The sequence below is a fragment of the Rickettsia endosymbiont of Nabis limbatus genome (genome assembly GCF_965196655.1).
GTDB lineage: Bacteria > Pseudomonadota > Alphaproteobacteria > Rickettsiales > Rickettsiaceae > Rickettsia.
Genome location: NZ_OZ239771.1, coordinates 1,728,025 through 1,843,367 on the forward strand (window position 1 = coordinate 1,728,025; position 115,343 = coordinate 1,843,367).

Sequence of the window (115,343 nt, forward strand, 5' to 3'; positions counted from 1 at the left end):
ACAATGATGAGTTAATAGATAAAGCTTGTCATAGAGCATTACATTACGGTATAAGTTCTTACTCTAAAATTAAAAATATCTTAAATAGTAATGCAGTAAACTTACCATTGCCAGAGTTTGGAGGTCAGAATGCAGAACTTGCTTAATGACCTACGTAGTTTTAGATTATCAGGTATAGTCAATAGCTTAAATGAAAGGATTATTTATGCTCAAAATAATAAACTAGGATTTAAAGAATTTCTCTCACTATTATGTGAAGATGAAAAATCTCACCGTAAGGATAATAATTACCGTCGTCGTAAAAGTGCTGCTAAATTACCAGTCACTAAAAATTTAGAAGACTTTGATTTTCAGTTCCAACCAAGTATTGATGCCAAAGTAATAAGTGATTTATCTACTTGTGATTATATTAATACTAAGGGCAATGTCATATTCATAGGTAATTCTGGAACTGGCAAAACTCATCTTGCTATTGGATTAGCATTAAAAGCTTTAACACGAGAATACTCTGTATATTTTACTACGGTATCGGATATGCTTTATAATTTACATATTGCAAGAGCAGATAATAGCTATCACAAAAAAGTTAAATTACTCTTATCATTTGACTTATTAATTCTTGATGAGTTAGGTTTTAAGCAATTACCAAAACATTCAGTAGATGATTTTTTTAATATTATTGCTAAACGATATGAAAATAAATCTACCATTATTACCACAAACAAGGATTTTGAAAGATGGAATGAAATATTTGCTGATGAGTTATTAACTCATGCAATTATTGATCGAGTAGTACATCATGCACATATACTAAACATCACAGGTAAAAGTTATCGTATTAATAACTATAAATTTGGAGGTCATTTGACATAAAAATTTTTACATATAGTGGTCCCTTTTTCGTGCAATTTACTGGTCCCTTTTTATTTGACAATGACAATTAATCAATGTTCATGATATTCCGGACGAAAAATTGAAAGAAAAAGCATGGTCAGGAATCTTACAGTTTTTTATGAAGCATATTCACGAGCGTGATTTGTTAAAAAGGTGGGAAGAAATAGCTGATCTTTTGCCTAAATTCGCTAAAGTTGATATTGGTATTGATCATATAGAACTAATTTTATACTACACTTTGACCAAGATTAAGCAAGGTGATCTAATAGAAGTAGAAAAACTACTTAAATCCTAAAAAAGAGAGAACATTATGAAAAGCATAGCTCATCATTGGATGCAACAAGGTAGAGAAGAAGAAAAAGCTATCATGGCAAAAAAAATGCAAGAAGAAAAAGTTATGATGGCAAAGAAAATGCTGAAAGAAGGTATCCCATTAGAGTCTGTTATAAAAATTACAGAATTATCTAAAGCAGATTTAGAAAGATAAAATAGCTGTAGATTTAAGTATTTTGATAAAGACTAAGAATCTCAAAATTTTGACCTCGTAAAAAGAACTTTTCTGGCAATGTAATCTTTGCTACAAAATTTTTTACTGATTTACTTGATAAATATATTGTAGCTGTAGTATTACTCTGCTCATCGTTATTTATACAATTTGCAAGTAACGTTACTATTTGTTCTAATTCTTCATCATTTTTAGGATAAAGCTGTAAGTCAAATTGCTGATTGTTGGTTGCATCCTCAATTGATGAAAAGCTTTTAGCAGTAATTTTAATACCGCCCTCATCTTTAATGATATCGCAATTAACAACTACTAAACTTTTAACGTCAAGTAAATGTACGTAATCTTTTAAAACCTCTTCGCTAAAAATACTTAACTCAAATATATTTTCAGGATCAGAAAGCACTAGGGTAACAAATCTACCTCTTGCTGACATACGAGAATCTTTCTTTTGTATTACACCAGCAATCATTACTCTATTACTACCATCAGGCATATTATTATGTAAATCAGCTGAGCTTAAGATATTCAAGCGATTGAATATTTCTTTGTATTCTGTTAGGGGGTGATTTGAAATAAATAACCCCATGGCCTCAAATTCATAAAAAGCTAAAGTATTTTTATCAGCGTAATCACTTAAAACTAATATTTCTTTACTTAAGCTAGAGACTTTAATTAAGCTAAATTGATTAGATGCCTGCTCTTCATGGTAAGAAACCGAATATGCAAGAAGCTTAGAAATACTTGAAAACAACTGCAATCTATTGTCATGTAATTCATCAAAACAACCAGCTTTAATTAAATTTTCAAGTAATTTGCTGTTTATAGCTTTTGGTGGTAACCTCTCAATAAAATCAACGATCGATTTAAAAGCACCTCTTGCCTTTCTTTCATCTGTGACTAACTTACCAAAATTCGGCGTAACTCCTTTTATAGCCCCAAGTGCAAACACTATAGAATGCTCTAAAATACTGAAATACCCATTAGAAACATTAATATTCGGTGCAATAATTTTTATATTATTATCTTTTGCTTCTTGCAGGAATAAATTAATTTTATCGTGATTATTTAGTTCAAGATTTAAGCACGCAACTACGAATTCTGCTGGATAATTAGCTTTAAGATATGCTGTTTGGTATGAAATAACCCCGTAAGCTGCAGCATGTGCCTTATTAAAACCATAACCAGCAAATTTAGCAACAGTTGCGAAAATTGATTTAGCTTGAGCCTCAGAAATATTATTAGCTATTGCACCCTTAACAAAAATTTCTTCTTGTTGTTCCATCTCAGCTTTAATTTTCTTACCCATAGCTCTACGAAGCAAATCAGCAGCCCCTAGGGTATAACCAGCTAAAATTTGAGCAATTCGTTGTACTTGTTCTTGATATATTACTACTCCATAAGTTTCTTCTAAGATAGGCTTTAATAACTCATGCAAATAATCAGGCTGTTGTAATTTATGCTTACAAGCTATATAAGTTGGAATATTTTCCATAGGTCCAGGGCGATATAACGCACCAAGAGCTATTAAGTCATGTATGGAGTCAGGTTTAAGGCGTCTAAGTGCATCCTTCATCCCAACACTTTCAAACTGGAATACGCCGACTCCTTTACCTTTGCATAACATTTGATAAGTTTTTTCATCATCAAATGTCATATCGTTAAAATCTATTTCTATATTTTGTTCTTTTAACAATTTCTTACAATCGGTAATAACAGTTAGAGTTTGCAGCCCAAGAAAATCGAACTTAATTAAACCAGCAAGCTCGCAATATTTCATAGAATAACCAACTACTAGCATATCGGAGTTAGCATCTTTATAGACAGGTACTATATCAACTAAATCAGTACCAGCTATTACGATTCCTGCTGCATGTGTTGAGGAGTGACGATGCAGCCCTTCAAGAATTAATGAGGTATCAAGTACTAGCTTAATTAATTCTAGTTCACCCTCTAAATTATATAATCCGTTACCTTTAGCAGCGTTGGCAAGCTCTGGTACTTCTCGTATTGCCTGCTCAAGCGTAACGGGGTTTATTGCACTAAACGGTACTAATTCAGTTAGATAATCTGCAAATTTATATGGCAAGCTTAGTACTCGTGCGACATCCTTAATTACCGCCTTTGCCTGCATTTTACCAAAAGTTATAATTTGTCCTACTCTATTATTACCATATTTAGAGCGTACATAATTAATAACTTCTTCTCGTCTTTCCTGACAAAAATCAATATCAAAGTCAGGCATTGAAATACGATCTGGATTTAAAAATCTTTCAAATAATAGACCAAACTTAATAGGGTCAAGATCAGTGATAAGCAAGCTCCAAGCAACAACTGATCCTGCTCCTGAACCTCTGCCTGGTCCTACTAAAATGTCTTGATTTTTACTCCATTTTATAAAGTCGGATACGATCAAAAAATAACCAGCAAAATTCATACTGCATATAATGTTTAGCTCATAATCAAGACGAGCAAAATACTCAGTTTTAATATTTTCTTGGTGTTCTATGGAAATATGTTCAGATTTGAATTTTGTATCAAGTCTTGCAAGTAATCCGTTTTTTGCTTCTTTTCTAATTAGATCAGTTTCACTAATATCTTTAGTAGCAAAATTAGGAAGCATTGGAGGGTTTGTATGGGCAGCAAAATAACAACGTTGTGTTAAATTTACTGTATTTTCGATAGCACTAGGTAGATCGACAAAAAGCTCTATCATTTCTTTTGCTGATCTGAAATAACAATTCTCACTAACTGTTTTACGATCAGGATATTCTTTAGTAACACCGGCAGAAATACATAATAATACATCATGTGCATCATGCATGCTTTTTTTGCTGAATAGTACTTTATTAGTAGCAACAAGAGGAATATTTAATTTTGATGCTATTTTAATATAATTATCTTCAATAAGCTGTTCTTCCGGTAGATCATGCCTCATAATTTCAAAGTAAAAACGATCTCCAAAAATTTCCTGCAAGTTTTGTGCAAATATTTCAGCTTGTTCTTCTTTATTAGAAAGCAAACACTTCCCTATAACGCCTTCAGTATAACAACATAATGCTATTAACCCCTCTTGATATTCTTTTAAATCCTCAAAAGTAATATGGTTGCATATTTTTCGATCATTTTTAGTAAAGGTTATACTGGATAGTTTAAGCAAATTTTTATAGCCAGTTTCATCTTTAGCTATCAATAATATTTCTGCAAAAACGTTTGCTTCATATTGTATATTTAAAATAACTCCGTGAATAGGCTGCAAACCTTTTTTTATAGCATATAAAGCAAACTCTAGCGATCCAAATAAATTCTCCTTATCTGTTAAGCAAATAGCAGGCATTTTATAAGAAGAGGCAAGTTCTACTATTTTCTCAGTAGTTAATGCACTTGCTAAAAAAGAATAGGAGCTTTGCGTTCTTAAATGTATAAATTCAGTTTGCATTTTTAATTAGTGTTAAAGTGTATAAATCGTCATTGCGAGCGAGTGAAATGAGCGTGGCAATCTCATGAAATAATACGGGATAACAACTCCTGAAATTGCCGCGTCGTCTACGACTCCTCGCAATGACGTTGTTGGGGCTAAATCTTACTTCCTACTGTATAATATCTAAAGCCTATGCTCTCCATCTCATCAGCTTTTAAGATATTCCGTAGATCAATAATTATAGGTGATTTTACCAAGCTGTAAATTTTCTGCCAATCAAGTTCTTGAAATTCACTCCACTCAGTAGTAATAACTATAGCATCAGCAAAATCACAAGCTTTAATTGCGAAATCTAGATATAGCAAATTTTCATTTTTAAAAGTTTTTTGGGCATTTTCAAGCCCCATAGGATCGAATGCCTTAACGTATGCACTTTTATCTAATAAATTTTTAATGATCTCAATTGCAGGGCTTGCTCTAACATCATCGGTACCTGCTTTGTATGTTAAGCCTAAAACAGCTATATTTTTACCTTTTAAATCTTCATCTAATAAAGTAGCTATCTTATCTACCATGAAATTTGGACGTTCTCTATTACTTGTAATCACTGCTTCAAGAATTTTAGAATCTATGTGATTATTCGTAATGATACTATTTAATGCTAAGATATCTTTTGGAAAACATGAGCCTCCAAAGCCAGGTCCAGCATTTAGAAAGGCTGTTCCAATTCTTTTATCAAGTCCTATGCCATTAGATAAATCTTTAATATTAGCACCAATTTTTTCGCATAAATTAGCCATCTCATTAATAAAAGCAATTTTAGTAGCTAAAAAACTATTTGAGCCATATTTAATAAGCTCTGCTGTAACTAAATCAGTTACTACTAACTCTGCTCCATTATCCGTTAAAGGTGTATAAATCTTTCGTAATATATGCTCTGATTCTTTATTATTTACACCAATCACGATACGATCAGGATATAAAAAATCTTTTACAGCATTTCCCTCGCGTAAAAATTCTGGATTTGATGCAATATTAAATGAGAAACCTTTTGCTTTTAAATAATCAATGATATTATTACAACTACTAGGCGGCACAGTTGATTTGATAACTATTAAACAATCTTTGTTTATATGTAGAGAAACTTTATCTATTGCCTCATAAACATAACTTAAATCGGCTTCGCCTGATTCTTTAGAGGGTGTACCGACTGTTATAAATACTGCTTCGGTATTTTTAAGTTCATCATTATAAAAGCTAGCAAACTTTAACCTTTCATGTTCCAAAGCTTGCATAAAATATTTATCAAGTTTAGCTTCATAAATTGGTAATATTTTCTTATTTAACTTAGAGATTTTGGCTTCATCATTATCAAGACAAGTAACATTGTGACCTAGATAGCTCATCATAACACCTGAAACTAATCCCACATAGCCGCTACCAATAAATGTAATATTCATAATTTTTGATGATTTTTCTAGATTATACTCTATATTTAACAAATATTACAAGTCTAAAACTTGCGTTATCTTTTAATCGATTTATAAACTCGAATGAATTTTCTCAAAAAAGCTTTTATTAGTATTTTTACAACTTTTGCTGCATTGTTTCTAGTTGCATATTTAATTTTTTATAGTGCAAATCATGGACATATGGATAAGCCTTTAAAAAGAGTAATTGAATTTTATTTAAGTAAAAATGATATCAAAGCTGTAATAAATGACTTAAGTTTTAAAGAAAATCACTTAATAATTAATAAAATTTCTTTATATCTTATAGATAATGCTGAAGGGGAAATTAATGACCTTGATGTTACTTTAAATTTCAAAGATTTATTTTCTAATTCATTAATAGAAGCATATTTTAATATAGCTCAATTTTCGGTAATATCGAATAATAAGGAAGAAATTATAAATACTCAAATAAATGGTGATTACTCTTTAAATATATTCCAAAGAAATATTTTAACTAATATAAACCTCACTTCAATAAAAAGTGATATTTTAACCGATGAAAAAGGGGCAGGGCTGCCGCTTGGAAAAGCTATATGTGTTTATAAAACTAGCAATACAAAAAGTAACCCTAAAATAGCTGATTGTAAGCTGAATTTTGGTAACAAAGCTTCTTTAACTTTAAACAGTAAAGTAACTGATAAAAACATAGATGCAAATGCCAATATAGTAAATATTCCTTTGATAATTTACCAAACAGTAGAAAAAATTATTCCTAATAATCCTGTGATATCATATTTGCAAGAGCATATAAAACAAGGTCACATTCAAAACGGCGAATTAAGCATTAAACTAGATAGAAAATTTTTAAAAGAAAATATTTTAGAAGATGATAATTTAAAAGCAAATTTGCATATATCAAATTTTGAATATAAATATCATAAAGATTTACCTGCTTTAACTAAAGTTGATACTAATATAGTTATTTCAGGGGCAGAGATAAAATTCTTGATTAATGAGGCTTATAGCGGTAACAGCGTTCTGTCTAATGGTATTATGACTTTTAAATGGGAAGGACCTCTTAAGTCACAATTTGTTTTTAACGCTACTGCTAAAGGTGAAATTAGTGATTTAGTTGATTTTATACCAAATGATGCATATCAAAATGTTAAAAATGAAGATATTGATTTGAAAGAAATTAAAGGAAATGCCAATTCAATAATAGAGATAATAATTCCTATCAATTCTGAAATCGATAATAGCTATAATGTTACTTCAACATTGACTGATATAAATTTTAATACTTTAAGCAATAATATATTGTTGCAACAAGGTGAGGCAAAAGGTGTTTTTAAAGACAATCAATTAAATATTACTGGTAAAGGTAAGATCAATAACTATGTAAGTAATTTTACTTATGACCACGATATGGTAGATGAAAACAATAATTGCCTGCTCAAAATAAAAAGTAATATTACAGCAAATAATAAAAGTTTTGGCATATTAAAATTAATGTCAGGTAGTGCTGTTTTAGATTTTGAGTATAAGAAACAAAATAACAATACAACTATTGATCTTAATTCTAACCTTGATAATTTAGAGTTTTATATAGCTAAAGTAGCTATCCACAAACAGTTGCGTAAAAAAGCTAATTTAAATATCCATACTAAATTAAATGATAAAGGCTCAGATAAGAATATCGAATTTAGTCTGTCAGGGGATGATAGTTTAAAAATTAATGGTAATATCTTAGCTAAGAAAGATATTTATAATATATCTCTATCTTCTATTAATCATAAAAATACAAGATTAAGAGGAAAAATAACTATAGATAGTCATAATCTAAATACTGAAATTTATGGAAGTGTGTTAGATCTTTCAAACTCTAATATGATGGAGTTTTTACAAAAAGATGGTGATTCCACACGTAATGTAATGTTAAAAACTAACATATATAAAATTTTATTAAAAGATAATGTAATTTTAGATAACTTTGATTTAGCAATTAAATGTGATAAAGTACTCTGCTTTTCTGGTTCTCTAAATAGCAATATTTCCAATAATGGAAAAGTAATGATGTCTCTTACTGCACAAGAAAGCTATGAACAATGGTTAATTGAGTCAGATAATGCTGGAGCATTACTTAAAGGGCTTGGGATGTATAGCTCTATGCAAGGCGGTTATACTAAAATTAACCTGAATACTAGAAGATACAAAGTTAAAAAAGGCGATATAATACCAATATTAGATGGTAAATTCTATATAACACGTTTTGCTTTAACCGATACTCCTTTTTTAACAAGATTAGTTTCTTTCGTTTCAATACCTGGTCTTCTTAGCTCGATAACCAATAATAAGAATATTTCATTTGAAGATATGAACGGTAATTTTAGTTATCAAGGAAACGTAATTACATTATCCGGTGCAGAAGCACACGGACCATTTTTTGACTTTACTATGAAAGGTAATATTGATACCAACCAAAAATTAATTCAAATTAAAGGTAACGTTATCCCATCATTTTTCTTCATTAGTAGTATTGTAACTAAAATACCGGTAGTAGGTAAGATATTTTCTAAAGTCGCCCCCTATTCTTTAAAAATACAATATAAATAATATGTTATTGATAAAGCAAATAAGTGTAGATAAGATGTATTTACTTGGAATTTTGCTCTTAGGTATGATTTCCGGTCTAACATTTAATTTAATTTTTTTTACTGTTCCATATCAATTATCTGAAGCAAAATATACAACCGATATAATAGGTTCAATATCGCTTGCTGCTTTTCCTTATTGCGTAAAAGTTATATGGTCTCCTTTTATCGATAAATATTCTATCCCTTTTTTATGTTCTAAATTTGGAGCTAGGCGTGGCTGGGCATTAGCATCACAGCTATGTTTAAGCCTTGCAATAACCGGTTTTTCGAGTTTTAATCCTTGTCATAATATATATATTACTGCAATTATATTATTTATTATCTCTTTTTGTGCGGCTACTCAGGATATCGTACTTGATGCATACCGCATTGAGAGACCTACTTCAAAAAAAGAACTCTCTTTGGCTTTTACTTTCGGCAGTATAGGATTCCGCCTTGGGATGTTACTCGGTAGCGTCGGTGCTTTATATATATCGGTTATTTTTGATTGGAGTACTGTTTATAAATTAGCTATTTACATTACTCTTCTTGGACCTATAATTATTTTATGCATTAAAGAACCAAAGCCGAAACAACAATCTCATAGAACGAAAGATTTAATAAATTTAAAACAATATTTTGAAGTTATTAAAAGTAGTATTATATCCTTAAAAACCGAACAACGACATTTATTGTTAATTATGCTGTTTGTGTTTCTATATAAAGCCGCTGATTCTATACCTATGGCTATGAGTTCGCCTTTTCTATTAAATTTAGGTTTTACTACTCATGAAATAGCCTTTATTTACAAGGCTTACGGATTGCTTATTATGATAGTAGGAGGAGCGTTAGGCGGAATTTTATCAACAAAAATCGGTATATTACGTAGCGTTTTAATAGGCGGCATTATTCAATTACTTTCACCTCTTATGTTCATGATCCTTGCTGTTATTGGATATGATATAAAAACTTTCATACTAACTATTACCATGCAGAATTTCTGTGCAGGTCTTGCCGGAACAATTATCTCGATATATTTCGCTAGCCTTTGTAATAGTGAATTTGTGGCTACTCAATATTCTATTATAGCGTCTTTTAGCTCGGTTAGTCGTATTGTTTTAGCTGCTCTTGGTGGCATTTGTGCGAAATATCTTCCTTGGTCGTTATTCTTTTTTTGCAATACTTTATTTAGTATGTTATTTATACTGGTTTTCTTTAAAGTATATAGTAAGAAAATATAGAGTATCGCAAATAGCAAATTACTTAGGTAATTCGCTATTTGCGTAGAGTAAGGATAAATTTATCCCTATTCCTAATAAATGATACTCCTCGCAGCAGAGCTACGAGGTATCTATCCAAAAAGTTTTAACTGTTTTTGTTGAAATGCTTTATAAGAAGGTTTGCCTGAACCTTGATTTTTTACATAATTACGTAATTTCCGCTCATCACCATGTTTACCTACTGTGCTCATAAAATATCCTTTACTCCAAAACTCACTTCCCCATAATTTTTCTTTAAGATTTGGATATTTCTTAAACATTTCCTTAGATGTAATACTTTTTATGATTTGAGTTATTTTTGTTGGGCTATACATTAGTATTGACTGTAGTAAAAAATGTACATGTTCTTTATCTACTCCTATTTCCAAAAATCTAATTTCATAACGAGCTTCTATGTCCTCACAAATTTTACATAAATAATCCAGGAGTTTCGCACTTAGGAAAATTGCATATCAGTTAGAAGCCATCTAATGTTATTCTGAATTGATGTTTTTATAACTTCCCAAGTTTGTTGATATAAAGTAATTTTTTCATTTATCCTCCTTTTGTTCATATCAAGCCATGCCAATACAGCAAGGCAAATATGATTTCTTTGAGCTCGACCCGTGCGTGCCTGACAGCTTTCAATACCACAAGTTTGTTTTAATTCTCGATGATAAACTTCTATAGACCAACGTGCCTTAACAATTTTCTCTATTTGCTCACGTGTAGGGTTTTCTAAATTAGTTGTTATGTAATCAATGCGACCATTTTTTGCCACAAACTTAAATACCGTTACCCAACCGTATCCACGTAGATGAATTTTTAGCCCTTCATCGGGAATCTCCAAAGTGTCCAAGCTAACATTACGATTAACTTTTCTATTTCTTCTTAGGTTAGTAACCCATATCCAACCTAAATTACGTATATGTTTTAAATTATCCAAACCACTATACCAAGCATCCATGACTATGGCATCAGGATTGATACCTCTTTCTTTAGCTAAAGTAAGCATATCACAAAAATGCTCGTTCTTTGTTTTGCCATCAGTTTCTTTATCATATATTCTATAATCTACAGGAGTAGATTGATCAATTTGAGTATTGTAATGCAGTAAGTTTACCATTCCTATACCAGGTATAACATCATGTACAGCCCCAGAATATTGATACTTTACAAGCTCGATCCTCTTACTGTATTGCTTTGACAATAAGGTGTCATCTCCTACTAATAAACAAGGCTCCTCTAGATCAAGATATTTTGACACTTTGCTATAGATTTCGCTAGGGCGAAAATCTTTACTCTTTAACCATCGACTTGCACTATCGTGCGATAGATCTACTGGGCTTACTTCAGATAATGCTTTGCCAGTATATCTTACACTACTTGCTTGTAAAAACGATTGATATAAATCTTTGCTACATTTTGATCTTGTCATTTTTATCTAAAACTATTTTTCTCTAGATTACCATATTCTTTGCTAAGAGCCTATCTTGAAAGACGAATATGCTCATTAAATAGTACTGCAACATATTACTTTAGCACTGTTTGATGTATCAAAAAATTTACAATTTTTAGCAAAATTACTGCTTTTTTATACAAATTGTAAACTGCTTGCTATGAATTAGTGTATTGTTTTTGTTCTCAATACACTTTCAAGACAGGCTCTAAGTGCGAAACTCCTGTAATCGTCTAGTTCCTCTTTGAATATTACTCTTCTATACTTTGCCGGTGTTACTAAATGATATATTAGTACTGTGACATTATCACTTTTATGTATATAACTGCTTTCTTCCATGCATCTAGTATATCACGAAGCAGACCTTCGGGGAATTAAACCCTAAGAGATTAATTACGTTTACTAATTTGAGGCAAATTTAGTACGCTAGGGTGTGTTAAGAAAAATAGCAATTCTTGAAAAAGAAAAAAAGAAGTATATTATATAGTTATGAAATTATATTCTTTTCAAGAACATTTATCAGAGCTTAAATTAAGATTATCCAGAATATTTATTATTTTTATAATTGCATTTGCTATTTGCTATTATTTTAGTGATACTATTTATAGTTTCTTATTAGAACCGCTTGCTAAACTAAGTAAGGATAATTTACGAAATATAATTTATACTGGACTTACTGAAGCATTCTTTACTTATATTAAGCTTGCAGCCTTTGCAGCTTTCGCTATTATTATACCAGTAATTGCTTTAGAATGTTACTTATTCGTTAGTCCTGGATTATATTATCATGAGAAAAAAATTATTGCGTTTATTCTTTTTATATCGCCTATTTTATTCTGGTGTGGTAGTATTTTCGTTTTTTATTTCGTAATGCCAAAAGCTTGGAATTTTTTTCTTAGTTTTGAAAAGCGTGATTTAATAGTACCGATAGTTTTAGAGGCTAGGATTAGTGAATATTTAAATCTAGTTATTCATCTAATTATAGCTTTTGGTGCTGCCTTTCAACTTCCAGTTGTTTTAATAATATTAAATATATTAAAAATAATTACAATAGAAACTCTTAAGGAAAAAAGACGTTTTGCGATAGTTATTAACTTTATTATTGCAGGAATATTAACTCCTCCAGATATTTTAAGCCAGTTTGCTCTTGCAATACCGCTGCTTTTATTATATGAAATTTCAATAATAATATGTAATTATATAGAAAAACCGAGGTCATAAATGCTAAATATTAAATGGATTAGAGAAAATCAAGAATTATTCGATGACAAGCTTAGGCAGCGATTTATTGAACCTATGGCAAAAAGAATCGAAGAGCTTGATGGTAAAAAAAGAAAAATCACTAATCTAATTCAAGAATTTCAGCACGCACGTAAAGTAAAGTCGAAAATTTTAGGTAACATGAACACTAAAAGCGGCGAGGAATTTGAGGGATTACAAAGAGATGTTAAGGACATCAATGAAAAACTAGAAGAGCTCGAACAAGATTTAAACAATAATAATGAGCTAAACGAGCTATTAAATACTCTTCCTAATATTCCTGATGAAGAGGTACCATATGGTATTGATGAAAGTATGAATAAATTAATTCGTACTTACGGAGAAGTAGACCTTAATGCTCTAAATAAAAAGCAGCATTTTGAACTAGGTGTAAAACTAGACCTAATGGATTTTGAGCAGACGGCAAAAATTTCAGGTGCTAGATTCGTAACATTAAAAGGTGATTTAGCAAAATTAGAGCGTGCTTTAGCCAATTTCATGCTTGATATTCATACTGGAGAGTTTGGTTTTCTTGAAGTGTCACCTCCAGTGCTAGTTCGAGATAATGCTATGTATAATTCGGGGCAGCTGCCTAAATTTGCGGATGAATCTTTTGCAACTACAAACGGTTATAGGCTAATTCCAACCGCAGAAGTGTCACTAGTGAATATGGTTGCCGATACTATTATTCCTCGTGAAAAATTACCTATGAGACTTGTTGCTCATACACCATGCTTTAGATCAGAAGCAGGTAGCAGCGGTAGAGATACTAGAGGTATGATTAGATTGCATCAGTTCGGTAAAGTAGAGCTTGTATCTATTACAACACCGGAAGAGTCAAAAAATGAGCATGAATATATGACTAATGCTTCAGAAACTATCTTACAAAAACTGGAATTACCTTATCGTACTATGCTACTTTGTACGGGTGATATGGGTTTTGCATCACAAAAAACTTATGATATAGAAGTGTGGTTTCCAGGGCAAAAACAATATCGTGAAATTGCTAGCTGTTCTAATTGTGGTGATTTTCAAGCACGTAGAATGAAAGCAAGATACAAAGAATTTGGTAATCATGATACTACTTTAGTTCATACTTTAAATGCTTCTGGCTTACCAATTGGTAGAACTATGGTTGCAATTTTAGAAAATTATCAAAATGAAGATGGTTCAATAACCGTACCGGATGTTCTGGTAAATTACATGGGAGGGTTACAAAAAATCACTGCATATAAAGAATAATCATTTATTAAACGTAAATAATTAGGTAAAGTTTTGTAATAATGTTTATTATATGATAAAGTTTTGCAGTAAGTGTTTGCGATTATAGCTTGTTGTTATACTGTGATTGGATCATTACATGGCTCGTTTTTTCGTCATAAGCTACGCGACTGCAAGGAGCGTGGCAATCTCATGAAACAGCATATGGTTTCTGAGATTGCTTCGTCGAAACTTTCAGTTTCTTCTCGTAATGACGGCTCTCAACCCATGCAACAAAGCCTTCAAGGGATAACAACAAATTAATTTAAATTAAGGTTATTTGTGTTTAGTGGTCTACGAAAGTTTGATAAGGATATATATAATTATAATGCTCCAAATTTTATACCTATAGCATGTCACTATAATGAGCATACTTTGCTTACTAAAGATGGTAAGTTACTACAAATTATTAAAATTTATGGTATTAGTTCAGAAAAAATTAGTGATAACATACAAAATTTACGTGAAATAATTAGAGCTTCTGTAAAAAAGCATACAAATAGTTATGATTTTGCTTTTTGGATGCATACAGTAAGAGAAAGACAAAATTTAGACGATCCTACTCCTTATAAAAAATTATTACCTGCTAATATTCATGCATTATGGCAGAGAAAAAATCACTGGAATGATAAATTTGTTAATACTTTATATATTTCCGTAGTACATGATTCTGCTAAGATTAAAATTAAAAATTTTGGTTCTTTGATAAATTCTTTATCAACTAAATTAATCGTAGACTTTGAAAATAAATATTTAGAGTCTGCCTTGCAGAAGCTAGAAAGTCTTGCTAATAATATTTTGAATGACTTAAGTGAGTTTGATGCAGAAAAGCTTGGTATAACATTTGAAAACGAAAACACATTTTCTGCACCTTTATTTTTATATAACCGAATAGCTAATATTAACGATAGCGATTGTTTAGTACCCATAATAGATTTATCAAGTGCAATAGGTAGAAGTACTTACACGATTAGTGGCGATAAAATGGTAGTTACGAATCAGGAACAAAATAAAAAATTTATTTCCTTACTATCTATCAAAGAATATCAAGAATCTCCGTCTGAAGCTCTTGATAAATTTTTACAGCTACCACTTGAATTAATAATAACCGAGATATTTTATTTTGTTGATAAAAAAACAGTCGCTTCCGCTTTAAAGGGGCAGGATTACATTTTAAAAATTACTAATGATGATAACTTAATTGAGCATAAGGGTATAAAAAGATTTAATGATAATAAATCTCGTTTTGAGTTTTGTAATCAACAAATTTCAATTGCTGTTATAGAAGAAGATGAAGATAAACTTACTGCTTCTGTTGCAAAAGCTGCAAGAGAGCTTTTTAAACTTGGTATTGTTCATGTAAAGGAAGACCTTAATATAGAGCAAACATTCTGGGCACAATTACCTGCTAATTTTGCTTTTATACGAAGAATGTCACCTTTATTATCAGATCATGTAGCATCTCTTGCTGCTTTGCACAATTCACCTTTAGGTAGCCAATATACTTCTTGGGGACGAGCATTAACACTACTTAGAACAGAAAGAGGTACTCCTTATTTCATGAATTTTCATGATAAAACTGGTAGGGGTAATACTTGTATTTTTGGTACAGAAAAAACTGGTAAAACAGTATTATTAAATTTTCTGGTGTCAGAATCAACTAAGTATGATCCAACAATAATTTATATCTCTAACAGCAATGATTCTAAGATTTTTATCGAAGCATTAGAGGGTACATGGTTAGAAATTGATAAACAAATTATCAATCCATTTTTATTAGATGACACAGAAAAATCGCAAGCTTTCATTTTAGAATTTTTAAAAATGTTAAGTGGTCATTATATTTCACCGCTTAATGAAGTAGAGCTAACTTTTTTAGAGAAACTTAAGAGTAAAATTTTATCAATTGATAAGGAAAAGCGAATTTTTTCTGACATCTTAAAATGGGAAGATTTTAAAGAAGAGGGTGGCAGTACAATATTAGATAAATTAAAAGGTTTCACAGAGGGACAATTATATAGCGGTTTATTTGACCAATCAGTTTTTAATATTAATGAAAGCAATATTGTCGGTCTTAATTTATATAAGCTTTCAGATGAGCCTTTTGCTAAGCAATTCTATCCAAGTGAAAGAAAATATTTAGAACAATTTAATAATAACTTAAAAAAACACCAAAATGTTAGTGCTAGTGTAGTTTATGCACTTACTTACCATTTAAGCTTAGTAGGTACTAAACCTAAAATATTTGCTGCAGATAGTTTTGATAAACTCTATAAACCTGAAATTTATAGTGATAATATAAACTTAATTTTTAATAATTTATCTGAAAGTAATGGTGTTTTTGTAGGTAATTTTAATTTTATTTACCTTAAAGCATATCCAAAATATACTTTAAAAGCATGGCTTGAGTTAATTAATACTAAAATTATTTTACCGTCTGATGTGAAAATTGAAGATCTAGACGAGATTTTAGGTTTAACAGACTCAGAGATACGTAAGTTATCACAATTAATACTTACCAGTAGAATGTTTTTAATTAATAAAGATAACGAATCTATAGCTTTAGAATTAAGTATAGCAGCATTAACTGGAGTTGTGCGTATTTTATCAAGTAAAAAGGAAGAAATGGCTATCTATAAAGAAGTGCTAGAAAAATACCAAGGACCACCAGATAATTGGATTAATTATCTATACGATGCATTAAACATAGATTAGTCTACCTTTGATATTTTAAGATTTGGTAAACCAAATTTCGGGATTCGCCTGTGCTCACGTAGTTATCTACGCTCCGCAGGCTCACCGCTTATTTGACTTCCAAATCTTAAAATATCTGCGGTATATGACTACTATGTAACAATATATAACAACTATTTTATAACAATTACTCAAAGTGTTGAAAAAATATTTATTATTTTTTTTATTTCTATTTTGCTCAATTAATACACTTGCCAGTATTTGGGGTACTATAGGTGATTGTCTTAGTGATCCTTGTAATTGTGGGCAAAGTGAAAGAACAGAAACTTGGAATAAAGGTCCGAATCAAATAACAAAGAAATATAAAACGGGTGCAAATTGTCCTCCTTGGAATAAAAGTGATGGTCGTGGTACGGATAATTGCTTATTACAATTTGATTATCCGGGTAGATTTACGCCTTTTGTATTAAATAGATGTGCTCAAGAGTCACCAGACAGTAGTTATTTTACTCCTAAAATAACTATTAGAATTCAAAGCTGTAATGCTGCTGCTTGCTGGTCTCAGAATGCTAATTTAAATTGGGATGGACAATGCGTATTATGGCCAACTGGTTATGGTTTACCGCTAACTAGAGTTTGTGCCAGAATTGCAGTGCCGGAAATGCCACCTCCTCCTGGAATAAATTCTAATCCTTCTCCTGCTGATCCTGGCTATACTGCAGGATTTCATCTTAATAAAGTTGGTTTTACCGAAAGTGACGATACTATAGTTGGGGTAGACGGACAAATACTTACTATTTCTTCCCCTAAGCTTTGTGCATATAGTGATCCAGGTCTTGTAAATCTTGTGTCAGATTCAGGGGCACATACTGATGCTCTGGACTGGAATCCTAATAGTCAACCACTACATGAAACTACTAAGCTTAGTCCAATTGCACAAGTATTAAAATTTTTAGTTACTACACTCAGCGGAGGAAATATACCAAAGTTACTAGGTACACTTCTTGGTATGATAAGCCAAGATTCAGAAATAATAAAAGTACACCAGACTATACTTAATGCCATAGGTGACTTATTTAATTTCTTCCCTAATGCTGTAATAATACCAATTATTGAAGCTTTTGGGTCTTTAAACGGTTCTGTAGATGACTATTCTTTTGGCTGTGTACAATTACCTTTAGGTCCTTACCCGCCACCATTTTGTAAAGATTTAAATGAACTTAGTGTTCCTGCGGTCATTAATAATGTGTGTAGTGTTAAAAATTCTGATGGAAAAACTTTTAATCAATCTTCAGCTGTCTCGCCTTGTGTAGTGTCAAATGTCAGAAATAATATTATTAATAATACAGTGCGTGTCAGTTTTAATAATCTTATACCTCTTTGTACTGGTGACAAGCCTGATCTTACTACTTGTGTAGAAATAAATGGACCATTTACTTCGGCAAGTGGTGCTCACACAGCTACTGTTTATACAGATTTTATTAAACCTTGTAGTAGCTCTTCAAATGGTGCTCCTTGCATTAATACAAATATAAAATTACCTTGCGATGTTGCTGCTAATGGTTGTAATCAAGGTTTTAGAATAGTGTATTCGCAGGTTATGGGTAGCCTTGAAACTCCTAGTGATTATTTTATAAGTGATATACCTGATTGTGGTACTGCAGAAGCAGGTAACTCAACTTCTTGTCAAAAAATATGGGGAGTTAATATTGGTCAGTTTGTTGATGTAAGCGTTCAATTTCCTGAAGTACAAGTTCAAGATAAAGATAATTTAATGCCAATACAGCAAAGCTTTACTTTAAATGATAATAACAATAAATCCCGAAGCCTTTATGTTTCTATCAGTAATACTAAAACAGATACACAAGATCCAGCCGATATCTGTGTATTTGAATCGAGTAGTTTAGCAGGATGCGTGTCTAGAGTAAGTGATTCATACAGTTTAGCTACTTACGAATGTGAAAAAGAATATTCGAGAATTGTTTGCCCAAGCAATACTTATTATACGCCACAATTTGTTGCTTCTATGCAAGTAAAAGATGATAAAGGTAATATTATAGATCAAACTAGCACACTTGTAACCCCATTATCATATGCTGCTGATCCTAATTCTACTGCTACAGAAAGTGTAGTAACGCTTGCTGGTTATAATTATAGTTCTTCTGTTGCATTTATCCCTAAAGATCCACCAAAATATCCGGATGATAAATATATTGCTATGCCATTTTCGGGTCCTAATGCATTAAATCAAATAACAATTTACGGCGTATATAAAGATAATATACCGCCTTATGACAATAGTGGAAATCCAAATCCAAATGCAGTTTATTTAAAATATTTGGAATATATAAATGGTAAATATGTACAAGGTGGAACGCATACCTGCTTAATGCCGAAGAATTTCCAGCATTGTAGTCCTGTACCGCCACCACCGTCAACAACACCTAGTAATCCTAATAATAATCAACAAATAAATTGTGTGCTTGCCAAATTAGATCAGCCAAATACTGTAGATTGTAGCGTATTTAAAAGTAAAGTTGCTAGTTATGCAAACCTTGGCTTATGTGAGAGCACAAGCGGTTGTTCTCAAGTAGAAACTTTATCAGGTGCAGGAGAAGGTATTACTATTTATAGCTGTGCTAACAATAGTAATTGTTATGTTAATAATGATAACCCTAATACTCCTGTATGCGTCTTAACTACAGACTATTTAAATAGGATAAGTCCTGCATCTAATTTAGGTTCTATATTAGATGCTACTCGATATTATAAAGTTATATTTGACTCTAATAGTAACCCAACATATGATGTTAAAGTTTCAGATGTAAGAGATAAAACTTGGCGAGAATTAAATCTATGTTCGCCTATTTTAGCTCCTGTTTGTTCGGCAATTACTTCTCCACAACCTGCTGATGGTAATGCATTGTGGGGTGAAACAGATATAGGAGAGTTAAGAGTAGGTACATGTCCACCTAATTGGGTAGAAATAGATCCATCTTTAGATCCATATCCAGATCTGGAACCAAAAGGAACAAGCCTTAAGCGTTATTGTTTATCAAATTTTGATAAAAAAACTATTGAATTTGAACCTTTAAAACAAAATATTGGTTGTAGAGAATCGAAAGGACTACCTATAGAAATTATTGAAAACAATTTTCCTACAAAATTAGTAAATACCCCTTATAATCCTAATACAAAAACCGGTGATTTCATTTTAAATGTTGTACCATTACAACCTGATCCTAGCCTTGGAGTAGACGCATTTCCTCATGATCCTAGAACTTTTATAGATGCATCAAATGAACCAGATAATAGTAAATTATTTACCATAACATTTAAAGTAACTTTAGATGCTATTATGGCTGATATCGATTATTTTAAAATTCTAGATTTATGGTATGATGATTGTACACTTGTATATGTTAATAATACAAAAGTTCTTAGTGCACCTATAGCTTCTCAAGATTCTTTGGATCAAAAAGCTTATTGTAATAATGGTAATGATCAAGGTATGGCGTTACAAGCTAAAAATTTACCACTTGATATCAAGCCTTATTTAAAACAAGGAGAAAATACTATAAAATTCCAGCTAAGAGTTATATATGGTGGAGGATTATATTATCATATGCAATATAAAATGCTGAGATAAGTTATGAGCTGGATTATTTTTTACACCATAATTTTTGCTTTATTAGTACTTGATTTAGGGGTTATACATAAAAAAAATGAAGTAATGAGCTTTAAACAAAGCTTACTTCTCAGTCTTTTCTATTTTACAATATCCTGTTTATTTGGCATTTATGTTTATTATAATATGGGAGCAGATAGTAGCCGTGAATATTATACTTGCTTTCTAATTGAAAAGGCTATGTCGCTTGATAATATCTTTGTTATATCAATTATCTTCCAATTTTTTACGATTCCACAAAAATATCAACATCGTGTTTTATTCTTTGGCATAATTGGCGTAATAGCTTTTAGAGCTGTAATGATTTATGGCGGGATTATGCTTATAAATACATTCTCTTGGTTGTTATATATTTTTGCCGTGATACTTATTGTTACGGGCGTAAAAACTTTTTATATATCTCACAAAACCTTTGATATACAGAATTCTTATATTTATAAGTCAATAATAAAATATCTAAATGTTACCCCTAACCTTGAGGGGGATAAATTCTTTGTTACGCGTAACAAAAAACTATATGTTACTCCTCTTTTCATATCATTAATATTAATAGAAGCAATAGATTTAGTCTTTGCTATAGATAGTATACCAGCAATATTTGCTATTACTAATGATGCCTATATTATCTACACCTCAAATATTTTTGCTATTTTAGGGCTTAGAGCTCTATTCTTCTGTCTTGCAGAAATTGTTGAACGATTTAGCTATATCAAATACTCCTTAGCTTTAATTTTAATATTTATCGGGATTAAAATATTTATTCATCATTATATAGCTGTTCCAGCTTACATTTCTTTAACTGTTACCATTACTTTATTGCTATTGGGCATATTTGCTTCTGTAATTAGAAAAAATATAGTTGACCGCCAGTAGGCTAAAGATTTAATATCCTTAAAAATTTTTCCAAGATAAATATAATGATCAAATTATTACAATTATTTACTGTTGCTTTATCCATTTTTATTACTAATACTGTTTTTGCCGAAGATAATATAAACGATGAAACCGGATTTTATATAGGAGGGGAAGGCGGTGTAGTTGAACCGGTTGTTAGCAAATTCCGTCATAAACATTCTAATACCGAAATTATTTTAAAAAGGGCAAGTATGTATAGCGGAAAAATAGGTTATACGATTTATCCGCAAATATCTGTTGAATTCTCGGCAACTTATCAACCTAAATATCGCTTACATTATGTATTACCACCGCAAAATTTGAGCAATGGCTTAACTATACCTAAAACTCCTGGGAATACTAAAGTATTTTCGAACATATATATGTTAAATCTTATTTATGATTTAGAAGAGATGAATGGTATCACTCCTTTTGTAATAATAGGTGGTGGTATAGCTCAGGTAAAAGTCAAACCTACATCTTCAAAATGGGATGTTATAAATAGCGATTATTTTAAAGTAAGAAAAACACATAAGAATTGTGTTGCTTGGCAAGCAGGACTCGGAGTTTCAAAGTCTCTTTCTTCAAATTTTAGTGTACATCTAACCGCAAAATTACAAACAGTATATCGAGTAAGAATTGATTATGACACACTTGATATGAAAACAGGACAATTTTTACCCGCAAAACCTATTAAAAAAACTATAGGTGTTGAAGAATTTGGTATAGGATTTACTTATAGATTGCCATTTTAAAAATTCTGTGAAATATTTATATGGTAGCATTGTCATTGCAAGCATTTGCTTGGAGCGTGGCAATCCAGAAAAAATAATAAAAATACTATAAGTTAGCATTTTTTACTGGATTGCTTCGTCAAAACTTACAGCTTTCCCTCGCAATGATGCTAATTAATCTAACTTATAAGGAAAAAATATGTCTTCAAAAGCTAGTAATTCTTCTAATCTTCCTGATAGTCACGATAAAACAACAAAAGAAAAACATAATACGCAACCTGTTATTAATGGGGCAATCAATCATAATACTTATGACGAAGTGCCATATGAAAGCTACCCATATTCCTTTACTAATCCTCATCATTTAAGCACTCTTGCAACTCTTTTTGGTGTAGATGCTCCTAATGTGGAAACCGCAAAAATATTAGAGTTAGGTTGTGCTGCTGGTGGTAATTTAATACCGCATGCTCTTCTTTATCCAAAGGCTCATTTTGTTGGTATTGATTTATCTAAAGTACAAATTGACGAAGCAAATAAGACTGTAAAAGAACTTGGGCTGAAAAATATAGAATTTCATCATTGTTCTATACTTGATATTGATGATTCTTTGAATAAGTTTGATTATATAATTTGTCATGGTGTAATGTCTTGGGTATCAAAAAATGTTAGAGATAAAATTTTTGACGTATGTAATAAAAACCTAAGCAAAAATGGTATAGCATATATCAGTTATAATACTTTACCTGGCTGGAATATGGTTCGCACGGTTAGAGATATGATGCTTTATCATTCTAATTCATTTGCAAATGTACGTGATAAAATAACTCAATCTAGATTATTATTAGATTTTGTTAAAGATAGCTTAGAGAATTCAAAAACACCTTATGCTGAAGTATTAAAAACCGAAGCCGGATTACTTTCAAAACAAACAGATCATTATTTACGTCATGATCATTTAGAAGAAGAAAATGCTCAATTTTACTTTCATGAATTTATGGATGAAGCTAGAAAACATAATTTACAATATTTAGCTGATTGTAACCTTTCTACTATGTATTTAGGTAACATGCCCCAAAAAGTAGTAGAGCAGTTAAAAGTCGTAAATGATATAGTTAGAAATGAACAATATATGGATTTTATTACAAATCGTCGTTTTAGAGCTACTCTACTATGTCATAATGATATAAAAATTAATAGAAATATTAATAACGAAGACATAACGAAATTTAATATGATCTTTAATGTTGTTCCTGAAAAATCGCTTAAAGAGGTTGATCTTAATAATTCTTCTGAAAGCTTAGCATTCTTTCTAAACGGCAATAAAGATAGTAATTTAACAACTGCTTCACCATACATGAAAGCTATTCTATATACTTTCAGTGAGCATCTTAATAACCCCTTAAGTTTTGAAAAAATAACTGAGGAAGCTAATAAAAAGCTACATGGTACTAAATTAAACGAAATAAAAGCTGAGCTTTTAGAAAATGCAATGAAGTTAGTGTTACAAGGTTACATTAATATCACCACTCAGAAACATAGAGAAACACCTGAGCTTAATAAGCCTAAAACTACAAAACTTGTAATACATCAAGCAAGCCATACTCCTTATATGTGGGTTACAAATTTGAAACATGAGCCAGTAGGTGTTAATTTCTTTGAAAAACTTGCTATTAGATATATGGATAGTAAGCCTGATAAGGAAGCTATTATTGACGCAGTAATGGGTCATGTAGTAAAAGGTGAAATAAACTTAAGTAAAGACGGGCAGAAAATAGAAGATCAAGAGGTAATACGTAAACAGCTAGAAGTATTATTTATGCCGATGATTGATAAATTTGCTGCTAACGCTTTATTGGTTTAATACTTTATGTCATCCCGTGACTTGATTACGGGATTCCATAATACAAGCTGTGATATAAGATCCTGCGATCAAGTCGCAGGATGACAATATAAAAACTATGACCATATTTTTTTATTTATTTACAACATTAATCGTAATTAGCAGTCTATGCGTTGTTTTGAGCAAAAATTCCGTATATTCGGTGTTATGGTTAATTTTTGCCTTTATTAATGGCTCCGGACTTATGATACTGCTTGGTGTAGAATTTTTAGCCATGATGCTGATAGTTATATATGTCGGAGCAGTAGCAGTATTATTCTTATTTGTGATAATGATGCTGGATATGCATTTTAATAAAGCTATAATGCAGCTAAAAGAAAAGCCTATCTTAAGTATTTTTGTATCTTTGATTATGTTTGCTGATTTAGTAGTGATTATTTTACTTAGTACTAAAAATATTCATTTTAGTTCTGATCTATCGTTTGTCATAGCAAGTGATGTATCAAATACTAAAGCGATAGGAAAAATATTATATACTGATTTTATGATACCCTTTCAAATTGCAGGACTTATTTTATTTGTTGCTATGATCGGTTGTATTACCTTAACTCTTAGAAAACGTGATGGAGTAAAACGTCAGAATATTACAAAACAACTTTCACATAATAAAGAAAATGCTATATTAATGACTAAGCCTTTTATAAATAAAGGAATTGAGAATATCAAATATGAATGAATATATAGGGATTAATCACTATTTAATTTTAAGCAGTTTGGTTTTTACTATTGGGATGCTTGGATTATTTATGCATCGCAAAAATATTATAAATATATTAATGTCGATTGAACTAATGCTGCTTGCAGTTAATATAAATTTTGTTGCTTTCTCGGTATATATGCAAGAATTATCGGGGCAGATTTTCAGCATCATAATTCTAACTATAGCTGCTGCTGAAACTTCTATTGGTCTTGCGATATTATTGATATATTTCCGTAATAAAGGCTCGATTGAAGTTACAGATATTAATCAGATGAGGGGATAAAGATGTATCAAAGCATTGCTACAATGATTATTGTATTACCTCTTGCTTCTGCTTTAATAAACGGATTATTTGCAAGTAAAATGGATGAAAAGCTAGCTTCTATAATTGCAACCTCATTTTTATCATTATCAGCATTATTTGCAGCGATAATATTTTGTCATACTGGTCTAGACGGGCATATAATCCATATAAAATTATTGACATGGATTAAAGTAAGCCAATTTAAGGTAGATTGGTCGATTTATATAGATCAGTTAACAAGCATAATGTTTATAGCCGTCACATGGGTATCTAGCGTCGTGCATATTTATTCTCTTGGCTATATGGCAGAAGATAAGGGGATAGTACGTTTCTTATCGTTTCTGTCACTGTTTACTTTCTTTATGTTAATGCTAGTATCGACTGATAATTTCTTACAATTATTTTTTGGTTGGGAAGGGGTTGGGGTCTGCTCATATTTACTAATTGGTTTTTGGTATTCAAAAGAATCAGCAAATAAAGCGGCTATTAAAGCTTTTGTAGCAAATAGAGTTGGAGATTTTGCCTTTATTTTAGGTGTAATAACGATTATTTTTTATTGTCATTCGGCAAATTATGAAGATGTATTTTTACTTGCTCCAAAATTAGCTAATACAAAAATATTACTCGCTGGTCTTGAATTTTCTGTTCTTGATATTAGCTGCTTATTGTTATTTATAGGTTGTATGGGTAAATCTGCACAAATAGGCTTGCATGTTTGGCTTCCTGATGCAATGGAAGGACCTACTCCTGTATCTGCACTAATTCACGCAGCAACTATGGTAACAGCAGGTGTATTTTTAGTAGCACGCTGTTCATATTTATTTGAATATAGTCCCTTAGTTCTACAGTTTATTACAATTATTGGTGGTATTACTTGCCTTTTTGCTGCAAGCATTGCTATTATGCAAAACGATATCAAAAAAATTATCGCCTATTCAACTTGTAGCCAGCTTGGTTATATGTTTATGGCTTGTGGAGTATCAGCATATAATAGTGGTATATTTCATTTAGTAACACATGCTTTTTTTAAAGCCTTACTATTTTTATCAGCTGGTAGTGTTATACACGCAGTTCATGAGCAGGACATATTTAAAATGGGCGAGCTGCGAAATAAGATGCCTATAACTTATGGAAATTTTTTAATTGGTTTGCTTGCGTTAATAGGGATCTATCCGCTTGCAGGGTTTTATTCGAAAGATTTAATTTTAGAAGCGGTTTATAGTAGTGGATCGTTTATGTTTATATTTGGTATATTAGCTGCAATACTTACCGCTATTTACTCAATGAAAATAATTATATTGGTATTTCACGGCAAAACTAGGTTAGCAAAAGATGTTTTTGAGCATGCTCATGAACCTCCTAAAGTAATGAATAATCCTCTTATATTATTAGTAGCAGGAAGCTTTTTCAGTGGGATGATCGGTTATTATCTGCTTTCAATGGATAAACCAAATGGTTATTTCCATGATAGTCTACTTAATTTACAAGTTTATAAGCTATTAATTACTCATCCACCGTTGCATATTAGGTTATTACCAATGATAGTGGGGATAATAGGTATTATTGCAGGGATTTGTTTATATAAGTCAAATTCTATTATGTCATTCCTGCGAAAGCAGGAATCCGGTAAAGATAATTGCTTTATCAAAATATTAACCAATAAATATTATTTTGATGAGCTATATAATTTCTTAATAATAAAGCCGATCAACTGCTTAGCTTATTTATTTTATTCTGGTGATCAAAAAATAATTGATCGTTTTGGTCCAAATGGTTTTGCTAGAAGTGTTAATTGTTTCAGTAGATTGACCGGCAAAACCCAGACTGGATACGTTTTTAATTATACTTTGTATGTAGTATTTTTCATGGTTGCAGTAATAAGCTGTTTCATATGGCTAGGAGTAAGTTTGTAGATGCTAGAATTACCAATCATATCAATTACTATCTTTCTGCCTCTAATAAGTGTGCTATATATTTTGCTATTCATTAGTCAAAGCAAAAAACCCGATAAGCAAATACATACAATGTATGTTGCGGTGCTGAGTAGTGTTTTAACATTCATCGCAACTATATATATATTAATAGAATTTGATTCATCTAACCCAGCTTATCAATTTGTTGAACGATATAGTTGGCTTGATAAAATTGGGCTTGAATTCCATGTGGGTATTGATGGTATATCAATATTTTTTCTAGCTTTAACTTCCTTTCTTACTCTTATTTGTATTATTGGGAGCTTATTTACTGTTAAAAAATATATTAAAGAATATTTGGTATGTTTTTTATTGATGGAATCTTTTTGTATAGGAGCATTTACCTCAATAAATTTATTATTATTCTATTTATTCTTCGAAGTAATATTAGTTCCAATGTATATTATTATCGGAGTATGGGGTGGTGAGAATAGAATATATGCTGCTGTTAAATTCTTCTTATATACTTTTTTTGTCTCAGTATTTTTCTTATTATCAATTATATATATTTATAGTAAGATTCACAGTTTCGATTTAAGCAATATCGGTGAGTTTACTAATAATTTTCCTTTGCATGTGCAACAAATTTTGTGGTGGGCTATTTTTATTGCCTTTGCCATCAAAATTCCTATGATTCCGTTTCATACATGGTTACCTGATGCTCACGTACAAGCCCCTACCAGCGGATCAGTTATTCTTGCTGGTATTTTGCTAAAGCTTGGTGGCTATGGTTTTTTAAGGGTATTACTGCCACTTCTACCTAACGCATCACAAGAATTTGCAATTTACGTAATTTGTCTTAGTGTTATTGCTATAATATATGCCTCCCTTGTCGCCTTAGCCCAAAAAGATATGAAAAAAATGATCGCCTATTCGTCTATTGCTCATATGGGTTATGTCACTATAGGTATTTTTAGCTTTACTAATAGCGGAATTAGTGGGGCATTATTCCAAATGCTCAGCCATGGTATAATTTCTTCTTGTTTATTTTTAATAGTTGGCACTTTATACGAAAGATTACATACTAAAGAGATAGCTAAATATGGTGGTGTTGCAAGTAAAATGCCAGTGCTTGCCACGTTTTTTATGATTGCAATGCTTGGCTCTGTTGGGTTACCTGGCACTAGCGGATTTATTGGTGAATTTTTAAGCCTGCTTGGAATTTATGAGGTAAATATAATAGCAACTTTCTTAGCAGCTCTTGGTATTATTCTTGGTGCTGTTTACATGTTGAAGCTATATAAAGAAGTTATGCTGGGCGAAATTACTAATAAAGAAATCATTAATTTCAGAGATTTATATAGTTATGAAGTAATCTCAATTGCTCCTTTAATATTACTAATTATTTATTTCGGTCTAATGCCAAGTTCTATTTTAAATGTATTTCATTTGTCAGTAGAGAATTTGTTAGTTAAATTTTTCTAGTTGATTATAAAAGATTCAAGTGTTACTCTAATTATAGAACTTTAAATTGAGGTCTATATGTTAAAAAGAATGGAAAAAACAGTTAAAGACGTAAATGAGAAGCTAGATGATGCAAGTAGAGCAGTTGGTCAGGACGTTAATGAAGCAACAGGAATAGATGTAAGTCATGTTGTTAACCCAGAAGCATCTGACCATAAAGAAGCTTTAAGAAATGCTCGTGAAAAATTAGGAATCGGTAACAGCCAAGAAAAGGATAATATAGAACTTGCTGGGGATAATGATGAAGTTGAATTACACTAATAAAATATCATGAAAGTTAAATCTAGCATAGTATCTACAATTTTCTCTAAATTATTTGCGGAAGAAAAAATGGTAAGTGAAAATTTACCATCTTCTGCTAATAATATAACTGATATAAGCGAGGAAAGCCAATCTCTGGAAAATAATTCTAATCATGATATAGTGTTATTAGGGCTATACTAAAATGTTATCATTCCATCAATTAAAATTTAGTATATATCAAAAAAAATTGTTTGATAATCTAAGCATTACTTTTCTTAATTCTGCTATTACTTATATAAAAGGAGCTAATGGTTGTGGTAAAACTTCGCTATTACGCATGGTAGCGGGCATTATGCAACCAAGTAACGGTAATATTTTCTACAGAAATCTTAACATTAACAATATTACTAAGCCGTATTGTACTTATATTGGTCATAATTTAGGTCTAAAGCTTGAGATGACTGTTTTTGAAAATCTAAAATTCTGGTCAGAGATTTATAATTCAGTTGAAACTCTAGATGCTGCCATTCATAATTTTAAATTATATGATTTATTAGATGAGAAATGCTATACTTTATCCAGTGGATTACAGAAAGTTGTAGCTTTAGCAAGACTTATTGCTTGCCAATCAGATCTATGGTTGCTTGATGAAGTTGAAACCAATTTAAGTAAAGAAAATAGAGATTTACTAAATAACTTAATTGTCATGAAAGCAAATAGTGGTGGTATTGTACTTCTATCTTCTCACACCGAAAATCATATTAAATCAGCACAAATATTACAACTTACTTGAAGTATTAAATGAAATACTATAAACTCAAAAAGTTCATAACTTCTTATTTATAGGAGTATACTCGTTTTATTTGAAAAATTGGCAGCGTTACTTTTTGCTTATAATCCGCTACTATACTAGTATGTACGCTGCGGTTATAATCTTCAAAGTCGATTCCTCTTTTCCAAATAAAACTTCATCTACTAATTATTCATTTATTAGAGGTATATATTATGCAAGTAATAAAAGCTTTAGAACAGGTCTTAGCAGATAGCTACGCCTTATATTTCAAAACACAAAATTATCATTGGAATGTTGAAGGGGCTGAATTTAGAAGCCTACATTTATTATTTTAAGGACAATATGAAGATTTAGCCGAAAGTCTAGACGAGCTAGCCGAACGAATAAGAACTTTAGATGCTAAAGTTCCAGCATTATCAAATTTAATCTCTTAGGGTTTAATTCCCCGAAGGTCTGCTTCGTGATATACTAGATGCATGGAAGAAAGCAGTTATATACATAAAAGTGATAATGTCACAGTACTAATATATCATTTAGTAACACCGGCAAAGTATAGAAGAGTAATATTCAAAGAGGAACTAGACGATTATTTATGTAAAATTTGTGAGGACATAGAAGCTCGTTATGAAATTAGATTTTTGGAAATAGGAGTAGATAAAGATCATGTACATTTTTTACTACAGTCAATACTAATGTATAGCCCAACAAAAATAACTCAAATCATAAAAAGTATTACATCTAAGGAAATATTTAAGAAATATCCAAATCTTAAAGAAAAATTATGGGGAAGTGAGTTTTGGAGTAAAGGATATTTTATGAGCACAGTAGGTAAACATGGTGATGAGCGGAAATTACGTAATTATGTAAAAAATCAAGGTTCAGGCAAACCTTCTTATAAAGCATTTCAACAAAAACAGTTAAAACTTTTTGGATAGATACCTCGTAGCTCTGCTGCGAGGAGTATCATTAAAACTAGCATCTATAAGCGAGCCGAATCCTAATGCTTCTGCAAATGAAATGCTAAAAAGTCTTGTAAAAGATCAAGATATTATTATAGATACTTTATATAAAGGTTTAAAAATCGCACAAGCAGAGGGTGACGAGGGAACTGCCGATATGATTATTGGACGGATTAAAGTACACGAGAAAAATAGATGGTTCTTAAAAAGTAGTATAGCCTAATGTCATCCCTATTCCCGTCATTGCGAGCCACTGAAAGTGGCGTGGCAATCTCAGGAGTATAGTACTGTTTTATGAAATTGCCACGTCGAGGCTTTGCCTATCCTCGCAATGACGTTAATGTCTATGACACCAAGTAACCAAAACAAACAAACCAACGAAGTAAAAAAATAAAATGGAACAGTATGATATAGCCGTGATAGGTGGTGGACCTGGCGGATATGTTGCTGCAATTAGAGCAGCACAATTAAAGAAAAAAGTTGTATTAATAGAGAAAGAGCATTTGGGTGGAGTGTGCCTTAATTGGGGATGTATTCCGACAAAATCTTTGCTTAAATCTGCTGAAGTGTTTGAGTATATAAAACACGCTAAAGATTATGGAATTGATGCTGGTTCTGCTATAATCGATATTAAGAAGATAGTCGAGCGTTCCAGAGAAATCTCAAATAAACTAGCCGGCGGCGTTAAAATGCTACTTAAGAAAAATAAAGTTACTGTTATAGATGGAGTAGCAAAGCTTGAAGCAAATAAGGTAATAAATATTGATGATAACCTTAAAATAAAAGCAGATAATATTATTATAGCTACCGGAGCAAGAGCTAGAGTTTTAAAAGGATTTGAGCCAGATGGTAAACAAATTTGGACTTCAAAGGAAGCCATGATACCGCAGCATGTGCCGAAATCTATGATTATTGTAGGTTCAGGTGCAATTGGTATAGAATTCGCCTCATTTTATAATGCTATTGGGGTGGATGTTACAGTCATTGAAGCTCATAGCAAAATATTACCGGTGGAAGATATAGAGATTTCAAACCTTGCCCATAAAAGTTTTGAGAAGAAAGGCATAAAAATTATTACAAATGCTAAGCTAATTAAGCAAACAAAATCAAAAGATGGTTTAGAAATTGAACTAGAGCTAGCTGGTAAAACACAAAAATTACAAGCTGAAATTCTGCTTATGGCAGTAGGTATTGTAGCAAATACTGAAAATTTAGGACTTGAGAAAACAAAAGTTAAAGTAGAAAACGGCTATATAGTTACTAACGGCTTAATGCAAACAGCTGAAGCAGGAATTTATGCAATAGGTGACGTAGCAGGTGCACCTTGTTTAGCACATAAAGCAAGCCATGAGGGTATTATTGCAGCAGAAAGCATAGCAGGCTTAAAACCTCATGCTATCAATAAGCATAATATCCCTGGTTGCACTTATTCTTCACCGCAAATAGCAAGTGTTGGTTTGACAGAAGAAGCAGCAAAAGCCTTAGGTCATGAACTGAAAATTGGCAGATTTCCTTTTATGGCGAATGGTAAAGCTCTAGTTGGTGGCGAAGCTGATGGCTTAATTAAAACTATATTTGATGCTAAAACCGGTGAATTACTTGGAGCTCATATGATAGGCTCGGAAGTTACCGAATTAATACAGGGATATGTAGTTTCAAAGAATTTAGAAGGAACAGAGCTAGATTTAATTAACACCATATTCCCGCATCCGACTTTATCGGAAATGATGCACGAGTCGGTGCTAGCTGCTTACGATAGGGCAATACATATTTAATTATAATTTATGATAATATTACCTTTATTAAGTATTTTGGGGCTAGCGGGATTTTTTGCTAATATATTTAAAACTAGATTTACGTTTTTTTTGCCTATAGTAACTACTATATTGGTAGCAATCTTAACTTTATGCTCTGTAACGGGAATATTATATTATGCCACTTGCTTAATAACTATTATAGGTATAGTAGCTCTTATATATGATTTATATAAATTTGCTGAATTAAGATCAAACATTCTTCAGTATAAAATAGAACTTTGCGTTTTAACGGCTATTACTTTTAGTTATTATCTCTTTTTGCATACTACTTATCTCAATATATGGGATGATTTGGCTTTTTGGGCAGTATACACTAAAGAATTGATAAGCTATAACGATATATTCCCACAAAATAGTTTAACCTCTATTCTACCTTCTCATATACATTATCCTCGGGGTCCAAGTATATTTCATTATTTTATGTTATACTTCCCTGGCTATTCTGAAAATGATTTATTGTTAAGTCATTTTATTTTACAGATGCTATTCTTAGCACCATTAATGGCAAATAAATATTTTGTACAAACTATTTTATTAGTATCGCTAGTTTTGCTCTTTCCTGTTCAAGAAAGTTTTGTACTGCGAGCAATTTATAATGATGGTTTGATAGCATTTATTTTTTCGTCAGTATTAGTTATTTTCATATTGGAAGATAATAAATATAAAGCATTATTAATGGTAATGCCTATTTTATTATTTATGCCGTTATTTAGAGAAGTAGGTTTATGGTTGTCGTGGTTTGCTTCTATAATGATTTTTTGTAATTTGTTAATAGATGATAATGAAAAATTAAAGTCCTTGAGTGTAAAAATTGGGGTATTAATAATATTATTAATTTTACCATTTTTAACAAATTATCTTTGGTTTATGTATGTTGAATCTCACGTAGCTCTAGGAAGAGAGCCGCATTCTCTAGATCAATTTGTAAAAATTGTTTCTTCATTATTTAATAAGGAAGCAAAAACTATTAATATAACATCCTCTTATGTTAATATTGTCTTTAAAACGTTAGGAAAAAAATCATTTTTATGTATTTATGGTATTTTGTTGCTTACTGGAATTAGCATACATAAATATAAACCTCAATATTTAAAAAGCTTCTTAATTTTAGTAATTACTGCCATTTTATGCTTTATTATATTTTTAGCTTGGAGACTATATTTATATATAGTAATGGCAAATACGATATATTCCACACCTAGTGGAATTGATTTAGGTTGTGTTAAAAGATATGCAAGTAGCTATGGGGTAATTTTTATGGCAATCAGTTGTGCTTATCTTAAAAAAACGTTATTTTATAAAGAGCTAAGTGCATTTAGTAGACATAAAATAACAAAAATTTTAATTACTGCTGTGGTAATAATTTTTACAGTATATGTAGTAAGTTCTTTATTAGTACTTTTGTGGAAGATGCCTAAGCTAAGTACTCAATCTGAGAATCAATTATCATTAAAATCTCAAACTCTGATTGTTTATGAGTTACTATCAAAAGATTTTCAAGTTGATTTTGACTTTGATAATAATTATTCTACAACAGAAAAGACTTTTATATGTTATAAGTTAGCCTATTTTCTTACTCCTTATTTCAACAATGAAATGCGTTCAAAATGTGTTAGCCAGTCTAAGCTGGATGCGAATTACGTAAGTGAGGTTAACAAGAACCAAATAGAATCTAATATAGATATACAAGAGCTTTTAGAAAATTCTAAAGAATATCAATGCAATATAAAATATTATCCGATATATAATAATATAAACATAAAATGTGCAAAGTATTAAGCTATGAATAAAGATATTTTAACTCAGAATTATGCAGTTGCGTTATTTGATAATGCTAAATCTGATAATACTCAAGATAAGATATTAGAAGAAATTAATCTAGTGAATAGCATTATTGAGGATAATATAGAGGTCAAAGAGCTGTTATCTTCCCCTATAGTAAATAAAGTTGATAAAATTGGCGTGATTAATTCGCTGGTAAAAAATATTAAAATCAGCAAAATAATGCAAAATTTCTTATTATTGTTGATAAAAAATTCCCGTACTTCTATCTTAGCAGATATAGCAAACATATATAGTAAATTATTATATGAAAACAAGAATATTAAAATAGTGCAGGTTATTTCTGCAAGTAAATTGCAGCCAAAAGAACAAGACTGGGTTAAAACAAATATCGAAAAGGAACTAAAACAAGAAACAAAAATAAATTTTGAAATAGATCCTACTATTATAGGGGGAATCGTGATCAAATATGATAGTATACTGCAAGATTGTTCGATAAAAGGTAGTTTGGATAAGATAGCTAAAAGTTTAAAGAAAGTTGATATTAAGGTTGCTGGTTAGGCTTTATGTCATTCTTAGCAACGGCGGAAATCCAGCAATTGTAAAATACAAATATACTAAAATCTTAAAATTAAAAGTGCGACTTATTTCGCTTTTTTCTAGATTCCTGCTTTCGTAGGAATGACACTATTGTACCAAGATATTAAAAGACATAAACCATATGAAATTAAAACCTATTGAAGTAGCTGAAATATTACAGAAAGAAATAGCTAATATTAATTCTTTAAGCGAGCTTGAAGAAGTAGGGCAGGTAATAAATGTTGGTGATGGTATAGCAAAAATTTATGGTCTTGCAAATGTGCAATCCGGTGAGGTGGTGGAATTTGAATCGGGTGTTAAAGGGCTCGTTCTAAATTTAGAGAATGATAGTGTTGGTGCTGTGATTATGGGTGATGATAATCAGGTACAGCAAGGTGATAAGGTTAAAAGAACCAAAGAAGTTTTAGAAGTACCGGTAGGAACTGCTTTGCTTGGCAGAGTTGTTGATGCACTTGGTAATCCTATTGATGGTAAGGGTGATATTAAAAGCAAAGAATATCGCCATATTGAGATGAAAGCTCCTGGGATAATCGATAGAACTAGTGTTATTGAGCCTGTGCAAACCGGTATAAAGGCTATTGATTCATTAATTCCAATAGGAAGAGGACAAAGAGAATTAATAATAGGTGATAGACAAACTGGAAAAACAGCAATAGCTATCGATACTATTATTAACCAAAAACAAGCTCATTCACTAAATAATGAAAAAGATAAAATTTATTGTATTTATGTAGCAATAGGGCAAAAAAGATCAAGCGTTGTCCAGATAGTAAAAAAATTAGAAGATGCTGGGGCAATGGATTATACAATCATTGTTTCGGCTACTGCATCGGAAGCTGCTGCATTACAATTTGTTGCTCCTTATGCTGCTTGTAGTATGGGTGAGTATTTCCGTGATAACGGCAGGCATGCACTTATTATTTATGATGATTTAAGTAAACATGCTGTCGCATATAGACAAATATCGCTATTACTTAGAAGACCACCTGGACGTGAAGCATATCCTGGTGACGTGTTTTATTTACATTCAAGATTACTTGAACGAGCCGCTAAGATGTCAGAGGAAAAAGGCGGCGGTTCACTTACGGCACTTCCTATAATCGAAACCCAAGTAGGTGACGTATCTGCTTATATTCCAACAAACGTTATTTCTATTACTGACGGTCAAATTTTCTTAGAAAGTGAGCTATTTTATAAAGGTATAAGACCGGCTGTTAATGTCGGGATTTCGGTAAGCCGTGTTGGTTCTGCTGCACAAATAAAAGCTATGAAGCAGGTGGCAGGCTCGATAAAACTTGAACTAGCCCAGTTTAGAGAACTTGAATCTTTTTCACAATTTGGTTCAGACTTAGATTCTGCCACTAAAGCACAAATCGAACATGGTAAAAGGCTTGTTGAGATATTAAAACAAGCACAATATCATCCTTTTTCAGTCGAAGAGCAGATAATAAGTATTTATGCTGGAACTAAAAAATATTTAATTAATATACCCATAGAAAGAATTAAGGAATTTGAAGAAAAAATGCTTAGTGAGATAAAGCAAAATCAAAAAGATATTTTAGAGTCAATAAAAAGTGAGAAGCGTATCACTGAAGAAAATGAACAGAAATTAAAAACATTTTTAGAGAATTTTGCTAAAGATTTTATTAAAACTAATTAGGGTGATTGTGTCGTACCGCGGCTTGACCACGGTATCCAGTTAAAAATACTAATAATATTAGTATTTTTATTTATTTTTTGGACTTCGTGAACAAGTCATGGGGTGACAATAAAAAAGCCTGGATTCCCGTCGTTGCTAGGAATGACATAGAAGAATTAAAAGAAAAATTTCATGTCAAATTTAAAACAGCTAAGAACTAGAATTAAAAGCGTTAAATCTACGCAGAAGATTACTAAAGCTATGCAATTAGTTTCAGCTTCTAAATTGACAAAAATAAAAAATCAAATAGCTCATTCAGATTTTTATGTTGAAGCTATTAGTAAAATGATGTCTACTGTATTATCTGCTGATATTTATGACTTTCCTATAGAAGCACAAAAATTTTTCAATACAGAGACCAACAAAGCAAATTTGCTAATAGTTATGACGTCTGAGCGTGGCTTGTGCGGAACGTTTAATTATATGATAATTAAACAAGTAAAAAGTGATATTGAAAACTTAAAAAGTAAAGGCAAAAAAATCAAGCTTATTATTATCGGGAAAAAAGGTTATGAAGTTTTAAAAAGACAATATGCGAGTTATATTGATAGTTATTTTGAGTTGCCAAAAGTCCATGATGAAAACTTAATGCGGCAAATAAAGGAAAAAATTATGTCAGCAGCCTATAATTTAGAGATCAGTAACTGTACTATTTATTTCAATAAATTTAAAAATGCTATGACTCAAATCATGACAAAGCAGCAGATTTTACCGGTAGAAAAATATCATGATGATTCAGAAGTTAAGGAAGCTAATTATGAATTTGAGGGGAAAAATCTAATTTCTAACTTAATAAATTTATATGTTAATTCACAAATAAATTATGCCCTATTGCAAAATAGAGCAAGTGAAGAAGGGTCAAGAATGACTGCTATGGAAAATGCTACAAATAATGCTCATGATATAATTAATAAGCTAGTGTTAAAATTAAATAGATCAAGACAGGCAATTATTACTACGGAGTTGATAGAGATTATAGCGGGTTCGGAGGCTGTGTGACTCGATGAACTTCAAAAATTGGCTACGTCGTCTTATAAGTTCTGCGGTACTCACGTATTAAGTATACGCTCCGTTCCGAGGGCTTTAGACTCCTTGCTCTTTTTGAAGTTGATCTTCGTCCTACTTCTAATTCCATAATAACGATTTTAGGTAATTATAACAAAAGAAAAAAATGAAAAAGAATAGCGGGAAAATTACTCAAATTATTTCAGCGGTAGTTGACGTAAAATTTACTAATAAAGGTAAATTACCGCCGATTTTGAATACTCTTGAATGCTATAACAATAAGCAAAGAATAGTGCTAGAGATAGCCCAGCATATAGGTGATGATACAGTGCGTTGTATTGCTATGGATTCAACTGAAGGGTTAACTCGAGGTATGGAAGTAGTAGATACCGGTAATCCTATAAGTATTCCTGTAGGGCTTGAAACATTAGGGCGTATTATAAATGTAGTAGGTGAGCCGATTGATGGCAAAGGAAAGATTAAAGGCTCAAGCATTTCGTCTATATATAAATCTGCGCCTAGCTTTACTCAGCAATCAACTGATCGTAATATATTAGTAACTGGTATTAAAGTTGTTGATTTACTTGCTCCTTATACTAAAGGCGGTAAGATCGGGTTGTTTGGTGGTGCGGGGGTTGGTAAAACCGTGCTTATAATGGAGCTCATTAATAATGTTGCGAAAGCTCATGGTGGTTATACTGTATTTGCTGGAGTTGGTGAGAGAACTAGAGAGGGTAATGATCTTTATCATGAAATGATCGACTCAGGTGTTATTAATCTCGAAGAACCTGAAAAATCAAAAGTTGCTTTGGTTTACGGGCAAATGAATGAACCACCTGGAGCAAGAGCAAGAGTTGCTCTTAGCGGTCTTACTATTGCGGAAAGCTTTAGAGATATGGACCAAGGTCAGGATGTTTTGTTTTTTGTCGATAATATTTTCCGTTTTACGCAAGCAGGTTCAGAAGTATCGGCGTTACTTGGCAGGATTCCTTCAGCAGTAGGTTATCAGCCGACTCTTGCAACCGATATGGGTGAATTACAAGAGCGTATAACGTCTACCAAGCATGGTTCAATAACTTCTGTACAAGCTATATACGTGCCAGCAGATGACTTAACCGATCCTGCTCCGGCAACATCTTTTGCACATTTAGATGCAACAACGGTGCTTAGCCGTCAGATAGCAGAGCTTGGAATTTATCCGGCAGTTGATCCTTTAGATAGTACTTCTCAGGTGCTTGATCCGATGATTGTTGGGGAAGAGCATTATAATGTAGCAAGAAAAGTACAGCAAATATTACAAACCTATAAATCTTTACAAGATATTATTGCTATTCTAGGTATGGATGAGTTATCTGAAGAAGATAAGCTGACAGTTTCACGTGCAAGAAAAATACAGCGTTTCTTATCGCAACCTTTCCATGCAGCTGAGGTATTTACAGGAGCTGAGGGGAAATTTGTTAATTTAGCCGATACCATAGCAGGTTTTAAAGGCCTTACAGAAGGTAAATATGATGATTTGCCGGAATCCGCATTTTATATGGTTGGAACTATAGAAGAGGCTGTAGAGAAGGCGAAAAATTTAAAAGCATAATGCCCACGACTTGACTGGTATTGTTGCGTGGCTTCTAAATCGTCATTGCAAGCGAACAAAGTGAGCGTGGCAATCTCGTGAAAATGTCCTGAGATTGCTGCGTCGATGCTATGCATCTCCTCGCAATGACGAAAAAACCAAGCCATGCAACAAAACCGATTACGGGGGACACCAAACTAATTATCCTATGAACGAAACAATTAACGTTAAAATTATTACGCCTTTAAATATCGTTTTTGAAGAGCAGGCTAAAATGGTAACACTTCCAGGTGAAGAGGGTGAATTTGGCGTATTGCAAGGTCATGCTCCAATGATTGTTAGCCTAAAAGCCGGATTAGTCCAGATTTACATAGATGATATGCACAAGCCGAAAATTACTTATCTTATTGCTAATAGTGTAACTGAAGTAACAGGAAGTTATATTAACATTGCTACAGAAACGGCTACTAACGTTACAACTTTAAGTGAAGCAGAAATAACTAACAAACTCACTACTCTTCAAAAATCTACATAAATATCTTCCATATCGGTATTAATTTGTTTTAAAAATCTACGTTTTGAGGTAAGGTTAGGTATAAGCTGTTATCTAACTCACTTGTAGCGGGATCTTAGGATACAGTCTGGTGGTCCAAGACCCCACAGGTACAAGCCACGGAATGACATCATAACGAATATCAAACGAGGAAAATATGCAAAAGATGCATAATTCAGAATATCTTAAAGAATTATCAGTTAATAATATCTCATATAAAATTTACGACATAAATAAAGCTGCAAGTGATATCAATTTGCCTTTAAAGAAACTGCCATATAGTTTGAGAGTGTTGTTTGAGAATGTGCTACGTACCGGTGCAAAACAAAACTTGATGGTATTCAAAGAATGGCTAAAGAATAAAAAATCCGATGCGGAAATAGATTTTATGCCGGCAAGGGTTTTGATGCAGGATTTTACAGGTGTACCGGCTATAGTTGATCTTGCTGCTATGCGTGATGCAATGAAGAAGATAGGTGGTGACCCGCTAAAAATTAATCCGCTTATCCCTGTTGATCTCGTAATAGATCATTCGGTTAGTGTCGATTCTTATGCATCAGATAGCTCGTTTGATAAGAACGTAAGTATGGAAATGAAGCGTAATATAGAGCGTTATCAGTTTCTGAAGTGGGGACAGCAAGCATTTGATAATTTTAAGGTAGTGCCGCCAGGTACAGGTATTTGCCATCAGGTAAATCTAGAGTATTTAGCAAAAGTCGTGTGGCATAGCGATGGTGTGGCTTATCCTGATAGTTTAGTTGGTACAGATAGCCATACAACCATGGTAAATGGGCTGTCGGTACTTGGTTGGGGAGTTGGTGGAATTGAAGCAGAGGCTGCAATGCTTGGACAGCCGCTTACTATGATTCTGCCGGAAGTAATCGGCGTAAAGCTAACAGGTAAGTTAACAGGTACTGCTACTGCCACCGATTTAGTCTTAAAGATTACTGAAATGCTCCGAAAGAAAAAAGTAGTAGGTAAATTCGTTGAGTTTTATGGCGAAGGGCTTAGAGCTATGACAATTGCCGATCGTGCTACCATTTCTAATATGGCACCTGAATATGGTGCTACTTGTGGTTTTTTCCCGATTGATCAGGAAACTATCAAATATTTAGAGCTGACAGGTAGAGATAAAGAGCAGATCAAGCTAGTAGAAGAATATGCCAAAGCTCAAGATTTATGGTGCAATTTTGACCATGCAGCAGAATATACTGATATTTTAGAGTTGGATTTATCTGAAGTGACAAGTTCGCTAGCAGGTCCAAGACGTCCGCAAGATCGGGTAAATTTAGGTGATGTAGCAAGTGGTTTTAAGAAAGAGTTGCCGACTTTTTCTTCAAATAATATAAGTATTGATACAAAACATGCTGTAGCAAATCAGAATTACGAAATTGGTAATGGTGATGTGGTGATTGCAGCGATTACTAGTTGTACTAATACCTCTAACCCTTCTGTGATGATTGGGGCAGCTTTGCTTGCTAAAAAAGCGATAGAGCAGGGATTAAAAGTTAAGCCTTGGGTTAAAACTTCGCTTGCTCCTGGCTCGAAAGTTGTAACGGAATATTTGAAAAGCAGCGGGCTTAATCAATATTTAGATCAATTAGGATTTTATTTGGTCGGTTATGGTTGCACTACTTGTATCGGTAATTCAGGACCTTTAAATGCTGAAATAGAAGATACTATTAACAAAAACGGATTAGTTGTTGCTTCTGTTTTATCGGGCAATAGAAATTTTGAAGGACGAATTAATCCGCTTACTAAAGCTAGCTATCTTGCTTCGCCTATTTTAGTCGTAGCATATGCTCTTAGCGGTAGCCTTAATATTGATCTAACAAATCATCCATTAGGGAAAAATAACAAAGACCAAGATATTTATTTAAAGGATATTTGGTCAAGTAAAAAAGAAATAGACGAAATAATTGCAAATTCCATTAATTCATCTATGTTTGTAGAAAAATATTCCGACATATTTAGCGGAACTAAAGAATGGCAAAGTTTAGAGGTAACTAGTAGCTCTACCTATGCTTGGGATAAAAGCAGTACTTATATTAACAATCCGCCTTATTTTGAAAATATAGGCAGTAAGAATAGTATAAAAGATATTAAATCTGCACGAATTTTAGCAATTTTTGGTGATTCTATTACTACTGATCATATTTCACCTGCAGGAAGTATAAGTAAAACTAGCCCTGCTGCTAAATATTTAACAGATCATCATATAGAGCCTCTTGATTTTAATTCTTACGGATCACGCAGAGGAAACCATGAAGTAATGATGCGTGGCACATTTGCCAATATTCGTATAAAGAATGAAATGTGCAGCGGAGTAGAGGGGGGCTTTACTATAAATCAGCTGAAAAACAATCAGCAAACTATCTATGATGCAGCAATGGATTATAAAGCAAATGGTGTATCTGCGGTAATTTTTGCTGGTAAAGAATATGGTAGTGGTTCGTCAAGAGATTGGGCAGCAAAAGGTCCGCAGTTGCTAGGTGTTAAGGCTGTTATTGCTGAAAGTTTTGAGCGAATACATCGTTCAAATTTAGTCGGTATGGGAGTATTGCCGCTAATTTTTACAAATAATATGACTCGTTTTGATTTAAAATTAGACGGATCAGAATTTATTGATATTATAGGTTTAAATGAGCATATAAAACCTTATAATCCAATTAAATGTGTTATAAAAAAACAAAATGGTGAAACGCAAACTATTGATTTAATATTGCAAATATTTACAGATAATGAGATAAATTATATAAAGCATGGCAGTATTATGCATTTTGTGGTAGAGAATTTAAAGTAATATGCAAAGATATTTAGACCCTACGAATGATGTGGCTTTTAAAAAATTGTTTACGGACAAAGCAAGGTTAATCAGTTTTCTCAACAATATAATGAGATTACCGGAAGAGTTAAGAATTATTGATCTTGAATATATCTCAAACGAGCAAGTACCGGATTTAGGACAGAATAAAAGAAGTATAGTATACGTAAAAGTAAGAGATAATTCCGGCAATATTTATATTGTTGAAATGCAAAATGGCTATGCCGATGCTTTTTTAGCAAGGGTACAATTTTATGGTTGCATAGCTTTTTCTTCACAATTGAAAAGGGGAAAATACTATGCTGACCTTGCTCCTGTAGTGATGATAGTAATTACTTCCGGATTTCAGGCATTGCCTGAAGAAAAAGAGTGTATTAGTTATCATCAAACTATTAATGTTGGTAATGGTAAGAATCAACTTAAGTGCTTATCATACGTGTTTGTAGAACTTGATAAATTTAAAAAGGAAGCACATGAGCTTGGGACAATAGAAGATGATTGGTTATATATGATGGCTAAGTTTGATAAAGCTAAAGAGCCACCGAAACACACTAAAGATGAAATAGTATTGTCAGCTTATAAAACTATTGAACAATTTAATTGGAGTGAAGCAGAATATGATAATTATATTAAAGCTATGCTTGCTGCTCAAACAGAGGAATTAAACCAAAAAAGTAAATTTAATGAAGGGAAAGCTGAAAGAAATATAGAAATAGCAAAAGAAATGCTACAAGATAATGAACCTGTAGAAAAAATAATTAAATATACTAAGCTTTCAAAAGAAGAAATAGAAAAGTTGAAATTAGAAATAGAGAAATAATAAGGTAAAAATATGGATAAACAACTTAAGGAATATACCGAAAGTGGTAAGAAAAATTTAATAGTAGTATATATATTATATTTATGTGGAATAGTAGCGCCGATATTACCTTTAATAGGTGTGTTTTTTGCATATCTCAACAAGGATAAAGGCGATAATTTTGCCACTAGCCATTATATATTCTTATTTCGTACTTTTTGCCTTAGCGTTCTTGCATGGATTGTATGTTTTATATTTACGTTTATTATTATTGGCGTAGTATTATATTTTATTTTAGCTGTTTGGTATATATTACGCATTGCTATCGGCTTTAAATATATGATAGAAGATCAAGCATATCCAAATCCTATGACTTATTGGATTAAGTAAAGATGATAAAACTTACGATAGATAGTCAAGAAATAGAAGTGCCGGAGGGTACTAATGTTTATCAAGCCTGCACAAAAGCCGGTAAAGAAATCCCACATTTTTGTTATCATGAGCGGTTAAAAATTGCTGGTAATTGCCGTATGTGTTTGGTTGAAATGGAAAAATCACCAAAGCCGATAGCTTCTTGTGCAATGCCTGTGGGTAATGGTATGGTTATTCATACTAATACGCCAATGGTGAAAAAAGCCCGTGAGGGAGTGATGGAATTTTTGCTTGTTAACCATCCTCTTGATTGTCCTATTTGTGATCAAGGTGGTGAATGTGACTTGCAGGATCAGGCTTTTAAATATGGTAAAGGCACTAATAGATTCCACGAAAATAAACGTTCTATTAAAGATAAATATATGGGTCCGCTGATTAAAACAGCGATGACCAGATGTATACAATGTACTAGATGTATTAGATTCGCCAATGATATAGCCGGAATAGAAGAAATAGGGGCTATCCATCGTGGTGAGCATATGGAAGTTACTTCTTATTTAGAGCAAACTTTGGACTCTGAAATTTCCGGCAATATGATAGATATTTGCCCTGTTGGAGCTCTTAATTCCAAACCTTATGCTTTTAAAGCTCGTAAGTGGGAGCTAAAACATACCGCTAGTATTGGTGTGCATGATGCTGAAGGTTCGAATATCCGCATTGATAGCAGAGGCGACGAAGTAATGCGAATATTACCAAGAGTTAATGAGGAAATTAACGAAGAGTGGCTCTCAGATAAAAATCGTTTTAGTTATGATGGTCTAAAATATCAGCGTTTAGATCAGCCCTACATTAGAAAAAATGGTAAATTAGTCCCTGCAAGCTTCGGTGAAGCTTTAAAGGCAATAGCTGATAAAATTAAGTCTATTAAGCTAGAAAAAATTGTTGCTTTTGCTGGGGCTCTTGCTTCCGTTGAAGCAATGTTTATGCTTAAAACTTTCTTACAAAAAATCGGTTGTAATAATTATAGTGTTAATCAGTTTGATTATAAAATTGACACTACGCAGCGAGGAAATTACTTATTTAATACTACTATAGCGGGGCTTGAAAAAGCCGATTTATGCTTGTTAATCGGAGCAAATCCAAGGCAGATAGCACCAGTTCTAAATAGTAGAATAGGCGGAAGAGTCCGAGTAGGTTCATTAAAAGTAGCAAGAATAGGAGATGGACATAACCAAACCTATAAAATTAAGGATTTAGGAAGTGATCTCAAGGTAATTGAAGAGCTAGTTTCCGGTAAGCATGAATTTGCAGAAGAACTAAAAGCAGCAAAATATCCGATGATTATAATAGGTGATGGTGTTTATGGGCGAAATGATGGATATGTTATATTATCGCTGATCCATAAAATGGTCGATAAATATAATATCATGCGTGATGATTGGAAAGGCTTTAATATGCTTCATAATCATGCATCGATGGTTGGGGGGCTTGATATTGGTTTTAATACTGGAGCTAATGAATTAAAGGATATAGAACTTGCTTATCTACTTGGAGCAGATGAAGTTGATTTTGATAAGCTCAAATCAACTTTTATAGTATATCAAGGGCATCATGGGGATATTGGGGCTACGAAAGCGGATGTTATTTTACCATCAGCTGCTTATACTGAGCAGAGTGGAATTTACGTGAATTTAGAAGGTAGACCGCAAATAGCCGAAAAGGCAGTATCACCTGTAGGGAAAGCTAAAGAAGATATAGCAATTATTAAAGAGCTGGCTGATTATTTGCAAGTGGATATTGGGGTAAGTGATTTACAGGAAGTACGCACAAAGCTTGTTAAAGAATATCCCATATTTGCTGATATCGGTAAGATTATAGAAAATAAGTTTGCTAAATTTAGCTCTAAGGATAAGATATTAGATGAGCCTATAACTGCCAAACCTATTAATTATTACATGACTGACGTTATTAGTAAAAATTCTGTAACCATGGCAAGATGTGTTGAGGCTAAGGAGAAAAGATATTGTCATACCGCGGCTTGATCGCGGTATCTCAGGACACAATCTGCGGCACAAGAACCTGTGATCAAGCCACGGGGTGACAGAAATAGAGCTGATCTATACAGCAATGTCGACTTGCTCATATATTTGGTAATTAAAAAATAAAAATGAAAGAATATTAAGTTTATATACTTTCAAATAAACTTAAAGGTGTAGTATATATTGGAGTAACTTCTGATATTATAAAACGTGTGTGGCAACACAAACAAAAAATAATAAAAGGATTTGCTATGAAATATAATCTAGATAAATTAGTTTATTTTGAACAGTTTAATGATACTCCTCGCAGCAGAGCTACGAGGTATCTATCCAAAAAGTTTTAACTGTTTTTGTTGAAATGCTTTATAAGAAGGTTTGCCTGAACCTTGATTTTTTACATAATTACGTAATTTCCGCTCATCACCATGTTTACATACTGTGCTCATAAAATATCCTTTACTCCAAAACTCACTTCCCCATAATTTTTCTTTAAGATTTGGATATTTCTTAAACATTTCCTTAGATGTAATACTTTTTATGATTTGAGTTATTTTTGTTGGGCTATACATTGGTATTGACTGTAGTAAAAAATGTACATGTTCTTTATCTACTCCTATTTCCAAAAATCTAATTTCATAACGAGCCTCTATGTCCTCACAAATTTTACATAAATAATCGTCTAGTTCCTCATTGAATATTACTCTTCTATACTTTGCCGGTGTTACTAAATGATATATTAACGCGAGTTTCGAATTAATATAGCATAGGATTTAGCATATCAAGAGAGATGTAATAGAAGGTTTATTATCAGACATTTGATAATTTATCAGTGCTGCAACCATATGCACAAAGGCATTTGTAACTGATCTATGCCTTGAATGCTCAAACTTCCCCAATAGTTTAATTTTACTAAACACAGATTCTATTAATGCTCTTTTAAGCAATAATATTTTATCCAACATAGACATAAGTTTATTTTTCATATTTTTCTTTACCCTAGTTACCATAAAAATTCCTTGCTCTAAAAGTTGTTGAAATAATTGTTGTGAAATATAACCACGATCTCCGAATACTTTACCAAAAAGATTTTTGATCATCAGTTCCAGCTGTTTTCTATCATCCTTATTGCCAGGGCTAAAAGATGCTTTAACTATACCACCGGCTCTATTAATTATTAGATGTAGTTTAAGTCCATAGAACCAACCTTTTGTTGTCTTACTGCGTGCTGCTATGCCGGCGAACACTTTATTCATTGAAATACGGTATCTCTTACATACCTCTATACTACTTGAATCTACAAAAGAAAGGCCATCACACTGATCCAAAATAGAATTGAATATCAGTACTAATAGTGGTAAATGTGGACCTATTGTCATTGTCAAATAAAAAGGGACCAGTAAATTGCACGAAAAAGGGACCACTATATGTAAAAATTTTTATGTCAAATGACCTCCAAATTTATAGTTATTAATACGATAACTTTTACCTGTGATGTTTAGTATATGTGCATGATGTACTACTCGATCAATAATTGCATGAGTTAATAACTCATCAGCAAATATTTCATTCCATCTTTCAAAATCCTTGTTTGTGGTAATAATGGTAGATTTATTTTCATATCGTTTAGCAATAATATTAAAAAAATCATCTACTGAATGTTTTGGTAATTGCTTAAAACCTAACTCATCAAGAATTAATAAGTCAAATGATAAGAGTAATTTAACTTTTTTGTGATAGCTATTATCTGCTCTTGCAATATGTAAATTATAAAGCATATCCGATACCGTAGTAAAATATACAGAGTATTCTCGTGTTAAAGCTTTTAATGCTAATCCAATAGCAAGATGAGTTTTGCCAGTTCCAGAATTACCTATGAATATGACATTGCCCTTAGTATTAATATAATCACAAGTAGATAAATCACTTATTACTTTGGCATCAATACTTGGTTGGAACTGAAAATCAAAGTCTTCTAAATTTTTAGTGACTGGTAATTTAGCAGCACTTTTACGACGACGGTAATTATTATCCTTACGGTGAGATTTTTCATCTTCACATAATAGTGAGAGAAATTCTTTAAATCCTAGTTTATTATTTTGAGCATAAATAATCCTTTCATTTAAGCTATTGACTATACCTGATAATCTAAAACTACGTAGGTCATTAAGCAAGTTCTGCATTCTGACCTCCAAACTCTGGCAATGGTAAGTTTACTGCATTACTATTTAAGATATTTTTAATTTTAGAGTAAGAACTTATACCGTAATGTAATGCTCTATGACAAGCTTTATCTATTAACTCATCATTGTAAACCTTACGTAAAGAAATCAGGAGTTTCGCACTTAGGAAAATTGCATATCAGTTAGAAGCCATCTAATGTTATTCTGAATTGATGTTTTTATAACTTCCCAAGTTTGTTGATATAAAGTAATTTTTTCATTTATCCTCCTTTTGTTCATATCAAGCCATGCCAATACAGCAAGGCAAATATGATTTCTTTGAGCTCGACCCGTGCGTGCCTGACAGCTTTCAATACCACAAGTTTGTTTTAATTCTCGATGATAAACTTCTATAGACCAACGTGCCTTAACAATTTTCTCTATTTGCTCACGTGTAGGGTTTTCTAAATTAGTTGTTATGTAATCAATGCGACCATTTTTTGCCACAAACTTAAATACCGTTACCCAACCGTATCCACGTAGATGAATTTTTAGCCCTTCATCGGGAATCTCCAAAGTGTCCAAGCTAACATTACGATTAACTTTTCTATTTCTTCTTAGGTTAGTAACCCATATCCAACCTAAATTACGTATATGTTTTAAATTATCCAAACCACTATACCAAGCATCCATGACTATGGCATCAGGATTGATACCTCTTTCTTTAGCTAAAGTAAGCATATCACAAAAATGCTCGTTCTTTGTTTTGCCATCAGTTTCTTTATCATATATTCTATAATCTACAGGAGTAGATTGATCAATTTGAGTATTGTAATGCAGTAAGTTTACCATTCCTATACCAGGTATAACATCATGTACAGCCCCAGAATATTGATACTTTACAAGCTCGATCCTCTTACTGTATTGCTTTGACAATAAGGTGTCATCTCCTACTAATAAACAAGGCTCCTCTAGATCAAGATATTTTGACACTTTGCTATAGATTTCGCTAGGGCGAAAATCTTTACTCTTTAACCATCGACTTGCACTATCGTGCGATAGATCTACTGGGCTTACTTCAGATAATGCTTTGCCAGTATATCTTACACTACTTGCTTGTAAAAACGATTGATATAAATCTTTGCTACATTTTGATCTTGTCATTTTTATCTAAAACTATTTTTCTCTAGATTACCATATTCTTTGCTAAGAGCCTATCTTGAAAGACGAATATGCTCATTAAATAGTACTGCAACATATTACTTTAGCACTGTTTGATGTATCAAAAAATTTACAATTTTTAGCAAAATTACTGCTTTTTTATACAAATTGTAAACTGCTTGCTATGAATTAGTGTATTGTTTTTGTTCTCAATACACTTTCAAGACAGGCTCTAAGTGCGAAACTCCTGGAAATAATACCTCTAGCACAACGTTGCCAATCATTTACTCGTGTTTGTTGTAATAACTCTAATAATAAACTGCAATTATTTCCTATCTGCTGCATTTGTTGTTGATAATGTTCACTATATTCTATAAAACCTGGGCATAGACGTTTATATTTGGCATAATGAGACGGATTAGTGGTAAATATTCCTTTGCCATCTGTTCTAACGTGCCTTGCTATTAAATCATTTTGGATAGAAAATATTTGAACAAGTTTTGGTGATAATTGTACCAGTACCTCACTGTATATATATTTTGCCGGTACGGAATAATAATTATTATCTATGGTGATATGACAATCTTTTGCTACTTTTCGATTATGCCACGATGACAAATCAAACGTTTCTAATGGTAAAGGCATTAAATTATTACTTTCTTCTTGCTCAAATAGTTCCTGAGGAATTTTTTTAGTAGTACCATGTATTCGGTTATTTGCTTTATTTAACCAGTTAGCAAGATCATGTGTTAATTCTTCATATCTATGAAATTTACGTCCAGCAAAAAAATTATTTTTGACATACTTTATTCCTGATTCTACTTTGCCTTTTTCTTGAGGTTGATATACACGACAAGGAGAAAGTAAAATTCCATAATGATCAGCTAAACGTTTGTATTCCTTCTGATATACGGGCTCATAGAAATTGCTATCTACCACTCCAGCTTTAAGATTATCAAGTTTTATTACTTTTGGACTGCCAGCAAAATAATTAAATGCATTGATATGACATTGTATCCATGTTTGACAACTTTGATCAAACACTACTTCATAATAATCAAGGCGACTATAACTTAAACGCATATTAAATACATATGCTTTAACTCTACGCCCCTTAGAATTATACTGTAAGCCTATGTCACCAAAATCTACTTGTGCTTCCTCTCCTGCTAAAGTATGAAAACGAATGCAACTGTTATTTTGTATCTTATATTTTTTGATATAACGGGTTAGCGAACCATAACTTTTTGTATAACCTTGAATTTTTAACTCTTCAAAAATTCTTATGTAACTTAGATTCTTTTCTAATAACTCAATTATTTGTTCGTGCCAAGAATCCAGTGCTGAAGATCGTTCATAGGGTGCAGGAGATTCTGTACCAGACTCTACATAACGGTTTACTATTTTTCTTACTGTTTTACGGTCTATTCTCGTTAGTTTGGCAATATTTCTTTGACTATTGCCTTGCTTATAAAGGGTGATAATTGTTGTGTACATATTTATTCTTATCATTGTATCACTAGATATTTATTTTAATTAATTATCTAGTGAATATTGCACATTATAACCTTATTAGGTTACACCAAATTCTCTGGTCCCTTTTTCGTGCAATTTACTGGTCCCTTTTACTTTAGCAATGACATTAATTGATAATCACCGCTCCATGTAGCTTTTACTAATTCACTATTTTTAAATAATTCCCATAGATTTAGTGGAGCATTATATTTCTTTTGACCATTGTAAAATATCAAAGGATATATGAAAGGAAACTTTTTGCTTTTCGTTGATTTCTTAAGGTATTCAGCAATTTTAAACATATACCGAAATAACCTCAAAGCCATATCATACTCAGGCGTGCTTTGATGTTCTAAAAGTAAATACAAGTAACCTTTTTTCTCTCCAAACCTAGTGGAAAATAAAATATCTACTATAGATTTCTTGAGTCTTTTATCTACAAAACTATCTTTTTCCATTTTCAGCTTTTCGGGAGAAATCAAGTTTTGTATATGGGGAGGTAAGTGCATCTCAAAAAACTCTTTAGAAACTAAGAGCCTGTCTTGAAATTAAGGTTTAGTCAATTTTTTTTAAGCATAAGTGTAATCATATTGATATAAATAATATGTTCAGAAGTTTTATAGTTATGCTCATAGTCTTTACTCATACGACGAAAATTATTGAGCCAGCCAAAAGTACGTTCAACTATCCAACGCTTGGGAATCACTTTAAACCCCACTTGATCAACAATTTTACGAGAAATTGTCAGTAATGCTCTTACAGTTAAAAAACACCAAATTTGTAATGCTCCAGCATAACCACTATCTGCAAAAAATTTGATAATACTAGGATATTTTGCTTTTGCCTTGATTATTACATTTTTAGTACCATCTCTGTCTTGTATACCTGCTGAATGTACTTCACATGATAATACTAAACCAAGTGTATCTGTAACTATATGGCGTTTCCTACCCTTAATCTTCTTGCCTGCATCATATCCTCTAGCTCCCCTTTTTGGGTAGTCTTAACAGACTGACTATCTATAATCCCTACAGTAGGAGTGGATTTCTTACTTTCTTTCTCCCTTACTTTTTGGACTAATCTATCATGTATTTCTTGCCATCTACCATTCTTACGCCAACGTAAATAATAGTCATATACTGTTTGCCATGGGGGAAAATCTTTAGGTAATAATCCCCACTGACAACCACTCCTAATTACGTAACGAATGCCATTAATTATATCTCTTATATTATGTTTACGTGACCGTCCTATCTTGCAAGGACCAACAAATGGAGCTAAATGTATCCTTTCTTCTTCCACTATATCACTGGGATACATATTCCTACTTTATTATTTTTTGACAATATAAATTATTTCTTATATCTTTTCAAGACAGGCTCTAAGAAATCCGGAATTATCGTTGCTTTTAAAGTAGGGTATTGAGATATTTCAATTTCCGTAAGCAGAAATTTAATAACTTTATTATTACGAATTATTGAATTTAATAATAATGAAGTGATTAAGATTTCTGCATATTCCTTACCATCAATATTATTTTCTAATTCATTTATTTTAGTTAGGTTAATATCATTAATAGCCATCCAAAGATGTTTAGTATTTTCTTCCTTAGCTATTTCTTTATTTACTATAAATTCAACTACTTTCTGTTCTTGGTCTTTAGATAAATCTATTTCTTCTTCAGAATCTTTTTCAGTATTGCTAAATCCTAATTCTGCTATTGCTTCTTTAAATAATTCTTCTATTTTATTGTCAATTTCTTCTACAAAACTTACGCTATGAGTGGAAGAGTGATAAATTATTGTAAGAATAATTAAACATGTCAAAGAGGAACAGATTGCAAGCAATACCAATTAATAGAACAGATTACTGTCAATTTTTAACAATTAGCCAAAAGAATTATAGTTTAACCTACTACGCTGAACATGCCAAGAAATGTAGCCATGATGTTATTAATAGATTTTTAGAAAATGAAAAATATACTCCTTCTTTGTTATGGGAACACATTAAGAATGATGTTATCTTTTCATCTAACGGATATACAATATTTGATGATACGGTGTTAAACAAAAGGAACACAAAGAAAATAGAGGTTGCTAGATCGCAGTATAGTGGAGCTACAGGTGGAGTTACTACCGGTATAGGAGTAGTGAGTCTTGTATATTATAACCCCGATATTGATAAGTTTTGGGTAATAGATTATCGCATTTTTTCACCTGATCATGATGGAGCGACGAAACTAGATCACCTACTAAAGATGTTCAATAATGCTGTTTATAGTAAAAAGATTCCTTTTCAAACTGTACTTTTTGACACATGGTATGCTACACACAAAATTATGCAACATGTTGACTCCTTGGGCAAATATTATTATGCCCCTATTAAAGCCAATAGAAATGTTAGTAAAACGTGTGATTACGAGCCTTATAAAGCTGTTAGCAAGTTGATGTTTTTAGATGAAGAAATTAAGAATGGAATGGAGATTCATATAAAAGGATTTGCCAAAAATAAGCATGTTAATTTGTTTAAATTTACTGTTTCTACCAACAGAGTTGATTATGTTGTTACCAATAACAAAACTCAAAAATCTTCTAAAGCTGCACAAGATGAGTTTGGCTTGCGATGGGTAATTGAGAGCATGCATAGAAAAATTAAGCAACTGACTGGTATAGAACGTTACCAATGCAGAAAACAGCGTATCCAACGTAATCACATTAGTTGTGCATTTCTAGTTTGGGCTTTTCTCAAAAGAACTGCAAATAAAATAGGTAAAACGGTCTACCAAATAAAGTTAGGGCTTTTAGATGACTATATGCAACAACAGCTTCGTTCTCCATCTTTACGATATTTAGAACCAAACATAGTGTAAGTTTTGTCTATTTTACTTTCAGTAAAAAAATTACTATACTTAATTTTCATAAAATTCTATTCTAAATATTCAAATGATACTCCTCGCAGCAGAGCTGCGAGGAGTATCATTTTTAAAAATTTGCTGTATTTATGCTTTTTTTCCTGGATTCCTGCTTTTAGCTAAGAATGACATATAGGACATTTTCCGATCCACGCAACAATGCCTCCCGTGGCTTGACCACGGGATCTAGAAAAAAGCGAGATGAATCGAGCTTTTAGTGCTAGAGGTTTAACGTATTTAAGTTTTTTTATTCCTAGATTCCTGCCTACGCGGGAAAGCATTGCCCGCGTGGATTAGTTTTTCCGACTGAGCTAAGGAAATTACGAAGTAATTGTACGTACGCAATCCAGTATAAAAATGCTAGCTTATAGCATTTTTACTATTTTTTCTGGATTGCCACGCTCCTTACATTCACTCGCAATGACGTCTCTTAATTCACTATATTTTTTTCCATCTATTATGAAACCAAAACCATTGGCTAGGATTTTGCTTAACCCAATCCCCTAAAATCTGGTTGATATTAAGCATGATATTATAGCAATCTGTTTTACTATCGCCTGTTTGCTCCCAGGTTAAATTTGGATGGATTATTAACTTAAAATAACTACCTTTAGTCCTAACAATTTGACATGGCACAATCGGATATCCATACTGTAAAGCTATTTTAGCAATAGCTTTAGCAGTCATGGCAGGATAACCTAAAAACGGCACTTCGATGCCGTCATTCATTTTCTGATCAACAAGCATAGCAATAGATTCACGCTCTTTAATTGCTCTAACTAAAGCTCTGCTACCATCTGGTCCTTTAGGAATAAGTCTTAGCTTAGAACTAGCACGACTCTCATTAATCAGCTTATTAACATAAGGATTATTAGCTTTACGATAAATTACAGCAAATTTAGGATAAATTTTATGAATAATTTTAACAGCAATATCCCAATTAGCAAAATGACCAGTAAAGAACAAAAAAGGTTGTCCTTTTAGCTTTTTAATATTATCCAAACCTATTATCTCAATTCGGCGTTCTAGTTCTAACTCATCCATTTCATTAATATAAGCAAACTCACCTACAAACCTGCCGAAATTATCCCAAGTCTGATCTATAGTTTTTTCTACATCAAATGCATCGCCGAAAACAGCTTTAATATTTCGTCTGGCAATTTTATTAACAGCAAATAATATACCAATTTTGCGAGCTATAAAACTACAAATATCTGCTGCTTTATCTACACCAAATATGCCAATTATCTTCAAAAAAATTACAACAACAGCATACTCAATTAGATATCTAATCTTTTTTAAAAATTTTTTCATAAAGTAAATCAGGATTATTAATAGATAGTTCTACATCTAAGCATATAATAATATCACTTGAATCGCCAATCTTAACGTAATCTTTTCTTGTAGTAACAAGAGTAGCATTATTTGTTTCAGCAAGTAGAGATAAATTTTCTAAATCTGCTTGTAAATAATTATGATGATCTGGAAAGATTTTGTAACCTACTATATTCAAGCCGTAATTTTTTAGAGTAAGAAAAAAACGCTCAGGATTACCTATACCACTAAAAGCAAAATAATTTTTATTTTTGTCTATATCGCTTGAAACTATTATTTGTGCCTGTATTAATTTATTCGCATAAGAAGCTAAACTAGGCAGTATTTCATCAGAATTATTACCCACTAAAAAAATTAAATCAGCAACACTTAAAGCGTTATTAGGATATTCTCGTAATGGACCTGCAGGAATTAAAAATCCATTCCCGAAAAGCCTTTGTCTATCTACAGAAACTATAGTGATATCTTTATGAAAATAAGGATTTTGTAGAAAGTCATCAACTATTATTATGCTTGGCTTAAGTTCACGAATTAGAGGTAAAATTTGCTTAATATTTTTAGTGGCAATAACCGTTCCATACTTTGCAAGTATTATAGACTCATCCCCTACTTCTAGAGTACTATGCTCTGCTTTTACAATAGTTGCTTCTTTAAGGTTACTACCATAAGCTTTAGTAACTATAACAAAATCTATATTTTGGGTCTTCAGTAAATTAGCCAGATACATAACTATCTGCGTTTTACCGGTACCGCCTACGCTGCAATTACCGACACAAATAACTTTAGCAGGTAATATAACGGGACGTGCAAAAACATGCCGCAAAAAACCTAGAAATTGGTACATTAAACTTATAGGAAATAATATATAAGCTATAATATTTCGCTTTTGCCAAAATTTAGGATATAGAAGTTTAATCATACTAAAAAATTATGTTTCTTCGTATCATTATACACTTCTTTTAAAATTATTTTAAATAAAAAAGCCCCCTTTTTTTTAAAGAGGACTTTACTTTATAACGCGAGTTTCGAATTAATATAGCATAGGATTTAGCATATCAAGAGAGATGTAATAGAAGGTTTATTATCAGACATTTGATAATTTATCAGTGCTGCAACCATATGCACAAAGGCATTTGTAACTGATCTATGCCTTGAATGCTCAAACTTCCCCAATAGTTTAATTTTACTAAACACAGATTCTATTAATGCTCTTTTAAGCAATAATATTTTATCCAACATAGACATAAGTTTATTTTTCATATTTTTCTTTACCCTAGTTACCATAAAAATTCCTTGCTCTAAAAGTTGTTGAAATAATTGTTGTGAAATATAACCACGATCTCCGAATACTTTACCAAAAAGATTTTTGATCATCAGTTCCAGCTGTTTTCTATCATCCTTATTGCCAGGGCTAAAAGATGCTTTAACTATACCACCGGCTCTATTAATTATTAGATGTAGTTTAAGTCCATAGAACCAACCTTTTGTTGTCTTACTGCGTGCTGCTATGCCGGCGAACACTTTATTCATTGAAATACGGTATCTCTTACATACCTCTATACTACTTGAATCTACAAAAGAAAGGCCATCACACTGTGATCCAAAATAGAATTGAATATCAGTACTAATAGTGGTAAATGTGGACCTATTATTTTTATAAATTGACTATAGCTTACTAATTGAAAATCTCTTTGATGATAAATCCATATTTGCTTCAGATAATAATTCTTAAAACAATCATAAGATGACTGCCAGTAGCCTATTATAATTGTTATTACCTCACTTCTGTTAAGTCGACTTTTAGGACCAGATTTGTTGTTATGGTTAGTAATTGAATTTGTATGCTTGTCTAATTCTTGAAAAAAATCATCGACGTAACAAAATATTTCTGTAAAATCCATTATCATAGGTTATTGCTCTTAAAGTTTTTTCAATAACCTATAAACTTTTTTCTTATACTATAAATACCATATTTTAATTAGCAATTTGTATTTTGTACTCACTTTATAACAAAAACAGTATTATCAATATCCCCGTAACCCACTGTTTATCAGCTATACAGCGACTTTTTGAATACGAAACTCGCGTTTTATAGACAATTTTTAAAATTAACTGAGTATACCGCAGATACTTTAAGAGTTGGAAGTCAAATAAGTGGTGAGCCTGCGGAGCGTACAAATAGTACGTGAGCACAGGCGAGTCCCGAAATTTGTCTTTCAACAAAACTTACGCTATGTTTTATGATAAATGGTTTAATACTGGGGTTTTATTAAAATCCTCTAATATGAATAAACAGCTTCCAGTCAAGCTGTTTAGTTACATTTGAGATAACATAGCGTAAGTTTTGCATTCTAGCTAGCTGAGTTTTTCCCATGCCGCTAATGCCTACGATACTTGTTTGTCTGTATTTTTCTAGATTAGTTTTTATGTAATAGTTGAGATTTTATCTTACATTTAGTAAAAATGATACTCCTCGCAGCAGAGCTACGAGGTATCTATCCAAAAAGTTTTAACCGCATAGCGAAAATCTAGGGAGCTTGCTCCCTAGATGGATAGCGTTATAATATAAGCGTTGGCATATTATAATTTAGTAGAATGGAATTGAGGCGTAATAGTCATCATGTTTTTAGAATAATGTATCACTTTGTGTGGATACCAAAATATCGTCATAAAGTGTTTATTGAACCTTATAGAGAAAGCTTAAGGTTAATAATAAAGAAGATTGGTTACGATTATAATATAGAAATAGTGGAGTTAGAGATACCTACTGATCATATTCATATGGTAGTAAAATCTGAGCCAAAAGTTTCTCCGTCGTATATTATGCAAATAATAAAAAGCATATCTGCAAGAAATTTTTTCAAGCTTTATCCAAAAATAAAGCGTAAATATTTTTGGGGTGGTAAACTTTGGACGCAAAGTTTTTTTGTAGAAACTGTAGGTAACGTTAATGATGAGGTAATTCGTGAATATGTACGAAATCAAATAAACGCAATGGATAAAATTGAAAAAGAAACAAAGCAGTTTAACCTGTTTTGAAACTCGGTCGCTTGCGGCCGAGTTCTTCATCTGTTTTTGTTGAAATGCTTTATAAGAAGGTTTGCCTGAACCTTGATTTTTTACATAATTACGTAATTTCCGCTCATCACCATGTTTACCTACTGTGCTCATAAAATATCCTTTACTCCAAAACTCACTTCCCCATAATTTTTCTTTAAGATTTGGATATTTCTTAAACATTTCCTTAGATGTAATACTTTTTATGATTTGAGTTATTTTTGTTGGGCTATACATTAGTATTGACTGTAGTAAAAAATGTACATGTTCTTTATCTACTCCTATTTCCAAAAATCTAATTTCATAACGAGCTTCTATGTCCTCACAAATTTTACATAAATAATCGTCTAGTTCCTCTTTGAATATTACTCTTCTATACTTTGCCGGTGTTACTAAATGATATATTAGTACTGTGACATTATCACTTTTATGTATATAACTGCTTTCTTCCATGCATCTAGTATATCACGAAGCAGACCTTCGGGGAATTAAACCCTAAGAGATTAAACGAGTATACATTTATTCTTGGCTAAATATTAATAACTTAGCACCACTTTCCCATTTTAGCATTTCATCATATCTAGTATGCCAAACACGCATAATTTCTTTTTCATATTCTATAATTTGCTCTTCTAGACCTTTAAAGTTTTCTACCATTTGTCTAGCTCTATATAATATTGTATTATTAGCAATATCAAAAACTTTTTTCAAATGCTTATCTTGTTCTGCTTTATAATTTAGATGGGCTGCTCTACCAAGTTCGGCATCTCTATCCATTTCTTCGCTTCTTATTTGTATTTCAAAATTACGTTTAGAGTATTCAAGCTGCATTATGCTATGAATAGATTGGTAACCATTATTTTTGGGTCTACAAATATAATCTTTGGTATGCAATAATGATAGATGCGGGGACTCTTTTATTATATCAAGAGTATTATAGCATTGATCCTTAGACTTAACAATAATTCTGCATGCAATTAAATCTTTCAATTCATGAACCGCCACCTTTTTTCTTTTCATTTTTTTAAGAACAGAGTAAGGTTCTTTAAGACGCATAAATACTTTGTTCTCTATGTCAGCTTTATGCAAGTCCTCTTTAATTATATTAATTATATCGCAAATCAAGCACTTTTCTCCTATTTACTAAATAAATATACAAAGGAATTTCTTAATTTCAATTCTTAGTAAAGAGCTTATAATGATTTCAAAACTAAAGTTATAAGGCTATCATACCTAAATATTAAGAAAACTAGTAAAATTAATTCTTTAACTAAAAATTAAAAACAAGTTTTTTCAATATATTGTTTAATTAAATTTAACTTAAATTAATAAAATAGTTTCCTTAAAGCAACTTATACGTGTTAGTTTATAGTAAATCAGTAAATTTATCTATCAATACTTCTTGTACATTTCCTAAAACTTCTAGCATATTTTCATACTTCCCAGTACATTCTAGTACTATATCCACCCCTGCGTTCAATACATTTGTAGTAATATCTGCCATACTACCGCTTAAAGCTTTCATATCTATTGCATCAGAAATAATAAGACCTTTATAGCCGATTTTATCTCTAATATAATCAATAACCTTTGTTGATAATGTAGCAGGATTATTAGGGTCAATACACTCATAAACTATATGTGCTGTCATAGCAAGCTTCACTTGATCAAAAGAGCTAAGTTCTCTAAACACCTTAAAGTCAGTTTTCTCTAGCTCTTCTAAACTAGTACTTACTTTCGGCAATTCTTTATGGCTGTCAGCTTTAGCTCTACCATGCCCTGGCAAATGTTTTATACAACCTTGTACATTTTCTTGCTGCAAACCTTCCAAAGCTGCTATACATAAAGACACAACTATTTCAGGTTCTACACCGAAACTTCTATTACCTATAACATCATGAGCTCCTTTATGGCTTATATCGCCTACCGGTGCAAAATCTAAATTAATACCAAGAGCTTTTAGTTCTTTACCTATATTACTGTAATTTTGTTTACATTTTTCTATTGCAATTTCTAACCCTTGATCTTTTGCTAAGTCACCGAAATCTTTAGCAGGAGGAGCGTCATAAAAAGTTGGTTTTGTAAGCCTTTGTACTCTACCACCCTCTTGATCTATAGCAATAATAGAGTTTTCCCCTAATATTTCTTTTATATCAGTGATAAGCTGAGCAAGAACTTCTTTATTTTGCTCACCTTTATCATTCTTCTCAATATTTCTTGCAAACAAAATTATTCCCAAAGGAGAATGGTCTTTTAATAACTTTCTTTCGTCATCAGTTAATCTAATATTTGAGATACCTATAATTACAGGTTTTACAGCTTTTCTTAAAGTCATAATTACTCCAATATAATATTAAATTTGTAATACTATACACACGATCTAAAATTATCAGCAAGGATTTTTTTTATTTGGAGGGATAAATCATTGAAATTAATAAGCAATATATCTATATTATCATCAATATTAATATTTGGAAAGAAGTTAGACATATTTTTATCGATGTTTAAGTGCTTTTGAAATAATTCAAAATCATTCGCAGTGTAATATTTTCTATTTTTTATTTTGTAATTAGATAAGCCTAGAATTTTTGTTTCTAAATACCTTAATTGGTATAAAGCAATGTTTAAAAGCTTTGTTATTTCATTAGCTGAATAATATTTTTTTTTAGTTATTTTCATTAATCAAAGCTTTTAACTTAGAAGATGGGACAAAGCGTAATATATTTTTCGGCTCTATAGTGATTTGAGATTTTGTATGAAAGTTTATTCCAGGACGAGAATTTTTATGCTTAACTTCAAAGCTACCAAAGTTTTTTAAAGTTAATTTCTGCTCTTTTGCAAGCTCTAAAATATTAGAAAAAACTGCATTAACTATCTCTTCGCATAAGCTTTTCGAAAAACCTAATTCAGCATTTAACATAAAGACAATTTTTTCTTTAGTAATAGTCATAGAATACAAATTAATTATATGAGTGTAGTTTAACTTATAGCATGCTTAACTTATTAAAGTCAAATATATGTAATTAGCTGATTTTGTGGGTGTGGATCGTTTTTCCGTCATTGCGAGGAAAAACAACATTGTTTCATGGTTCGAAAAGCCCATCGGTGTCATCCCGTGGCTTGTCCACGGGATTCAATTAAAAATACATTAGTTACGACTTTGCTTTTTCTTCGTTGTGTTCGTTAATATTTTTATTTAATACATCTAATTTATCAATAATAGCTTGATGCATTTGTTCTTGTTGTTTAGTGCCAGCTTTTTTATATTCTTCAATCTTTTCATTAGCATCATCTAAAGCTTTTTGTAGCTCTTTACCTTTTTCGTCTTTTATTTCTGCAATAGTTTGTGACATTTGATTATAAGTATCACTTAAAGTTTGATTAAATTTTTCGCTACCATTTTTTGCTAAATCTTTAAAATTTTCTTTTAACTCTTCTAATTTTTGAGCAATTGTTTTTGTTTGTTGCTCCGCTACTTCCTGTGCTTGTGTTTCATTTTTTGTAGCATCATCAGCAAAAGCATTAGGGGTTAATAATAATGTAGCAGCAGTTGCAAATGTTACTAAAATTCTTTTCATGATATTCTCCGATCATTAATGTTATTGTTTATATTATATCATTCAAATTTCTTACTATTTTTTTAAAATAGTTAACAAAAATTAAACTTAGATATTTTGTATTTACATAATAAATAATCCGATAAAAAAAGCAATATGATAAAAAATAATTTTAAAAATATATATTTTAATATAAGATGATTAGCTATGTTAAGTCCTTTGAACTTAATAATTAAATATGGAAATATTATGACATTAGAAATAGGGAAAAAAGCTCATGATTTCTCTTTACATATAGGCAAAGAGAAAGTAATTAAATTATCTGATTTAAAAGGCAAATTTGTGGTACTATATTTTTACCCAAAAGATGACACACCAGGATGTACTTTAGAAGCACAAGATTTCAATAAATTAAAACCAGAATTCGATAAGCTTAATGCAGTCATTATCGGGGTTTCAAAAGATAAGCTCGACTCTCATGATAAGTTTAAAGAAAAATATTGCTTAGAATTCGATTTAGCTTCAGATGCAAATTCAAATCTATGTGAACAATATGGGGTATGGGTAGAGAAATCAATGTTTGGTAAAAAATATATGGGCATAGATAGAGCAACTTTCTTACTTGATAAGGAAAGTGTGGTTAGGCATATTTGGCGTTCTGTTAATGCTAAAGGACATGCTCAGGAAGTATTAGATAAACTAAAATCACTGCAATAAACTAGGATTAGTTAGCAAGATCCCGTGAATAAATCATGGGGTGACATTATAATTAATCAATTTCATCTACTTATCTCTGTGGTTCATCTAAATGATTTTTTTCATAATTTTCATACCGCGTTTGTGCTTCAATACATAATGTAGCTATTGGTCGTGCTTCTAACCTTTTTATACCTATAGGATTGCCTGTTTCTTCACAATAACCATATTCACCCTCTTCAATACGCTTTAATGCTTGCTCTATTTTTTCACATAACTTACGATATCTGTCTCTAGTACGAAGTTCGAAAGCAGTTTCTGTTTCAGTAGTAGCACGATCATTAGGGTCTGATTCATTCCAATTTTCTTCTTTTAGATGATTTAAAGTTTCTTGAGATTCACTGAGTAAAGAATTTTTCCACTCTAAAAGCTTCTGTCTAAAATATTCCAAGTGATTTTTACACATATATTCTTCGTCTTTAGATGGCTTATATTCTTCAGGCAATGTAGTAATTTTAAACATATTCATAATCTCAATATTATCTATTTAGTACCTATACTTATAAGGTTTTAAATTAATATAATATATAACTTAAAATTAACGCAAGAAGATTGTTAATATAAAATAATATTTTATTTTTTGATTGGATGTGCGGTAACATATGCCATTTCTAAATGCTTTATGCTTGTTTTTGTATAGCTTTGTGTAGTTGATAAACTTTTATGTCCTAATAGCTCTTGAATAGAGCGTAAATCTGCCCCATTTTCTAGTAAATGCGAGGCAAAACTATGTCTAAATGAATGAGCACTTAAATGTTCAGGTAACCCATAAAAGCGTTTCAACTTAATTAACTCACGGTTAAATACAGGAGGTTGCAGTTTCTTACCTTGCTTCCCTCTGAATATCGGTTCATCATCTTTCAATTCATATGGTAATTTTTCTAAATATTCTGTGATCAAATTTCTAGCAATAGTGAGCCAAGGAATTACTCTTTCTTTACTTCCTTTACCCATTATTTTTATAAATTCTAAATTTTGTAAATGAAGCTTTGTAATCGATAATGCTTCAGATATCCTTAAACCTGAAGCATATATGAGAACAAGTAATGCTTTATTTCTAACTTCTATCCACTGACTATTTCCATATTCTTCAATATGATCAAGTGATATATTCACCTCTTCTTCAGATAGGGTCTTTGGCAGTACTTTACTTTTTTTGGGAGATTTAATAGAAAAAACCACATGGTTATGTATATCAGAGGTTTTTTCTAAAAATTTATAAAAATTCTTTATGGCAGATAAACCACGAGCAATTGATGAAGTAACAAAATTATCACATTTTCTTTTAGCAAGCCAACTTCGCATCAATCTTATATCTGCAACCTTAATATAATCCATTGTGACGATATCCGAATTATAATAATTCATGAACTCAAGGAAATGTTTAAGATCATTATTATAGGAAATCATAGTATGATTAGAGTAATTTTTTTGCAAGCTGAGGTATTTTTGCCACTTAATTATTAATTCTTGCGTTTGTGTATCTAACATTTATAAAACTGAATTAATTTTAATACTAACTTACCATCTAACAATTATTGACTCATAATTTTATAAATGTTAGCATGAATTAATGGGTTAAGGGTTCTTAACAAATCCACAAAACACGCAGTCACTTATATTTTACAAAGTTTAATTTATTTTTAGGAGAAAAATAATGTTAAATAATACACAATTTTTAGATTTTATGAAATCTTATATGAATCCTGAACTTTATATGAGTTCTATAAAAAACATGCCTAATATAGATTTTTCATCTACCACCGGAACAATGCAAAGAGCTTTGAATATTTTAGTAACAACAAATCAGATAGCTACTGAAAGCATGCAAAACTTGCTTAAGAAAAACTCTGAAATGGTACAACATAATGTTAACACCATTTTGAATTCTACTAAAGAAGCAATGGGTTCCAATGATTTCAAGCAAGCAAGCGATTGTCATCAGAAATGTTTTAAATCTATTTATGAAACATCTATGAGTAATGCTAAAGAGATTGCAAATATTGCTTATGAAACTTCAGCAAAAATATTAGAAGCAGTAAACAAGAACATTTCTGAAAATGTTCATCAAGCTTCTTCTAATATGCAGAATATGGCTGAGCAAGCACAAAAAAACGTATTCAATAAAAAGCCTGCTTAAGGGTTGTGTCATACCGCAATCAAGTTGCGGCATGACAATCCTATCCATTCCTCGCTTTTCTACTGAGCCAGTTTTGTAGATAAGAATCTGCAAGCTCAGTATCTTCTATAACGATTACATTTTCTGCATTGCGTTTATCAGCAGCGGCAGTAAAATTAAATGAGCCGGTTATAACTTTCTTTCTATCAATAATTATAACTTTATTGTGAGCAATGCCTGGAACTTTATCTATTCCTACCTCAATTTTTGCTCGTTGTAATTCGTGTAATTTAGAAAATTTTTGCTTTAAATTACTACGATCAAGTAAGATTTTCACTTGTACACCATGTGCTTGAGCATCAATTAGAGCGGTAGTAATTAACGAATCACTCATACCATATGCATGCATATAGATAGACTCTCTAGCTGTATCAATTTGATCTGCTATAAACTTGGTGCAGCCTGATGGGGGAGTAAAACATGTACTAACTTTACTTCTAGAAAGTTGCGAAATATTGTAATGCTTTATTTTTGGAGGCGGTATATGCGATACTTTGAACTGATTTATTAAATCAGTTCCATAATCTGAATATCCTAGAACACCTATTGCTATGCCTAAAATAAAGGCAATAAATATTTTCGTAAATTTTTTATTTTTTCTCTTCACAAACTTTTTTATTTTTTAACGTAACTTCCTGGTGCTTCTTCAATTGCTATTAAATTTTTATACTCTAAAGATTTTACTAGTTCAGTATTACTTTTGATAAGCCAATAAAGCCAGCAATCCCACCATGAGCCTTTATGTTCTGTAGCTTTCAAAAGCCATTCTTTACTATTTAAACTTAAATCCTCATTAAGTCTATAATTATATTTAGTAGTTTTTGGAGGATTAACAACCCCTGCTACATGCCCTGAATCAGTTAGGCAAAAAACCTTATCACCATTTATCAATTTCATTCCATCATATATTGAACGCCAAGGTGCAATATGATCTTCCTTAGCTGCCACAAAGAAAGAATTGCAATCAACTTTACCAAGATCTATCTTAGTTCCTAATATTTCTAAAGTATTAGGCTCTTTTAGTAAATTATTATAATAGGTATTTTGTAAATATTCTTGATACATTCTTGCCGGTAAATTTGTAGAATCAGCATTCCAATATAACAAATCAAACGGCATAGGATTTTTACCAAGTAAATAATTATTTACAAAAAATGTCCAAATTAAATCATTAGCTCTTAATAGACTAAAGGTATTTGATAAATATTTTCCATCAAAATATCCTTTCAAATCCATATCCTCTTTAATATACTTCATTGTATTTTCATTAAAAAATACTCCAAGCTCACCAGGACTAGTATAATCAAGCAAGGTGGTAAAGAACGTAGCACTATTAGCATAATCTAGTTTTTTTACTTTTAAATAGGCAAGAATAATGGCAAGAAATGTTCCACCCATGCAATATCCAGCGAAATCAATTTTTTTAAAGCCAAGCTTTCTAATATATTCAATAGGTACTAAAATCCCGTCTTGTAAATAATCATCAAAACCTTTTGCTAAAGACGAATCTGGATTAACCCACGAAATAAGAAAAACTTGAAAATTATTTTCTACTAAAAAAGATATTAATGAATTATGTGAAGATAAATCGAGAATATAATATTTATTTATGCAAGGGGGAATAATTAATATCGGAATCTTATGTACTTTTGCTTTCGGCTCATAGCATATTAGTTGCATCAAATCATTTTGAAATATGACTTTTCCCTTTGTTGTCGCAATATTCTCACCAAGTTTAAAAGCTGATTTATCGGTAGTTCTAATATTTAATATATCACCTGAATTTTTTATATCTCTTAGGAAATTTTCAAGCCCTTGTACTAAATTCTGTCCACCGCTTTCCAGAGTTTCACGCAAAACTTTTGGATTACAAAAAGCAAAATTTGATGGCGAAAAAGCATCAATAAAATGCCTGGTTAAAAAATCTAAATGTTGTTTAAGATCGTCTGATAATTCATATTGATCGATATTTTTCTTAAGCCATTCAGCGGATAGTAGATAATATTGTTTAACAAAATCAAAATAAGCATTATCTTCCCACAAAGAATCTTTAAATCTTTTATCACGATTATCTGGGAAAAATATAGCTTTTGCCGGACTACCAACAAATTTCGCAAAAGCATTCGTAGTAAGCTCTCTTAGCTTTTCAATATACTGGGTATTAATACTACAAAATTTTTCAGGATTTGCCCAAAATTGTTCCACCATCAAGATAGCGATAATTCTATTCTTATCGCTATTAATTAAATTTTGCGGTATTATACTACCCTTACCCTGCATTAAATGCATGATCAGTTCTTGATATTTATCGGCTATTTCTTTGAAATTATTAATAATCGTTTCATGTGGTATGTTGTACATAGTCTAGTTCCAATATACCTTTGATAAATTAGTAAGTAGCTATAAACGGTAGACGAATGTACCAAAGCCTATATCTCTAGACTATCCCACATATCATTTATCTTGTCGATAACTTCCTGATCCATTTCGATTTTTTTACCCCATTTTCTGTTTGTCTCAGGGTATATTTTATCTGTTGCATCTATTCCCATTTTGCTGCCAAGTCCTGACTCTGGTGATGCAAAATCTAAATAATCTATTGGGGAGTTTTCTATGAAAGTTGTATCACGCTTTGGATCAACTCTTGTTGAGATTGCCCAAATTACTTCCTGCCAGTTACGAATATCAATATCATCATCCACCACAATAATAAATTTGCTATACATGAATTGCCGTAAATAAGACCAAACACCAAGCATTATTCTTTTAGCATGACCAGGATAAGATTTTTTAATCGACACTACTGCAACCCTATATGAACAACCTTCAGGTGGCAGCCAAAAATCAACGATTTCCGGAAATTGTTGCTGAATAAGAGGGATAAAAATCTCATTTAATGCTTCACCAAGTATTGATGGCTCATCTGGCGGTTTACCTGTATAAGTACTTAAATATACAGGATTTTTTTTCATCGTTATTGCTGTTACAGTAAATACTGGAAATTCTTCGACATCATTGTAATATCCGGTATGGTCGCCAAAAGGACCTTCAGGCAAATACTCATCTAAACTAACATACCCCTCGAGCACTATTTCACTATGTGCTGGAACTTTGAGATCAACGGTTTTACACTTTACTAGTTCTACTTTTTCATTACCAAGTAACCCAGCAAAATTATACTCTGAAATATTTTCTGGTATAGGCATTACTGCTGACATAGTTACCGCCGGATTTGCTCCAATAACGATAGCAGCTGGAAAAGGTTCTTTTTTTGATTCTTTCCAACGTTTATGATGCTCTGCACCACCTCGCAGTTTAAGCCATCGCATCAATAATTTATTTTCTGAAATAACCTGCATTCTATATATGCCGAGATTATAATTATCAACCTTTTCATCGGTTGGTCCTTTAGTTACAACTATAGACCAGGTAATTAAAGGTGATACATCAAGAGACCAACATTTTTGGGTCGGTAATATACTAAGGTCAGGCTTGTTTATAATAATTTCATGACAAGCAGCTTTTGAGACATCTTTAGGTGACATAGCGAAGATACGCTTTGCTAGCGGTAACATCGATAATGTTTCTTTAAAAGATGATGGTGGTTGCGGTTGTTTAAGAAATGCGAGTAAAACTCCAAGCTCTCTTAATTCCTGAATGTTTTGAAGCTTAAGCCCCATACAAATACGATTTATACTAGCATAAAGGTTAGTCAGAACAGGTATGGTAGATTTATTGCCGTCAGCTTTTATAACATTTTCAAATAGCAAAGCAGGACCACCTTGCTCCAATGCTCTTCTGCTGATTTCAGTAATTTCTAAATCAGTTTTAACTTCGGCAGAAATACGCTTTAATTCACCGTTTTTTTCTAACAATTTTAAAAACTCTGGTAAATCTTTAAAGTTCATATTTTATTCATAAGTAAATAAGGGGCTATTACATAACGAAGCTAATAAAGAGGAATTTATAGGAAACACGGAAGTGCTTGCACCGCAGCGTAACAAAAAGTACACAAGGATACGACCAAATTAACTTTAGAAGCGAGTTATGTTTTCACTTTCATATCATTTTGCTTGATTGTATAGTTAATCAATTCATCAATTATAGAATTTTTAATAGTGTTTACTATATTTTTTTCAGAGTTAGCTTTAATATTTTTAGCTACTTGCTCATCTATATTTGTTGATTTAATATGGGCAAAATATAGCTCATCACCTACTTGAAATACAGGAGTATTAGCACCTATTTTAGTGTTGAAAATGGATAATAATATTTCAGGAGTTAACATCTGATCATTTTCCATTTCTGATCTTATATAAGTTTTTGTACGTATTTTAGCATTTGATGTTTTATCTTCTGTATCAAAATTATTTTCTTTTGCTAAATCTTTCATAATTTTTATATTCAGATCGGCAAGATATTGCTTCATCCAAGTGCTATTTATTTGTTCCTTAATACTATCAAATTCAGGTATTTTTGCTGGATTTATAGATTTTAATTCAACAAGTACTAAATAGCTTTTATCTTCTGCCTCAATCGGATAAGATAACTCCCCCTCACTAAGCTCAAAAATACTATCGGCATTTTCGGCGATTATTTTGTCTTCGATCAAATCGGCATAGCTTATATTATTGATATTGTTAATAGGTAGCTCATATTTTTCTGCGATTTCAACTAAGCTAGAGCCAGCTGCAACATCATCTTCTAAATTTTTAGTAAGTTCCATATTTAGAACATCAATTTTTTGAGATTCTACTTGTTCACGTAACTGTTTTTGTACATCCTCAAAACTTTGTTCTCCAAATCCCTCTTTATTCTCATTATAAAATTCTAATAATTCTTCTTTAGTAACTTGGATTTTCTTTTGTAAGTTTTCAGTAGTAACTTTAATATATGAAAAGCTACGCTTTTCTGGCACTTCAAATGAAGATTTGTTATTCTGATAAAAATCCTTTAATTCTTGGTCGGAAGGAACTGAAATTTGTAAATCTTTTGGCTTGTTTTGTAGATTCATTTGTACTAATTCCACTTCTCTTTTTTCAGCCATATAATTCACTATATTATCAGTCATGGCTTTCGGAACATAAAAGCTATCTAAAAAAGTACCAGCAAAAATATTTTTTAAGGCTTTTTCTTTAAAATTTAACAAATATTTTTCTTCATCTATATAAGAATTTCTAAAATAAGTTTTAAAGAGCTTTATATCAAAAACTCCTTGATCATTTTTAAAAACTGGCGATTCTTTTACTAAATTTTTTACAGTATCGTCGCTTATATCAAAATCATAATAGCTAACTAGATAATCTAAGATATTCTCAAAAACAAGTCTTTTTAAGATTCTATTATCTATATTTAATTGTGCTATTTCTTCTTCTGTTAGTCTTACTCCTACTTGTTTAGATATAGCATTAATTTCTAAAGATTTTGCCCGCAGAAAATCTTCTTGCGATATATTTTTTGCATGAGAAAAAGTTACGATATTACCACCGCTTCTTCCATGTAATACATCTTTAATGCCAAAACCAACAAAGGCAAAAACGATCATTGCGAATAAAACTCGCATTATAAAACTATCGGCAGTTTTTCTAATATTATTTAACATAATTTTTTATTTAAGATTCTTAATATCATCCAGTACATTATAAAGCAAGAAAACCTATATAGTCAAACTATATAGGTTTTTTATTACGTATGTGTCATTCCGTGGCTTATCCACGGGATCCAGAAAAAAGTAAAAAGTACTAATAATTCTAGTATTTTAAGTTGGATCCCGCGATCAAGTCGCGGGATGACAACTGGAAAACCGATCTACGCAAGCAAGCCTCCACGCAGGAATGACATCGAAACCAGTTAAAAATACTAATAACGTTGATTATCCAGCTGATGGTTCAAACCTCCACCTTCAGGTGGAGAAACTTTAGTTTGAATAAGTCATAGTCGTCTTATATAAAATAAGTAAGTAGGACTTATTTTATAGGATGACTATGACAGAATATGAAAAAGGGAAACATACGGTATATTATCACAGGTATCACATAGTATGGATAACAAAATACCGTTATAAAGTATTAACCCAAGTTATCAAAGAAAGGATTAGGGAAATCATAGCTCAAGTTTCAGAGGAAATGAATATTAGGATAGTAAATGGGGTGATATCATCTGATCATGTACATATTTTAGTATCGATACCTCCTAATATAGCAGTAAGTGAATTTGTACAAAGAGCAAAAGGTAGAACTTCACGTAGAATACAACAAGAATTCCCAGAATTAAAAAAGAGATATTGGGGGAAGCATTTTTGGGGAAGAGGTTATTTTAGTACAACAAGTGGTCATATCACAGATGAAGTAATTAATGAGTATATAAATAACCATACAGAAGCTCATAAACCAACTTCTATTTCTAACATTAGATTGGAATAAGCTTTAGCTTAAACTCTACGGCACTTCTAGTGCCTATCATCAACCTACCGGCTCTCAGCCGGTAGTGGTTGAGATTTTAAGTTGTTTTCTGGAACTAGTTCCCAAGCAACTAGATGACACCGAGGATGCTTTTCGATCTACGCAGGCAATACTTTTTCACAATGACGACTCTTGAGTCGCACAATAATATTTTTAGTAAGGAATAATCGAGAAATAAGGATGGTGACCCCTACGGGACTCGAACCCGTGTTCCCACCGTGAAAGGGTGGTGTCCTAACCGCTAGACGAAGGGGCCTTTAAGAAATATTATTATAATTATTACTTCCGCAGGGCGTTGCCCAAGTAGAGGAAAAAGCACCCTCAATGTCAAGCCACACTGTTATATATGGTGTGGTAATGCACTTTAATTACAAAAACCTTCAAAGATTTTATACAATATCTTTTTAAGTATTGCAAGCAAAATTATAGATTTACTTTAAGTTTAATACTACCTTGATGGCTATGATAATTTTCATTCAAATAATAGTTATAGCCAGATAATTATTGACCCTGCTGATATAGAAGCAAGTAGAGAATATTTTAAGGGACTGTTGCGAGATGAGAGGGTAGCAGGTATAATAAAAAAATAAAAAATATGTTTATATGTCAGAGTATCAAATGCTAATGGTAAGTTTAGATGAGTTAGTAAATGCGGATCATCAATATCGTAAATTCAAAAGTTTATTCAAATTCAAAGCAGTTGAAGCTGAGTTATTAGCATTAGAATGCGAAGCTAATTATAAAGGATATGGTATAGAGAGGCTGTTTAAATGTTTGCTGCTACAATTTATGGAAGACTTATCTGATCGGGAATTAGAACGTTATTTAGCTGATAGCACAGCGGCGAAATGGTTTTGTAATTTTGCTCTTACAGAAAAGACACCTGATTATAGTGTATTTAGTAAAATACGTAAAAAAATAGGTACTAATTTACTATCAAAAATATTTACAAAATTCCGCGATCAACTACGAGTACAAGGCTATATGGGTGAAGTATTTACCTTTGTAGATGCTTCTCATTTAATCTCAAAAGCTAATCTCTGGGAGGAACGTGATAAACTAAGAGCACAAAAATATGATAAATTGAATAATGAGACTTTGCCTAAGGTTGCAAAGGATAAACAAGCCAAAATTGGCTGTAAGGGAGGGAATAAATTTTGGTATGGTTATAAAAAACATGTGAGTGTTGATATTCAATCAGGCATGATCAATAAGGTTGCAGTTACCCCTGCAAATGTTACCGATAGCAAAGGTTTTAAGCATGTTATGCCAAGTTCTGGTGCTACATATGTTGATAAAGGTTATTGTACAATCTCTACCAAGAATGCAGCAGCTAAAAAGGGAGTCCATCTTTGTGCAATAAAGAAAAATAATATGAAAGATAAGAATTTTGACCTTGATAAATATTATACGAAAATCAGAGCACCTTTCGAGATGGTATTTTCAAAAGATAATAAGCGGGTTAGATATATAGGAATTGCCAAAAATCAATTCTCCGAATTTATGAATGCCATATGTTTTAATTTAAAACGATTAGTGGTTTTAACAACTTTAATGGCTTAAAGAAATTTATTAATAAAAATTCTAACTCTGTAAACAAATCTCTATTAAATTACTACACTATTGAATAACATTTATCTCTATATTAAACAGAATTTCTTTTTTAAAATATTTATTACCTCCTTTCCTCTTATTTTACTATCAAAAATTATCTTTCAACGACCCCATATGTTGATAAAGGTTATTGTACAATCTCTACCAAGAATGCAGCAGCTAAAAAGGGAGTCCATCTTTGTGCAATAAAGAAAAATAATATGAAAGATAAGAATTTTGACCTTGATAAATATTATACGAAAATCAGAGCACCTTTCGAGATGGTATTTTCAAAAGATAATAAGCGGGTTAGATATATAGGAATTGCCAAAAATCAATTCTCCGAATTTATGAATGCCATATGTTTTAATTTAAAACGATTAGTGGTTTTAACAACTTTAATGGCTTAAAGAAATTTATTAATAAAAATTCTAACTCTGTAAACAAATCTCTATTAAATTACTACACTATTGAATAACATTTATCTCTATATTAAACAGAATTTCTTTTTTAAAATATTTATTAACGCGAGTTTCGAATTAATATAGCATAGGATTTAGCATATCAAGAGAGATGTAATAGAAGGTTTATTATCAGACATTTGATAATTTATCAGTGCTGCAACCATATGCACAAAGGCATTTGTAACTGATCTATGCCTTGAATGCTCAAACTTCCCCAATAGTTTAATTTTACTAAACACAGATTCTATTAATGCTCTTTTAAGCAATAATATTTTATCCAACATAGACATAAGTTTATTTTTCATATTTTTCTTTACCCTAGTTACCATAAAAATTCCTTGCTCTAAAAGTTGTTGAAATAATTGTTGTGAAATATAACCACGATCTCCGAATACTTTACCAAAAAGATTTTTGATCATCAGTTCCAGCTGTTTTCTATCATCCTTATTGCCAGGGCTAAAAGATGCTTTAACTATACCACCGGCTCTATTAAGGGACTGTTGCGAGATGAGAGGGTAGCAGGTATAATAAAAAAATAAAAAATATGTTTATATGTCAGAGTATCAAATGCTAATGGTAAGTTTAGATGAGTTAGTAAATGCGGATCATCAATATCGTAAATTCAAAAGTTTATTCAAATTCAAAGCAGTTGAAGCTGAGTTATTAGCATTAGAATGCGAAGCTAATTATAAAGGATATGGTATAGAGAGGCTGTTTAAATGTTTGCTGCTACAATTTATGGAAGACTTATCTGATCGGGAATTAGAACGTTATTTAGCTGATAGCACAGCGGCGAAATGGTTTTGTAATTTTGCTCTTACAGAAAAGACACCTGATTATAGTGTATTTAGTAAAATACGTAAAAAAATAGGTACTAATTTACTATCAAAAATATTTACAAAATTCCGCGATCAACTACGAGTACAAGGCTATATGGGTGAAGTATTTACCTTTGTAGATGCTTCTCATTTAATCTCAAAAGCTAATCTCTGGGAGGAACGTGATAAACTAAGAGCACAAAAATATGATAAATTGAATAATGAGACTTTGCCTAAGGTTGCAAAGGATAAACAAGCCAAAATTGGCTGTAAGGGAGGGAATAAATTTTGGTATGGTTATAAAAAACATGTGAGTGTTGATATTCAATCAGGCATGATCAATAAGGTTGCAGTTACCCCTGCAAATGTTACCGATAGCAAAGGTTTTAAGCATGTTATGCCAAGTTCTGGTGCTACATATACGCGAGTTTCGTATTAAGATGCCTAAATTATAGTTAAGGAATTTGCCACAATCCTGATTTTTTAAGGCTTTTGGGAGATTGGATAAGTTTCATACTGTAATAATTGGAGTCAAAAAAGACAAATTGCTGAAAATTTATGCATTTTAAGCCCATTTTATAACAAAAACAGTATTATCAATATCCACCGTAACCCAGTATTTATCAGCTATACAGCGACTTTATGAATACGAAACTCGCGTTTTTTATGATTTGAGTTATTTTTGTTGGGCTATACATTGGTATTGACTGTAGTAAAAAATGTACATGTTCTTTATCTACTCCTATTTCCAAAAATCTAATTTCATAACGAGCTTCTATGTCCTCACAAATTTTACATAAATAATCGTCTAGTTCCTCTTTGAATATTACTCTTCTATACTTTGCCGGTGTTACTAAATGATATATTAGTACTGTGACATTATCACTTTTATGTATATAACTGCTTTCTTCCATGCATCTAGTATATCACGAAGCAGACCTTCGGGGAATTAAACCCTAAGAGATTAATAGCACAATAATAATATTGTTTTTTTAATTAAAAGTTATATTTCTAACAAACTTTGTAGCTTCTCTTTAACTTTCGGTAATTTGCTTAAGTCATTTCCACCAGCTTGGGCGATGCTAGGCTGCCCACCTCCACCGCTACCGCCTAAGAATAAAGAGAGTTCTTTTGCGATTAGACCTGCATTAAATTTATCTGTTATAGCTTTACTTATTGCTACTGTGATAGATAATTTAGAGTTATTATTTCCAACATATACTACCACTAAATTTTCTGCTTTTTTAGCTAAATTCTCAGCAGCTTGACGTAAAATTTTATTATCTAAATTTTCTATGTGACGATAAATCAATTTAATTTCCTTGAGCTTTTCAGCTTGTTTTTCAATCTGCTCTACGCTCAAATCTAAACTAGCTAAATAAGTTTTTTCTAACTCCTTTTCAAGTTCTTTATTACGCTCTAAAATATTGTTAACTTTACTAACAAGCTCATTTTTGTTAGTCTTTAGGCTATTTTCTATATTTTTAAGTAATCCCTCTTTTTCCCTAATCAGTTTAATTACAAACTCACCGCAAACGGCTTCAATTCTACGAATACCTGCTGCAATAGCCGATTCGCTGGTAATTTTAAAACAACCAATATCACCGGTATGTCTGACATGGGTACCGCCGCATAGCTCAAGCGAAGTTTCACCCATCCTAACTACTCTAACTTCAGAATCGTACTTCTCACCAAATAATGCCATAGCTCCTTGTTTTACAGCATCTTCGGTAGACATAAGCGTAGTATCTACTTCATGGTTATCTCTGATAATCTCATTTACCTTATCTTCAATTAAAATAATTTCTTCAAGAGTTAAAGCTTTAGGGTGACTAATATCAAATCTTAAATAAGAAGTAGCAACAAGTGATCCTTTTTGTATGACATGTTTGCCCAGTACCTGATGCAATACTGCATGAAGTAAGTGCGTTGCTGAATGGTGGATTCTTAAATTTTGTCTATATTTAACATCAATACTAAAATTAGCATTTTCATTTGTAGTAACCTTACCTTTTTTCAATATACATTTATGAACTATTATAGAGCCAAGATATTTTAGAGTATCTGTTACTTCTATCTCCCAATTTGGGGTTTTAATTACTCCGATATCGCCCATCTGACCACCTGACTCACCATAAAAAGGCGTTTGGTTGGCTATTAAGAGAAACTGCGTATCTATTTCACTAATATCGTTAACTAAAGCATTATCTTTAATTAGAGCAATTACTTTTCCATCAGCTTCATTAAGATTATAGCCTAAAAACTCTGTACTGCCATATTTCGCTTTAATATCAAACCATAACTGATCAGTTTTAGACTCACCTGATCCAAGCCAGGATTTTCTAGCACGCTCTTTTTGCTCTAGCATTTGCTGCTCGAATCCTGAATGATCAACAGCGATATTACGATTTTTTAAAATATCTTCCGTCAAATCAAGAGGAAACCCATATGTGTCATATAACTTAAAGGCTACTTCACCTGATAATCTACCGCCTGTATTTAGATTTTCTGTTTCTTCGGAGAGTAATTTTAAACCCCGCTCTAAAGTCGTTTTAAATCTAATTTCTTCTTGCTCTAATATACTACTTATAAAGCTCTCAGCTCTTTTAAGCTCAGGATAAGCATTGCCCATTAAATCAACAAGCTTCGGTAGTAATTTATACATTAAAGGCTCTTTTGACCCAAGCATATGAGCGTGACGCATGGCTCTTCTCATAATACGCCGTAGCACATAACCACGCCCCTCATTTGACGGCACTACCCCATCAGCTATTAAGAAGCTACAAGCTCTTAGGTGATCAGCAATAACACGGTATGAGAACTTTGCCTCTGCCTCTACTTTCACTTTTAATATATTTTCTGTAAAACTAATTATTCCTTGGAATAAATCTATGTCATAATTATTATTAACATGCTGAAGAATCGCCGTCATACGCTCAAGACCCATACCGGTATCAATCGACTTTTTTGGTAACTCTATTCTGGTGTCTTTATCAATCTGTTCATATTGCATAAATACCATATTCCAAATCTCAATAAATCGGTCACCATCTTCATCTTTGGTGCCAGGTAACCCACCATATATTTGCTCACCATGATCATAAAATATTTCCGAACAAGGACCGCAAGGACCAGTATCACCCATTGACCAAAAATTATCGTTTGTTTTAATTCTGATTATGCGGTCATCCGAAAGCCCTACTATTTTTTTCCAATAAGAAGCTGCTTCGTCGTCAGTGTGATAAACTGTTGCATAAAGCTTATCCTTTGGTAGTTCAAACTCTTTTGTTAGCAAATTCCAAGCGTAATATATAGCCTGCTCTTTAAAATAATCACCGAAAGAGAAATTACCAAGCATCTCAAAAAATGTATGATGTCTTGCAGTATAGCCAACATTTTCAAGGTCATTATGTTTTCCTCCTGCTCTTAAGGATTTTTGGCTGGTTACTGCTTTGTCGTATGCTCTTTTTTCTTGCCCAGTAAAGACGTTTTTAAACTGCACCATACCAGAATTAACAAACATAAGGCTCGGATCGTTATGCGGAATGAGCGAACTGCTACTTACATGCGTATGATTATTTGCTTTAAAGTAAGATATGAATTTACTTCTAATTTCTTCAGTGGTAAATTTAGACATATGTATTATGATAAGTATAAAAATTAATTATATATAATGAATTATAATCAAAATAAACTTAATTTATGAAAAATATTTTTGACTTATTTAAATTGAAAAAAAATATTGTAGTTTTATTAGGCAATAAAGGCATTTTTCTTAGTGCTTTTCTTGGTGATAAAATATTAGATAAATTATTTATTCCTTCTGAGCAGCAGACAGACTTAAATCTGTATAAAAGTTTTTTTAGTAAATTCCCTAAAAGCGATATTTACTTTTTACTTGATAATACTGAATGCAAGATGCGTCATGATCAGTTGCCAATATTGCAATCTATAGTCAAGATAGATCCTATTGAGCAATTTATTGCAGGATATTTTGAAAAAGAAGATATTATAGCTCATTTCGTTTATGATGTTACTTCTCAACCAAGCGAGATTTGGTCGCTTTTAATTATGTCATCTCCTTTTAAAGCTCCTTTAAGTGATATAGTTTCATGCGTAATAGAAAATAGATTGCTCAATTTTAAAGGAATGTATTTCTTAACACTAGAACTACAAGCTATTATCAATAAAATAGTTCAGAATGTAGAAAATAATAAATATGCAAATTATTTTCAAATTTGTGCGTTTGCCACGCAAGCTAGCGGTATAAAGTTCATTATTAAACATAAAGATAACATAATTACCATTAGAAATTTTGAATATCAATTTGATAAGACAGCTAGCTATATTCAAGGTATTATAGAGCAGGAAATTAATGACTGTTTTATATTATTTAAAAACTATATCAATAATCTTAACAAAGAAGTTTGCATTATTCTTATAGTAGACGAAGAATTAAAATCTTTATTAGAGCCTATAAACTTTGAAGATTATCATGTAATCTTTGTTCCAGTTGATAACATATTAAACGAACCGAATTTAGAAAATACTAGGCTTATAGATACAAATATCAGTAAATTACTTATCAAGCATAAAAATTTTCCTGCTTCTAATAGTTATCTAAAATCAATAAAAAAGCTAACTATTATAAGAAGCTTAACATTTAAATTATCTGCTGCATTACTTGCAATACTAATAATTACTGCTGGTATTATAAAATATCGTACAGATATAAATTATAAAGATACTAACTTTATTAATGAAAAATATTATGCCACAAATCAAGAATATGATAATATAAAATATAAATATCCATATATTAAAAACACTACTAGTCTTGCTGATTTATACGTAATAGACAAATTACTGGAAGCACCAGTACCATTACCATTTGAACTACTTGAAAAACTCATTATTACCCTTAATCCATCTTTTAAAGTAAAAGAAATAAAATGGGAATTAACAAATATAGATAATATTTTACTGGTCTCAAAAAGACACTTATTGATTAAACTATTGCTTAATTATAATACTCAAGGTATCTCGTTAGATGAGTCAATCAAAATGCTTAGTGATCATATGACAAGCGTAAAAAATAAATTATCTCATTTGCATATAGATTATGTTATATATAAGGATAAAATAATTGATATATCAAATAAGGTAGAAATCCCGTTATTTGTTAGTATCATTGACGAAAAAACTTAAACTATTTAAGGTAAAGAGAATGCTTCAAAAATATATCGTGTATTTAAAGAATCTTATATTCTTTCAATTTATTATATATTTTTTCTTTATTTCATTAACTATTTGGATAATAAAAAGTTTACAGCAAGAATATGCACAATCGATTTTTAATAAACAATTAGCTCAAAAAAGTTTAACTGAAGAAGTGTTAAAGCTTTATTCCGTGCAAAATTCTAAAGAAGAAATTTTAGAATCTTATAAGAAATATGTTGATTTAAGTTTACCAAATAAAGCAACCTGCTTAAATTATCAAGAATTGATTCCTAAAATAAAAGGTTTAAGCGATAAATATAATTTAATAGAACCTATAGATATATCAATAAATTCAGTCTTTTTTAAAAATAATATTCCGGCAATCGAAAATGAAACTATTCGTGTAAATAATTACAGTATAAATATAAAATATGCAGCTGTGGATTTTATAACTTTCCTAAAAATATTTCATGAGATTTATTCTTATATGCCGCCTAACACTCTCATATCATTTGTAAGAGTACGAAATGAAGAAGTATTAACACCTAAGAATATTTACAAACTTTCAGTAGCTCATCCTCCTAATCTTATTTATGCCAAATTAATATTATATATACGAGAATTATCTTCAACATGAATAATATAGACACTACTTTATTTAAAAAAGATATTATTAATAATTTTATTGTCCCAAATTTGGGAGAAAAACCCCGCACTTGCAGTGCGTCGTTTTAACATATAGAATGTAGAGATGCAGTATTACAAGAAGATAAGCCACACAGTTTACGATTGCACTTATCATATAGTATGGGTGACTAAATATCGATATAATATATTGGTTGGTGATATTGGTAGGAGAGTCAAGGACCTAACCCAAGAGATATGTAAGGATAATGGAGTAGAGATATTAAGAGGGAAGATAGCTTCAAATCACGTACATATCTATGTATCTGTGCCACCTTATCAAAGTATTAGTAAGGTGGTACAGTATCTAAAAGGAAAGAGTTCAAGGAAGATTCAGCAGGAATTTCCAGAATTACGGAAACAGTATTGGGGTAAACACTTATGGGCTGTTGGATATTTTGTCAGAACCACAGGCAATGTGACTGACCAAATGATCAAGGATTATATTGATAAACATGAATCGAGAGATGATAAGTTTGGAAACTTTCAAGTTGAAAACTAGCTATAGCTAAGGCATTGATGCCGTAATCTTAAGCCCTGCATTTGCAATGCAGGGTGGTTAACTAATAACCTTACCGAAACTTACCTGCTCAACTCTTGCAAATATGCTTGCTATAGATTATGCGATAAGACTTAATTCAAAGCCTGAAGCTAAAAGATATATAAATACATGTATTTCAAGACTTAAAAATTACTTAAGGTTGTGTGTTATTAATGATGATAGTTTTTCTCTAGCTTTAAAATTATTTGTAATAATGATTACTCCAGAAGATGAAAATAATCAAAATATTTCCGAACAATCACAGGATATTGTAGCAGAAAATCTAGTAGAAGTATATTTTGGAGTTGAAAAAATAAGTAGCGAAGAAAAAGCAAAGATCAAAAACGTGTTTAAAGTTCTTTTAAAAGAAAAGAATTTTGATGAAATAATTAATTATGCACAATCACACGCAAAATTATTCCGTACATCTTTAAAATATGGCATAAATAAGTACAAAACCCCTAACGAAATAAGCGTTTATATACAACAAGAATTTAGTAAAGTATTAGAAATATCTTCAGAATTTACAAGAAGAAGTAATTTCTTTAAACAAACCACCGGTAAAATTACCGGTGCTGCTTGTGCCCTTTTAGTTGGAGCAATTAGCGTTACAACAGCAGGGGCAGCTTTTTCTATTATAGTTCTGCCTGTTTCAATTTTTGCCGTGAAATATGCCCCTAAAATTGGTGAAAAAATTGGAGAGCTAATTTTAAATAACGATAAGACCATAAAACTAGAGCAGAATAATATCAATCAAATTATAGCAAAAATATCCAATAACAATGAAAATTTATTATCTCAAGAAAAAAAACAAAATATTCAAAAGAGCATAATAACAACACCAATTAAATTAAACATCAAATTAGATAAGAAACTAGGAAATGAAAAACATAGATAAAAAATGATACTCCTCGCAGCAGAGCTACGAGGTATCTATCCAAAAAGTTTTAACTGTTTTTGTTGAAATGCTTTATAAGAAGGTTTGCCTGAACCTTGATTTTTTACATAATTACGTAATTTCCGCTCATCACCATGTTTACCTACTGTGCTCATAAAATATCCTTTACTCCAAAACTCACTTCCCCATAATTTTTCTTTAAGATTTGGATATTTCTTAAACATTTCCTTAGATGTAATACTTTTTATGATTTGAGTTATTTTTGTTGGGCTATACATTAGTATTGACTGTAGTAAAAAATGTACATGTTCTTTATCTACTCCTATTTCCAAAAATCTAATTTCATAACGAGCTTCTATGTCCTCACAAATTTTACATAAATAATCGTCTAGTTCCTCTTTGAATATTACTCTTCTATACTTTGCCGGTGTTACTAAATGATATATTAGTACTGTGACATTATCACTTTTATGTATATAACTGCTTTCTTCCATGCATCTAGTATATCACGAAGCAGACCTTCGGGGAATTAAACCCTAAGAGATTAATAAGCAAGAAGCTAATATTGATAAAATAATATATTTTTGCATTAAGATTAACCAATAAATAAAAGCTAAATAATAATTATTAGATTTATTAATGCAAGTTAATATTTGAAAATTATTTTTAATTATTTTCAAAGCATAATTATTATTTAATCCTTTTTAAAACTCATCTAAGATATATTTTTACTTGAGAATGTAAAATATTCACCTTATTATTCTGTTAATATCAATATAATAGTTTTAAATGAAAAAAGTAGTAATATCAGGCATGATAGGTAATGCCTTAGAGTGGTATGATTATGCATTATATGCACAATTTGCTTATATTATAGGTCAGCATTTTTTTCCTGATTCTGAAATACGTGATACTCTAACTTTTGCAGTATTCGCTGCAGGTTTTATAGTACGTCCTTTAGGAGGTATCATTTTTGGTAATATCGGTGATAAGTTCGGTAGACGTATTGCTTTAGTAGTCGGTATTATTACTATGGTAGTACCAACCGCAGGTATAGGGTTACTTCCTGGATATAAAACTATTGGGATTGCTGCACCTATTATTCTAACTATTATAAGATTAATTCAAGGATTTTCCTTAGGCGGTGAGTTTAGCGGCTGTATTTCTTATATAGTCGAGCATGCCTCACTTGAGCAAAGAGGACTTGCTGGGAGCGCCTCATTCGTTAGTATGTGCGGGGGCATGCTACTTGGACTTATAACCGCCGCCGGGTTTTCTTATTTTATGCCTGCCGATATGCTATTTGAATGGGGCTGGAGAATACCATTTATTGCCGGATTATTTATTAGTTCGGTAGGTTTATATATCAGGAAAAATCTATCAGAAAGCCCTATCTATAAAAAAGCTAAAGAGAGCGGCAGGCTGGCACGTTTTCCTTTGCGGGAAACCTTAACAAAACATCCAAAAGAGTTAATTATAGCCCTTGGGCTTTATATTACGGTAACTGCTCCTTTTTATACTTCAACAGTTTTTATCGGCAATTTTATGCAAACTCTTGGATATACTAATCAGCAAAGCGTTATTGTAAGTAGCATAATATTAGTTGTCATGATGATTGTATTTCCGATATCAGCTTATATTTCAGATAGAGTAGGGCGTCGTCTTGTGCTAATATGCGGTATTATTTTACTAATTCTATTAGTTTATCCTATTTTTATTTGCCTTGGATCAATGAATTTTGCTTTGGCAATTATCTCACAGATATTATTTGCTGGAATTATTGCTGTTTATATGGGACCTATACCGACAGTGTTAGTAGAAATATTTCCAACTAGCGTAAGATTTACCGGTGTTGCACTTTCATATAATCTTGCTGCTGCTATATTTGGTGGCACTGCCCCAATGGTAGCAATGCTATTAATGAAAATCACCGGCGATAATTATGCAATCTCATATTATTTAATTGCACTTGCTTTAGTATCCTCTATAATTCTGAAGTTCTATAAAGAGACATATAAGAAAAATTTAGTGAGTTAAATATACTCGATAAACTTGAAAAATTAGCTAAAATTTTTATTTGTTATATATACTTATAATAGAAAATCTTGTATAATGATTTCCCATTAGTTACAAGATAATATTAATGCCTGATAAAATAAAGCATGATAAGTTTTTCCAAAAAGCTTTATCAAATCCGATAGTAGCGAGAGAATTTTTTAATATGCATTTGCCATCCTCTATAAAAGCTTTATTCTCGCCTACTACTTTAAGGGACTGTTGCGAGATGAGAGGGTAGCAGGTATAATAAAAAAATAAAAAATATGTTTATATGTCAGAGTATCAAATGCTAATGGTAAGTTTAGATGAGTTAGTAAATGCGGATCATCAATATCGTAAATTCAAAAGTTTATTCAAATTCAAAGCAGTTGAAGCTGAGTTATTAGCATTAGAATGCGAAGCTAATTATAAAGGATATGGTATAGAGAGGCTGTTTAAATGTTTGCTGCTACAATTTATGGAAGACTTATCTGATCGGGAATTAGAACGTTATTTAGCTGATAGCACAGCGGCGAAATGGTTTTGTAATTTTGCTCTTACAGAAAAGACACCTGATTATAGTGTATTTAGTAAAATACGTAAAAAAATAGGTACTAATTTACTATCAAAAATATTTACAAAATTCCGCGATCAACTACGAGTACAAGGCTATATGGGTGAAGTATTTACCTTTGTAGATGCTTCTCATTTAATCTCAAAAGCTAATCTCTGGGAGGAACGTGATAAACTAAGAGCACAAAAATATGATAAATTGAATAATGAGACTTTGCCTAAGGTTGCAAAGGATAAACAAGCCAAAATTGGCTGTAAGGGAGGGAATAAATTTTGGTATGGTTATAAAAAACATGTGAGTGTTGATATTCAATCAGGCATGATCAATAAGGTTGCAGTTACCCCTGCAAATGTTACCGATAGCAAAGGTTTTAAGCATGTTATGCCAAGTTCTGGTGCTACATATGTTGATAAAGGTTATTGTACAATCTCTACCAAGAATGCAGCAGCTAAAAAGGGAGTCCATCTTTGTGCAATAAAGAAAAATAATATGAAAGATAAGAATTTTGACCTTGATAAATATTATACGAAAATCAGAGCACCTTTCGAGATGGTATTTTCAAAAGATAATAAGCGGGTTAGATATATAGGAATTGCCAAAAATCAATTCTCCGAATTTATGAATGCCATATGTTTTAATTTAAAACGATTAGTGGTTTTAACAACTTTAATGGCTTAAAGAAATTTATTAATAAAAATTCTAACTCTGTAAACAAATCTCTATTAAATTACTACACTATTGAATAACATTTATCTCTATATTAAACAGAATTTCTTTTTTAAAATATTTATTACCTCCTTTCCTCTTATTTTACTATCAAAAATTATCTTTCAACGGCCCCTTTAATGTTAGAAAATGATAGCTTTATAGAGCCAAACCTTAAAGAATCAATCACCGATATTTTGTTTTCTGTTAAAATAAATGATAGTGAGGGTTACCTATATTTGCTTGCAGAACACCAAAGTAGTTCAGATTACTTATGGCTTTTCGCTTGTTCAAATATATGTTAAATATTGCTGAGAGACACTTAATTTCGCATCCCGATTCTAAAAAGTTTCCTTTTATATATCCGTTAGTATATTCAAATGATCATAAAAAATATACTGCTCCTTTAAACTTGTGGGATTTATTTGAAAATAGCGAGTTGGTAAAAGAAACTTGGAGTGGTGATTATCAGTTTATAAACTTACGTGATATTTCTGATGACAAATTAAAAGAAAGTCCTTGGCTTGCTCCATTGCAAATTTTAATGAAATATATAAATGAGCCTGATTTATTACCAAGATGGCAACAAATAGCCGATATTTTACCCGAGTTTGCTGATTCCAATATTGGAGTTGATTATGTAAAATCAGCTATATCGTATACTTTGACTAAAATAAAAGAAGATGATAAAATAGAATTAGAAAAAATACTTAAATCACATTTAAATCCTGAATTAGGAGTAATTATTATGGGAAGTTTAGCACACCGCTGGGAACAAGATGGAAGAAAAAAAGAGAAAATTACTATAGCTAAAAAATTAATTAAGGCTGGTTTAAAAACTGAATTAATAATTACCTCAACTGGATTACAAAAGGAAGAGATAGAGAAATTAAAGTCAAAAAGTATTTATTGAAAATATTATGAATGAAGTTTTTGAAGTACCTGGCGGTGAAGAGAAAGTATTATTACATACTTGTTGTGCTCCTTGCGTTGGTCCTTTAATGGAAAAAATGATGAGTAGCGGTATTAATTTTACGCTATTTTTTTATAACCCTAATATTCATCCTAAGCAAGAATATGAATTGCGTAAGAATGAAAATATACGCTTTGCCGAGAAGCATAATATTGAGTTTATCGATGCTGACTATGATCCGCAAAACTGGTTTAAACGTGCTAAAGGCTTAGAGTTTGAGCCGGAAAGAGGCAAACGCTGCTCTATGTGCTTTGATATGCGTTTCGAGCGTACGGCTTTATACGCTCACGAAAACGGCTTTAAAGTTATTAGTAGCTCTCTTGGTATTTCCAGATGGAAAGATATGAACCAAATTAATGAATCAGGAGTTAAAGCAGCCTCGCATTATGAGGGTATAACTTACTGGACGTATAATTGGCGTAAAGACGGCGGAGCAAGCCGGATGTATGAAATCGCTAAAGAAGAACATTTTTACAAGCAAGAATTTTGTGGCTGCACACCATCATTACGCGATACTAATAAATGGCGAGTAGCTAACGGTCGCCCAAAGATTGAGATTGGTAAAGAGTATTATTAGTGAAATTTCATCTCGTGTGGGCATTGCCTGTATAGATCGGTCCCCATATCATCCCGTGGCAAATTTGCTTGCGTGGATCGGTTCTCCTATCTGAGAGTCTGTCTTGAAATTAAGGTTTAGTCAATTTTTTAAGCATAAGTGTAATCATATTGATTATCCAGCTGATGGTTCAAACCTCCACCTTCAGGTGGAGAAACTTTAGTTTGAATAAGTCATAGTCGTCTTATATAAAATAAGTAAGTAGGACTTATTTTATAGGATGACTATGACAGAATATGAAAAAGGGAAACATACGGTATATTATCACAGGTATCACATAGTATGGATAACAAAATACCGTTATAAAGTATTAACCCAAGTTATCAAAGAAAGGATTAGGGAAATCATAGCTCAAGTTTCAGAGGAAATGAATATTAGGATAGTAAATGGGGTGATATCATCTGATCATGTACATATTTTAGTATCGATACCTTCTAATATAGCAGTAAGTGAATTTGTACAAAGAGCAAAAGGTAGAACTTCACGTAGAATACAACAAGAATTCCCAGAATTAAAAAAGAGATATTGGGGGAAGCATTTTTGGGGAAGAGGTTATTTTAGTACAACAAGTGGTCATATCACAGATGAAGTAATTAATGAGTATATAAATAACCATACAGAAGCTCATAAACCAACTTCTATTTCTAACATTAGATTGGAATAAGCTTTAGCTTAAACTCTACGGCACTTCTAGTGCCTATCATCAACCTACCGGCTCTCAGCCGGTAGTGGTTGAGATAAATAATATGTTCAGAAGTTTTATAGTTATGCTCATAGTCTTTACTCATACGACGAAAATTATTGAGCCAGCCAAAAGTACGTTCAACTATCCAACGCTTGGGAATCACTTTAAACCCCACTTGATCTGTAATAGTTGAGATTTTATCTTACATTTAGTAAAATAAATTAATTATTAAATGGAGATAAGAAATGAACTTAAATCAAAAAATAATAAAGCCAAAATTAGGATTACTAGAACTCGCTAAGAGTCTTGGTAGCATATCATCAGCATGTAAAGCGATGTGATATAGCAGAGATAGTTATTACAGATTTAAAGAACTGTATGAAACTGGTGGTGAAGAAGCGTTGTATGAGATTAGCCGGAAGAAGCCAATAATAGCGAATAGAGTTGATCCAGCGATAGAGAAGGCAGTAATGGATATGGCAATAGAATATCCAGCATATGGACAGATTCGAGTATCAAATGAGCTTAAGAAGAGCGGTATACTTGTATCACCTGGAGGAGTGAGATCAATTTGGTTACGTAATGATTTAAACAATATCAATAAAAGGCTTAAAGCATTAGAAGCAAGGATGGCTCAGGATGGTATTGTACTTACTGAATCTCAGTTACAAGTACTAGAGAAACGACGTAGCGAAAAAGAAGCCCATGGCGAGATTGAGACACAGCATTCAGGTTATCTAGGATGCCAAGATACATATTATGTAGGAAATTTTAAGGGTATAGGTAAGGTTTATTCTCAGGTATTTATTGATAGCTATAGCAGAGTAGCTGATGCTAAACTATATACTGATAAAACAGCTTTAACTGCTGCTGATATGCTTAATGACCGCGTGTTACCATGGTATGAAACTCAAGGCATACCAATACTTCGTATTCTGACAGATTGTGGGTCAGAATATAAGGGAAATATAGAGCATCATGCTTTTGAATTATTTCTAAGTATCGAAGGTATAGAACATACTATTACTAAAGCATATTCTCCTCAAACAAATGGTATGTGTGAACGTTTTAATAAAACTATGAAACAAGAATTCTTTGATACAGCTATGCGGAAAAAGATCTACACTGATCTTGATGATTTACAATTAGATCTTGATATTTGGTTAGAGCATTTCAATAATGAGCGACCACATTCAGGAAAATATTGTTATGGTAAAACGCCTATGCAAACTTTTAAGGATAGTAAGAAATTAGCTATTGAAAAGAACAATAAAATCTTATATCTTGAATACTTATCTGACAGTCATAATTTATCAGATATTCAGATATAATTTTTATAGTGTCTGTAAGATCAAATCTTGACTTCTACAGACATATAATATGACTATAGTATCTTTAATTCCAAGTAATATATGTGCTTTAAAAGAAGTAGGATGAAAGATATTTCCCCAAGATATGAAATAAATTCCTAATAAAGAGTGTAATAAATAACGAAATATAGGATATTTCTTCAACACTCTTTCATAATCTTCATAATGATGTCTTGTTAAATAATTTTTTACTGGAATAAAAATTAGTTTTTTAATTAAAAATACTAAAGGTATAATAGATACCAACATAACGAATAACATTATTATTTCAGTACTCGATGTACGATATAAATCCATTAAATATTGCATATTTTACCTACCATATTATTATGTATAATCATAAATAAATTTTCATTCTTACTAAGAATTTTATTTTTATCAATAAATTTAACTAAAAAGTACAAAATAACTTTTTAACTATGACATTCCCAAATATTAATCCTATTATTTTCTCTATAGGACCGCTGACTGTATCTTGGTACTCTCTTTCATATGTAGTTGGAATTTTACTTGGCTGGTTTTATGCAAATAAGATTATAGAAAAATTTCCTACACAAATCACTAAGAAAAATTTAGAAGAGTTTGTTACTTACGCTATTATTGGGATAATAGTCGGAGGTAGGCTCGGCTATATTCTATTATATAATCCTTATAAATATTTTTCAAATCCAATAGAGATTTTAAAAACATATGAGGGGGGAATGTCCTTTCACGGCGGTGCTATAGGAGTTATTCTTGCTGCTTATATATTTTGCAAACGGCATAAACTTAATTTCCTAAGTCTTACCGATATTATTGCTCCAGTAGTACCGATTGGCTTATTTTTCGGTAGAATTGCTAATTTTATTAATGGTGAGTTATATGGGCGTGTTACAAATTCATCTATTGGTATAATTTTCCCAGATAGTGATTTAATGCCACGCCATCCTAGTCAGTTATACGAAGCTTTTTTTGAAGGATTAGTGTTATTTTGTATTTTGGCTTATGCTGTATTTAAGCGTAATACAATTAAGAAGCAAGATTTAAATTCTGGTTTATTCTTGGTATTCTACTCTATTTTCCGAATAGCTATTGAGATATTTAGAGAGCCGGATGTGCAAATCGGTTTTATTTTTGATAGTTTAACTATGGGGCAGATTTTATCGATGCTGCTGTTATTTTTAGGTAGTTATTTAATAATAAAAACAGAATGTCGATCGATCACAAAATAAGGGAAATAATTGAGCAAAGTGGCTATATCACTTGTGATCGTCTTATGCAAGAAGCTTTACATTTGAGCCCTACTTCTTATTATAAGCAAACGAAATCTTTAGGAGAAGAAGGGGACTTTATTACCGCTCCTGAAGTTTCGCAGCTATTTGGTGAGATTATCGGTTTATGGTGTATAAAAGAATGGCAAAGAATCGGTAGTCCTAAAAATCTTAATATAGTTGAACTTGGTCCAGGGCGAGGGTTATTAATGCGGGACTTATTACGTACAGCAAAATTAGTTCCTGAATTTTATAATGCTTTATCTATCAACTTAATTGATATCAATGAAAATTTGATTATTCAGCAAAAATCCAATCTACAGAACTTTGATTTACCTATTAATTGGTACGCATCTATAGAAGATATTCCCAAAAAACCTGCTCTAATAATAGCTAATGAGTTTTTCGATGCTATGCCGATAAAGCAATATATTAAAGTTAAAGAATTATGGTATGAAAGAATATTTGTTGTGCAGCCGGTAGATGGAAAAATCAAGTATGATAAAATAGCTGTTAGTAAACAATTACAAGACTATTTACAGAAGACCCATTTAGATGCAAAATATGGAGCAGTGCTTGAGGAGTCCTATAACTCTATAGAGATTATGAAATTTATGTCCGAGCATATAAAAGAATTAGGCGGAAGCGGTCTTATAATAGATTACGGTTATGATATAAACCCGAATATTAGAACTCGACATCAATATAACTCAACCTTGCAAGCTATAAAAAATCATAAATATTGCCCAGTAATTGAGAATTTAGGGGAAGCAGATTTATCAGCACATGTAGATTTTTATGTGCTCAAAACAGTAGCTCAAAATAGCAAGATAAATGTAATAGATACAATTTCACAACGTGATTTTTTAATAGAAAATGGGATTTTATTACGCAAGCAAACAATTCAAGACAAACTTAACCCTCAGCAAGCACAGCTAATAGAACGACAAGTAGATAGGTTGATATCTGTGAAAGAAATGGGTGGCTTGTTTAAGGTATTGCAGGTGATGAAAACGTCACCTACTGTGTCACTTCATGATCAAGCAGGCGTTGTTGCGTAGATCGGAAAGCATCCACGGTATCCAGAAAATAATAAAAAATACTAACATATTTTTAACTGGATCTAGTTCATAAATCACGGGAAGCATTGTTGTGTGACTCCGATGTCATTCTTAGCTAAAAGCAGGAATGACATATAGGATATTTTCCGATCCACGCGCAGGCAATGTCGCCATGGGATGACACCAAAAAAGTTTTTTAATCTACGCAATAACGCCGACTTAAGCACTCCCTATTTGGGAAGAGAAATGTACTTCATCAATGCCTAAATGCTTTAATGCATTATGCCATTTATTCTCAGGATTGTCAGAAAAAATAAATTCTTTATCACAATCCATAACTAGCCATAGATTTTCTTCTAGCTCTTTCTCAAGCTGCCCTGCTTTCCATCCAGTATAACCTACAATTAATAAGCTGTTTTTAGGTCCTTTACCAAAAGCTATATCTTCTGAAATCTCTAAATTAGAGCTTACTGCTAAATCATTATGAAAATCTAATAATAAGTTTTTATTATAATCTGTGGAATGCAAAAAGAATCCCTTTTCATGCTCTACAGGTCCGCCAAGATATATAGGTACCATAACAGGATTTACTATTTCATCATTTTTTATTTTAAAAAATGATTTTAAATCTATATGATTTACTAAACGATTAAACATTAATCCTATTGCACCTTCTTCTGTATGTGATAACATATAAATCAAGGATTTATGGTATATACCTTTTGTAATTACATAAGGTGTTGAAACTAGTGTTTTACCGGATAGGTTATAAAAGATCTTATCATTCATAATAAAACTAGTATTATAATAGTTATTTATTAAGTATATAAGATTTAAATTCAATTATTCAATAGAAGTTAACAATAATGATCACATTTTTTGATATTACTATTTTCTCTATCATCACACTTTTTTCGTTTTTTGGGTTATACCAAGGAATAATAGGCTTTTCGACAAGAATACTTGGTTTTATTACCTCAATAATGTTGACATATTTCTTGTATCCGTATATTTCGCAAATAATAGGCAAGTATGTACATAACGAAGTTGTAAGAGTAATAAGTAGCGGCGTTATATCATATATTATTTCTTTAATCTTATGCATTTTTATAGTCTATAAATTCCTAGCAATAATTTCATTTATGAGAAATGGTTTTATTGATCGATTTTTAGGATTATTAGCCGGTTTTGCAGTAGGAGCTGCTATTTCAGCTGTGGTATTTTTTATAACAATGATTTTTACATCTGAAAATTATTATAAAAGTAAATCTTTAGAGGATTTCATAGCAAGCAGCAAAAGCAATAAATATTCGGGAGTGCTTAAAGAATCTTTAACTACAGACTATTTTGACGAATTAAACAAAAACATAATAGTTATTATCCCTGTTGAGACTTTAAAATCAGTTAAAACCTTAAACAGTAAAGATTTAGGTAACTTCAAAGCTTCATCTACTAAATCTAATGACGAAACTAACCAATCTTCTCAAGAATTAGATGATGAGCTTAATGATAATGATGCATTTTCCGATGTGGATGATTAGAAAAAGACATTCGTTGTCCTGTGATGGCATTTCTCGTATGGATAGAGAGTTGTCATTGCGAGCGAATGAAATGAGCGTGGCAATCTCATAAAGTAGAATTCCTGAAATTAGTCGAACTTTCAGTTTCTTCTCGCAATGATGTTTTTTGTCTTAAGATTTTTTAGTTTCTTTGTTGTGGCTTGATGCGGATTCTAACACTGCTACTACCTTATTTAGTTCTACTTGACTACAAAGTCCAAGTAATACAGGGTCACGTGGGTGAATAGATTTCATATTCCAATGGCTGCGGGTTCTAATAGCGTCGATAGTACTTTTAGTAGTACCAATAAGCTTAACTACTTGATTATCTTGAATATCTGGATAATTGCGTAGTAACCAATATATAGCATCAGGTTTATCTTGGCGTCTTGCAATTGGTGTATATTTAGCACGCTGCTTCTTCTGATTCTTCATTAATTCATAAGCAGGGCTATGAGAAATTTGTAAGACATTTTTAGGGTCTTTGCTACAACGATCAATTTCCTCCAGAGTTAGCTGACCATTTGCAATCGGATCAAGTCCTTTAATAGATTGTGCTACTTCACCATCTGCCATACCTTTTATTTCAAGTTCATGAATACCACAAAAATCAGCAATCTGCTTAAAAGTTAATGAGGTATTTTCAATTAACCACATAGCCGTAGCTTTTGGAAGTAGCGGTAATATTTTTTGGGAATTCATGATATTTGTTTTTTAGCTTAATAAAAAAGGTTATAACAAATGGTGTTATTTAAGTCAATCTTCATTTAGAAAATTGACAATCTCTTCAACTACTTTTTTAGCATCACCAAATAATATAAAGGTATTGTCGTGATAGAATAGCTCGTTTTCTATACCAGCATATCCTGAAGCCATAGAGCGTTTAATGAACAAAACACTGCGAGCTTTTTCGACATCTAAAACAGGCATACCATAAATTGGGCTATCTGGATCATTTTTAGCAGCTGGATTAGTTACGTCATTTGCTCCAATAACTAAAACTATATCGGTAGTAGCGAAATCTCTGTTGATCTCTTCAAGTTCTAAAACTTTCTCATAATCAATATTAGCTTCAGCAAGTAACACATTCATATGTCCAGGCATTCTGCCTGCCACCGGATGGACAGCAAAACGTACGTTAATGTCTAATCCTTCTAATATATCAACCATTTCTTTTATAATATGCTGAGACTGAGCTACTGCCATACCATAACCTGGAACAATTATAACAGATAATGCATTACGCAATAAATTTGCTGCATCTTCAGGACAGCTTGCTTTTGCTACCTTATCATCATCTATATTTTTACTAGTACCACTAGGAGCTGGTAAAAATGCACCAAAAATAACTTTGATTAAGGAACGATTCATTGCCTTACACATTATATAGCTAAGTATAGCACCGCTACTACCAACCAATGCACCAGTAATAATCAACAAGCTATTACTAAGGGTAAAACCAATGCTAGCAGCTGCGAAACCTGAATAGGAATTTAGCATCGACACTATTACCGGCATATCAGCACCACCTACCGGTATTATAAGCAATACCCCAATTAGTAAGGATAGTAATATTATCAGATTAAATAGAAATATATTTTCTGATCGAATAAATAACACTATTAATACGACTAATAATATCGTTGTCAGTAAACATATATATTGCTGACCATAAAATTTTAATGGGCTGCTTTTCATTAAGCCTTGTAGCTTTAAAAAAGCAATAATCGAACCACTAAAAGTTAAAGCACCTATAGACACACCTAATGATATCTCTATCAAAGAACTAGTAGGCAAGCTTCCTGCAATACCTATAGCAAAATTTTCAGGAGCAAGTACAGTAGCATAGGCTACAAATACCGCAGCAAGACCAACAAATGAGTGAAAGCCTGCAACTAATTGCGGCATTGCCGTCATAGAAATTTTAAGAGCAATTACCCCGCCTATTATACCCCCAATTAATATAGTAGCTATAATGGGTAATTTATGGGCAAAATTAGGCAGAAAGAAAGTAACACCGACTGCTATTGTCATTCCTAGAATACCTATAGTACTGCCTAAACGTGCTTGTTTTTGTGATGACAAAAACTTGAGCGATAGAATAAAGCAAATAGCAGCTACGAGGTATAATAATTGAATAACTTGCAGAGACATGAGTGAATGTGTTTTATTTATATGTTTGCGTAAAGCATGTGTCGTATCGCAGCTTAATCGTGGTATCTTGTATCACATTCTGTATCCTGAGATACCGCGGTCAAGCTAGCTAGTATGACACTTAAAATTAAAAACTAAATCCTATACCTATAGAAACTACTAAAGGATTAAGCTTAGTTCTAGAGGTAATATTTTGATTTCCTACTAAACTTGGCTTGTATACAATTTTAGGATTTAAATAATATTGTTTTATATCTAAATTTATTACTGTATCATCTTTAGCATAAAAATCCAGACCTATTTGTCCTACAAAACCGTTTCCGTTTCTTATCTTAATACCGCTAGATTGAGTGATCATATATGAACCATGATAACCTAAACCTACATAAGGTCTAATGCCACCAAAAGGTGCTACATGAAATTGTCCGGTAATAGTTGCTGGGATCATATATAGAGGCTTGCTTTTACCAGGTGTTGCTCCAACGCCATAGTTGTAAGATACATTACTAAGCACTGAATTTTTAGTACGTAACAAATTAAAACCTAAAGATAATTCAGTAGCAAAATAATTGTTGAAGAATATAGTAGTAGATATATCACCACCATAACCATTTTTTACAAACTCACCTATTGGAAGAGGCTGAGGAACTGTAGGAGCAGGTAAGTTTTTCTGCTTAGCATGTGCAAAAACTCCGTTTAGACGTACTTTAACGAGTAAACTTCCTTCATTTTCATAATATGGAACATCATCATAGTTATACTCCGGTACAGCATTTACATCAGCTTCCATGCTTTTGGCAAAGCTATTAATGCTTATGCATGATACAAACAAAATTACTCCTAATCTTTTAGACATTTTTATCATAGTTACAATCCTTTACTTGCTTAAAATTCATTATTATATTATAACATAAGCTTTTCATCGTTATGTATTTATATTCTTTAGAAGATAAGATTTTTTCATATTAAAAGTCAAGAAATTATAAATAAAATTATAGAAATTACTGGAGTATATTAATGAATGATGCATTAAAAACATATTCAATAGGTATAGGCTGGTTCTTACTTAGTCTGGTAAGTAGTAGTGCTAACGATGTAATGTCTAAATATTTAGGAACTAGATTACATAGCTTTGAAGTAGCTTTTTTTCGTTTTTTTTTCAGTAGCATAGTTTTATTACCTTTCGTTGTTTATTATGGTAAAAATACCTTAAAAACAAGTCGTCCTTTTGTTCACATTCTAAGAGGATTACTATTATTTTTCGGTATGACTTCATGGACTTACGGCTTAAGTATTGCCCCTGTTACTACTGCAACAGTTATAAGCTTTTCTATTCCGTTATTTACTTTAATACTTGCCGTATTTTTTCTTAATGAAAATATCATCTGGCAAAGATGGGTAGTAACAATAGTAGGATTCGTTGGACTAGTAATTACGCTTAAACCTCATGCTGAAGATTTTAACCCTGAAATACTCTATTTTATTTTAGCCGCTATTTCATTTGCCATGCTTGATATTATAAATAAAAAATTTGTGGTAAAAGAGTCAATGATTAGTATGCTATTTTATTCAGCAATAGTAACTGCTGTAGTATCGATACCTGCTGCTGCTAACTACTGGCTTACTCCGACTCTTTTTGAATTAGCGTTATTGTTTATTTTAGGCAGTAGTGGGAGTTTAATATTATTTTTGCTACTTAAAGCTTTTTCTATGGTAGATGCTACCGCCACTGCTCCTTACAGGTATTTAGAGCTTGTTATCTCGGCAATAGCAGCGTACTTCATATTTAACGAGTTTCCAGACAAAAGTACATTGCATGGGGCGGTAATCATAATTCCAGCAACTTTATTTATAATATATTCTGAAAAGAAAGCCATAAGCAAAAAAATATGAATCGAAGAAAAATAGTATTTTCAAGCGGCATAGCCAACACTTTTGAGTGGTATGATTACGTACTATTCGGTTGTTTTGCACCAATAATTGGAACTAAGTTTTTCCCAAACGATGATGCTAATACTTCTTTATTGCAGGCTTTTTTAGTCTTTGCTATAGGGTATTTGGCAAGACCACTAGGAGGTATATTTTTTGGTGTTATTGGTGACAAATTTGGCAGAAAAGCAGTTTTAACTGGTGCTTTATTCTGCATGTCTGCCCCAACTGTATTAATCGGAATATTACCGACCTACCATACTATCGGTATCACTGCCACTATATCAATGATTGTTGTGAGAATCTTACAAGGGCTGTCAATGGGCGGAGCTTTAACCGGTTCTATCTCATTTGTTATTGAGCATACTCATCCAAAGCATCGAGGCTTTACTGGCAGTATTTCAATGTCTAGTATATGTGCTGGTTTATTGCTTGGCTCTTTTGTTTCTTATATCGTCAAGAATATCTTAAACGCTGAACAGTTTGATAGTTTTGGCTGGAGGATACCTTTTTTACTCTGTTTCTTTATCCTTTTTGCAGCGTTTTACATTAAAAACCATACGCATGAAACGCCGAATTTTAAAAATTTAAAAGAACAGAAAAAGATACAGAATTCGCCGCTAAAAAAAGTTATTACTAAGCACTGGTTTGATATATTAATTTCGATTTTTATCAATGCTCCAGGTTCGATAATATTCTATTTGCATGCAATTTATTTAGTGTCATTTTTAAAAATCAGTCGCAACCTTACCGAAAATGAAGTAAATAGCCTAGCTAGCGTATGTTACGTGATTATGATAGCTGTAACATTACTCAGCGGTTATTTATCCGATGTTATAGGTCGCAGGAAAATTTTTGTAATTAACCTTGTAGTGATTATTATAGCAACTCCGTTTTTACTTAATAATTTTGAAACAGGTAATTTCACCGGTGTAATTATTTCACAATTTATACTCGCAGTGCTTGCTGCTAGCTATATCGGTCCTGAACCAGCTTTGCAAGCAGAATTTTATCCTACTGAAATACGTAATACTGCACTTTCGCTTTCATATAACACCGCTACAACTATTTTTGGTGGTACTACTCCACTTGTTTTTGAGTATCTAGTGCAAAAAACGGGTCAAGTTACTTCTGCAGTTTATTATATCATTTTAAGCTGCATCCTTGCATTGATAGCATTATTTTTTTATAAAAACCGTACCTAAATATACTCGCTTTTTTTGAAAAAATTGGCTAAATAATCTTTTACTAGGCTATCTTGACATTAAAAATTCAGAAGATGTTGCTCTTCACTTTGAAGAATTCTGTATTTCTAAAGAGGCTGATATATGTGGTGAAGCTTCTGATAATAGTGGAATAATCTAACAAATTCCAAAATTTTTCTTGATTTAATGGCAAATATATGGCAAAAGGAGTTTGAAAAAAACTCTATGCTACTATAGCTCAGGGGTAGAGCACTTCATTGGTAATGAAGAGGTCGGGGGTTCAATTCCCCCTAGTAGCACCACAATATACTCAATAATTTACTAATTTTTTATATTATTTCTGCAAGGGGTAATATAAGAAAACCTCACTAACGACATCAACGTTGCTGTTTCTAATTATAAAATATATTGATACTTCAAATCTTGAGCCTCTTTTGTAAGTTGTGCAGGCTTACCGCTTATTTGATTATCCAGCTGATGGTTCAAACCTCCACCTTCAGGTGGAGAAACTTTAGTTTGAATAAGTCATAGTCGTCTTATATAAAATAAGTAAGTAGGACTTATTTTATAGGATGACTATGACAGAATATGAAAAAGGGAAACATACGGTATATTATCACAGGTATCACATAGTATGGATAACAAAATACCGTTATAAAGTATTAACCCAAGTTATCAAAGAAAGGATTAGGGAAATCATAGCTCAAGTTTCAGAGGAAATGAATATTAGGATAGTAAATGGGGTGATATCATCTGATCATGTACATATTTTAGTATCGATACCTCCTAATATAGCAGTAAGTGAATTTGTACAAAGAGCAAAAGGTAGAACTTCACGTAGAATACAACAAGAATTCCCAGAATTAAAAAAGAGATATTGGGGGAAGCATTTTTGGGGAAGAGGTTATTTTAGTACAACAAGTGGTCATATCACAGATGAAGTAATTAATGAGTATATAAATAACCATACAGAAGCTCATAAACCAACTTCTATTTCTAACATTAGATTGGAATAAGCTTTAGCTTAAACTCTACGGCACTTCTAGTGCCTATCATCAACCTACCGGCTCTCAGCCGGTAGTGGTTGAGTTCTAATTTTTGAAATATCTACATTATATAATATTTCTTAACATAAAAAATAAAATAGTTAAAAATATGAATAAACAACAAGAATCATTATTCAATTTTAGAGAAATATATATTCAATTTGTACATGATAGCATATTAATACAAATGCTTGGTGTTTTAAATAGTACAACTAAAACTCTAGCTCAGAAAATGGATAATACATCGAGCGAGAATAAAGAAATTATAGAAATAGTAATACAAGAAACTTTAGATAGATGTCTCCACTACACGCTATGTATGTTACAAAATAATGATGACGAATTAGTTAAAGTTGATGAAAAATCTTTCGGAGAAGTTAATGATAGTTTATGTAATAAAGAATCACACGAAAAGGATGAATTAATAGCAAAATGTACTAGATATCCTGAACGGATAGCAATTTCCGAAGATATAGAGTTATTTGAAAAAACAATATCTAAATTAGAAGAAATAAAAGATCCAAAAATTTTAGAAAAATTAATAGATAATTTTAGTGATAATTGCGAGTTCCCTGAAGCAATGTATAACTTAATTTATGATATAGAAGCTTATCCTAATGATATGTATGTAACAACTATTCTGAGTAAGTTAAAAGATTTATGTTACAATTTTGAATGTTTTAAGGCAATAATTTATGAAATTATAAATGATCAAGAATGCCTTGAAATTTTAAAAAAGAATCTAAGATTGACAGATAAAAAACAATTATTAAAAATACTTAATATTATAGATGATAAATCTGGGTCTCATCATTTAATAGTTAAAGAAATAAAACAAGAATTGGAGCAATTAACGTAGAGAGTTAGATAAATTTATCTGACTTGGCTTATTACTAAATCACAATGGTTTTTATCGTAATTGCATGAAGTTTTTTATTTAATACCTCAGATAGAGCATTTTTTACTAGTTTATGTTGATTAATTAAAGTAAGTCCTCTAAACTGTATATCTGATAATTCTAGTGCATAATGGTCTTGATCACCTACTAAATCGGTAATTTTAATTATACCGTTTGGAAAAGATTTTTTGAGTATTTTTTCTAATTCTTCTGCAGATATTGCCATTATTTTATTAATTCCTATATAATGTATACGTTATTAATTATATCATTATCTATAGAGTTCTATTGATAATAATGATTCTTGCGAATATAAATATAATTAATATTAAAATAATATATTACAGTAATATGAAAAAAGAAAGTGAAGAACTAAAATTATTTATTTTAGAATGCCTAAATGAAAAGAAAGCAGAAGATATAGATGTAATTGACTTGAGTGGTAAAAATAAGATAGCTGATTATATTATATTTGCTAATGGTAGGTCAACTAAGAACGTTGGAGCAATAGCTGAATATGTGGCATTAGAGCTAAAAAATAAAGCGGGTGTAAATACTAATATAGAGGGGCTTGGTAAATCAGAATGGGTATTAATAGATGCAGGTACTATTTTGGTTAATATTTTTTATCCTGAAGCAAGAACACATTTTAAACTTGAAGAAATTTGGAAAAAATAAATATTTTTAAATGAACGATCATATACTTATTAATGTTATAATTTTACTTGGTACTGCAGTCTTTATCGTGGCTATACTTAAACGATTTAAGTTAAGTCCAGTACTTGGCTATCTAATTGCTGGAGCTGCAATTGGTGATCATGGTCTAAAAATTGTAACATATGACCAGACTAAGTTACTCGGCGAACTTGGTGTAGTATTTCTATTATTTGCGATAGGGCTTGAGCTATCTTTCGAGCGATTAAAAGCTATGAGGCGGTATGTTTTTGGACTTGGTACTTTACAAGTTCTAACAACTGCCATAGTAATTGCTGGTGCGATGGTGCTTATATACGGCAATAGTAGTGCTGCTATTATTACTGGAGGCGGGCTTGCACTTTCATCTACCGCCCTTGTTATGCAGGTCATTGAAGAAAATCGTAGCCAATCCACACAAATCGGTAGAATTGCTTTAGCAATTTTACTGCTTCAAGATTTGGCTGTAGTACCTTTACTTGTAATAGTGCCACTGCTTAGCGGTAATAGTCAGGCTTCTCTTGCGACAGCACTTGGTATTGCATTTTTGAAAGCTATTGTTGCTTTACTTACTATATTTGTTGCTGGTCGTGTTTTACTTCGTCCAATATTTTCATTCATTTCTTCCGAAAGTAACAGTGCTAATGAGCTGCCTATTTCAATGACTTTGTTAATAGTGCTTTCTGCTGCTTGGGCTACTGAAACTTTCGGCTTATCGCTAGCACTTGGAGCTTTTGTTGCTGGAGTATTAGTTGCTGAAACTGAATTTAGACTACAAGCAGAAGAAAGCATTTACCCTTTCAAAAGTTTATTCTTGGGGTTATTCTTCATGACTGTCGGTATGAATATCGACGCACTTGAGATGTATGAGAAACTATCTCATATCCTTACTTTATCTATTACTTTAATAGGTATTAAAACCTTGATAATAACAGCTTTTTGTATTTTATTTGGGTTTAATAAAGGTGTTGCTTTTTATTCAGGGCTTTTATTATCACAGGGCGGGGAATTTGCTTTCATATTATTTAGCTTAGGTAAAGAAAGTGGTGTTTTAGAAGAAAGTAGTGCTAACATATTATTGCTTGTTGTTACCTTTACTATGGCACTTACCCCGCTACTTGCAGCATTAGGACGAAAAATTGCTGAAAAAGTCGATAAAGGTCTTGGTAAGACGCCGACACAAATTATAGAGCTTGGTGCAAGAGATTTAACAAATCATATTATTATTGCAGGACTCGGTAATATCGGTAAAATGGTCGCAAGGGTTCTAGAAGCTGAAGGAACAAGCTATGTAATATTAGATTTAAATGAAGATAGAGTTAAGGAAGGGTTAACAGATGGTTTTCCGGTTTTTAAAGGTGACGTATCACAGGCAGATACTCTAAAAGCCCTTGGTACAGATAGGGCTCTTGCTATTATACTTACTATGAATAATCAAGTAACTATAAAGAAATCGCTTAAAACAATTACCGCTAACTATCCTGATATGCAAGTTATTGTGAAGTTAAAAAGCCTTAAAAATTCTAGAGAGTTCTATGATTTAGGAGCAACAACTATTATCCCTGAAAGTTATGAAACAGGTCTTCAAATTGGTGGTACTGTTTTAAAATTCATAGGTATTAGTGAGCAAGAAATTAATAGAATAAAAGTACAATTTAGGCTTGGTAATTATATAGTAGCAAAAAAAGAGGATAGTTTATCAGAAGTAGAGTATAATGATTAAGATTCTCATTGCTTTAATTGCAATAATACTATCAACTACAATTAATGCTGATAATAAAAAGTTACCTATCCCGAGATTTGTTTCAATAAAATCTAATGAAGTTAATGCACGAAGTGGTCCGACAACTAAAGCAGCAATAGAGTGGGTTTTTGTTAAAAAAGGTGAACCGGTAGAAATAATTGCTGAATATGAACAGTGGCGGCAAGTGCGTGATATTCAGGGTGAAAGTGGCTGGATACATTCAAGCGTCTTATCAGGTAGAAGATCAGTAATTATTATTGCTGATCAAGAGATCGAATTATTTAAATATGCAAATATAGAGAGTAGAGTAATAGCAAAATTAATGCCAAAAGTTCGCTGCACTTTAAAAAAATGCAAAGAACAATTTTGCCAAATTACCTGTAAAAATTACACTGGTTGGGTACTTAAAAAAGACCTTTGGGGTGTATATGATGATAAAGATAGGTATTAAATGAAAGCTGCATTACCTGAACGCTCTATGCATATTAGAGGTAGGCTTGATTTTATAGTGCAGCAGATTTTAGAGCTTGCTCAAGATAAAATTGCTATGATTATCTTATATGGCTCTTTTGCTAGAGGCGATTGGGTACGTGATCTACCTAACGGCTATCATAGTGATACGGATATTTTGATTATCTTAAAGAAAGGTAAGTATAAAGGTCATGCTACTTTAAACCTAAAAGATAGAATATATACAAGATTGAAAAGAAAAGGTGTAATAAAAGATCAAATTATTCCTTATGATTCACGTATATCAATAATTTTAGAATCAATAGAAGAGATAAATAGACAATTAGAAAAAGGACGTTATTTCTATACCGATCTTAAAAAAGAAGGGATACTTTTATACGACAGTAGTGAGTATATTTTAAGCGAGGCTAAAGATTTACCTTGGAGTGAGATGAAAGAAATCGCTCAAGATTATTTTGAAGAGTGGTTTAAGAGTGGTAAATATTTTTTAAAAACTTCTAAAAATGCTTTGGAAGAAGAAATTTTTAATATCAGTGCTTTTTTGCTTCATCAAGCTACCGAAAGTTTATACAGTGCCATTTTATTAGTTTTCTCTAATTATAAACCTAAGTTGCACGATATAGAAGAATTAGGCGGCATGGCAAAAAATTATGATAGTGAGTTATTACAAGTTTTCCCTATTGCAACGCCTGAACAAAAAGAATGTTTTGAGTTGTTAAAAAAAGTTTATGTTGATGCACGATATGATAAAAATTATAAGATTACAAAAGAGCAGCTACTTTATCTAATAGAGCGAATAGAAAAACTAAAAGAAATCACTGAAAGAATTTGCATAGCAAGGATTGGTGGGTAGAGTTTTATCTTAGGACTGAAAGGCGTCGTTGCATGAATAAATCACGGGATGAAATAGGAAAAATTGATCTACGCAACAATGCCTTTCTACGTAGGCGGGAATCCAGTCACCTAAAAGTCTAAACACACTAGATTTGTTAAATTTAAAGTTCAATTTATCTCGCTTTTTTCTAGATCCCGTGGACAAGCTAACTAGATGATATAGACGAAACTGATCTACGCAACGAAGCCTCATGCGGGAGTGAATTAATATGGCAGTAAATACAATATAAAAACAAAAAATGATTTCGATATTTAGCAAATTAAAGCAAGGTTTATCTAAGACCTCAAGTAAAATATCAGCAGGTATTGATAAGATATTTTACAAGAAAAAACTAGATGCAGAAACATTAGAGGAATTGGAAGAGCTATTAATTTCTACTGATATGGGGAGTTTGGTAGCAGCTAAAATTATCGAAGAGTTTAAATCGCTCAAATTCGATAAAGAAGTTGAAGCTACCGAAATAAAAGAAACTCTAGCAAATCTTATTGAACAGCAATTATTAGAATCAGAAATTCCTTTTACCTTAAATGAAAATAAACTAAATGTAATTTTAGTATGTGGTGTTAATGGTGCAGGTAAAACAACTACCATCGGTAAGCTTGCTGCAATGTATGTAATGCAGGGTAAAAAAGTAGCAGTTGCTGCATGCGATACGTTCAGAGCCGCCGCCATAAATCAGTTAGATAGTTGGGTGACAAGAGCGAAAGCTTTGCTTATTACCGGTGAAGAGGCAGCTGACCCTGCAAGCGTTGCTTATAGAGCTGTGGAAGAGTCAATCAAGCAAAATATTGATATACTTTTTATCGATACTGCCGGTAGACTCCACAACAAAAAAAACTTAATGGATGAGCTTACTAAGATTGTAAAAGTTATCAAGAAAGTAGACGAAAATCTGCCTACTCATAGCGTTTTAGTGATAGATGCTATTACCGGACAAAATACCTATAATCAAGTAGAACATTTTAATGAGGCTACTAGTTTAACTGGTCTTATAGTAACCAAGCTTGACGGCAGTGCTAAAGCTGGCGTGATTGTTGGGGTAGTGCAGAAATTTAATTTACCAATATATTTTATTGGTATAGGTGAGCAGATAGAAGATTTGAAAATATTTAACCGACACGATTTTGCAAAAAGCTTGGTGGGGTTATAGTAAACTGATTTGAACTTTGTGATTCGTTACTCGTCGTCTCGCCTATTATTATAGGCGTCGCTCCTCACGCCTGTCACAGAATTCAACTGAGTTTACTCTCGGTATCATCACGTGGACAAGCTACGGGATAATAAGGTGTAATAGTTGAGATTTTATCTTACATTTAGTAAAATAAATTAATTATTAAATGGAGATAAGAAATGAACTTAAATCAAAAAATAATAAAGCCAAAATTAGGATTACTAGAACTCGCTAAGAGTCTTGGTAGCATATCATCAGCATGTAAAGCGATGGGCTATAGCAGAGATAGTTATTATAGATTTAAAGAACTGTATGAAACTGGTGGTGAAGAAGCGTTGTATGAGATTAGCCGGAAGAAGCCAATAATAGCGAATAGAGTTGATCCAGCGATAGAGAAGGCAGTAATGGATATGGCAATAGAATATCCAGCATATGGACAGATTCGAGTATCAAATGAGCTTAAGAAGAGCGGTATACTTGTATCACCTGGAGGAGTGAGATCAATTTGGTTACGTAATGATTTAAACAATATCAATAAAAGGCTTAAAGCATTAGAAGCAAGGATGGCTCAGGATGGTATTGTACTTACTGAATCTCAGTTACAAGTACTAGAGAAACGACGTAGCGAAAAAGAAGCCCATGGCGAGATTGAGACACAGCATTCAGGTTATCTAGGATGCCAAGATACATATTATGTAGGAAATTTTAAGGGTATAGGTAAGGTTTATTCTCAGGTATTTATTGATAGCTATAGCAGAGTAGCTGATGCTAAACTATATACTGATAAAACAGCTTTAACTGCTGCTGATATGCTTAATGACCGCGTGTTACCATGGTATGAAACTCAAGGCATACCAATACTTCGTATTCTGACAGATCGCGGGTCAGAATATAAGGGAAATATAGAGCATCATGCTTTTGAATTATTTCTAAGTATCGAAGGTATAGAACATACTATTACTAAAGCATATTCTCCTCAAACAAATGGTATGTGTGAACGTTTTAATAAAACTATGAAACAAGAATTCTTTGATACAGCTATGCGGAAAAAGATCTACACTGATCTTGATGATTTACAATTAGATCTTGATATTTGGTTAGAGCATTTCAATAATGAGCGACCACATTCAGGAAAATATTGTTATGGTAAAACGCCTATGCAAACTTTTAAGGATAGTAAGAAATTAGCTATTGAAAAGAACAATGAAATCTTATATCTTGAATACTCATCTGACAGTCATAATTTATCAGATATTCAGATATAATTTTTATAGTGTCTGTAAGATCAAATCTTGACTTCTACAAATAAGGGGAAAACTGATCCATGCGGGGCAAGCCTCCTCTCAATGACGAAAACCTTTATCTATCATTCTTAGGTAAGCCCAAGCAATAATGTTTGAGAAACTTTCCATCGCTACTAATTAAATACACAAAATTAGAGTGTTTTAGTTCATATTTACCGGTTTTTGTATCAAATATTTTTGGCTCATAAAATACTTTAAACTCATTAGCAACCTGCGTAATATCACCTATTGTACCAGTTAAACCTACAAAATTATTATCTATATTTTCAAGATATTTTTTGAGTACTTCACTTGTATCATTTATTGGATCTAGAGTAATAAATACTGTCTGTACTACTATATTTTCTTTTTGTAAAATCTTTATAATATCCTCTATCTTTTTCAATGCATTCTCATCATCTAACGAATAATTATAGCTTAATGCGATAAGGTAGTGACTTTTTTAAGAGCATAGTAAATCGCATCAAAAAAGTGCTCAAAATTAGAAACACGCGAGTTTCGTATTCAAAAAGTCGCTGTATAGCTGATAAACAGTGGGTTACGGGGATATTGATAATACTGTTTTTGTTATAAAGTGAGTACAAAATACAAATTGCTAATTAAAATATGGTATTTATAGTATAAGAAAAAAGTTTATAGGTTATTGAAAAAACTTTAAGAGCAATAACCTATGATAATGGATTTTACAGAAATATTTTGTTACGTCGATGATTTTTTTCAAGAATTAGACAAGCATACAAATTCAATTACTGTCATTGCTAAAGTAAAAGGGACCAGTAAATTGCACGAAAAAGGGACCAGAGAATTTGGTGTAACCTAATAAGGTTATAATGTGCAATATTCACTAGATAATTAATTAAAATAAATATCTAGTGATACAATGATAAGAATAAATATGTACACAACAATTATCACCCTTTATAAGCAAGGCAATAGTCAAAGAAATATTGCCAAACTAACGAGAATAGACCGTAAAACAGTAAGAAAAATAGTAAACCGTTATGTAGAGTCTGGTACAGAATCTCCTGCACCCTATGAACGATCTTCAGCACTGGATTCTTGGCACGAACAAATAATTGAGTTATTAGAAAAGAATCTAAGTTACATAAGAATTTTTGAAGAGTTAAAAATTCAAGGTTATACAAAAAGTTATGGTTCGCTAACCCGTTATATCAAAAAATATAAGATACAAAATAACAGTTGCATTCGTTTTCATACTTTAGCAGGAGAGGAAGCACAAGTAGATTTTGGTGACATAGGCTTACAGTATAATTCTAAGGGGCGTAGAGTTAAAGCATATGTATTTAATATGCGTTTAAGTTATAGTCGCCTTGATTATTATGAAGTAGTGTTTGATCAAAGTTGTCAAACATGGATACAATGTCATATCAATGCATTTAATTATTTTGCTGGCAGTCCAAAAGTAATAAAACTTGATAATCTTAAAGCTGGAGTGGTAGATAGCAATTTCTATGAGCCCGTATATCAGAAGGAATACAAACGTTTAGCTGATCATTATGGAATTTTACTTTCTCCTTGTCGTGTATATCAACCTCAAGAAAAAGGCAAAGTAGAATCAGGAATAAAGTATGTCAAAAATAATTTTTTTGCTGGACGTAAATTTCATAGATATGAAGAATTAACACATGATCTTGCTAACTGGTTAAATAAAGCAAATAACCGAATACATGGTACTACTAAAAAAATTCCTCAGGAACTATTTGAGCAAGAAGAAAGTAATAATTTAATGCCTTTACCATTAGAAACGTTTGATTTGTCATCGTGGCATAATCGAAAAGTAGCAAAAGATTGTCATATCACCATAGATAATAATTATTATTCCGTACCGGCAAAATATATATACAGTGAGGTACTGGTACAATTATCACCAAAACTTGTTCAAATATTTTCTATCCAAAATGATTTAATAGCAAGGCACGTTAGAACAGATGGCAAAGGAATATTTACCACTAATCCGTCTCATTATGCCAAATATAAACGTCTATGCCCAGGTTTTATAGAATATAGTGAACATTATCAACAACAAATGCAGCAGATAGGAAATAATTGCAGTTTATTATTAGAGTTATTACAACAAACACGAGTAAATGATTGGCAACGTTGTGCTAGAGGTATTATTTCTTTACGTAAGGTTTACAATGATGAGTTAATAGATAAAGCTTGTCATAGAGCATTACATTACGGTATAAGTTCTTACTCTAAAATTAAAAATATCTTAAATAACGCGAGTTTCGTATTCAAAAAGTCGCTGTATAGCTGATAAACAGTGGGTTACGGGGATATTGATAATACTGTTTTTGTTATAAAGTGAGTACAAAATACAAATTGCTAATTAAAATATGGTATTTATAGTATAAGAAAAAAGTTTATAGGTTATTGAAAAAACTTTAAGAGCAATAACCTATGATAATGGATTTTACAGAAATATTTTGTTACGTCGATGATTTTTTTCAAGAATTAGACAAGCATACAAATTCAATTACTAACCATAACAACAAATCTGGTCCTAAAAGTCGACTTAACAGAAGTGAGGTAATAACAATTATAATAGGCTACTGGCAGTCATCTTATGATTGTTTTAAGAATTATTATCTGAAGCAAATATGGATTTATCATCAAAGAGATTTTCAATTAGTAAGCTATAGTCAATTTATAAAAATAATAGGTCCACATTTACCACTATTAGTACTGATATTCAATTCTATTTTGGATCAGTGTGATGGCCTTTCTTTTGTAGATTCAAGTAGTATAGAGGTATGTAAGAGATACCGTATTTCAATGAATAAAGTGTTCGCCGGCATAGCAGCACGCAGTAAGACAACAAAAGGTTGGTTCTATGGACTTAAACTACATCTAATAATTAATAGAGCCGGTGGTATAGTTAAAGCATCTTTTAGCCCTGGCAATAAGGATGATAGAAAACAGCTGGAACTGATGATCAAAAATCTTTTTGGTAAAGTATTCGGAGATCGTGGTTATATTTCACAACAATTATTTCAACAACTTTTAGAGCAAGGAATTTTTATGGTAACTAGGGTAAAGAAAAATATGAAAAATAAACTTATGTCTATGTTGGATAAAATATTATTGCTTAAAAGAGCATTAATAGAATCTGTGTTTAGTAAAATTAAACTATTGGGGAAGTTTGAGCATTCAAGGCATAGATCAGTTACAAATGCCTTTGTGCATATGGTTGCAGCACTGATAAATTATCAAATGTCTGATAATAAACCTTCTATTACATCTCTCTTGATATGCTAAATCCTATGCTATATTAATTCGAAACTCGCGTAGAAACAGTTTTTCTTATTTCGTTCTTGATTTTAAACCAGTAATGCTCAATAGGATTTAAATCTTACTATTACCCACAAATTTTACCACTAACAATTGATAGCATCATTACGCTCTCTTGAAGGATTTCATATCCCCGCCATAAAGACATTGCTCCGGGCAACCCATCACTCTTTCTTGCCATAAAGCCTCCTAATTTACCAAGCAAAATAATAGCTTCTTTTATATTTGGAGGCTTGCCAGGAGTATTATTTGTTCTGTGCACGCGCATATAAAGCGTTTTCCATTCTTGGGTGGTAAGTATGCTATCGCAGCTCTCTTCAGGACAAGTTGAGGCTATTTTTGATAAATATAAAATTTTAAAAGCAATGAGGCTTTTTATGGCAATTAATTTTTGTAGCTTTGTTTCGGCAGATAAGCGAGAGGCTTCTATCTTGCATCCTGATTTCAGAACTCTAAAATATTCTTCTATTTTCCATCTTAGCTTATACCAAGTTATACGCTCAACAGCATCTTCAAAGCTACTCACGGGGATGTTGGTCAGTATAGTCCAATCGATTGCCTCTACTCCAACAGGGGCATTAATTTCTTTAGCGCTTACAACATAAACAGCTAATTTGTCACTGATTTTGTGATCAGTATTTTCAGGGCCATATAAAGATACAGACCTAATTGGTATGTGCCCATATGTGTATTTAATTTCAACATTTGCTTTTCTTGCTTTATGAAGTCCATTGCCTGGGATTTTCAGTCTAATCTCTTTCTTGGACTGTAGCTTACTTATTTTCGTTTGTATTTTTGTTTTACCATTTTCCGGGCAAATAAATTTCCTATCCTGTCTGTTGCGAATTACAAATTCTGCAGCTGATTCTTCAATTTTCCATAACAAATCAAAGATATCTGCTTCTCTATCTCCAACCGTAATAACTCTAGTATTTTCAGGAATATTGGCAATTGTTTCCTCAAACGCGTTAATCCATTTATAGCTTTCTTTATCTTTGATGTGAGTGATATACTTACGCCTTGCTTTTTCCTTCTGATCCTCTTCCCTTGCGATACGTGCCCAACATTGCTGAGAGGTAAGGCCTAAAGGCAGACCTCCTGGCGTCACTATAATAGTACTATGCATAATAAGACCCTGTTTGTGCTTTGTATAAGCTTTGGAGATACTGCCTAGCCCTTTTGTCTTAATATGAGTGTCATAATCCAGGTAAGTTGTATCCTGAATTGCAAACACTAAATTTTTGCCTTGGATTCTATTTTGTGTTTCCACATGATGCGAAGAATAGACTTCATCTATATCAAACTTATCATTGCTAAATAGTCTGTAAGCTCCCTTCGCATCTTTCCAGGATCTGCAACTTTGATTTATTGTGCCGGATGCTTTGCTATCAAGTAAGTTACTGGTTTTAATAAGCCGATTTATAAGTCTTTTATCTTTAAAGTCAACATGCCTGAGCTCATTCTCTAACCAACCAGTGCTTGATATATTTATCCCGTATGTTACTATATCTTGCATATCGCCTATCCTTCTTATTTAAAATGATCAGTGAATACTCTAGCAGCATTTTATAATTGTGGGTAATAGTAAGGATTTAAATCAGGAGAGTAAGTTGGTAAAAATAAAATACTGCAACCAACAGATTCAATTAACGTTTTCACTTTTGTACTTTTATGAAAAATGATACTCCTCGCAGCAGAGCTACGAGGTATCTATCCAAAAAGTTTTAACTGTTTTTGTTGAAATGCTTTATAAGAAGGTTTGCCTGAACCTTGATTTTTTATATAATTACGTAATTTCCGCTCATCACCATGTTTACCTACTGTGCTCATAAAATATCCTTTACTCCAAAACTCACTTCCCCATAATTTTTCTTTAAGATTTGGATATTTCTTAAACATTTCCTTAGATGTAATACTTTTTATGATTTGAGTTATTTTTGTTGGGCTATACATTAGTATTGACTGTAGTAAAAAATGTACATGTTCTTTATCTACTCCTATTTCCAAAAATCTAATTTCATAACGAGCTTCTATGTCCTCACAAATTTTACATAAATAATCGTCTAGTTCCTCATTGAATATTACTCTTCTATACTTTGCCGGTGTTACTAAATGATATATTAGTACTGTGACATTATGACTTTTATGTATATAACTGCTTTCTTCCATGCATCTAGTATATCACGAAGCAGACCTTCGGGGAATTAAACCCTAAGAGATTAATATTATCCATTACTACTATCTGACCAGGCTTTAACTCTTTGATCAATATCTCTTGTACATAAGTTTCAAAAATGTCCTTATTACATGTCCCATCAAATATTATTGGGGCAATAATATAGCTTAATGCGATAAGATAGTGACTTAGAGTATGAGTTAGATTATACTAAATGAAAAACTTATGGCAAAGGCATATTCATACGATTTAAGAATATGAGTAATAAAAAGTTTAACAGATGGTAAAACAATAAAAGAGACTTCTGAGATATACTCTATTAGTAGGAAGACTATAATAGAATGGAAAAAATTAAAGAAACAAACCGGCGATATCAAAGCAAAAAGTGGTTATCATACAGGACATCGTAGAATAATAAGAGACATAGAGGGATTTAAAAAATTTATAGAATTAAATTTTGATAAAACCACCATGGAACTAGCTAACAACTGGAGTCAAAAAGTATCTGCAAGTACGATATCAAGATTGCTTAATAAATTAGGTTATAGTTATAAAAAAAACTTTTCTTCATCCCAAAAGAGATGTTGGTCTAAGGAATGAGTTTATATTGAAACTAAAAACTATAGACAAACAAGATTTAGTATTTATCGATGAATCTGGGATAGAAGATAATAGCTGTAGAGAACACGGGTGGAGCATTATCGGTCAAAGATGTTATGGTGAAAGGGTCTATCAACATAAATCACAGATTAGTATGATTGCTGGGGTGTCTGCCAAAGATATTATTGCCCCAATAATATTTGATGGGACATGTAATAAGGACATTTTTGAAACTTATGTACAAGAGATATTGATCAAAGAGTTAAAGCCTGGTCAGATAGTAGTAATGGATAATATTAATTTTCATAAAAGTACAAAAGTGAAAACGTTAATTGAATCTTTTGGTTGCAGTATTTTATTTTTACCAACTTACTCTCCTGATTTAAATCCTTACTATTACCCACAATTATAAAATGCTGCTAGAGTATTCACTGATCATTTTAAATAAGAAGGATAGGCGATATGCAAGATATAGTAACATACGGGATAAATATATCAAGCACTGGTTGGTTAGAGAATGAGCTCAGGCATGTTGACTTTAAAGATAAAAGACTTATAAATCGGCTTATTAAAACCAGTAACTTACTTGATAGCAAAGCATCCGGCACAATAAATCAAAGTTGCAGATCCTGGAAAGATGCGAAGGGAGCTTACAGACTATTTAGCAATGATAAGTTTGATATAGATGAAGTCTATTCTTCGCATCATGTGGAAACACAAAATAGAATCCAAGGCAAAAATTTAGTGTTTGCAATTCAGGATACAACTTACCTGGATTATGACACTCATATTAAGACAAAAGGGCTAGGCAGTATCTCCAAAGCTTATACAAAGCACAAACAGGGTCTTATTATGCATAGTACTATTATAGTGACGCCAGGAGGTCTGCCTTTAGGCCTTACCTCTCAGCAATGTTGGGCACGTATCGCAAGGGAAGAGGATCAGAAGGAAAAAGCAAGGCGTAAGTATATCACTCACATCAAAGATAAAGAAAGCTATAAATGGATTAACGCGTTTGAGGAAACAATTGCCAATATTCCTGAAAATACTAGAGTTATTACGGTTGGAGATAGAGAAGCAGATATCTTTGATTTGTTATGGAAAATTGAAGAATCAGCTGCAGAATTTGTAATTCGCAACAGACAGGATAGGAAATTTATTTGCCCGGAAAATGGTAAAACAAAAATACAAACGAAAATAAGTAAGCTACAGTCCAAGAAAGAGATTAGACTGAAAATCCCAGGCAATGGACTTCATAAAGCAAGAAAAGCAAATGTTGAAATTAAATACACATATGGGCACATACCAATTAGGTCTGTATCTTTATATGGCCCTGAAAATACTGATCACAAAATCAGTGACAAATTAGCTGTTTATGTTGTAAGCGCTAAAGAAATTAATGCCCCTGTTGGAGTAGAGGCAATCGATTGGACTATACTGACCAACATCCCCGTGAGTAGCTTTGAAGATGCTGTTGAGCGTATAACTTGGTATAAGCTAAGATGGAAAATAGAAGAATATTTTAGAGTTCTGAAATCAGGATGCAAGATAGAAGCCTCTCGCTTATCTGCCGAAACAAAGCTACAAAAATTAATTGCCATAAAAAGCCTCATTGCTTTTAAAATTTTATATTTATCAAAAATAGCCTCAACTTGTCCTGAAGAGAGCTGCGATAGCATACTTACCACCCAAGAATGGAAAACGCTTTATATGCGCGTGCACAGAACAAATAATACTCCTGGCAAGCCTCCAAATATAAAAGAAGCTATTATTTTGCTTGGTAAATTAGGAGGCTTTATGGCAAGAAAGAGTGATGGGTTGCCCGGAGCAATGTCTTTATGGCGGGGATATGAAATCCTTCAAGAGAGCGTAATGATGCTATCAATTGTTAGTGGTAAAATTTGTGGGTAATAGTAAGATTTAAATCCTATTGAGCATTACTGGTTTAAAATCAAGAACGAAATAAGAAAAACTGTTTCTAATTTTGAGCACTTTTTTGATGCAGTTTACTATGCTCTTAAAAAAGTCACTGCCTTATCGCATTAAGCTATATCTAATTAATTATTTTAGTTTTTCAATCTCTTCTTTTTTAACTTAGTATATTTTATAATTTTTTCTAAAGGCTTTTTATTAGCCACCATTTCTTTTGCTAAAGTAATTTTCTCTTTTTTTCTGCCATCTTGTTCCCAGCGGTGGGGTAAACAATAGAGCATTATATAGATTTCTCTATTATAAGTATACATCTAATAAAGAGTAGATAGGAGATTTATAAACTTAATAAATAATTGTTGTAGTGTTTAATTAACGTTATATAGTTTTGTTGTTTAGCAATTACAGGATATGGAGCTATATAAATATTATTATTAGAAGATGAGACGGCTTTTGTAAGGTTGTTTACTATAGAGGGTATATCGTAATTATAAGCTACTAGACGTACAGAAGTAAGATTATACCTTAAAATAAAATCTGAGGCTTTCTTAATATAATCGTCTTCCGACATTATTTGATTTGGAGCAAGTATTACTTGCTGTTCTAATATATTATTTTCCTTTAACAAATTTTTTAACTGATCAGCAGTTTCAATACCGGTGATAAATAACATAGGTGCATAACCGGCTTTTAATAAAGCAATACCGGTTTCAATTTTATGTCCTCCGCCAGCAAATACTATTATTACATTAGCCGTATTACTACTCGGTTTATAAGAATTTATTAGATATAAATAATAAATAAAACCGCTGATCCAAATGGCAAATATTGTTAAAATTGTAAGGGCAATTTTTCGTATCATTTAAATATTTTAATAAATTCAGCTTCAAGAATTTTATCAAATTCAGTCATTTTAATATAAACTCCTAATTGATTTAGAGATGTTACTAAAGAATTTTCAAGACCACAAGGAATAATTCCGTTGAATTTAGTTAAGTCGGTTGAAATATTTATGGCTATGCCATGATATGTAACCCATTTTCGCACTCTAACTCCTATAGCAGCAATTTTCGATGGTATATCGTTGCTTGTTTTTACCCAAATTCCTACTTTATCTTTTATAGTATATGCCTTTATTCCCAAAATATCTAGACTATTTATAATCCATTCTTCAAGCATTCTTACATATAGCTTTAAATCTTTGGTACGATTTGGTAAGGCTAAATTAAGCATAGGGTAAATAACACGCTGTCCAGCTCCGTGAAAGGTAAACTTACCGCCACGACCAGTATAAATAACAGGAATATTATTATGATTTAATAATTCTTCCTGTTTGTAATTAGTGCCAGCAGTATATACATCTAAATGCTCAACTAAATAGACTGCTTCCGGTTCTTTACCATCGATGACCTTGTTAACATAATTTTCCATTAACGTTAAGCTATCTTGATAGTTTATAGGGGTTGGTATAATAATGAATTGTACCATATATTCAGTACTTTTGATAAAACTGAAACAATTAAAATACTAATTCTTCATATTTTATTGTTACAACTTCATATGATTTAACGCCTCCAGGAGTCATAACTTCCACAATATCACCTACTGATTTGCCAATTAAAGCTTTTGCTATAGGAGATGCAATAGAAACTCTTTTCTTAGTGATATCAGCCTCATATTCACCAACAATATGATACATAACTTCTTCTTCAGTTTCATCATTTATTAACGTAACAGTAGCACCGAATTTTATACTATCACCCGACAATTTAGCAACATTTATAATTTCTGCTCTTGCTGTTATATCTTCCAAATGTTTAATACGAGCTTCCACAAATGCTTGTTTTTCACGTGCAGCTTCATATTCAGCATTCTCGGATAAATCGCCATGTGCTCGTGCTTCTGCTATATCTTCGCTAACTTTTTTACGCTCTACATGTTTTAAATGCTTAAGCTCGTGTTCTAATTTTTCAAAGCCTTTGTCGGTGATAGGAAATTTTGCCATCATATTGTTATTGTGTAAATTTGGTAATTTTAGTATGATATACTAAGATAGAACTTGAAAAATTGGCGTCGTCGCTTCTCATTTTTGATCCTCACGTACTAAAGCGTACACTGCGGTCAAA

At 31.8% G+C, this 115,343-nt stretch carries 108 protein-coding genes, 2 tRNA genes and 15 pseudogenes (1 of these 125 running past the window's edge); 75 read left to right on the forward strand and 50 right to left on the reverse strand.

All coding sequences use genetic code 11. The features are described from left to right. The 4 genes from istA (ACOAL3_RS10040) to ACOAL3_RS10055 all read left to right on the forward strand — a co-directional run. Positions 1 to 146, forward strand: the 3' end of a protein-coding gene (istA, locus tag ACOAL3_RS10040) for an IS21 family transposase (RefSeq protein WP_419234561.1). Its footprint begins 1,261 nt before the window's first position; 146 of the gene's 1,407 nt are visible here — the last part of the coding sequence; the start codon falls outside the window, past its left edge; it ends in the stop codon at positions 144 to 146. Continuing rightward, positions 130 to 873 (forward strand): IS21-like element helper ATPase IstB, encoded by a 744-nt coding sequence (istB, locus tag ACOAL3_RS10045; RefSeq protein ID WP_419234522.1) that lies wholly within the window; start codon positions 130 to 132, stop codon positions 871 to 873. Before istA (ACOAL3_RS10040) ends, istB (ACOAL3_RS10045) begins: the two co-directional genes overlap by 17 nt. Before the next feature lie 100 nt (positions 874 to 973). Next, positions 974 to 1,189: a hypothetical protein gene (locus ACOAL3_RS10050; RefSeq protein ID WP_419234975.1), complete on the forward strand. Its 216-nt coding sequence runs from the start codon at positions 974 to 976 to the stop codon at positions 1,187 to 1,189. 15 nt (positions 1,190 to 1,204) lie between these two features. Continuing rightward, positions 1,205 to 1,381, forward strand: coding sequence for an Rpn/YhgA-type helix-turn-helix domain-containing protein (locus ACOAL3_RS10055; RefSeq protein ID WP_419234976.1), 177 nt, complete (start codon positions 1,205 to 1,207; stop codon positions 1,379 to 1,381). A 13-nt stretch (positions 1,382 to 1,394) separates the two neighbouring features. Here the strand turns inward: ACOAL3_RS10055 and dnaE are convergent, their stop codons facing one another. Together dnaE and ACOAL3_RS10065 are read right to left on the reverse strand one after the other, a co-directional pair. Beyond that, positions 1,395 to 4,835 (reverse strand): DNA polymerase III subunit alpha, encoded by a 3,441-nt coding sequence (dnaE, locus tag ACOAL3_RS10060; RefSeq protein WP_419234977.1) that lies wholly within the window; start codon positions 4,833 to 4,835, stop codon positions 1,395 to 1,397. A 137-nt stretch (positions 4,836 to 4,972) separates the two neighbouring features. Further along, complete coding sequence (locus ACOAL3_RS10065; protein ID WP_419234978.1) at positions 4,973 to 6,277, reverse strand: UDP-glucose dehydrogenase family protein; 1,305 nt, start codon at positions 6,275 to 6,277, stop codon at positions 4,973 to 4,975. Between the two features lie 93 nt (positions 6,278 to 6,370). Between ACOAL3_RS10065 and ACOAL3_RS10070 the strand changes: the two genes are divergently transcribed. After that, positions 6,371 to 8,884, forward strand: a complete 2,514-nt coding sequence (locus ACOAL3_RS10070; protein ID WP_419234979.1) for a YhdP family protein — start codon at positions 6,371 to 6,373, stop codon at positions 8,882 to 8,884. Position 8,885: 1 nt separating this feature from the next. Next, positions 8,886 to 10,145 carry an MFS transporter gene (locus tag ACOAL3_RS10075; RefSeq protein ID WP_419234980.1) on the forward strand — a complete coding sequence of 420 codons (1,260 nt, stop codon included), beginning with the start codon at positions 8,886 to 8,888 and terminating at the stop codon, positions 10,143 to 10,145. Between the two features lie 110 nt (positions 10,146 to 10,255). On the opposite strand, the gene tnpA (ACOAL3_RS10080) is transcribed toward ACOAL3_RS10075, so the two are convergent. The 3 genes and pseudogenes from tnpA (ACOAL3_RS10080) to ACOAL3_RS10090 all read right to left on the reverse strand — a co-directional run. Continuing rightward, positions 10,256 to 10,630: an IS200/IS605 family transposase gene (tnpA, locus tag ACOAL3_RS10080; RefSeq protein ID WP_419235651.1), complete on the reverse strand. Its 375-nt coding sequence runs from the start codon at positions 10,628 to 10,630 to the stop codon at positions 10,256 to 10,258. Continuing rightward, on the reverse strand, positions 10,621 to 11,601 hold the full coding sequence (locus ACOAL3_RS10085; RefSeq protein WP_419234551.1) for an IS701 family transposase: 981 nt from the start codon (positions 11,599 to 11,601) through the stop codon (positions 10,621 to 10,623). Before ACOAL3_RS10085 ends, tnpA (ACOAL3_RS10080) begins: the two co-directional genes overlap by 10 nt. Before the next feature lie 249 nt (positions 11,602 to 11,850). After that, positions 11,851 to 11,961 (reverse strand): annotated as a pseudogene (locus ACOAL3_RS10090) (IS200/IS605 family transposase); the annotation flags it as partial. 150 nt (positions 11,962 to 12,111) lie between these two features. On the opposite strand from ACOAL3_RS10090, the gene tatC reads away from it, so the two are divergent. The 3 genes from tatC to ACOAL3_RS10105 all read left to right on the forward strand — a co-directional run bounded on the left by tatC (position 12,112) and on the right by ACOAL3_RS10105 (position 16,857). Then, the gene (gene tatC / locus ACOAL3_RS10095; RefSeq protein WP_419234981.1) at positions 12,112 to 12,843 is read left to right on the forward strand and encodes a twin-arginine translocase subunit TatC; all 732 of its coding nucleotides are present in this window, start codon (positions 12,112 to 12,114) and stop codon (positions 12,841 to 12,843) included. Next, a complete protein-coding gene (gene serS / locus ACOAL3_RS10100; RefSeq protein WP_395477000.1) occupies positions 12,844 to 14,124 on the forward strand; it encodes a serine--tRNA ligase in 1,281 nt (426 codons plus the stop codon). Positions 14,125 to 14,424: 300 nt separating this feature from the next. Then, positions 14,425 to 16,857 (forward strand): VirB4 family type IV secretion/conjugal transfer ATPase, encoded by a 2,433-nt coding sequence (locus tag ACOAL3_RS10105; RefSeq protein WP_395477002.1) that lies wholly within the window; start codon positions 14,425 to 14,427, stop codon positions 16,855 to 16,857. Positions 16,858 to 16,859: 2 nt separating this feature from the next. On the opposite strand, the pseudogene ACOAL3_RS10110 reads toward ACOAL3_RS10105, so the two are convergent. Further along, positions 16,860 to 16,985 (reverse strand): annotated as a pseudogene (locus ACOAL3_RS10110) (palindromic element RPE5 domain-containing protein); the annotation flags it as partial. Between the two features lie 47 nt (positions 16,986 to 17,032). On the opposite strand from ACOAL3_RS10110, the gene ACOAL3_RS10115 reads away from it, so the two are divergent. From ACOAL3_RS10115 to ACOAL3_RS10240, 26 genes and pseudogenes are all read left to right on the forward strand, one after another. Then, positions 17,033 to 20,485 (forward strand): hypothetical protein, encoded by a 3,453-nt coding sequence (locus ACOAL3_RS10115; RefSeq protein WP_419234982.1) that lies wholly within the window; start codon positions 17,033 to 17,035, stop codon positions 20,483 to 20,485. Between the two features lie 3 nt (positions 20,486 to 20,488). Beyond that, a complete protein-coding gene (locus ACOAL3_RS10120; protein ID WP_419234983.1) occupies positions 20,489 to 21,397 on the forward strand; it encodes a TerC/Alx family metal homeostasis membrane protein in 909 nt (302 codons plus the stop codon). 44 nt (positions 21,398 to 21,441) lie between these two features. After that, positions 21,442 to 22,173 (forward strand): outer membrane protein, encoded by a 732-nt coding sequence (locus ACOAL3_RS10125; protein WP_419234984.1) that lies wholly within the window; start codon positions 21,442 to 21,444, stop codon positions 22,171 to 22,173. A gap of 178 nt (positions 22,174 to 22,351) precedes the next feature. Continuing rightward, positions 22,352 to 24,013, forward strand: a complete 1,662-nt coding sequence (locus ACOAL3_RS10130) for a methyltransferase regulatory domain-containing protein (protein ID WP_419234985.1) — start codon at positions 22,352 to 22,354, stop codon at positions 24,011 to 24,013. Positions 24,014 to 24,110: 97 nt separating this feature from the next. After that, complete coding sequence (locus ACOAL3_RS10135) at positions 24,111 to 24,728, forward strand: NADH-quinone oxidoreductase subunit J (protein ID WP_419234986.1); 618 nt, start codon at positions 24,111 to 24,113, stop codon at positions 24,726 to 24,728. Next, complete coding sequence (gene nuoK, locus ACOAL3_RS10140) at positions 24,721 to 25,035, forward strand: NADH-quinone oxidoreductase subunit NuoK (protein WP_395477008.1); 315 nt, start codon at positions 24,721 to 24,723, stop codon at positions 25,033 to 25,035. Before ACOAL3_RS10135 ends, nuoK begins: the two co-directional genes overlap by 8 nt. Before the next feature lie 2 nt (positions 25,036 to 25,037). Then, positions 25,038 to 26,969, forward strand: a complete 1,932-nt coding sequence (gene nuoL, locus ACOAL3_RS10145; protein ID WP_419234987.1) for an NADH-quinone oxidoreductase subunit L — start codon at positions 25,038 to 25,040, stop codon at positions 26,967 to 26,969. Further along, a complete protein-coding gene (locus ACOAL3_RS10150) occupies positions 26,970 to 28,454 on the forward strand; it encodes an NADH-quinone oxidoreductase subunit M (RefSeq protein WP_419234988.1) in 1,485 nt (494 codons plus the stop codon). A 69-nt stretch (positions 28,455 to 28,523) separates the two neighbouring features. After that, the gene (locus ACOAL3_RS10155) at positions 28,524 to 28,754 is read left to right on the forward strand and encodes a hypothetical protein (RefSeq protein WP_419234989.1); all 231 of its coding nucleotides are present in this window, start codon (positions 28,524 to 28,526) and stop codon (positions 28,752 to 28,754) included. A 9-nt stretch (positions 28,755 to 28,763) separates the two neighbouring features. Then, the gene (locus tag ACOAL3_RS10160; RefSeq protein ID WP_419234990.1) at positions 28,764 to 28,937 is read left to right on the forward strand and encodes a hypothetical protein; all 174 of its coding nucleotides are present in this window, start codon (positions 28,764 to 28,766) and stop codon (positions 28,935 to 28,937) included. Position 28,938: 1 nt separating this feature from the next. After that, the gene (ccmA, locus tag ACOAL3_RS10165; protein WP_419234991.1) at positions 28,939 to 29,529 is read left to right on the forward strand and encodes a heme ABC exporter ATP-binding protein CcmA; all 591 of its coding nucleotides are present in this window, start codon (positions 28,939 to 28,941) and stop codon (positions 29,527 to 29,529) included. A gap of 212 nt (positions 29,530 to 29,741) precedes the next feature. Next, a pseudogene (locus tag ACOAL3_RS10170) lies at positions 29,742 to 29,957 on the forward strand (Dps family protein); the annotation flags it as partial. 48 nt (positions 29,958 to 30,005) lie between these two features. Further along, entirely contained in the window at positions 30,006 to 30,464 is a 459-nt protein-coding gene (tnpA, locus tag ACOAL3_RS10175; RefSeq protein ID WP_419234992.1) for an IS200/IS605 family transposase, read from the forward strand. A gap of 31 nt (positions 30,465 to 30,495) precedes the next feature. Next, positions 30,496 to 30,711, forward strand: a pseudogene (locus tag ACOAL3_RS10180) (Dps family protein); the annotation flags it as partial. A gap of 172 nt (positions 30,712 to 30,883) precedes the next feature. Continuing rightward, positions 30,884 to 32,263, forward strand: coding sequence for a dihydrolipoyl dehydrogenase (lpdA, locus tag ACOAL3_RS10185; RefSeq protein ID WP_419234993.1), 1,380 nt, complete (start codon positions 30,884 to 30,886; stop codon positions 32,261 to 32,263). Positions 32,264 to 32,272: 9 nt separating this feature from the next. After that, complete coding sequence (locus ACOAL3_RS10190) at positions 32,273 to 34,084, forward strand: hypothetical protein (RefSeq protein ID WP_419234994.1); 1,812 nt, start codon at positions 32,273 to 32,275, stop codon at positions 34,082 to 34,084. A gap of 3 nt (positions 34,085 to 34,087) precedes the next feature. Continuing rightward, entirely contained in the window at positions 34,088 to 34,648 is a 561-nt protein-coding gene (gene atpH / locus ACOAL3_RS10195; protein ID WP_395477016.1) for an ATP synthase F1 subunit delta, read from the forward strand. Positions 34,649 to 34,808: 160 nt separating this feature from the next. Then, positions 34,809 to 36,347 (forward strand): F0F1 ATP synthase subunit alpha, encoded by a 1,539-nt coding sequence (gene atpA / locus ACOAL3_RS10200; RefSeq protein ID WP_419234995.1) that lies wholly within the window; start codon positions 34,809 to 34,811, stop codon positions 36,345 to 36,347. Between the two features lie 171 nt (positions 36,348 to 36,518). Continuing rightward, on the forward strand, positions 36,519 to 37,385 hold the full coding sequence (gene atpG / locus ACOAL3_RS10205) for an ATP synthase F1 subunit gamma (RefSeq protein WP_419234996.1): 867 nt from the start codon (positions 36,519 to 36,521) through the stop codon (positions 37,383 to 37,385). Between the two features lie 172 nt (positions 37,386 to 37,557). Then, positions 37,558 to 38,982 (forward strand): F0F1 ATP synthase subunit beta, encoded by a 1,425-nt coding sequence (gene atpD / locus ACOAL3_RS10210; RefSeq protein ID WP_419234997.1) that lies wholly within the window; start codon positions 37,558 to 37,560, stop codon positions 38,980 to 38,982. 187 nt (positions 38,983 to 39,169) lie between these two features. Next, entirely contained in the window at positions 39,170 to 39,496 is a 327-nt protein-coding gene (locus ACOAL3_RS10215) for a F0F1 ATP synthase subunit epsilon (protein WP_419234998.1), read from the forward strand. Between the two features lie 175 nt (positions 39,497 to 39,671). Beyond that, positions 39,672 to 42,317 carry an aconitate hydratase AcnA gene (gene acnA / locus ACOAL3_RS10220; protein ID WP_419234999.1) on the forward strand — a complete coding sequence of 882 codons (2,646 nt, stop codon included), beginning with the start codon at positions 39,672 to 39,674 and terminating at the stop codon, positions 42,315 to 42,317. A 1-nt stretch (position 42,318) separates the two neighbouring features. Then, positions 42,319 to 43,158 (forward strand): Rpn family recombination-promoting nuclease/putative transposase, encoded by an 840-nt coding sequence (locus tag ACOAL3_RS10225; protein ID WP_419235000.1) that lies wholly within the window; start codon positions 42,319 to 42,321, stop codon positions 43,156 to 43,158. 12 nt (positions 43,159 to 43,170) lie between these two features. Continuing rightward, a complete protein-coding gene (locus ACOAL3_RS10230; RefSeq protein ID WP_395477022.1) occupies positions 43,171 to 43,527 on the forward strand; it encodes a DUF4870 family protein in 357 nt (118 codons plus the stop codon). Positions 43,528 to 43,529: 2 nt separating this feature from the next. Next, positions 43,530 to 45,551, forward strand: coding sequence for an NADH-quinone oxidoreductase subunit NuoG (gene nuoG / locus ACOAL3_RS10235; protein WP_419235001.1), 2,022 nt, complete (start codon positions 43,530 to 43,532; stop codon positions 45,549 to 45,551). A gap of 200 nt (positions 45,552 to 45,751) precedes the next feature. Beyond that, the gene (locus ACOAL3_RS10240; protein WP_419235652.1) at positions 45,752 to 45,892 is read left to right on the forward strand and encodes a GIY-YIG nuclease family protein; all 141 of its coding nucleotides are present in this window, start codon (positions 45,752 to 45,754) and stop codon (positions 45,890 to 45,892) included. Here ACOAL3_RS10240 and tnpA (ACOAL3_RS10245) read toward each other — a convergent pair. From tnpA (ACOAL3_RS10245) to ACOAL3_RS10285, 9 genes and pseudogenes are all read right to left on the reverse strand, one after another. Continuing rightward, entirely contained in the window at positions 45,875 to 46,318 is a 444-nt protein-coding gene (tnpA, locus tag ACOAL3_RS10245; protein WP_419235653.1) for an IS200/IS605 family transposase, read from the reverse strand. The two genes, ACOAL3_RS10240 and tnpA (ACOAL3_RS10245), sit on opposite strands and share 18 nt — an antisense overlap. Beyond that, a pseudogene (locus ACOAL3_RS10250) lies at positions 46,319 to 46,927 on the reverse strand (IS982 family transposase); the annotation flags it as partial. 57 nt (positions 46,928 to 46,984) lie between these two features. Beyond that, the gene (gene istB, locus ACOAL3_RS10255) at positions 46,985 to 47,728 is read right to left on the reverse strand and encodes an IS21-like element helper ATPase IstB (protein WP_419234522.1); all 744 of its coding nucleotides are present in this window, start codon (positions 47,726 to 47,728) and stop codon (positions 46,985 to 46,987) included. Positions 47,729 to 47,890: 162 nt separating this feature from the next. Continuing rightward, positions 47,891 to 48,871, reverse strand: coding sequence for an IS701 family transposase (locus ACOAL3_RS10260; protein ID WP_419234551.1), 981 nt, complete (start codon positions 48,869 to 48,871; stop codon positions 47,891 to 47,893). A gap of 186 nt (positions 48,872 to 49,057) precedes the next feature. Further along, positions 49,058 to 50,365: an IS21 family transposase gene (gene istA, locus ACOAL3_RS10265; protein WP_419234802.1), complete on the reverse strand. Its 1,308-nt coding sequence runs from the start codon at positions 50,363 to 50,365 to the stop codon at positions 49,058 to 49,060. 128 nt (positions 50,366 to 50,493) lie between these two features. Then, a complete protein-coding gene (locus ACOAL3_RS10270; RefSeq protein ID WP_419235002.1) occupies positions 50,494 to 50,892 on the reverse strand; it encodes an Rpn family recombination-promoting nuclease/putative transposase in 399 nt (132 codons plus the stop codon). 50 nt (positions 50,893 to 50,942) lie between these two features. Beyond that, positions 50,943 to 51,341: a transposase gene (locus ACOAL3_RS10275; RefSeq protein WP_419235654.1), complete on the reverse strand. Its 399-nt coding sequence runs from the start codon at positions 51,339 to 51,341 to the stop codon at positions 50,943 to 50,945. Continuing rightward, the gene (locus tag ACOAL3_RS10280) at positions 51,317 to 51,703 is read right to left on the reverse strand and encodes a transposase (RefSeq protein WP_419235003.1); all 387 of its coding nucleotides are present in this window, start codon (positions 51,701 to 51,703) and stop codon (positions 51,317 to 51,319) included. The genes ACOAL3_RS10275 and ACOAL3_RS10280 overlap by 25 nt, the downstream gene beginning before the upstream one ends. A 32-nt stretch (positions 51,704 to 51,735) precedes the next feature. Further along, positions 51,736 to 52,209, reverse strand: coding sequence for a hypothetical protein (locus ACOAL3_RS10285; RefSeq protein WP_419235004.1), 474 nt, complete (start codon positions 52,207 to 52,209; stop codon positions 51,736 to 51,738). A gap of 11 nt (positions 52,210 to 52,220) precedes the next feature. Between ACOAL3_RS10285 and ACOAL3_RS10290 the strand changes: the two genes are divergently transcribed. Further along, positions 52,221 to 53,252: an IS701 family transposase gene (locus tag ACOAL3_RS10290; RefSeq protein ID WP_473198151.1), complete on the forward strand. Its 1,032-nt coding sequence runs from the start codon at positions 52,221 to 52,223 to the stop codon at positions 53,250 to 53,252. 480 nt (positions 53,253 to 53,732) lie between these two features. Here ACOAL3_RS10290 and ACOAL3_RS10295 read toward each other — a convergent pair whose 3' ends face one another. The 3 genes and pseudogenes from ACOAL3_RS10295 to ACOAL3_RS10305 all read right to left on the reverse strand — a co-directional run bounded on the left by ACOAL3_RS10295 (position 53,733) and on the right by ACOAL3_RS10305 (position 56,536). Next, on the reverse strand, positions 53,733 to 54,608 hold the full coding sequence (locus ACOAL3_RS10295; protein WP_419235006.1) for an LpxL/LpxP family acyltransferase: 876 nt from the start codon (positions 54,606 to 54,608) through the stop codon (positions 53,733 to 53,735). After that, on the reverse strand, positions 54,583 to 55,548 hold the full coding sequence (gene lpxK / locus ACOAL3_RS10300; RefSeq protein ID WP_395477101.1) for a tetraacyldisaccharide 4'-kinase: 966 nt from the start codon (positions 55,546 to 55,548) through the stop codon (positions 54,583 to 54,585). The genes ACOAL3_RS10295 and lpxK overlap by 26 nt, the downstream gene beginning before the upstream one ends. Positions 55,549 to 55,676: 128 nt before the next feature. Then, a pseudogene (locus ACOAL3_RS10305) lies at positions 55,677 to 56,536 on the reverse strand (IS982 family transposase). Between the two features lie 727 nt (positions 56,537 to 57,263). Between ACOAL3_RS10305 and tnpA (ACOAL3_RS10310) the strand changes: the two are divergent. After that, entirely contained in the window at positions 57,264 to 57,668 is a 405-nt protein-coding gene (gene tnpA / locus ACOAL3_RS10310) for an IS200/IS605 family transposase (RefSeq protein ID WP_419234538.1), read from the forward strand. A 66-nt stretch (positions 57,669 to 57,734) separates the two neighbouring features. Here the strand turns inward: tnpA (ACOAL3_RS10310) and tnpA (ACOAL3_RS10315) are convergent. The 6 genes and pseudogenes from tnpA (ACOAL3_RS10315) to ACOAL3_RS10340 form a co-directional block, all read right to left on the reverse strand. Beyond that, a pseudogene (gene tnpA / locus ACOAL3_RS10315) lies at positions 57,735 to 58,139 on the reverse strand (IS200/IS605 family transposase); the annotation flags it as partial. A gap of 66 nt (positions 58,140 to 58,205) precedes the next feature. Continuing rightward, complete coding sequence (locus ACOAL3_RS10320) at positions 58,206 to 58,811, reverse strand: RelA/SpoT-related domain-containing protein (RefSeq protein ID WP_419235007.1); 606 nt, start codon at positions 58,809 to 58,811, stop codon at positions 58,206 to 58,208. 241 nt (positions 58,812 to 59,052) lie between these two features. Further along, positions 59,053 to 60,021 carry a beta-N-acetylhexosaminidase gene (gene nagZ, locus ACOAL3_RS10325; protein WP_419235008.1) on the reverse strand — a complete coding sequence of 323 codons (969 nt, stop codon included), beginning with the start codon at positions 60,019 to 60,021 and terminating at the stop codon, positions 59,053 to 59,055. Positions 60,022 to 60,053: 32 nt separating this feature from the next. Next, on the reverse strand, positions 60,054 to 60,365 hold the full coding sequence (locus tag ACOAL3_RS10330) for a MerR family transcriptional regulator (RefSeq protein ID WP_419235009.1): 312 nt from the start codon (positions 60,363 to 60,365) through the stop codon (positions 60,054 to 60,056). Further along, positions 60,352 to 60,636 carry an HU family DNA-binding protein gene (locus ACOAL3_RS10335; protein WP_395477098.1) on the reverse strand — a complete coding sequence of 95 codons (285 nt, stop codon included), beginning with the start codon at positions 60,634 to 60,636 and terminating at the stop codon, positions 60,352 to 60,354. Before ACOAL3_RS10335 ends, ACOAL3_RS10330 begins: the two co-directional genes overlap by 14 nt. Positions 60,637 to 60,838: 202 nt before the next feature. Continuing rightward, positions 60,839 to 61,264, reverse strand: coding sequence for a DUF7553 family protein (locus ACOAL3_RS10340; protein WP_395477097.1), 426 nt, complete (start codon positions 61,262 to 61,264; stop codon positions 60,839 to 60,841). Positions 61,265 to 61,492: 228 nt separating this feature from the next. On the opposite strand from ACOAL3_RS10340, the gene bcp reads away from it, so the two are divergent. Continuing rightward, positions 61,493 to 61,960, forward strand: a complete 468-nt coding sequence (gene bcp, locus ACOAL3_RS10345) for a thioredoxin-dependent thiol peroxidase (protein ID WP_011476874.1) — start codon at positions 61,493 to 61,495, stop codon at positions 61,958 to 61,960. A 70-nt stretch (positions 61,961 to 62,030) separates the two neighbouring features. On the opposite strand, the gene dksA is transcribed toward bcp, so the two are convergent. Both dksA and ACOAL3_RS10355 read right to left on the reverse strand, forming a co-directional pair. Beyond that, a complete protein-coding gene (gene dksA, locus ACOAL3_RS10350; RefSeq protein ID WP_419235010.1) occupies positions 62,031 to 62,462 on the reverse strand; it encodes an RNA polymerase-binding protein DksA in 432 nt (143 codons plus the stop codon). 110 nt (positions 62,463 to 62,572) lie between these two features. Further along, positions 62,573 to 63,490, reverse strand: coding sequence for a tyrosine recombinase XerC (locus ACOAL3_RS10355; RefSeq protein WP_419235011.1), 918 nt, complete (start codon positions 63,488 to 63,490; stop codon positions 62,573 to 62,575). A gap of 166 nt (positions 63,491 to 63,656) precedes the next feature. Here ACOAL3_RS10355 and ACOAL3_RS10360 point away from each other — a divergent pair, with 166 nt between their 5' ends. After that, positions 63,657 to 64,139: a phasin family protein gene (locus ACOAL3_RS10360; RefSeq protein WP_395477094.1), complete on the forward strand. Its 483-nt coding sequence runs from the start codon at positions 63,657 to 63,659 to the stop codon at positions 64,137 to 64,139. Positions 64,140 to 64,179: 40 nt separating this feature from the next. On the opposite strand, the gene ACOAL3_RS10365 is transcribed toward ACOAL3_RS10360, so the two are convergent. The 4 genes from ACOAL3_RS10365 to ACOAL3_RS10380 all read right to left on the reverse strand — a co-directional run bounded on the left by ACOAL3_RS10365 (position 64,180) and on the right by ACOAL3_RS10380 (position 69,780). Continuing rightward, positions 64,180 to 64,785 (reverse strand): phospholipase D family nuclease, encoded by a 606-nt coding sequence (locus ACOAL3_RS10365; protein ID WP_419235012.1) that lies wholly within the window; start codon positions 64,783 to 64,785, stop codon positions 64,180 to 64,182. 8 nt (positions 64,786 to 64,793) lie between these two features. After that, a complete protein-coding gene (locus ACOAL3_RS10370) occupies positions 64,794 to 66,539 on the reverse strand; it encodes a PHA/PHB synthase family protein (RefSeq protein ID WP_419235013.1) in 1,746 nt (581 codons plus the stop codon). 68 nt (positions 66,540 to 66,607) lie between these two features. Then, positions 66,608 to 68,086: a UbiD family decarboxylase gene (locus ACOAL3_RS10375; protein ID WP_419235014.1), complete on the reverse strand. Its 1,479-nt coding sequence runs from the start codon at positions 68,084 to 68,086 to the stop codon at positions 66,608 to 66,610. 137 nt (positions 68,087 to 68,223) lie between these two features. Further along, the gene (locus ACOAL3_RS10380; RefSeq protein ID WP_419235015.1) at positions 68,224 to 69,780 is read right to left on the reverse strand and encodes a peptidylprolyl isomerase; all 1,557 of its coding nucleotides are present in this window, start codon (positions 69,778 to 69,780) and stop codon (positions 68,224 to 68,226) included. A gap of 382 nt (positions 69,781 to 70,162) precedes the next feature. Here ACOAL3_RS10380 and tnpA (ACOAL3_RS10385) point away from each other — a divergent pair, with 382 nt between their 5' ends. After that, positions 70,163 to 70,600 carry an IS200/IS605 family transposase gene (gene tnpA / locus ACOAL3_RS10385; protein WP_419235588.1) on the forward strand — a complete coding sequence of 146 codons (438 nt, stop codon included), beginning with the start codon at positions 70,163 to 70,165 and terminating at the stop codon, positions 70,598 to 70,600. Positions 70,601 to 70,820: 220 nt separating this feature from the next. On the opposite strand, the gene ACOAL3_RS10390 is transcribed toward tnpA (ACOAL3_RS10385), so the two are convergent. Continuing rightward, positions 70,821 to 70,895: transfer RNA gene (locus ACOAL3_RS10390), tRNA-Glu, on the reverse strand. A 347-nt stretch (positions 70,896 to 71,242) separates the two neighbouring features. On the opposite strand from ACOAL3_RS10390, the gene ACOAL3_RS10395 reads away from it, so the two are divergent. Further along, positions 71,243 to 72,202, forward strand: a complete 960-nt coding sequence (locus ACOAL3_RS10395) for a transposase (protein WP_419234543.1) — start codon at positions 71,243 to 71,245, stop codon at positions 72,200 to 72,202. A 251-nt stretch (positions 72,203 to 72,453) separates the two neighbouring features. Further along, positions 72,454 to 72,642 (forward strand): hypothetical protein, encoded by a 189-nt coding sequence (locus tag ACOAL3_RS10400; protein ID WP_419235016.1) that lies wholly within the window; start codon positions 72,454 to 72,456, stop codon positions 72,640 to 72,642. 146 nt (positions 72,643 to 72,788) lie between these two features. Here ACOAL3_RS10400 and ACOAL3_RS10405 read toward each other — a convergent pair. Beyond that, positions 72,789 to 73,190 (reverse strand): annotated as a pseudogene (locus tag ACOAL3_RS10405) (transposase); the annotation flags it as partial. A gap of 58 nt (positions 73,191 to 73,248) precedes the next feature. Here ACOAL3_RS10405 and ACOAL3_RS10410 point away from each other — a divergent pair. Further along, complete coding sequence (locus ACOAL3_RS10410; RefSeq protein ID WP_419235017.1) at positions 73,249 to 73,953, forward strand: transposase; 705 nt, start codon at positions 73,249 to 73,251, stop codon at positions 73,951 to 73,953. 220 nt (positions 73,954 to 74,173) lie between these two features. Here ACOAL3_RS10410 and tnpA (ACOAL3_RS10415) read toward each other — a convergent pair. Both tnpA (ACOAL3_RS10415) and alaS read right to left on the reverse strand, forming a co-directional pair. After that, positions 74,174 to 74,428, reverse strand: a pseudogene (gene tnpA / locus ACOAL3_RS10415) (IS200/IS605 family transposase); the annotation flags it as partial. Positions 74,429 to 74,517: 89 nt separating this feature from the next. After that, positions 74,518 to 77,151, reverse strand: coding sequence for an alanine--tRNA ligase (gene alaS, locus ACOAL3_RS10420; protein ID WP_419235018.1), 2,634 nt, complete (start codon positions 77,149 to 77,151; stop codon positions 74,518 to 74,520). A gap of 43 nt (positions 77,152 to 77,194) precedes the next feature. On the opposite strand from alaS, the pseudogene ACOAL3_RS10425 reads away from it, so the two are divergent. The 4 genes and pseudogenes from ACOAL3_RS10425 (at position 77,195) to ACOAL3_RS10440 (ending at position 80,857) form a co-directional block, all read left to right on the forward strand. After that, positions 77,195 to 78,722 (forward strand): annotated as a pseudogene (locus ACOAL3_RS10425) (hypothetical protein). Between the two features lie 19 nt (positions 78,723 to 78,741). Further along, positions 78,742 to 79,371: a hypothetical protein gene (locus tag ACOAL3_RS10430; RefSeq protein WP_395476872.1), complete on the forward strand. Its 630-nt coding sequence runs from the start codon at positions 78,742 to 78,744 to the stop codon at positions 79,369 to 79,371. 114 nt (positions 79,372 to 79,485) lie between these two features. Then, positions 79,486 to 79,920, forward strand: coding sequence for an IS200/IS605 family transposase (gene tnpA, locus ACOAL3_RS10435; RefSeq protein ID WP_341794258.1), 435 nt, complete (start codon positions 79,486 to 79,488; stop codon positions 79,918 to 79,920). A gap of 64 nt (positions 79,921 to 79,984) precedes the next feature. Then, positions 79,985 to 80,857, forward strand: a complete 873-nt coding sequence (locus ACOAL3_RS10440; RefSeq protein ID WP_419235655.1) for an RP853 family protein — start codon at positions 79,985 to 79,987, stop codon at positions 80,855 to 80,857. A gap of 35 nt (positions 80,858 to 80,892) precedes the next feature. On the opposite strand, the gene tnpA (ACOAL3_RS10445) is transcribed toward ACOAL3_RS10440, so the two are convergent. After that, entirely contained in the window at positions 80,893 to 81,351 is a 459-nt protein-coding gene (tnpA, locus tag ACOAL3_RS10445) for an IS200/IS605 family transposase (protein ID WP_419234569.1), read from the reverse strand. Positions 81,352 to 81,646: 295 nt separating this feature from the next. On the opposite strand from tnpA (ACOAL3_RS10445), the gene ACOAL3_RS10450 reads away from it, so the two are divergent. The 7 genes and pseudogenes from ACOAL3_RS10450 to tnpA (ACOAL3_RS10480) all read left to right on the forward strand — a co-directional run bounded on the left by ACOAL3_RS10450 (position 81,647) and on the right by tnpA (ACOAL3_RS10480) (position 86,426). Then, positions 81,647 to 82,894 (forward strand): metabolite/H+ symporter, encoded by a 1,248-nt coding sequence (locus ACOAL3_RS10450; RefSeq protein ID WP_419235019.1) that lies wholly within the window; start codon positions 81,647 to 81,649, stop codon positions 82,892 to 82,894. Between the two features lie 106 nt (positions 82,895 to 83,000). Then, a pseudogene (locus ACOAL3_RS10455) lies at positions 83,001 to 83,126 on the forward strand (Rpn family recombination-promoting nuclease/putative transposase); the annotation flags it as partial. 60 nt (positions 83,127 to 83,186) lie between these two features. Next, complete coding sequence (locus ACOAL3_RS10460) at positions 83,187 to 84,146, forward strand: transposase (protein ID WP_419234543.1); 960 nt, start codon at positions 83,187 to 83,189, stop codon at positions 84,144 to 84,146. Between the two features lie 167 nt (positions 84,147 to 84,313). Further along, on the forward strand, positions 84,314 to 84,478 hold the full coding sequence (locus ACOAL3_RS10465; RefSeq protein ID WP_419235020.1) for an Rpn family recombination-promoting nuclease/putative transposase: 165 nt from the start codon (positions 84,314 to 84,316) through the stop codon (positions 84,476 to 84,478). After that, positions 84,472 to 85,086 carry an Rpn family recombination-promoting nuclease/putative transposase gene (locus ACOAL3_RS10470; protein WP_419235021.1) on the forward strand — a complete coding sequence of 205 codons (615 nt, stop codon included), beginning with the start codon at positions 84,472 to 84,474 and terminating at the stop codon, positions 85,084 to 85,086. Before ACOAL3_RS10465 ends, ACOAL3_RS10470 begins: the two co-directional genes overlap by 7 nt. A gap of 7 nt (positions 85,087 to 85,093) precedes the next feature. Next, a complete protein-coding gene (locus ACOAL3_RS10475; protein ID WP_011476760.1) occupies positions 85,094 to 85,723 on the forward strand; it encodes an epoxyqueuosine reductase QueH in 630 nt (209 codons plus the stop codon). A 265-nt stretch (positions 85,724 to 85,988) separates the two neighbouring features. Then, a complete protein-coding gene (gene tnpA / locus ACOAL3_RS10480) occupies positions 85,989 to 86,426 on the forward strand; it encodes an IS200/IS605 family transposase (RefSeq protein ID WP_419235618.1) in 438 nt (145 codons plus the stop codon). On the opposite strand, the pseudogene ACOAL3_RS10485 reads toward tnpA (ACOAL3_RS10480), so the two are convergent. Next, a pseudogene (locus ACOAL3_RS10485) lies at positions 86,413 to 86,616 on the reverse strand (transposase); the annotation flags it as partial. The gene tnpA (ACOAL3_RS10480) and the pseudogene ACOAL3_RS10485 overlap by 14 nt on opposite strands. Positions 86,617 to 86,692: 76 nt before the next feature. Here ACOAL3_RS10485 and ACOAL3_RS10490 point away from each other — a divergent pair. Then, positions 86,693 to 87,778: pseudogene (locus ACOAL3_RS10490) on the forward strand (IS481 family transposase). 6 nt (positions 87,779 to 87,784) lie between these two features. On the opposite strand, the pseudogene ACOAL3_RS10495 reads toward ACOAL3_RS10490, so the two are convergent. Next, positions 87,785 to 88,126 (reverse strand): annotated as a pseudogene (locus ACOAL3_RS10495) (mechanosensitive ion channel family protein); the annotation flags it as partial. Positions 88,127 to 88,236: 110 nt separating this feature from the next. On the opposite strand from ACOAL3_RS10495, the gene lgt reads away from it, so the two are divergent. Beyond that, a complete protein-coding gene (gene lgt, locus ACOAL3_RS10500) occupies positions 88,237 to 89,028 on the forward strand; it encodes a prolipoprotein diacylglyceryl transferase (RefSeq protein ID WP_419235022.1) in 792 nt (263 codons plus the stop codon). After that, positions 89,007 to 90,128 (forward strand): class I SAM-dependent methyltransferase, encoded by a 1,122-nt coding sequence (locus tag ACOAL3_RS10505; RefSeq protein WP_419235023.1) that lies wholly within the window; start codon positions 89,007 to 89,009, stop codon positions 90,126 to 90,128. The genes lgt and ACOAL3_RS10505 overlap by 22 nt, the downstream gene beginning before the upstream one ends. A 219-nt stretch (positions 90,129 to 90,347) precedes the next feature. On the opposite strand, the gene ACOAL3_RS10510 is transcribed toward ACOAL3_RS10505, so the two are convergent. Continuing rightward, the gene (locus tag ACOAL3_RS10510) at positions 90,348 to 90,917 is read right to left on the reverse strand and encodes a YqgE/AlgH family protein (RefSeq protein ID WP_419235656.1); all 570 of its coding nucleotides are present in this window, start codon (positions 90,915 to 90,917) and stop codon (positions 90,348 to 90,350) included. Positions 90,918 to 90,994: 77 nt separating this feature from the next. Here ACOAL3_RS10510 and ACOAL3_RS10515 point away from each other — a divergent pair, with 77 nt between their 5' ends. Continuing rightward, complete coding sequence (locus ACOAL3_RS10515; protein WP_395476883.1) at positions 90,995 to 91,669, forward strand: CvpA family protein; 675 nt, start codon at positions 90,995 to 90,997, stop codon at positions 91,667 to 91,669. A 150-nt stretch (positions 91,670 to 91,819) separates the two neighbouring features. On the opposite strand, the gene ACOAL3_RS10520 is transcribed toward ACOAL3_RS10515, so the two are convergent. From ACOAL3_RS10520 to ACOAL3_RS10530, 3 genes are all read right to left on the reverse strand, one after another. After that, on the reverse strand, positions 91,820 to 92,389 hold the full coding sequence (locus tag ACOAL3_RS10520; RefSeq protein WP_395476884.1) for a cell cycle transcriptional regulator TrcR: 570 nt from the start codon (positions 92,387 to 92,389) through the stop codon (positions 91,820 to 91,822). A gap of 54 nt (positions 92,390 to 92,443) precedes the next feature. Next, positions 92,444 to 93,841 (reverse strand): NAD(P)(+) transhydrogenase (Re/Si-specific) subunit beta, encoded by a 1,398-nt coding sequence (locus tag ACOAL3_RS10525; RefSeq protein WP_419235024.1) that lies wholly within the window; start codon positions 93,839 to 93,841, stop codon positions 92,444 to 92,446. Positions 93,842 to 93,968: 127 nt separating this feature from the next. Further along, positions 93,969 to 94,706 (reverse strand): OmpW family outer membrane protein, encoded by a 738-nt coding sequence (locus ACOAL3_RS10530; protein ID WP_419235025.1) that lies wholly within the window; start codon positions 94,704 to 94,706, stop codon positions 93,969 to 93,971. A gap of 152 nt (positions 94,707 to 94,858) precedes the next feature. On the opposite strand from ACOAL3_RS10530, the gene ACOAL3_RS10535 reads away from it, so the two are divergent. The 5 genes from ACOAL3_RS10535 to ACOAL3_RS10555 all read left to right on the forward strand — a co-directional run bounded on the left by ACOAL3_RS10535 (position 94,859) and on the right by ACOAL3_RS10555 (position 98,880). Continuing rightward, positions 94,859 to 95,734, forward strand: a complete 876-nt coding sequence (locus tag ACOAL3_RS10535) for a DMT family transporter (RefSeq protein WP_419235026.1) — start codon at positions 94,859 to 94,861, stop codon at positions 95,732 to 95,734. Then, on the forward strand, positions 95,731 to 96,975 hold the full coding sequence (locus ACOAL3_RS10540; protein ID WP_419235027.1) for an MFS transporter: 1,245 nt from the start codon (positions 95,731 to 95,733) through the stop codon (positions 96,973 to 96,975). The genes ACOAL3_RS10535 and ACOAL3_RS10540 overlap by 4 nt, the downstream gene beginning before the upstream one ends. Before the next feature lie 227 nt (positions 96,976 to 97,202). After that, positions 97,203 to 97,277: transfer RNA gene (locus tag ACOAL3_RS10545), tRNA-Thr, on the forward strand. Between the two features lie 276 nt (positions 97,278 to 97,553). Continuing rightward, positions 97,554 to 97,991, forward strand: a complete 438-nt coding sequence (gene tnpA, locus ACOAL3_RS10550; protein ID WP_419235588.1) for an IS200/IS605 family transposase — start codon at positions 97,554 to 97,556, stop codon at positions 97,989 to 97,991. A 139-nt stretch (positions 97,992 to 98,130) separates the two neighbouring features. Then, positions 98,131 to 98,880, forward strand: coding sequence for an Imm30 family immunity protein (locus ACOAL3_RS10555; RefSeq protein WP_419235028.1), 750 nt, complete (start codon positions 98,131 to 98,133; stop codon positions 98,878 to 98,880). A 34-nt stretch (positions 98,881 to 98,914) separates the two neighbouring features. Here the strand turns inward: ACOAL3_RS10555 and ACOAL3_RS10560 are convergent, their stop codons facing one another. Then, entirely contained in the window at positions 98,915 to 99,145 is a 231-nt protein-coding gene (locus tag ACOAL3_RS10560; RefSeq protein ID WP_395476891.1) for a BolA/IbaG family iron-sulfur metabolism protein, read from the reverse strand. Between the two features lie 125 nt (positions 99,146 to 99,270). On the opposite strand from ACOAL3_RS10560, the gene rsfS reads away from it, so the two are divergent. The 6 genes from rsfS to ACOAL3_RS10590 all read left to right on the forward strand — a co-directional run bounded on the left by rsfS (position 99,271) and on the right by ACOAL3_RS10590 (position 105,158). Then, positions 99,271 to 99,597: a ribosome silencing factor gene (gene rsfS / locus ACOAL3_RS10565; protein WP_419235029.1), complete on the forward strand. Its 327-nt coding sequence runs from the start codon at positions 99,271 to 99,273 to the stop codon at positions 99,595 to 99,597. A 10-nt stretch (positions 99,598 to 99,607) separates the two neighbouring features. Next, positions 99,608 to 101,335: a monovalent cation:proton antiporter-2 (CPA2) family protein gene (locus ACOAL3_RS10570; RefSeq protein WP_419235030.1), complete on the forward strand. Its 1,728-nt coding sequence runs from the start codon at positions 99,608 to 99,610 to the stop codon at positions 101,333 to 101,335. After that, positions 101,328 to 101,807, forward strand: coding sequence for an SH3 domain-containing protein (locus ACOAL3_RS10575; RefSeq protein WP_395476894.1), 480 nt, complete (start codon positions 101,328 to 101,330; stop codon positions 101,805 to 101,807). The genes ACOAL3_RS10570 and ACOAL3_RS10575 overlap by 8 nt, the downstream gene beginning before the upstream one ends. Continuing rightward, positions 101,808 to 102,680: a HEPN domain-containing protein gene (locus ACOAL3_RS10580; protein ID WP_419235031.1), complete on the forward strand. Its 873-nt coding sequence runs from the start codon at positions 101,808 to 101,810 to the stop codon at positions 102,678 to 102,680. It begins immediately after the preceding gene. Between the two features lie 280 nt (positions 102,681 to 102,960). Continuing rightward, entirely contained in the window at positions 102,961 to 103,872 is a 912-nt protein-coding gene (ftsY, locus tag ACOAL3_RS10585) for a signal recognition particle-docking protein FtsY (protein ID WP_395476896.1), read from the forward strand. Between the two features lie 200 nt (positions 103,873 to 104,072). Beyond that, entirely contained in the window at positions 104,073 to 105,158 is a 1,086-nt protein-coding gene (locus ACOAL3_RS10590) for an IS481 family transposase (RefSeq protein ID WP_419234799.1), read from the forward strand. A 94-nt stretch (positions 105,159 to 105,252) separates the two neighbouring features. Here the strand turns inward: ACOAL3_RS10590 and ACOAL3_RS10595 are convergent. Then, a pseudogene (locus ACOAL3_RS10595) lies at positions 105,253 to 105,609 on the reverse strand (SCO family protein); the annotation flags it as partial. A 264-nt stretch (positions 105,610 to 105,873) separates the two neighbouring features. Between ACOAL3_RS10595 and ACOAL3_RS10600 the strand changes: the two are divergent. The 3 genes from ACOAL3_RS10600 to ACOAL3_RS10610 all read left to right on the forward strand — a co-directional run bounded on the left by ACOAL3_RS10600 (position 105,874) and on the right by ACOAL3_RS10610 (position 108,479). Further along, the gene (locus tag ACOAL3_RS10600; RefSeq protein ID WP_419235032.1) at positions 105,874 to 106,017 is read left to right on the forward strand and encodes a hypothetical protein; all 144 of its coding nucleotides are present in this window, start codon (positions 105,874 to 105,876) and stop codon (positions 106,015 to 106,017) included. Between the two features lie 75 nt (positions 106,018 to 106,092). Beyond that, positions 106,093 to 107,478 carry an IS21 family transposase gene (gene istA / locus ACOAL3_RS10605; protein WP_419235033.1) on the forward strand — a complete coding sequence of 462 codons (1,386 nt, stop codon included), beginning with the start codon at positions 106,093 to 106,095 and terminating at the stop codon, positions 107,476 to 107,478. Positions 107,479 to 107,621: 143 nt separating this feature from the next. Beyond that, positions 107,622 to 108,479 (forward strand): IS982 family transposase, encoded by an 858-nt coding sequence (locus ACOAL3_RS10610; protein ID WP_419234519.1) that lies wholly within the window; start codon positions 107,622 to 107,624, stop codon positions 108,477 to 108,479. 100 nt (positions 108,480 to 108,579) lie between these two features. On the opposite strand, the gene ACOAL3_RS10615 is transcribed toward ACOAL3_RS10610, so the two are convergent. From ACOAL3_RS10615 to tnpA (ACOAL3_RS10625), 3 genes are read right to left on the reverse strand one after another with little or no spacing between them, the layout of a single operon-like run. Then, positions 108,580 to 110,028: an IS4 family transposase gene (locus tag ACOAL3_RS10615; RefSeq protein ID WP_419234585.1), complete on the reverse strand. Its 1,449-nt coding sequence runs from the start codon at positions 110,026 to 110,028 to the stop codon at positions 108,580 to 108,582. Between the two features lie 50 nt (positions 110,029 to 110,078). Further along, complete coding sequence (locus ACOAL3_RS10620; RefSeq protein ID WP_419235034.1) at positions 110,079 to 110,171, reverse strand: hypothetical protein; 93 nt, start codon at positions 110,169 to 110,171, stop codon at positions 110,079 to 110,081. A 51-nt stretch (positions 110,172 to 110,222) separates the two neighbouring features. Continuing rightward, positions 110,223 to 110,681, reverse strand: coding sequence for an IS200/IS605 family transposase (tnpA, locus tag ACOAL3_RS10625; RefSeq protein ID WP_419235035.1), 459 nt, complete (start codon positions 110,679 to 110,681; stop codon positions 110,223 to 110,225). A gap of 325 nt (positions 110,682 to 111,006) precedes the next feature. On the opposite strand from tnpA (ACOAL3_RS10625), the gene ACOAL3_RS10635 reads away from it, so the two are divergent. The 3 genes from ACOAL3_RS10635 to ACOAL3_RS10645 are packed head-to-tail and all read left to right on the forward strand — an operon-like array spanning position 111,007 to position 113,199. Beyond that, entirely contained in the window at positions 111,007 to 111,288 is a 282-nt protein-coding gene (locus tag ACOAL3_RS10635) for a COG3415 family protein (protein ID WP_419235585.1), read from the forward strand. A gap of 7 nt (positions 111,289 to 111,295) precedes the next feature. Continuing rightward, positions 111,296 to 111,700 (forward strand): IS630 family transposase, encoded by a 405-nt coding sequence (locus tag ACOAL3_RS10640; RefSeq protein WP_419234586.1) that lies wholly within the window; start codon positions 111,296 to 111,298, stop codon positions 111,698 to 111,700. 50 nt (positions 111,701 to 111,750) lie between these two features. Beyond that, complete coding sequence (locus ACOAL3_RS10645) at positions 111,751 to 113,199, forward strand: IS4 family transposase (protein WP_419234585.1); 1,449 nt, start codon at positions 111,751 to 111,753, stop codon at positions 113,197 to 113,199. Positions 113,200 to 113,354: 155 nt separating this feature from the next. Here ACOAL3_RS10645 and ACOAL3_RS10650 read toward each other — a convergent pair whose 3' ends face one another. From ACOAL3_RS10650 to greA, 4 genes are read right to left on the reverse strand one after another with little or no spacing between them, the layout of a single operon-like run. Further along, positions 113,355 to 113,501 carry a hypothetical protein gene (locus ACOAL3_RS10650; protein ID WP_419235036.1) on the reverse strand — a complete coding sequence of 49 codons (147 nt, stop codon included), beginning with the start codon at positions 113,499 to 113,501 and terminating at the stop codon, positions 113,355 to 113,357. Between the two features lie 53 nt (positions 113,502 to 113,554). After that, the gene (locus ACOAL3_RS10655) at positions 113,555 to 114,079 is read right to left on the reverse strand and encodes a YdcF family protein (protein ID WP_419235037.1); all 525 of its coding nucleotides are present in this window, start codon (positions 114,077 to 114,079) and stop codon (positions 113,555 to 113,557) included. Then, on the reverse strand, positions 114,076 to 114,705 hold the full coding sequence (lipB, locus tag ACOAL3_RS10660) for a lipoyl(octanoyl) transferase LipB (RefSeq protein ID WP_419235038.1): 630 nt from the start codon (positions 114,703 to 114,705) through the stop codon (positions 114,076 to 114,078). The genes ACOAL3_RS10655 and lipB overlap by 4 nt, the downstream gene beginning before the upstream one ends. A 31-nt stretch (positions 114,706 to 114,736) precedes the next feature. Then, entirely contained in the window at positions 114,737 to 115,225 is a 489-nt protein-coding gene (gene greA, locus ACOAL3_RS10665) for a transcription elongation factor GreA (protein WP_395476921.1), read from the reverse strand. Positions 115,226 to 115,343: the final 118 nt, after the last annotated feature.

Coding starts and splice junctions, on each gene's coding strand:
- ACOAL3_RS10505 (WP_419235023.1), top strand. CDS start 89,007: ATGTCGATCGATCACAAAATAAGGGAAATAATTGAGCAAAGTGGCTAT.
- ACOAL3_RS10380 (WP_419235015.1), bottom strand. CDS start 69,780: ATGTTAAATAATATTAGAAAAACTGCCGATAGTTTTATAATGCGAGTT.
- ACOAL3_RS10375 (WP_419235014.1), bottom strand. CDS start 68,086: ATGAACTTTAAAGATTTACCAGAGTTTTTAAAATTGTTAGAAAAAAAC.
- ACOAL3_RS10070 (WP_419234979.1), top strand. CDS start 6,371: ATGAATTTTCTCAAAAAAGCTTTTATTAGTATTTTTACAACTTTTGCT.
- alaS (WP_419235018.1), bottom strand. CDS start 77,151: ATGTCTAAATTTACCACTGAAGAAATTAGAAGTAAATTCATATCTTAC.
- tnpA (WP_419235035.1), bottom strand. CDS start 110,681: ATGGAAGAAAGCAGTTATATACATAAAAGTCATAATGTCACAGTACTA.
- ccmA (WP_419234991.1), top strand. CDS start 28,939: ATGTTATCATTCCATCAATTAAAATTTAGTATATATCAAAAAAAATTG.
- tatC (WP_419234981.1), top strand. CDS start 12,112: ATGAAATTATATTCTTTTCAAGAACATTTATCAGAGCTTAAATTAAGA.
- tnpA (WP_341794258.1), top strand. CDS start 79,486: ATGCAGTATTACAAGAAGATAAGCCACACAGTTTACGATTGCACTTAT.
- lpxK (WP_395477101.1), bottom strand. CDS start 55,548: ATGATTAAACTTCTATATCCTAAATTTTGGCAAAAGCGAAATATTATA.
- greA (WP_395476921.1), bottom strand. CDS start 115,225: ATGATGGCAAAATTTCCTATCACCGACAAAGGCTTTGAAAAATTAGAA.
- ACOAL3_RS10560 (WP_395476891.1), bottom strand. CDS start 99,145: ATGGCAATATCTGCAGAAGAATTAGAAAAAATACTCAAAAAATCTTTT.
- ACOAL3_RS10075 (WP_419234980.1), top strand. CDS start 8,886: ATGTTATTGATAAAGCAAATAAGTGTAGATAAGATGTATTTACTTGGA.
- atpA (WP_419234995.1), top strand. CDS start 34,809: ATGAAATTAAAACCTATTGAAGTAGCTGAAATATTACAGAAAGAAATA.
- ACOAL3_RS10570 (WP_419235030.1), top strand. CDS start 99,608: ATGAACGATCATATACTTATTAATGTTATAATTTTACTTGGTACTGCA.
- ACOAL3_RS10580 (WP_419235031.1), top strand. CDS start 101,808: ATGAAAGCTGCATTACCTGAACGCTCTATGCATATTAGAGGTAGGCTT.
- ACOAL3_RS10355 (WP_419235011.1), bottom strand. CDS start 63,490: ATGTTAGATACACAAACGCAAGAATTAATAATTAAGTGGCAAAAATAC.
- tnpA (WP_419234538.1), top strand. CDS start 57,264: ATGTATCACTTTGTGTGGATACCAAAATATCGTCATAAAGTGTTTATT.
- ACOAL3_RS10450 (WP_419235019.1), top strand. CDS start 81,647: ATGAAAAAAGTAGTAATATCAGGCATGATAGGTAATGCCTTAGAGTGG.
- tnpA (WP_419234569.1), bottom strand. CDS start 81,351: ATGGAAGAAAGCAGTTATATACATAAAAGTGATAATGTCACAGTACTA.
- tnpA (WP_419235588.1), top strand. CDS start 97,554: ATGACAGAATATGAAAAAGGGAAACATACGGTATATTATCACAGGTAT.
- ACOAL3_RS10160 (WP_419234990.1), top strand. CDS start 28,764: ATGAAAGTTAAATCTAGCATAGTATCTACAATTTTCTCTAAATTATTT.
- ACOAL3_RS10645 (WP_419234585.1), top strand. CDS start 111,751: ATGCAAGATATAGTAACATACGGGATAAATATATCAAGCACTGGTTGG.
- ACOAL3_RS10525 (WP_419235024.1), bottom strand. CDS start 93,841: ATGTCTCTGCAAGTTATTCAATTATTATACCTCGTAGCTGCTATTTGC.
- ACOAL3_RS10225 (WP_419235000.1), top strand. CDS start 42,319: ATGCAAAGATATTTAGACCCTACGAATGATGTGGCTTTTAAAAAATTG.
- bcp (WP_011476874.1), top strand. CDS start 61,493: ATGACATTAGAAATAGGGAAAAAAGCTCATGATTTCTCTTTACATATA.
- ACOAL3_RS10555 (WP_419235028.1), top strand. CDS start 98,131: ATGAATAAACAACAAGAATCATTATTCAATTTTAGAGAAATATATATT.
- tnpA (WP_419235618.1), top strand. CDS start 85,989: ATGACAGAATATGAAAAAGGGAAACATACGGTATATTATCACAGGTAT.
- ACOAL3_RS10430 (WP_395476872.1), top strand. CDS start 78,742: ATGCTTCAAAAATATATCGTGTATTTAAAGAATCTTATATTCTTTCAA.
- istB (WP_419234522.1), bottom strand. CDS start 47,728: ATGCAGAACTTGCTTAATGACCTACGTAGTTTTAGATTATCAGGTATA.
- ACOAL3_RS10540 (WP_419235027.1), top strand. CDS start 95,731: ATGAATCGAAGAAAAATAGTATTTTCAAGCGGCATAGCCAACACTTTT.
- ACOAL3_RS10530 (WP_419235025.1), bottom strand. CDS start 94,706: ATGATAAAAATGTCTAAAAGATTAGGAGTAATTTTGTTTGTATCATGC.
- ACOAL3_RS10295 (WP_419235006.1), bottom strand. CDS start 54,608: ATGAAAAAATTTTTAAAAAAGATTAGATATCTAATTGAGTATGCTGTT.
- nuoL (WP_419234987.1), top strand. CDS start 25,038: ATGTATCAAAGCATTGCTACAATGATTATTGTATTACCTCTTGCTTCT.
- ACOAL3_RS10135 (WP_419234986.1), top strand. CDS start 24,111: ATGACCATATTTTTTTATTTATTTACAACATTAATCGTAATTAGCAGT.
- ACOAL3_RS10260 (WP_419234551.1), bottom strand. CDS start 48,871: ATGACAAGATCAAAATGTAGCAAAGATTTATATCAATCGTTTTTACAA.
- serS (WP_395477000.1), top strand. CDS start 12,844: ATGCTAAATATTAAATGGATTAGAGAAAATCAAGAATTATTCGATGAC.
- ACOAL3_RS10150 (WP_419234988.1), top strand. CDS start 26,970: ATGCTAGAATTACCAATCATATCAATTACTATCTTTCTGCCTCTAATA.
- nagZ (WP_419235008.1), bottom strand. CDS start 60,021: ATGACTTTAAGAAAAGCTGTAAAACCTGTAATTATAGGTATCTCAAAT.
- ACOAL3_RS10230 (WP_395477022.1), top strand. CDS start 43,171: ATGGATAAACAACTTAAGGAATATACCGAAAGTGGTAAGAAAAATTTA.
- atpD (WP_419234997.1), top strand. CDS start 37,558: ATGAAAAAGAATAGCGGGAAAATTACTCAAATTATTTCAGCGGTAGTT.
- ACOAL3_RS10360 (WP_395477094.1), top strand. CDS start 63,657: ATGTTAAATAATACACAATTTTTAGATTTTATGAAATCTTATATGAAT.
- dnaE (WP_419234977.1), bottom strand. CDS start 4,835: ATGCAAACTGAATTTATACATTTAAGAACGCAAAGCTCCTATTCTTTT.
- istA (WP_419235033.1), top strand. CDS start 106,093: ATGTACACAACAATTATCACCCTTTATAAGCAAGGCAATAGTCAAAGA.
- istB (WP_419234522.1), top strand. CDS start 130: ATGCAGAACTTGCTTAATGACCTACGTAGTTTTAGATTATCAGGTATA.
- lipB (WP_419235038.1), bottom strand. CDS start 114,705: ATGGTACAATTCATTATTATACCAACCCCTATAAACTATCAAGATAGC.
- ACOAL3_RS10125 (WP_419234984.1), top strand. CDS start 21,442: ATGATCAAATTATTACAATTATTTACTGTTGCTTTATCCATTTTTATT.
- ACOAL3_RS10330 (WP_419235009.1), bottom strand. CDS start 60,365: ATGAAAATAACTAAAAAAAAATATTATTCAGCTAATGAAATAACAAAG.
- atpH (WP_395477016.1), top strand. CDS start 34,088: ATGAATAAAGATATTTTAACTCAGAATTATGCAGTTGCGTTATTTGAT.
- ACOAL3_RS10130 (WP_419234985.1), top strand. CDS start 22,352: ATGTCTTCAAAAGCTAGTAATTCTTCTAATCTTCCTGATAGTCACGAT.
- rsfS (WP_419235029.1), top strand. CDS start 99,271: ATGAAAAAAGAAAGTGAAGAACTAAAATTATTTATTTTAGAATGCCTA.
- ACOAL3_RS10120 (WP_419234983.1), top strand. CDS start 20,489: ATGAGCTGGATTATTTTTTACACCATAATTTTTGCTTTATTAGTACTT.
- ACOAL3_RS10340 (WP_395477097.1), bottom strand. CDS start 61,264: ATGAAAAGAATTTTAGTAACATTTGCAACTGCTGCTACATTATTATTA.
- ACOAL3_RS10650 (WP_419235036.1), bottom strand. CDS start 113,501: ATGCTCTATTGTTTACCCCACCGCTGGGAACAAGATGGCAGAAAAAAA.
- ACOAL3_RS10085 (WP_419234551.1), bottom strand. CDS start 11,601: ATGACAAGATCAAAATGTAGCAAAGATTTATATCAATCGTTTTTACAA.
- nuoG (WP_419235001.1), top strand. CDS start 43,530: ATGATAAAACTTACGATAGATAGTCAAGAAATAGAAGTGCCGGAGGGT.
- ACOAL3_RS10460 (WP_419234543.1), top strand. CDS start 83,187: ATGTCAGAGTATCAAATGCTAATGGTAAGTTTAGATGAGTTAGTAAAT.
- istA (WP_419234802.1), bottom strand. CDS start 50,365: ATGTACACAACAATTATCACCCTTTATAAGCAAGGCAATAGTCAAAGA.
- ACOAL3_RS10370 (WP_419235013.1), bottom strand. CDS start 66,539: ATGTACAACATACCACATGAAACGATTATTAATAATTTCAAAGAAATA.
- ACOAL3_RS10590 (WP_419234799.1), top strand. CDS start 104,073: ATGAACTTAAATCAAAAAATAATAAAGCCAAAATTAGGATTACTAGAA.
- ACOAL3_RS10155 (WP_419234989.1), top strand. CDS start 28,524: ATGGAAAAAACAGTTAAAGACGTAAATGAGAAGCTAGATGATGCAAGT.
- ACOAL3_RS10610 (WP_419234519.1), top strand. CDS start 107,622: ATGATAATGGATTTTACAGAAATATTTTGTTACGTCGATGATTTTTTT.
- dksA (WP_419235010.1), bottom strand. CDS start 62,462: ATGTTTAAAATTACTACATTGCCTGAAGAATATAAGCCATCTAAAGAC.
- ACOAL3_RS10515 (WP_395476883.1), top strand. CDS start 90,995: ATGATCACATTTTTTGATATTACTATTTTCTCTATCATCACACTTTTT.
- ACOAL3_RS10215 (WP_419234998.1), top strand. CDS start 39,170: ATGAACGAAACAATTAACGTTAAAATTATTACGCCTTTAAATATCGTT.
- acnA (WP_419234999.1), top strand. CDS start 39,672: ATGCAAAAGATGCATAATTCAGAATATCTTAAAGAATTATCAGTTAAT.
- tnpA (WP_419235588.1), top strand. CDS start 70,163: ATGACAGAATATGAAAAAGGGAAACATACGGTATATTATCACAGGTAT.
- ACOAL3_RS10400 (WP_419235016.1), top strand. CDS start 72,454: ATGAAAGATAAGAATTTTGACCTTGATAAATATTATACGAAAATCAGA.
- ACOAL3_RS10600 (WP_419235032.1), top strand. CDS start 105,874: ATGGATTTTACAGAAATATTTTGTTACGTCGATGATTTTTTTCAAGAA.
- ACOAL3_RS10270 (WP_419235002.1), bottom strand. CDS start 50,892: ATGCACTTACCTCCCCATATACAAAACTTGATTTCTCCCGAAAAGCTG.
- ACOAL3_RS10470 (WP_419235021.1), top strand. CDS start 84,472: ATGTTAAATATTGCTGAGAGACACTTAATTTCGCATCCCGATTCTAAA.
- ACOAL3_RS10410 (WP_419235017.1), top strand. CDS start 73,249: ATGTCAGAGTATCAAATGCTAATGGTAAGTTTAGATGAGTTAGTAAAT.
- ftsY (WP_395476896.1), top strand. CDS start 102,961: ATGATTTCGATATTTAGCAAATTAAAGCAAGGTTTATCTAAGACCTCA.
- tnpA (WP_419234992.1), top strand. CDS start 30,006: ATGGAAGAAAGCAGTTATATACATAAAAGTGATAATGTCACAGTACTA.
- ACOAL3_RS10475 (WP_011476760.1), top strand. CDS start 85,094: ATGAATGAAGTTTTTGAAGTACCTGGCGGTGAAGAGAAAGTATTATTA.
- ACOAL3_RS10395 (WP_419234543.1), top strand. CDS start 71,243: ATGTCAGAGTATCAAATGCTAATGGTAAGTTTAGATGAGTTAGTAAAT.
- ACOAL3_RS10575 (WP_395476894.1), top strand. CDS start 101,328: ATGATTAAGATTCTCATTGCTTTAATTGCAATAATACTATCAACTACA.
- ACOAL3_RS10520 (WP_395476884.1), bottom strand. CDS start 92,389: ATGAATTCCCAAAAAATATTACCGCTACTTCCAAAAGCTACGGCTATG.
- lpdA (WP_419234993.1), top strand. CDS start 30,884: ATGGAACAGTATGATATAGCCGTGATAGGTGGTGGACCTGGCGGATAT.
- ACOAL3_RS10655 (WP_419235037.1), bottom strand. CDS start 114,079: ATGATACGAAAAATTGCCCTTACAATTTTAACAATATTTGCCATTTGG.
- ACOAL3_RS10065 (WP_419234978.1), bottom strand. CDS start 6,277: ATGAATATTACATTTATTGGTAGCGGCTATGTGGGATTAGTTTCAGGT.
- ACOAL3_RS10335 (WP_395477098.1), bottom strand. CDS start 60,636: ATGACTATTACTAAAGAAAAAATTGTCTTTATGTTAAATGCTGAATTA.
- ACOAL3_RS10465 (WP_419235020.1), top strand. CDS start 84,314: ATGTTAGAAAATGATAGCTTTATAGAGCCAAACCTTAAAGAATCAATC.
- atpG (WP_419234996.1), top strand. CDS start 36,519: ATGTCAAATTTAAAACAGCTAAGAACTAGAATTAAAAGCGTTAAATCT.
- ACOAL3_RS10280 (WP_419235003.1), bottom strand. CDS start 51,703: ATGTATCCCAGTGATATAGTGGAAGAAGAAAGGATACATTTAGCTCCA.
- nuoK (WP_395477008.1), top strand. CDS start 24,721: ATGAATGAATATATAGGGATTAATCACTATTTAATTTTAAGCAGTTTG.
- ACOAL3_RS10055 (WP_419234976.1), top strand. CDS start 1,205: ATGAAAAGCATAGCTCATCATTGGATGCAACAAGGTAGAGAAGAAGAA.
- ACOAL3_RS10190 (WP_419234994.1), top strand. CDS start 32,273: ATGATAATATTACCTTTATTAAGTATTTTGGGGCTAGCGGGATTTTTT.
- lgt (WP_419235022.1), top strand. CDS start 88,237: ATGACATTCCCAAATATTAATCCTATTATTTTCTCTATAGGACCGCTG.
- ACOAL3_RS10535 (WP_419235026.1), top strand. CDS start 94,859: ATGAATGATGCATTAAAAACATATTCAATAGGTATAGGCTGGTTCTTA.
- ACOAL3_RS10510 (WP_419235656.1), bottom strand. CDS start 90,917: ATGAATGATAAGATCTTTTATAACCTATCCGGTAAAACACTAGTTTCA.
- ACOAL3_RS10615 (WP_419234585.1), bottom strand. CDS start 110,028: ATGCAAGATATAGTAACATACGGGATAAATATATCAAGCACTGGTTGG.